This window comes from Streptomyces sp. NPDC087422, assembly GCF_044744145.1.
Classification (GTDB): Bacteria; Actinomycetota; Actinomycetes; order Streptomycetales; family Streptomycetaceae; genus Actinacidiphila.
This window is the reverse complement of record NZ_JBIUXT010000002.1, coordinates 114,044-229,386: the sequence shown is the minus strand read 5'-3', so window position 1 is coordinate 229,386 and position 115,343 is coordinate 114,044. Positions and strand designations below refer to the sequence as shown.

Sequence of the window (115,343 nt, the reverse complement as noted above, 5' to 3'; positions counted from 1 at the left end):
CGGCTACCGGCTGAGCACCCAGAAGGTGCTCTGGCGGTCGGGCAACGGTGACTGCGAGGACGACGGCTACGCGGGCGGCAAGCAGTTCGTGGCGATCGTCAACTGCGGCTACAAGACGTACAAGGTCCAGGTCATCGATCCGGACAACAACGGCAGCGCCAAATGGTCGTGGACGGCGCCGGTCGGCACCAAGGTCTCGGCCGTCGTCTCCACCGACCCGGTGGTGGTGGTGCTCGGCACCGAGGGCGAGAGGCAGACGGACGTGGCGACGATCGTCGACGGCCGTCTCCAGTCGCGGGTCTCGCTCGGCACCGACAAGTACGACATCAGCACGGACGGCACCGAGATGCAGGCCGTGCACAATGTGATCGTCAGCAGTGACACCCTCTATCTGTCGCTGACGAGCAAGCACGACAGCAACGGCCAGGTGCTCAGCGGGATCGTCGCGTTCAACCTGAGCGACGGCAAGCAGAAGTGGATCGCCAAGCCCGACAGCAAGCACGACATCCAGGGCCTGGCGATCGAGGACGGCAAGCTCCTCGCGTACGAGCCCGCCGGCTACGACGTGCAGGGCCGTCTGGTGACCCTGGACCCGGCCAGCGGCGCGCTCACCACCTACGCGCAGTTCGACACCGACGCCTCGCAGAAGCTGAACGTGTCGGCGATGCGCAGCTACCCCGTCTGGCACGACGGTCATTTCATCATCGCGACGCGCACGGTGTACGCCTCCTCGTCCGACCAGACCTATCTGGTGACCTTCGGCTGACGAGCTACGGTAATTCCGGATTCGCCGGAACCTTCTGTTCGATAGGGGGCGCGGCCGGTGGTGGATGCGTGTAGCTTCGCCGCCTAGGGCGGTATGCGTAGGGGTCGGGGTCGGCAGTGGTCCGGACCCCGGGGGGATAGGGGATACCCGACATGGGCGTACGGCTCGTGGTCGTTGACGACCACCGCCTGCTCGCCGAGGCGCTGGCCTCGGCACTGAAGCTGCGCGGGCACCGGGTGCTCGCGGCGGCGGCGCCCGCGGCGGGCGCGGCGGAACTGGTACTGAGCAGGTCTCCCGAGGTGTGCCTGTACGGCACGGCCGCGCCGGCCGAGCCGGGCGCCTTCGACGCGGTGGCCAGGATCAAGCGGGAGCGCCCGGCGGTCGCCGTGGTCGTCCTCGGACCGGTGCCCGACCCGCGCGGCATCGCGGCGGCCTTCGCGGCCGGCGCCTCCGGTTACGTACGCCACGACGAGCGCATCGAGGGCGTGGAGCGCGCGATGGCCAAGGCGCGGGCCGGGGAGGTCGCGGTGGCGCAGACGCTCCTCCAGGGCGCCTTCGCGGAACTGCTCAACCCCGCGCGGCAGCCGGACGACGAGGGCGCGCGGCTGCTGGAGATGCTGACACCGCGCGAGATCGAGGTCCTGGTGCGGGTCGCGGAGGGCGAGGACACCCGGCTGATCGCGGCGGGCATGCGGATCGCGCCGAGCACCGCGCGGACGCATGTGCAGCGCGTCCTGATGAAGCTGGGGGTCGGCTCCCGGCTGGAGGCCGCCGCCCTGGCCGCCCGCACCGGCCTGCTGGACCGCGCGGCGGCCGAAGGCGCCCCGGCGTCCGCGGCATTCCCGCAGTCCTCCGCGGCCGGTCCCGGCGCGGCGGGCTGACGCACCGACCCCAGTACCCCCTTTTCCCACACGTTTTCCGCACGTCTTCCGCACGCGGGGCGGCACCTCCGGACAGGAGGTGCCGCCCCGCTCTCGCGTGCGCGGACACTTACCACCACAATCAACCTGTTTCAAGCATCTTCCCGGAGTCCCCATTGACCGGGCTGTTATTTTGTGGTTCCTTGTGTTTGATTATGTTGAGTGCTTGTGATGAGGGGCCTCAAGGGTGAAGAAGACGACGACCCGGCTCGCCGACGGCCGTGAGCTGATCTATTACGACTCCAGGGACGACGTCGTGCGCGACGCCGTGGACCGCCGTCCGCTGGAGCCCGTCGCCACCGAGTCCGAGCTGCGCGCCGACCGGCTGCTGGGCGACACCGTCGCCGTCGCCTCGCACCGGCAGGGCCGTACGTACCACCCGCCCGCCGACGAGTGCCCGCTGTGCCCCTCGCGCGAGGGCCGGCTGAGCGAGATCCCGGACAGCGACTACGAGGTGGTCGTCTTCGAGAACCGCTTCCCCTCGCTGGCCGGTGACGCGGGCCGCTGCGAGGTGGTCTGCTTCACCCCCGACCACGACGCGTCCTTCGCCGACCTGAGCCCCGCCTCCGCCCGCCTGGTGCTGGACGCCTGGACCGACCGCACCCGCGACCTGGGCCAGCAGCCCGGCGTGGAGCAGGTCTTCCCGTTCGAGAACCGCGGCGCGGAGATCGGCGTCACCCTCGGCCACCCGCACGGCCAGATCTACGCCTATCCGTTCGTCACACCGCGCACCGCCCTGATGCTGCGCTCGCTCGCCGAGCACCGCGAGCGCACCGGCGGGCGCAACCTCTTCGACGACGTCCTCGCCGACGAGCGCGCGGACGGCCGCCGAATCGTCCTCACGGGTGAACACTGGACCGCCTTCGTGCCGTACGCCGCGCACTGGCCGTACGAAGTGCACCTGTATCCCCACCGCCGGGTGCCCGACCTGCTCGGCCTCGACGAGGACGCGCGCGCCGAGTTCCCGCGGGTCTATCTGGAGCTGCTGCGCCGCTTCGACCGGATCTTCGGCGAGGGCCAGCCGCGTACCCCGTACATCTCCGGCTGGCACCAGGCGCCGTTCAACGCGCCGGACCGCCGCGATTTCGCGCTCCATCTGGAGCTTTTCACTATCCGGCGCACATCGGGCAAGCTGAAGTTCCTCGCGGGCTCCGAGTCCGGAATGGGCGCTTTCATCAACGATGTGCCGCCGGAGTCCGCGGCGTTGCGACTGCGAGAGGTAGCGAGTCAGTGAGCACCGAGCGAGCGGGCACCGAGTCGACGACCGCCCAGCGGGAGACGGCCGCCCGGCCCAAGAAGGTCCTGGTCACCGGCGGCGCCGGATACGTCGGCGGGGTCGTCGCCGCCCATCTGCTGGAGGCCGGGCACCGGGTGACGGTGCTGGACGACCTGTCGACCGGCTTCCTCGCGGGCGTGCCCAAGGGCGCCGACTTCGTCGAGGGCCGCGTCCAGGACGCGGACAAGGTGCTCGACAGCACCTATGACGCGGTGCTGCACTTCGCCGCCTCCTCGCAGGTCGGCGAGTCCGTCGCCGTACCCGAGAAGTACTGGCGCAACAACGTCGGCGGCACCCTCGAACTGCTCGCCGCCATGCGGGACTCCGGCGTACGCACCCTCGTCTTCTCCTCCACCGCCGCCACCTACGGCGAGCCCACCGCCATCCCCATCACCGAGGACGCGGCGACCGCGCCCACCAACCCGTACGGCGCGACGAAGCTCGCCGTCGACCACATGATCACCAGCGAGTGCGCGGCGCACGGCCTGTCCGCCGTCTCCCTGCGGTACTTCAACGTCGCGGGCGCGTACGGCGGCCACGGCGAGCGGCACGACCCCGAGTCGCACCTGATCCCGCTGGTCCTCCAGGTCGCGCAGGGCCGCCGCCCCGCGGTCTCGGTCTTCGGCGACGACTACCCGACGCCGGACGGCACCTGCCTGCGCGACTACATCCACGTCGCGGACCTGGCCGAGGCGCATCTGCTGGCGCTCGACAAGGCGCCCGCGGGCGAGCACCTGATCTGCAACCTCGGCAACGGCAACGGCTTCTCGGTCCGCGAGGTCATCGAGACCGCCCGCCAGGTCACCGGCCACCCCATCCCGGCCACCGACGAGCCGCGCCGCGCGGGCGACCCCGCCGTACTGGTCGCCTCCGCGGAGCGCGCCAGGCAGCGGCTCGGCTGGCAGCCCAGCCGCACCGACCTCGCGGAGATCATCCGCGACGCATGGAATTTCACCCGGTCGCTGTCGCAGGACCACTCGCCGACGCAGGGGGAGGACGGACGATGACGGAAGCCACGACGGAAGCCGCGTTCGAGATCGCGTTCAAGAACATCTTCGGGCGCGCGCCCGAGGGCATATGGGCGGCGCCCGGCCGGGTCAATCTGATCGGCGAGCACACCGACTACAACGACGGCTACGTCATGCCGTTCGCGCTCCCGCACCGCACCCGGGCGGCCGTCGCCCGCCGCGACGACGGGCTGCTGCGCGTGCACTCCGCCGACATGGACGGCGGCGTCGTCGAACTGCGCGTCGACGAACTGGCTCCCGGTACGACCGGCGGCTGGGCCGTCTACCCCGCGGCCGTCCTGTGGACGCTGCGGCAGGCGGGCCACGCCATCGGCGGCGCCGACATCCACTACGACAGCAATGTGCCGGTCGGCGGCGGGCTCTCGTCCTCCGCCGCCCTCCAGGTCGTCACCGCCCTGGCCCTCACCGAACTGCACGGCCTGGACCTGCCCCGCCAGGAGTTGGCCCTGCTCTGCCAGTCCTCGGAGAACACCTACGTCGGCGCGCCCGTCGGCGTCATGGACCAGACCGCGTCCGCCTGCTGTACGCAGGGGCACGCGCTCCACCTCGACGTGCGCGGGCTCACGCAGCGCCAGGTGCCGTTCGACCTGGCCGCGCAGGGGCTGCAACTGCTGGTGGTCGACACCCGCGTCAAGCACGCGCACGCCGACGGGGCGTACGGCGAACTGCGCGCGGGCTGCGAGGCCGCCGCCGCGGCCCTCGGCGTCCCCGCCCTGCGCGACGTCCCCTACGACGGGCTCGACGCCGCGCTGGCCGCCCTCCCCGACGAGCGGCTGCGGCGGCTCACCCGGCATGTGGTGACCGAGAACCGGCGCGTCGAGGAGGTCATCGCGCTTCTGGACGCCGGGCGCACCCGCGAGATCGGGCCCGTCCTGACCGCGGGGCACGTCTCGCTCCGCGACGACTTCCGGATCTCGTGCGCCGAACTCGACCTCGTGGTCGACACCGCGCTCGCCAACGGCGCCCTGGGCGCCCGTATGACCGGCGGCGGCTTCGGCGGCTCCGCCATCGTCCTGGCGGAGGCCGCCGACATCCCGGCGCTGTCCGCGACCATCCAGGCCGCCCTTCCGGCGGCCCGGCTCTTCCCGACGACGGCGGGCCCCGGAGCGCACCGGCTGGTTTAGCGGGGCCCGGATCTCAAACCCCGTTCCCAGACCCGGTTTCCAGACCCGGTTCCCAGACCCCGTTCTCCCACCCCGTGCTCAAATCCCGTTCCCCACTCCCGTTCCCCGCTGTCGGACGGGTCGGTCCGTGTGAAGCTCGGCACGCGCGGACCGGCCCGTTCGGCGCGCGCGGGGCCGCTCCCGTCACCGTGGTCACTCCGGTACCACAAGACGAGGGAATCCGGAATTCCGCGACGGAGAACTTCCGTCAAGACGGTGTTAACGGGGGCGCGACGCCCTACGCTTTTGAGACAGCGCCGGTGGGGGCCGGCGTGCATCAGGGGGCGAGACGCAAGGGGTTCGGCACCCGGGGACGGGCGGCGGTCCCGATCCGGGTGCCGGATCCCGCGCGAATGCCGCCCCGCCACTGGGGGAGTGCCCAACACCGGGAGTGGTACCCGTGGGACGAATCCGCGTTCTCGTCGTCGATGATCATCGCATCTTCGCCGAGTCGCTTGCCGCCGCGCTCGCGGCGGAACCCGACGTCGACGTCTCGGCCGCGGGGAGCGGCCCGGCCGCTCAGCGCTGCCTGGACCGCGCGGCGGCCGACAACCGGCGCTACGACGTCCTGCTGGTGGACGCCGATCTGGGGGACGGTCCGCGACCGCCGGTGACGCTCGCGGCGGTGCCGCGCATCCCGGTCGAGCAGGAACCGGTCCTGGACGGCCTGGCGCTGGTGGAACGGGTCAGGGCCGAGTATCCGGGGACCCGTACCGTCGTGCTGGCCGAGCGGGACGACGCCCGCAGGGCGGCCCGCGCGCTCCAGGCCGGGGCGTCGGGGTGGGTCGCCAAGGACTGCTCGCTGTCACGGCTGCTCGCGGTCGTACGCGGCGTGCTGCGCGACGAGACGCATCTGCCGCCCGCGCTGTTGACCGGGGTGCTGCGCGAGCTGACGGCCGCCCGCAGGCACCGCACCGAGAGCGAACGGCTGGTGGAGTCGCTGACGCCGCGCGAGCAGGAGGTGCTGCGCTGCATGGTCGCGGGCCTGGGCCGCAAAGCCGTCGCCGAGCGGCTGTTCCTGTCGCCGCACACCGTCCGCACCCATATGCAGAATGTGCTGGGCAAGCTCGGCGTGCACTCGACGCTGGCGGCGGTCGCGCTGGCCCGCAGGGCGGGCGTGGGGCCGGTGGAGCTGGTGCCGTCAGCCGGGGACGTTGTCGAAAGGCGCGGTCAACTGTCGTAGCAGCCCGGCCAGTTCACCGCGCTGCCGGGCGGACAGCTCGCCCAGGATCGCGCGTTCCTGCGCGAGCAGTCCGGCCAGTGACTGGTCCGCGCGCTCCTGGCCCTCCACGGTGAGCCGGACGAGCACGCCGCGCCGGTCGCTGGGGTCGGGCAGCCGCTCGACGAGCCCGCGCTGGGCGAGCCGGTCGATCCGGTTGGTCATCGTGCCGGAGGTGACCAGCGTCTGGGTCAGGAGCTGGCCCGGCGAGAGCTGGTACGGCGGTCCCGCGCGGCGCAGCGAGGTGAGCACGTCGAACTCCCACGGTTCGAGACTGTGCTCGGCGAAGGCCAGCCGCCGCGCGCGGTCGAGGTGCCGGGCGAGTCTGCTGACCCGGCTGAGCACCTCCAGCGGCTCCACGTCGAGGTCGGGGCGCTCTCGGCGCCATGCAGCGACCAGCCGGTCGACCTCGTCCTCCATGCGCTCAGTGTAGTAGGTCTGTCGATATGAAGTCTCTTGATATGAAGCCTCTTGACTTCAAGAGATATGTCGGAGGAGCCTGGACACCGACCAGAGGGCAGAACCTCGCCCTCCGTTTCGGTAGCGGCTGTGCGCAGCCGGCTATGAAAAGCCAGGGAGTACGACGATGCACGCAGCGCCAACGTGGGACCCGCAACAGTATCTCCGGCACTCCACCCACCGCACCCGCCCTTTCCTCGACCTCCTCACCCGTATCCAGGATCTGCCGGGCGGCGAGGCGCCCCGGATCGCCGACATCGGGTGCGGTCCGGGCAATGTCACCGCGCTGCTCGCCGACCGCTGGCCCGGAGCCCGGATCACCGGCTTCGACAGCTCCCGCGAGATGCTGGACGCGGCGGCGCGGTACGCGGGACCCACGGCGGGCGGCGGTGAGCTGGACTTCCGGCAGGCCGACGCGGCGCACTGGGCGCCCGAGGAGTCCTTCGACCTGATCGTCTCCAACGCCGCGCTCCAGTGGGTGCCCGGCCACGCCGACCGCTTCCCCGGCTGGCTCGACCACATCACGCCCGGCGGCACCCTGGCCTTCCAGGTGCCGGGCAACTTCACCGCGCCCAGCCACGCGCTGCTGGGCGAGCTGTGCGACACCCCGCGGTGGCGCGACCGGCTCGACGGACACGGCCGCCGCTACGTCCACATCCTCAGCCCGGCCGACTATCTGGAGCGGCTGACCGAACTGGGCTGCGCGGCCGACGTGTGGGAGTCGACGTATGTGCAGTTGCTCCAGGGCGAGGACCCGGTGCTGGAGTGGACCAAGGGCACCGCGCTGCGGCCGGTGCTGACCGCGCTGGACGGCGACCGGGGGGCGGTGACGGAATTCGTCGGCCAGTACCGCGACCTGCTGCGCAAGGCGTACCCGCCGGGCCCGCACGGGACGGTCTTCCCCTTCCGGCGGATCTTCACCGTCGCGCGCAAACAGGGGCAGGAGGCGGCGGCGTGACGCGGGGAGCGGCAGGGGGGACGGCGGGGGGCGCCGACGGCTTCGGGATCGCGGGGGTCGACCACGTCCAGCTCGCCGCGCCGCCGGGCAGCGAGGAGGCGCTGCGCGCGTACTACGTCGGGGTGCTGGGGATGGCCGAGCTGACCAAGCCGCCGGTGCTCGCGGCGCGCGGCGGCTGCTGGTTCGCGGCGGGGGACGCGGTGCTGCACTTAGGGATCGAGGAGGACTTCAGGCCCGCCCGCAAGGCCCACCCGGGCATCCGCGTCACCGGGATCCACGCCTTCGGCAAGGAGCTCCAGGCGCACGGCGCCAAGGTCGTCTGGGACGACGACCTGCCGGGCCACTCCCGCTTCTACTCCGAGGACCCGGTCGGCAACCGGCTGGAGTTCCTGGAGCCGACGGCGATGAGAGCCTGACGGTCGCGCGCGGGGGCGTCGGGCGAGCGTGCCCGACGCCCCCCACGCGTCCTACAGCAGCAAGAAGGCCGCACCGATAAGCGCCGCCCCCAGCGCCGCCAGCGTCCACGCCGTGCGCCGCATCCGCAGCGCCCCGCCGGCCACGACCGCGGCCAGCAGCAGGGCTCCGGCCAGCGGCACCCAGGAGAAGAACAGGCCGCCCCAGTCGGACCGTAGGACCGTGTTCGTCCCGGGCTTCACCACGACCGGCACACGGTCGCCGACATGGTGTGTGACCGGCAGGCTGATGACCACCTTCGGGCGGGCGACGGCCGACCCCTTCGGCGCGAAGGGTCCGGTGCAGGTGGAGTCGCCGCAGTTCGTCAGCGTCATCGTGCCGTGCTCGTGCCCCTTGGTGAGCACCACGTATTGCGCGGTCTTCCACGAGTCCCAGGCGCCGGACGCCAGGAGCAGCAGCACCAGCGCCCACCCGCCCACCACCCGGGCCAGCAGGATCAGCCCCCAGGTGCCCTCGGCCATCCGGCGGGAACGGCTGCGTTTCACCATGCGGGCGATCTTTGGCCATCGCATGCCGTCCGGTCAACCTCGGTACGCGCCCGCCCTCGACAAGGGTGAGCGCCGTGTCCGGCGGTTGACCGGTCGCGCGTCCGGTCAGGTGTTGTACGTGCTCTGCGCGCGCTCCAGGCCCTCGGTGATCAGCGCCTCGACCGCGTCCGCCGCCCGGTCCACGAACCAGTCCAGCTCCTTGCGCTCGGTGGACGAGAAGTCCTTGAGCACAAAGGCCGCCACGTCCATCCGGCCCGGTGGACGGCCGATCCCCGCGCGCACCCGCAGATAGTCGGGACCCATCGACTTGGTCATCGACTTGAGGCCGTTGTGGCCGTTGTCGCCGCCGCCCAGCTTGAGCCGCAGCGTGCCGAAGTCGATGTCCAGCTCGTCGTGGACGGCGATGATCCGCTCGGTCGGCACCTTGTAGAAGTCGCGCAGCGCGGTCACCGGGCCGCCGGACAGATTCATGTACGACTGGGGCTTCGCCAGCACCACCCGCTGGTTCGCGGGTCCGGGCGGGCCGATCCGGCCCTCCACGACCACGGCCTGCGCCTTCTGCGCGCGCTTGAACTTGCCGCCGACCCGCTGGGCGAGCAGATCGGCCACCATGAAGCCGATGTTGTGCCGGTTCCCCGCGTACTCGGGGCCCGGATTGCCGAGGCCCGCGACCAGCCAGGGCCCTGAGGTGTCACTCATCCACGTCTCCGACTCCGTGTCGCCGACTTCGTACCGGGAAAACGGCCGCCGCCGCACTCCGTGAGGGTGCGGCGGCGGCCGGGGTCACACGCGAGCACGTCAGCACGCGAGCGCGCGGGCACGTGAGCGTACGCACACGAGCACGTCAGCACACGAGCACGTCAGCACACGAGCACGTCAGCACACGAGCACGTCAGCACACGAGCACGTCAGCACACGAGCACGTCAACACACGAGCGCTTAAGCGCGCGAGGACCGGGGGAGCGCGGGGGACTACGCCTCGGCGGCGGCGTCCTCGGTGCCCTCGCCCGCCTCGTCGCCCGCCTCGTCGGCGGCCTCGGCCTGGGCCGAGACGACCTGGATGACGACCGCGTCCTCGTCGATCGCCAGGGTGGAGCCCTTGGGCAGCGTGATGTCCTTGGCGAGGATGGAGGCGCCGGCCTCCAGGCCCTCGATGGAGACGGTGACCGCGGTCGGGATGTGGGTCGCCTCGGCCTCGACGGGCAGCGTGTTGAGCACGTGCTCCAGCAGGTTGCCGCCGACGGCCAGCTCGCCCTCGGTCTGCACCGGGATCTCGACGGTGACCTTCTCGCCGCTCTTCACGGACAGCAGGTCGACGTGCTCGATGGTGCCGCGCAGCGGGTCGCGCTGGACCGCCTTGGGGATGACCAGCGCGGTCTTGCCGTCGAGCTGGAGGGAGATCAGCACGTTCGCGGTGCGGAGCGCGAGCAGCAGCTCGTGGCCGGGGACGGTGACGTGCTGCGGGTCGGCACCGTGACCGTAGATGACGGCGGGGACCTGGTGGGCGCGGCGCACGCGGCGGGCGGCGCCCTTGCCGAACTCGGTGCGCGGCTCTGCGGCGATCTTGACCTCGGCCATGATGCTCAACTCCTCGATACGGAAAACTCGGTACGCGAAAGGGGGGTCATACGGTCGCCCGACCCACGACGGGCCGTTCCACGACTCACCCCCGCTTGCGCGGAGACCGTTACGAGGAGCGCGCCGATAACGGAGGTCCGCCGGAAAAACCGGGGCCTCCCTCGCCGAGCAACGCGGACAGCGTAACCGGCGGGGAGGCCCCGGGAGAAATCGATCTAGCTCAGTGCTCGGAGTCCTCGAACAGGCTGGTGACCGAGCCGTCCTCGAACACCTCGCGCACCGCGTTGGCGATGGTCGGCGCCATGGACAGCACGGTGATCTTGTCGAGGTTCAGCTCGCGCGGGGTCGGCAGGGTGTCGGTGAGGATGAACTCGCTCACCCGGGAGTTCTTCAGCCGGTCCGCGGCGGGCCCGGAGAGCACACCGTGGGTGGCGGTCACGATGACGTCCTCGGCGCCGTTGGCGAACAGCGCGTCGGCGGCGGCGCAGATCGTACCGCCGGTGTCGATCATGTCGTCGACCAGGACGCAGACCCGGCCCTTGACGTCACCGACGACCTCGTGGACCTTCACCTGGTTGGCGACGTCGGGGTCACGGCGCTTGTGGACGATGGCCAGTGGCGCGCCGAGCCGGTCGCACCAGCGGTCGGCGACCCGTACCCGGCCGGCGTCCGGGGAGACCACCGTGAGCTTGGCGCGGTCGACCTTGGCGCCCACGTAGTCCGCGAGCACCGGCAGGGCGAAGAGATGATCGACCGGGCCGTCGAAGAAGCCCTGGATCTGGTCGGTGTGCAGGTCGACCGTGAGGATGCGGTCGGCGCCCGCGGTCTTGAACAGGTCCGCCATCAGCCGGGCCGAGATCGGCTCACGGCCGCGGTGCTTCTTGTCCTGCCGGGCGTAGCCGTAGAAGGGCACGATCACGGTGATGCTCCGGGCGGAGGCCCGCTTGAGAGCATCGAGCATGATGAGCTGCTCCATGATCCACTTGTTGATGGGAGCGGTGTGGCTCTGGATGAGGAAGCAGTCCGCGCCGCGGGCCGACTCCTGGAACCGCACATAGATCTCGCCGTTGGCGAAGTCGAAAGCCTTGGTCGGCACCAGGCCGACTCCGAGACTGTGTGCCACCGCCTCCGCCAGATCGGGGTGGGCGCGGCCGGAGAAGAGCATCAGCTTCTTCTCACCGGTCGTCTTGATCCCGGTCACTGCACCGTCTCCTTGGAGTTTTCGACTGGTGTTCGGCACAGCGTCGCCTTCGGTTAGGCGTGCTGGCGGAATTGTGTGCAAGCCACACGGTACGCCCCAACCGGCGCATCTGTGCACCTCAAGAGGCCCGGATGAGACGTCCCTCACTCGCCCTGCGGCGTCGGCGTGTCTCCTCGTTGTGCGCGTTCGGCGGCCTCGGCGGCGGCGCTGCCGGGACGCTTGCGCGCCACCCAGCCCTCGATGTTGCGCTGCTGACCGCGGGCGACGGCCAGCGACCCCGCGGGAACGTCCTTGGTGATCACCGATCCGGCGGCGGTGTACGCGCCGTCCCCGACGGTGATCGGCGCCACGAACATGTTGTCGGAGCCGGTCTTGCAGTAGCTGCCGATGGTGGTGTGGTGCTTGGCCTCGCCGTCGTAGTTCACGAAGACGCTGGCGGCGCCGATGTTGGTGTACTCGCCGATCGTGGCGTCCCCCACATAGCTGAGGTGCGGCACCTTGGTGCCCTCGCCGATCGAGGCGTTCTTCATCTCCACGTACGTGCCCGCCTTGGCCTTCGGGCCGAGCTTGGCGCCGGGGCGCAGATACGCGTACGGGCCGACGGTCGCCTCCTCGCCGATCTCGGCCTGGTCGGCGACGGTGTTGGACACCCGTGCGCCGGGGCCGACCGCGGTGTCGGTGAGCGTGCAGTTGGGGCCGACCTCGGCGCCCGCGCCGACGCTGGTGGCGCCCAGGAGCTGGGTGTTGGGGTGCACCAGGCAGTCCTGCTCGAAGCGGACGTCGACGTCGACCCAGGTGGAGGCGGGGTCGACGACCGTGGCGCCGTCCAGCATGGCGCGGTGGAGCAGCCGGTCGTTGAGCACCCGGCGGGCCTCGGCGAGCTGCACCCGGTTGTTCACCCCGGCGATCTCGCGGTGGTCGGGGGCGACGTACGCGCCGACGCGGTGGCCGGCCTCGCGCAGGATGCCGAGGGTGTCGGTCAGATACTCCTCGCCCTGCGAGTTGTCCGTGGTGATCTTGCCGAGCGCGTCGGCGAGCAGGGCCGCGTCGAAGGCGTAGACCCCGGAGTTGATCTCGGCGATCGCCAGTTGGGCCGGTCCGGCGTCCTTCTGCTCGACGATCGCGGTGACCCGGTCGTCGGAGGAGCGGATGATCCGGCCGTAGCCGGTGGGGTCGGGCACCTTCGCGGTGAGGACCGTCACGGCGTTGCCGTCGCCCTCGTGCGCGCCGACCAGGGTGTGCAGGGTCTCGGCGGTGAGCAGCGGGGTGTCGCCGTAGGTGACCACCACGGTGCCGTCCAGGACGACGCCCTGCGCGGACAGCGCGTCCAGGCCGATCCTGACCGCGTGCCCGGTCCCGTTCTGCTCGTGCTGCACGGCGGTGAGCGCCTGCGGGTCGATGCCGTTGAGGTGCTCGGTGACCCGCTCGCGGGCGTGGCCCACGACCACCACGAGGTGCTGCGGCGCCAGTTCGCGGGAGGCGGCGACCACATGGCCGACGAGGGAACGGCCGCAGATGGGGTGGAGGACCTTCGGGGTGGCCGACTTCATGCGGGTGCCCTCACCCGCGGCGAGGACGACGACGGCAGCCGGACGGTTCGGGCTCACGTGAGGAGACTCCTCGGCTTCGGGTGCTGGACATCCGCAGGATACCGACGGGTTCCCGGATGGACGCCGGGCGGCCCCGGCCGGACCGGCCGGGGCCCCGGTGAGGTGCTCCGCCGCCAGGACTCGAACCCGGACATAAGGCACCAAAAGCCCCAGTGCTGCCAATTACACCACGGCGGATCAACCCGCGCTTTCGACCCGTTGGCGAGCCGGGCGGGCTGGACTTCACCATCATGCCGTACGAGCCGGGGTGGACGCGACGTAGATCCGGGGTAGAGATCGCACGACGGGCCGCGCGAAGTGGTTCTGTCGCTCGTCGTCGGCCGCTGCAATACTTACGGCGGCGTAAGTTACGGGCTTGACCGGCTGAAACCAGCCCCCTCAGATCCCCAAGGGACAGACATGACCACGCACACGGACGTGAGGCCCGAGTCCCGGGAACCCGGGCCCTCGGGACAGGAAGACGCGCTGAACAGCGCCACCCGCGGTGGTGAGAGCAAGCGGTCGATCGAGCAGATCGCGCTGCTGCTGTTCATCAGCATCCCCTTCGTGGCGCTGGTGGCGGCCATCCCGCTCGCCTGGGGCCGCGGCATGAGCTGGCTGGATCTCGGCCTCATGATCGGCATGTACTTCCTCGGCTGCCACGGCATCACCATCGGCTTCCACCGGCACTTCACCCACGGTTCGTTCAAGGCCAACCGCCCCCTGAAGATCGCGCTCGCCATCGCCGGATCGATGGCCGTCGAGGGCCCGATCGTGCGCTGGGTGGCCGACCACCGCAGGCACCACAAGTTCAGCGACGCCGAGGGCGACCCGCACAGCCCGTGGCGGTACGGCGAGACGCTGCCCGCGCTGATGAAGGGCCTGTGGTGGGCCCACATGGGGTGGCTGTTCGACGAGGAGCAGACCTCGCAGGCGAAGTACGCGCCCGACCTGATCAAGGACTCCGCGATCCGCCGCATCTCGCGCGACTTCTGGCTGTGGACCGTGATCTCGCTGGCCATCCCGCCGGTGGTCGGCGGCCTCGTCACCATGTCGTGGTACGGCGCGTTCACCGCGTTCTTCTGGGGATCGCTCGTTCGGGTGGCGTTGCTGCACCACGTCACCTGGTCGATCAACTCGATCTGCCACGCGGTCGGCAAGCGCCCCTTCAAGTCCCGTGACCGCTCCGGCAACGTGTGGTGGCTGGCGGTGCTGTCCTGCGGCGAGTCCTGGCACAATCTGCACCACGCCGACCCCACCTCCGCCCGGCACGGTGTGCTGCGCGGCCAGGTCGACTCCAGCGCCCGGATCATCCGCTGGTGCGAACAGCTCGGCTGGGCCACCGACGTCCGCTGGCCGAGCGCGGACCGTATCGCGGCCCGCCGTAAGGAAAACATCAGTGAAGCGGCATGATTGACGCGTGAGCGACGGCAGCGGATCGAACGGCGACGGCGGAAGCGGCAGGGCCTCGGGTACGGATTCGGGTACGGATTCGGGTGCGAAGTCGGGCTCACGTCCGGCCACGGCCTCCGTGGCGGGACCCACCGCCCGGCGCGCCCGCCGGGTCCGTATGACCGGCAAGGAACGGCGCGAGCAGCTTCTCGACATCGGCCGCACGCTCTTCGCCGAACGCGGCTTCGAGGGCACCTCGGTCGAGGAGATCGCCCACAAGGCGGGCGTCTCCAAGCCGGTGGTGTACGAGCACTTCGGCGGCAAGGAAGGGCTCTACGCCGTCGTCGTCGACCGTGAGATGCGCCGGTTGCTCGACATGGTGACCGGCGCCCTCACCGGCGGCCACCCCAGGGAGCTGCTGGAACAGGCCGCCTTCGCGCTGCTGGACTACATCGAGCAGTACACCGACGGTTTCCGCATCCTGGTGCGCGATTCACCCGTCGCCCAGTCCACCGGCACCTTCGCCTCGCTGATCAGCGACATCGCCACCCAGGTCGAGGACATCCTCGGCCACGAGTTCAAGCGGCGCGGCTTCGACCCCAAACTCGCCCCGATGTACGCGCAGGCGCTGGTCGGCATGGTGGCGCTCACCGGCCAGTGGTGGCTGGACGCGCAGAAGCCGAAGAAGGCCGAGGTCGTCGCCCACCTGGTGAACCTCTCCTGGAACGGCCTGGCGGGCATAGAGCCCAAGCCGCGGCTGATCGGCCACCGCAAGAACTGAGGCGGCCGACGACGTACAGGCGCATAGGCGCACAGGCATACAGATGTACAGGCATACAGACGTACAGGCGTACAGAAGAAGGCGCCCGGCGGACCGATGATCGGTCCGCCGGGCGCCTTTCTCCTATCGCTCAGCCGGTGTTGCGCAGCCCCGCCGCCACACCGTTCACCGTCAGCAGCAGCGCGCGCGACAGCAGCGGGTCGGGGCTCTCGCCCCGCTCCGCCGCCGCCCGCTGCCGGGCCAGCAGCGTCACCTGGAGATACGAGATCGGGTCCAGGTACTGGTCACGGATGTGGAAGGTCTGCGCCAGCAGCGGGCTGCCCGCCAGCAGCTCGGACTCCCCGGTGATCCGCAGCACCTCGCTGACCGTCAGCGCGTGCTCCGCCTCGATCGTGGCGAAGACGTGCTTGAGCTCGTCGGGCACCAGGGTGTCCACGTAGTGCCGGGCGATCCGCAGATCGGTCTTGGCCAGGGTCATCTCGACGTTGGACAGGAAGTTGCGGAAGAAGTGCCACTGTCCGAACGCCTCGTCTATCACCGGGCCGAGCCCCGCCTCGCGGGCGGCCTTCAGCCCGGCGCCGACCCCGAACCAGCCGGGGACGATCTGCCGGGACTGCGTCCAGCCGAACACCCACGGGATGGCCCGCAGACCGTCCAGGCCCGCACCGGAGTCCGGGCGGCGCGAGGGACGCGAGCCCAGGTGCAGCTCGCCGAGCTGGTCGACGGGCGTGGAGGCGAAGAAGTACGGCGGCAGGTCCGGGTCCTCGACCAGCTTGCGGTACGCGTCGTGGGCCGCCTCGGAGACGATGTCCATCGCCGCGTCCCAGCGCGACAGCGCCTCGTCGGACTGCCGGGGCGCGGTGTGCAGCGCGGACGCCTGGAGCGTGGCGGCGACCGTCAGTTCCAGGTTCTCCCGGGCCAGCGACGGGATCAGGTACTTGTCCGAGATCACCTCGCCCTGCTCGGTCACCTTGATCTCGCCCTCCAGGGTGCCCCAGGGCTGGGCGAGGATCGCGGTGTGCGAGGGGCCGCCGCCGCGGCCGACGGTGCCGCCGCGGCCGTGGAACAGCCGCAGCCGCACCCCGTGCCGGTGCGCGACGTCACGCAGCCGCCGCTGCGCCCGGTGGATCTCCCACTGCGAGGTGGTGATGCCGCCGAACTTCGACGAGTCGCTGTATCCGAGCATGACCTCCTGCACGTCACCGCGGAGCGACACCAGCCGCCGGTAGGACGGGTCGGACAGCATCTCGTCCAGGAGCTGGTCGGCGATCTTCAGCTCGTCGGTGGTCTCCAGCAGCGGCACGATGCCGATCTTGGCGATCCCGGCGTGCAGGTCGATCAGCCCGGCCTCGCGCGCCAGCACCGCCGCCGCGAAGACGTCGTCCGAGCCCAGGCACATCGAGATGATGTACGACTCCACGACCTCCGGACCGAACCGCTCGAACGCCTCCCGGATGGTGTGGAACACCCCGAGCGTCTTGGCGCCCGCCTCGTCCAGCGGGGCGGGCGTCGGTGCCAGCGGGCGGCGCGAGCGCAGCTCCTTGGCCAGCAGCTTGCGCCGGTAGTCGCGCGGCATGTCCGCGTACCGCCAGGACTCCTCGCCGAGCCGGTCGAAGAGCTGCCCCAGCGCGTGGTGGTGCGCCTCGGCGTGCTCGCGCACGTCCATGGTCGCGAGCTGGAGGCCGAAGGCGGACAGGGTCCGGATCGTACGGTCCAGGCGGCCGTCGGCGATCAGGCCGCCGCGGTGGACGCGCAGCGAGTCCTGGATGAGCTGGAGGTCGTGCAGCAGACCGCCGGTGCCCAGGTAGTCGCGGCCGGGGACGTGCGGGGTGCCGCCGGCCAGCCGCTCGCGGGTGTTGACGAGCTTCTGCCGGATGCAGGTCGCCTTCAGCCGGTACGGCTCCTCGGCGTTCAGCCGCTTGTAGCGCGGGCTGATCTCGGGCAGCGCCACCAGGTCCGTGGCGAGCGAGTCCAGCAGGTCGGTGCTCGCGCCGCAGTTGCGGATCGAGTTGGACAGCGCGCCGCGCAGCACGTCCACCAGGTCGAGCGCGTCGGTGATGCCGTGCTCGTGCTGGAGGATCAGCACGTCCCAGGTGACCTGCGGGGTCACATTGGGGTTGCCGTCGCGGTCGCCGCCGATCCAGGTGCCGAAGGTCAGCGGGCGGGTCCCCGCGGGCAGCGGCAGCCCGACCCGCTCCAGCTCGGCCGCCAGGTCCTCCAGGACGTCGCCGACCGCGCCCGCGTGCAGTTCGTCCAGGTAGTAGATGGCGTTGCGCGCCTCGTCGGCGGGCTCAGGGCGCACCACCCGCAGCTCGTCGGTCTGCCACAGCAGGTCGATGTTCTCCGCGAGCCGCAGGTCCGCGCGGCGCCGGTCGCCCGTGCCCTGCCCGGTGGTGTCGTCCAGCAGCTCCGCGATCCTGCGCAGCTTGTTCAGCACACTGCGCCGCGCGGCCTCGGTGGGGTGCGCGGTGAACACCGGCCGCACGTTCAGATTCCGTACGGTCTCGCGTACGTGCTCGGGGTCGCCGTCCTTCAGCAGGTCGGCGGTCTGGGCGAGCAGGCCGCCCTCCTGCGCGCGGCGCTCGCGCAGGTCCCGGCCGCGGTGCACCTGCTCGGTGACGTTGGCCAGATGGAAGTAGGTGGAGAAGGCGCGTACCAGCTTGGCGGCGGTCTCCAGGTCGGTGTCGCCGAGAAGCGTGGCGGCTGCCTCGCCGTCGGTGCGGGTCAGGGCACGTACCCGCTCGACGAGATCGAGGAGTTCCTGGCCTTCCTGTCTCACCAGCGTGCCGCCGAGCAGTTCTCCCAGGCGGCGGATGTCGGCTCGCAGGGCGGTACTGCTCTCCGGGGCGGTGTCGGCGCTGCTCACAGGTGCGGCTCCTTGTGCAGTGGAAGTGGACGACGGCATACAAGGCGTAGGGAAAGACGTGGCTGCGGACCGCGCTGTCCGACCGCTCCAGGATAGGTGGCCGCCTCCGCGGCGAGACGGCCCGCCCATCTGGCGGACACGGCACCCGGTCGCGCTTACCCCTGGAGACCCTTACCGGTCCCGCCGGCCGATACCGCGCCGATACGGGGCTGACACGGCCGCCACGCCGCCTCGGGCACCGCCTAGTCTGGACGCCATGAGTACGACGGGGGCGCACGTACCGGACGACGGGGCTGGAGGACGGCCCGGGTCCGGCTGGTGGTGGTGGACGCGGCGGCGCGGCTTCCTCCTGGACCTGGCGCTGGCCGTGGCCTCGGCCGTGGAGTGCGCCTTCGAGGGCGTGACCTTCGCCCACAAGACCGGGGTGACACCCGCGGTGGCGGCGCTGATCGGGCTGCTCGCGGGCGGCACCCTGCTGCTGCGCCGCCGCTGGCCGATCGCCGTGGTCCTGGTGGGCATCGCCCTGAGCCCGGCCGAGCTGGGCTTCCTGCTGTCGGTGGTCGGCCTCTACTCCCTGACCGTCTCCGAGGTGCCGCGCCGGATCACCGCCGCGCTCGCCTCCATGAACGGCCTCGGCACCTTCCTGGTCTCCTTCATCCGCCTCCACGACAGCCTGCGCAACGCGGACGACAACCGCTCGATGTCCCTGCCGATCGTCCTGAGCACCTCACTCCTGCTCGCCCTCGGCCTCACCGCCCCGCCGGTCCTGCTCGGTCTGTACGTACGGGCCAGGCGCCGGCTGGTGGAGAGCCTGCGGGAGCGGGCCGACGGCCTGGAACGCGAGCTGGAACTCCTCGCGGAGAAGGCGGCCGAGCGCGCCGAGCGGGCCCGCGCCGAGGAGCGGACCCGGATCGCCCGCGACATGCACGACGTGGTGGCCCACCGGGTGAGCCTGATGGTCGTCCACGCGGCGGCCCTCAAGGCCGTCGCCCTCAAGGACCCGGCCAAGGCGTCCAGCACCGCGGAGTTGCTCGGCGACATGGGGCGCGAGGCGCTGACCGAACTGCGCCAGATGCTCGGGGTGCTGCGTACGGCGGCGCCCGAGCGGGCGCCCGCGCCCGCGCCGCGGCTTCCCGCGCCGCGGGTTCTCGAGCCCGAGCCGGATACGGATACGGATACGGATACGGATACGGCTACGGAGCCGGAGCCCGAGGGGCCGTGCATCGACCAGCTCGGCGAACTCGTCGAGCAGTCCCAGGCCGCCGGGATGACCGTCGAGTTCACCGTCGAGGGCGAGGAGCGGCCCTGCGGCGCCCGCGTCGAACAGACCGTCTACCGCGTGGTGCAGGAAGCGCTCACCAACGTCCACAAGCACGCCGGGGGCGCCAGGGCCCATGTCCGCCTCGCCTACCGCGAGCTCGAGATCGCCGTCCTCGTTCTCAACGGGCCCTCCGACGGCACCCCGGCCACGCCGCTTCCCAGTGGGGGGCACGGGCTGGTCGGTATGAAGGAACGTGTCACCACCCACGGCGGGGGCTTCGCCGCGGGCCCCACCCCCGACGGCGGTTTCCGCGTCTCCGCCCTGTTGCCCCTGGCAGCCCGCCCGATCTGACGCCCGCCTGGCGCCGGACGGTAAGCCGCTCTTCGGGGGCGGGGCCCTGCGCGCCCACCGTGCGCAGGAGGACGCGGTCCCAGGGGCGCGAGGAACTGCGCGCTCAGCCACCGACGGTGGCGCGGCCTTTGGCCACCGGCCCCAGCGGGGCAGACGCGGTTGTTGTCGGGCTGACAGCCCGGTGGGGGCGGGCCGCGCAGTTCCCCGCGCCCCTCAAGACAGCGCCCTGCGCAAGGGCAGCGCACCTTCCCCGCGCCCCTAAAAACACGGCCCTGCGCAATGGCAGCGCGCCCTGGGGGTCAGGCCGGGTCGGACGGGTCGGCTTGTTCGGGGAGGCCGGGGGCGCCCGGTGCTTCGGGGTGGTCCGGCCCGGAGGGCGGGAGGTGGCGGCCGGTCAGGGAGGCGAGGGTGGCCCGTACGTGCGCGAGATGCGCGCGAATCTCGTCGCGGTGCTGCTCGTGCTCGCGCAGCGAGCGCTCGCTCTCGCGGCGGGTGCGCTCCTCGTGCATGCGCGCCTGGGCGAGCAGTTCGGACGCCCGCTCCTCGGCCTCCTGCTGCTGCACCCGCAGGGCCTCCTCGGCGTCGGCACGCTCCTGGTGCGCCTCGTGGAGGCGCCGTTCGGCGTCGCCGAGAAGGTCGGCGAGCCTGCTGTCGACCCCGGCCTCGCGCTCGGCGAGCTCGTGTTCGAGGGTGTCGAGCCGTTCGCGGCGCTCCTTGTCGACCTCGGCCAGGGTCCGGCCGACGTCCTGCCGCATGGCGTCCAGGGCGCGGCCCGCCTCGCCGCGTACGGCCTCGGCTTCCGCGCGGGCCTGGCCGAGGATCTCGGAGGCGCGTCCGCACGCCTCGTCCAGGAGCCGTTCCGCCTGCTCCTCGGCGGCGGCGAGCCGGGCGGAGGCGGCGGCGCGGGCCTCGTCCTGGAGGGTGCGGCGGGCGGTCTCCGCGGTGTCGCGCGCGTGCTGCGCCTCGGCCTCGGCGCGGTCGCGTACGGCGGCGGCCTCCTCCTCGACCAGCCGCAGCAACTCCTGGGCGCCGTCGCCGAGCGCGTCGAACGAGGTGGCGCCGAGCGCTTCGACCTGGTGCCGCAACGAGGCGCACTCGGCGTCCATCTCGTTGGCGAGCACCGTCAGCCGGGCGGCCCGCTCCCAGGCGGCGTCCCGGTCCTCCGACAACTCGTCGAGGAAACGGTCGACCTGTTCCGGCCGATAGCCGCGTCCGCGCGCGGTGTCGATGTTGCGGGCTGACGATGCGGTGTTGCTGCTCATGCCCTGCCCCTCGCCGTCGGCCGTTCCGTCCTGCCTATTTTTGGCTTATGTCCGAATTGTACGGGCTGCGACACTCCGACCTGTCTCCTACCCATCCACTCCCTTCCCGATGGCCCCGAACGCAGACGGGCCGGGTGAAGAAGGGAAGTGCCCTTCGTCACCCGGCTCTTCGCCGCGTGCGGGGTGGGGGTCAGCGCGCGAGGGAGACGGCGAACGGCGTGAAGCCGTTCCGGCGCAGGACGTGGGGCACGACCAGGATCATGGCCTCGGCGGCGCGGGCGGTGCGAATGCCGCCGAGGTCCTCGATCCATGCGGGCCGCCAGCCCAGGTCGGCGAGCAGACCGGTGACGGTCTTCTTCGCGTCCTCGTCGTCCCCCGACACATAGGCGGTCGGCGGGGTGGCCAGGATCTCGGGAGCGGTCATGACCATGAACAGCATGGTGTTGAGGGTCTTGACCACACGGGTGTCGGGGAGCGCGGCCTGGAGGTGCTCGGCGAGGCTGCCGCCGGGGTAGCACAGGTCGCCGGGCAGCCCGTCCTCGGCGTCGCGGGTGGCGTTGGAGACATCGACGAGGATCTTCCCGGAGAGTTCGGCGCGCAGGCCGGTGAGGCGTTCCAGCGAAGTGTCGCCGGGCGTCGCGTTGATCACGATGTCCGCGCCGCGGGCGGCGGTGGGCTGGTCGGCGAAGGCGACCGTCGGGGCGGCCCCGGCGGCGCGGGCGGCGGTGTCCACCGGGGTCCGGCCGCCGAGGGTGACCTGGTGTCCCGCGGCGGAGAGCTTGTTGGCGAGGTGGGTCCCGACGCGGCCCGCGCCCAGGATGCCGATGGTGGTCATGAGGTGATGCTCCTTGCGGTGTCGAGCGGGTAAGGGCGGGCGTCCGGTCAGACGATCGGCGACAGGACCTCGCGGGCGGCGGCGTGGACGCCGGGGGCCGCGGCCAGGAAGTCGCGGCTGCGGGTGCTCCAGGGCTCGCCCGCCAGGTCGGTGACGGTGCCTCCGGCCTCGGAGACCAGCAGGGCGCCGGCGACCAGTCCCGAGCGCACGTCGGAGAACTGCCAGAAGGCGTCCATCCGTCCGGCGGCGACGTGGATGAGCTGCATCGTGGCGGGCACGGACACGCGTACGACCAGGCCGTTGACGAGCATGGCGGTGACGGAGTCGCCGATCCGCCGGAAGGTGCGCTCGTCCTCGCCGGGCCTGGCCTGACCGGTGCCGATGAGCGAGGCGGCCAGACCGGTCTTGGCGGACACCGTCAGGGGCCGGTCGTTGAGGCGGGCGCCGCCGCCGGCCACCGCGGTGTACGTGTCACCGGTCAGCGGCAGATGGACGACGGTGAGCACCGGCTGGTTGTCGCGGACCAGGGTGGCGGTGACGGCCCAGTCGTCCATGCCGTGCACGTGGTTGATGTTGCCCTCGGCGGGGTCGACCACCCACCACTCCCCGGGCGGGAGCGCGCCGCCCGCCAACTCGTCCTCGGCCCACCGCGATCCCGGCCGGGCCCGCAGCAGCGGTTCGCGCAGCACGCTCAGCACCGCGTCGTCGTTGGCGTGGATCTCCGCGACGACCTCGTCCAGGCTCACGCCGCGGGCGTGCGTGGTGTGGCGGGCGCGCAACGTGCGACCGGCGGTCCGCACCGCGGCCGTCACGTCGGACAGGAGGGTCGTGCCGGCGGCGAAAGGCATGGCTGTGCTCATGGGGGGCTCCCTGGTGTCGATGGCCGCGGGGCGGTTCTTCTCGCGCCCGCACTTCGACGGTAGGTCGCCCGTGGATTAACAACAAGTGCATGCTTTTCACTTGTAGATTTACTGTCATGCAACTGGATCTGAACCTGCTCACGGCCCTGGACGCGCTGCTGGAGGAGGGGAGCGTCACCGGCGCCGCGGCCCGCCTCCATGTGACCGCGCCCGCGATGAGCCGGTCCCTGGGCCGTATCCGCAAGGTCACCGGTGACCAGATCCTGGTCCGCGCCGGGCGCGGCATGCTCCCCACCCCTCGCGCGCTGGCCATGCGCGCCGAAGTCCACGCCCTCGTGCAGCAGGCCCACCGCCTGCTGTCCGCCCGGCAGAGCCTCGACCTGGCGGCTCTGGACCGGGTCTTCACCGTGCGCTGGCACGACGCGCTGACCGCGGCCTGCGGCACCGCCCTGACCACGGCCGTCCGCGAGCAGGCGCCCGGCGCCCGGCTGCGGCTGTCCGCCGAACCCGGCACGGACGCGCCCGAGTCGCACCGGGGCGAGGTCGACCTCGAATCCAGCTCCGGCCGGTCGGCGCTTCCCGACATCCGCCACCGCCTCGTCGGCAGGGACCGGCTGGTCGTCGCCGTCCGGCCCGGCCACCCGCTGGCGGAGGGCCCGTTGAGCCCCGAGCGTTACGCGGCGGCGGAACACCTCACCGTTTCCCGGCGCGGAAGCCTGCGCGACTCGGTCGACGACGCCCTGGCCGCGCGCGGCCTCGAACGGCGCGTCGCCGCCGCCGGGCCCACCGCCGCCTTCGCACTGCGGCTGGTCCTCGACACCGACCTCGTGGTCACCGTGCCCGACGCGGTCACCCGCGAGGCCAGGGACCACCTCGGCCTGCTCACCCTGCCGACGCCGCTCCCGCTGCCCGACGTCCCCTTGTACCTGCTGTGGCACCAGCGGTACGACGAGGACCGCGCCCACATCTGGCTGCGCGACCTGGCCACCGAAACCGTCCAGGCGCTGTTCGCACCCCTGAACGCCTGACCGGCCCGCCGGATCGGCACGCTTGACCGGCCCGCCTGAACGGCACAGCGAACGGCCCCGCCGCGGCGGGGCCGTTCCCTGACGCCTCTGCTACGACCCGGCGGGACGGAACTTCTGTCGGCCGGGCCCTGGCGGGGCCGTTACAGCAGTCCGTCCCACATCTGCTCGATGAGAACCGACCACCAGTGGTCGGGCGAGGCGATGGCCGCCGGGTCCTGCGCGGCGAGCTGCGCCTGGAAGTCCACCGTCCAGCGGCCCGCCTGATCGGGCGTCAGCCCGATCCGCAGCCGCCACATCCGGCCCAGCAGCGCCAGGCAGCGGGCGAATTCCGGCAGGCTCGAATTGACGAACTGCGGCGGCGCGGGCTGTCCGCCCGGACCGGCCTCCAACGGCACCGCCACGATGTGCGCGGTGCCGTACTGCACACAGAGCTGACGGCCGAAGTCATTGCCCATCACCAGATACGAGCCCGCGTCGGACGCCGCCTGCACGCCGCGCTGCTGGGCCAGCTCCGCCAGCGTCGGCACCGGCTGGCCCGGCTGGGCCTGCGCCCAGAAGAACGGGCCGAAGTCCACCGGCAGCCCGGCCCACACCAGGGTCTGCGCCACGATGTCGGGCACGCCCTGCCGGGACACCGCCCGCTGGTCGAAGCGGAACAAGCCCTGCGGCCCGAAGGCCGACGCCAGTTCCTGGCCGATCACGTCGAGCGGCACCGGCGGCACCCGCAGCACACTGTGCGGGTCGGGCATCGGGACCCGCTGCGGCTGCGGGCGCGCGGGCGCGCCCGCCACCTGGTGCAGCTCGCCCTGGTGCGTCAGCAGATGCTGGACGCCCTGCTGGCGGCTGGCGTGGTCCCTGCCGTACGGCGCGGTGTGGCTGATCCGCACCTGCGGCCAGGTCTCGCGGATCATCCGCGTGCAGTAACCGCCGGGCAGGTCGCACGACTCCAGCTCGGTGTGCAGTTCGAGCACCTGCTCGGGCCGCACGCCCATCGAGCGCAGCTCGTGCAGGATCTGCCACTCCGGGTGCGGAGTGCCGGGCGCCGAACGCCGGATGAGCTGCTGCTCGCTGCCGTCCTGGCCGCGGTAGCGGAGCACCGCCATGTAGCCGGGGCCGACCGTGGGCACCGCCGTCGGCTGCGGGTAGCCGTAGCCGGGCGGCGGGGGCGGCGGACCCATGGGCGCGCCGCCGGGACCCGCGAGCATCGTGGCCGCGTAGTGCGGGTCGTTGCCGCCGGGCCGGCCGGGCGCGCCGGGGCCCGCGCCGGGCGCCTGGGGTCCGGGCGGCCCCGAAGGCCCTGCCAGCATCGTGGCCGCGTAGTGCGGGTCGTTGTTCCCCGCGGGCGGCGGGGGCGGCGACATGCCGGGGCCGGGCGGCGGCGGGGGCGGTCCCGTCGGACCGGTGGGTCCGGGAGGTCCGGGCGGGGCGCCGGGGCCCGCGAGCATGGTCGCCGCGTAGTGCGGGTCGTTGCCGCCGGGACGACCGGCGGCGGGCGGCGGCGGTCCCTGCGGGCCCTGCGGGCTCTGACCACCCGGCGGATTCTGCGGTACGAGCTGCGTCGGCAGGTAACCGCCCGCAGGAGCGGCGGCTCCCGGCGGGGGCGGCGGCGCGTCCGGGCTGCGGACCGGACCGCCCGAGGGCGGCGGCACATGGCCGCGGGCGGCCTTCGCCGTCTCCAGGTCGGCGATGTCGGCGGCACCGCGACCGGGGCCACCGGGCGGAGGCACGGATCCGGCGCCGAGGCCGCCGGGCGGCGGCAGCGGCACCGCGGGTCCGCCGGGCGGCGGGAATTCCGAACCCCCCACGGTGTGCGGCACGCCGGGCCTGGCGGGCGGCACGGGAGCCTGCGGCTCCACGGGCGGGGCGATCCGGGTCTTGGGCAACCCGCTGCCGCTCGGCAGCAGTTCGGTGCGGGCCTGCTCGGCCTCGGGGTCCTGCGCGACGTCCACCTGGTCGGAGCCGCTGATCGGCGGCGCGAAGACGGTCGCGGGCACCGGGACCGACTGGCCCTCGCCGCTGTCGCTGGTCGTCTTGCCCGCCCAACTGCCGCCGGGCACGGCCGGTTCCGCGGGCGCCGAGGGGGTCGCGGGCGCGTCGGCCGCCGGGGCCGGGCGCCGGTAGTCGATCCCGCCGGACGCGGCCGGTGCGACGGGAGCGCTGTCAGCGGGGGAGGGTGCGGGCGTTGAGGCGCCGGAGGAGGCGGGCCGCCGGTAGTCGATCCCGCCGGAGCCGGAGCCGGAGCCGGAGCCGGAGCCGGAGCCGGGCGCGGAGCCCGTACCGTCGCCCGGTCCCGAGGCGGGACCCGAGGCCGCCGCCAGGCCGTACCCGCCGTCGGCGTCGGCCGCCGGGGCACGGTCGGCCGGGGCGCCGCCGGACCCGGGGGCGGCGGCATGCCACGCGGGAGCGTCGGCGCCCGCGCCCGCGGCGATACCGGCACCGTTGGTCCGGCTCGACCGGCGGTTGTCGGGGATGCCCATCTTGTCGGCCGCGTCCTGGAGCCACTGCGGGGGGCTCAGCAGGAAGGACGTGGCCTCCAGGTCGATGCGTTGCGGCGGGTCGGGCACCGCGTCGTTCGGCACCGGGCCGTACTCCTCCTCGTAACGCCTGATGAGCTCGCCGACGGGCAGGCCGGGCCACAAGGTGGCCTCGCCGCTGTCCTTGGCTATGACGACGCGGACGTCGCCGCCGTCGCCCGCGGACGGGCCGCCCTCGCGCGGCTCCGACCAGACGACGAAGCCGAGGTCGAATTCGCGGACCCGGATCTCCCGGGCCTCGTACGCGGGGACGTCGCCGTTGATCCAGCGCTCCGCCCGCTCCTGGGCCTGCGCGAAAGTGACCATGTCCGGCCTCATCCCTCCACCGGGACGGCGCTGGCGAAGCCCCCGTCCACCATCAGGTTCGCGACGGTCTCCAATTCCGGCGGATTGCCCGCGAGCCGGAGCAGGAACGCGTCGAGTGACTCACCGCAGGGCAGCAGCAGTTCGGCGACCCGGTCGGCGGGGGCGGCCCAGCGGTCGCCGTCGCGGACGTCGTCGTACGCGCAGAACCAGACCGAGCCCGTCCGCTCGCCCTTGACCTTGACCGCGAGCAGGCCGCCCTGGAGGTAGGAGATCGCCAGAAAGTCCTTGGTCAGGTGGTCGCGCAGGCACTTGTTCACGTACACCAGGTCGTTGACCGCGGCGTCGTCGCGGACGGTGAAGAACGGCTGGTCGATCAGCAGGCCGAGGTCCGGGTCGAGCGCGACGCCGCTCGGGGCGCAGCCGCCCGCCGCCTTCAGGAAGGTGCGGTAGCCGCCGGGCAGCCGGTAGCCCAGCTCCTCCTCGACGTCACGGACCTGCGACTCGGTGACCGCGACCGGGTCCTTCGGCAGTCCGAAGTGGACCGGGCGGGTCTCCTGGAGCGGCCGGGTGCCGCGCTTGGCGTGGTCGGCGGAGGAGGCGGCCAGGCCCCCGTGGTGCCGCAGCAGCGCCTTGACCTCGACCGGGATCAGCTCCATCCGGCGGGTCCCGATGACGTGGTGCCAGGTCCAGCCGTGCGGGGTCGCGACGGGGGAGAGGCTGCCCCACAGCTCGTGGCCCGAGGCGTGCAGCGCCGCGTTCGCCGACACGTAGTCGGTCAGCCGCAGCTCGTCTATCCCGAAGCCCTCGGGGGGCTCGGCGATCTCCGCCACCGCCCGCGCGTACGGCGCGAAGTCCGGGATCCCGTTGTCGTCCACCCAGACACCCTGGGGATGGCGGGCGGCGCGTACCGGGTCGGGAAAATGCACGACCTGTCCGGCGTAGGCCGCGTTCGGCGGCGGCACGATACGTCCCCCGGCCCGCGGACCGGGAGGTGCGCCCAGCCCTTGCCGACCTGTCGTCATGGCGGTTGCCCCCTGCTGCGTCTGGCTGATGACCACAGCCTAGGGCCTCACCACCAGGGCAGAGCCAGGGCCTGTGGATAACTTGCCTGATCCGCCTGCCGCCGGGCCCGCGTCGGCAGCCGTCGACTCCGCGCCGATTCCGCGCCGACTCCGCCTCGACTCCGCGTCGGCGGCTGTCGGCCCCCGCGTCGCCCCCGCGTCGGCAGCCGCCGGGCTCAGTCGCCGGTCGCCGCCGCCCGCAGCTTCTCCGCCTGCTTCAGCGCGATCGCCGCCCGCAGCGTCGCCGTCTTGTGGTCGGCGCGCACCGTCTCGTACGCGGCCGTGGCGCCGCCGGACCTGACCACGGTGACCAGGACGACGCCCGCCGCGCCCCGCGCGGTGTCGGCGATCGTGTACGCCACCTCCTGGTCGCCCAGCGCGGGCCGGCCCGCGGGCGGCGCCACCGGGCGGACGGTGTAGGAGGTGACCCCGCCGTCGCGGGTGGCCTTGAAGCCGCGGCAGGTCTTCAGCGCCGTGGTCAGCTCGTCCAGCACGGTCTCGGCGGTGCCGGGAGCGTAGGAGGCGATCACCTCCAGGCTGATCGCCTTCGCGTTCTTGTCCTTGTCCGCGGTGTCGGTGACCATCGCGCCGGTGTACACCTGCCGCGTGTGCTTGGGCCGGCTGCTCCACTGGTCGGCGACCGGCTGGCAGGCCGCGTTGTCGACCGTCGTGGCCGGGCCGAGGAGCTGCGTCTTGCTGCCCGCGGGCAGCACCTGGACGTGGGGGACGTCGGAGGACGTGAGCAGCGCGGAGGTGAGCTTGGCCGTCGACACCGCGCCGGACGCGCGGACCGGGCCCGGCTCCTTCTTCGCCTTGTCGTCGCCGCCCCCGCCGCCCCCGCCGCCCCCGCAGGCCGCGGTGAGCGCGAGCACCGGCACCAGGGCGGCGGCCGCCAGCACGGCGGTCCGCGTGTGCGGGCCGCCGCGTCGCAGGTCAGCGGCCGACTCCCGGCTACCGGTCAGTAGGCGACTGCGTGCACGTATCGGCATCTGGTGTTCCCCTGTGTTGTGTCCGTCCCCGGGATCGCACGGGCGACGGTCCGTTGCCGCGCGACTTTACGGCACCAGGGGCGCGATTTCGCCTGTGGGGCCGCTCACAAAGAGGTGCGCGAAAGTGGCCCCGGGGCGTGCCCCGAGACGGTCCCCGCAGGCCCTTCAGCGGACGGTCACTTCGCCTGCGCCGCCTTCAGCTTCTCGCTCTGCTTGCGCGCGACGTCGATGGGCAGGGTGCCCGCGCCGCCCGCCGACTTCACCGACAGGTACGCGGTGATGGTGTCGCCGGTCCGCACCACGCTCACCAGGGCCGCGCCGGACTTCTTGTCCGCGGTGTCGGCCATCACATAGGAGACGGCCTCGTCGCCGGTCGGCACCGCGGGGCCCTTGGCGATGGTGAACGGCGTCTTGGTGCCGGTGTTGTCCGTCGCGGTGAAGCTCTTGCAGGTGCCCAACGCCGTCTTCACCGACTCGATGACCTTCTCGGCGTCACCGGGCGCGTGACTGGCGACCAGCATCTGGTTGATCGCGTCGGGGGTGGCGCTCGACGTCGTCTTCGCGAAGGCCGCGCCGACGAACGCCTTGCGCGGGATCTTCGGCTTGCTGCTGGTGATGTCGGCGAGCGGCTGGCACGCGGGCTTGTCCGCGGTCAGCGTGGAGGTGTCGGCGGAGTCGTCGGTCTGCGAGACCTGGATCGTCCAGCCGGGCACGTCGGCCTCGGCGATCAGCGCCTTGGTGAGCTGCGCCTTGGTGAGCGCCGAGCCGTCCGACGGACTGTCGGCGCCGCTCGTCGGAGCGGAGGCCGAGGTGGAGCCCGTGGCCTTGCCGCCCTTGCCGTCGGCGTCCTTGGAGCCGTCGGACGAGCCGGAGCAGGCCGCGGCGAGGACGAGGGCGGGGAGCACGGCGGCGGCCAGGCGGAGCCGGGTCTTGCGCATGGGGGGTCACGTTCCCTGATCGGCGGCAGCGGGTCCGCGGGCGCGGACCGACTGCCGATACTCCCGCCATGTCGGGCGCGCGTCCATGCCGCGCCGAAGCTGTGTCGCGGCTGTGCGTGCCTGACGCCCCCGCGGTGCGCGCCCCCGCCGCCGACATGTGTTCGGGAAGCGCCCGCCGGGGACCGGCCGTCACCCTGCGTCGACCGTCCGCGCCCGTACGACGATCGCCCGCGACCGTATGGCGGCCGGTTTTGTGCACATGCTGTGCCCGTGCTGCCGACGCTCCGTCACACGACGGTGACATGGCCCACACACGATGGGCGCGGTGCCGCGTCCGGCTTCCCGTCGCATGGCCTGTTTGGCACTCTGAACGACATACGGGGGATCGCCCGCCCAGGCGGGCGGATGGAGGGACGCACACAGATCATGACAAGTCAGACCCAGGCGGCGAGGGCCGCCGATCCGCGCTTGAGCTGGAGCGGTTCGGACGATCCGGTGGGCCCGCCGGTGCTGCGGCACCGCAGGGACGGCATCATGCCCGCGGTCGCCGCGGCGCTGCTGATCCGCGACGACGTGCTGACCTGCACCGGCGCCAAAGGTGAGCAACCGCCCGTACTGCACCCGATCGTTCAGGACTTCCTGGACGCGCTGCCGGTCGCGCAGCGGGAACGGTTCGCCGGGCGCTGTCCCGAACCGGTGCTCATTTCACGCCACTTGACGGCAGTCGAGGCAAACCGGGGCAAGCGTGCGTCCCGCAAGCCGCTCACCCAGGGTGAGGCCCGCAAGGCGCTGCGCGGGGCGAAGCTCACCTCGCGGCGCATCCGGGAGGACGGCGACCCGACGCACGGCGCGTACGCCCCGCCCTGCCGCTCGTGCGCGCCGCTGCTGTCGCACCTGGGGGTCAAGCCGGTGGATCCGGCGGCCGAAGGAGTATGAGCATCCCGATGGCGGGCACCACCCGTTTCCCGGTCGGCGTCGACGCCGCGCTGCGCGCCGCGGGCTGGCGGCCGGGGCGCTGGGACATCAAGCAGGCCGAGTTCTGGGCGGACCGGCTGCGGGCGTACGAGTCGCCGGGCGGCCACCGGCACGCCGTCTTCCCCGCCGCGGTCGAGGCGTGGGCGGAGTTCGGCGGCCTGCTGATCCCCGGCGCCTCGGGTCCCGGCCGGCAGATCGCCCCCACGGCCATCGCCGTCGACCCGCTGCGCGGCCTGCACCTGGCGCGGACCTTCGGTGATCTCGGCCGCGCCCTGGAGACCGACATCAGCCCGCTCGGCGAGGAACCCGCGTCCGGCGCGCTGCTCGCCATCGACGCCGAGGGCCGCGTCTACACCGTCGACCACACCGGCGACTGGTACGTGGGCCCCGACATCGACCGCGCGCTGACCGCCCTGATCGGCGGCGTACGCCCGGTGCGCCTCACGATGCACTGACCTTCGCCGGGTTGAGCCGCGATGCACTGACCTTCGGCGCGTTGAGCCGCGATGCACTGACCTTCGCCGGGTTGAGCCGCGAAAGACCGGCTCACGGCGTACCCGTCCACGACGGACCGCCCGCGTCCGCGGCCGTGGACGCGGGCGTCCCCCCGGCCATGACGACCCCTCAACTCCCGTACGTGTAAAGGACACCTTCGCGTGGTCACGGCGACATCCCCGACACGGGGATGAGCCTCAGGTAGCAGACCCCTAGGGGGAGGTACCTACTTTTGGTGGCCATCGGTTCGTACCGGCGGATGACGATCCCGGGCCGTCCGTTCCATACGGTCATGAGGCGGGGTGGGGATAGCCCCACCCACAAGACGGAGACCTCCCCCATCGTGCCGGGGGACGCCGCTCCGACAAGCTGAGCACACCGGCTCAACAGGGCCTGGTCAGGGCCCGCATCGACCTCACAGGAGATTCACGTGACAACGGCAGTGACGATTCCCAAGTCCGGGGGCAGCGGAGAGCGTCCGGCCGTTGCCGCAGCAGGCCGAGCGGTGACGAAGGCGTACGGCAGCGGCGAGACGCGCGTCCTGGCGCTCGACGCGGTGGACGTCGACATCGCGCGCGGCCGGTTCACCGCGATCATGGGCCCCTCGGGCTCCGGCAAGTCCACGCTGATGCACTGCCTGGCCGGGCTGGACACCGTGTCCGAGGGCCGGATCTGGATCGGCGACACCGAGATCACCACCCTCAAGGACAAGAAGCTCACCCAGCTCCGCCGGGACAAGATCGGCTTCATCTTCCAGTCCTTCAACCTGCTGCCGACGCTCAACGCGGCGGAGAACATCACGCTGCCCATGGACATCGCGGGCCGCAAGGTGGACCGCGACTGGTTCGACCGGGTGGTGGAGACCGTCGGTCTCGCCGGGCGCCTCAAGCACCGCCCCACGCAGCTCTCCGGCGGTCAGCAGCAGCGCGTCGCGGTCGCCCGCGCCCTCGCCGCCCGCCCCGAGATCATCTTCGGTGACGAGCCGACCGGAAACCTCGACTCCCGCGCCGGCGCCGAAGTCCTCGGCTTCCTGCGCAAGTCGGTGGACGAACTGGGCCAGACCATCGTGATGGTCACCCACGACCCGGTCGCCGCCTCCTACTCCGACCGCGTGCTGTACCTGGCGGACGGCCGGATCGTCGACGAGATGCAGAACCCGACCGCCGACGGCGTCCTGGAGCGCATGAAGTCCTTCGACGGTCGCGGGAGGACCTCGTGACCGTCCTGAAGACATCGGTGCGCAACTTCCTCGCGCACAAGGGACGCATGGCGCTGTCCGCCGTCGCCGTCCTGCTCTCGGTGGCGTTCGTGTGCGGCACGCTCGTGTTCACCGACACCATGACCGCCACCTTCGACAAGCTCTTCGGCTCCACCGCCTCCGACGTCACCATCAGCGCCAAGAAGGTCGACGACGCGCAGGAGACCGGGCGGCCCGACACCGTGCCCGCCTCGCTCCAGCAGACCCTGCTCAAGGTGCCGGGCGTCGCCAAGTCCTACCCCGACGTCACCAGCGACCAGGTGACGGTCGCCGACGCGAACAACAAGAGCATCAGCCCGACCAGCGGCGCCCCGACCATCGTCAGCAACTGGGACCCGACCGAGACCAAGGCCGTCGAGCTGTCCTCGGGCAACACCCCGCGCGGGCCCACCGACGCGGTGATCGACGCCGACACCGCCGACAAGCACCACCTGAAGATCGGCGACACGCTGCGGGTCATCGCCGCCCCCGGCGACTTCCACGTCACGATCTCCGGCATCGTCACCTTCAAGACCACCAACCCCGGCGCGGCCGTCATCTACATCGAGACCGCCACCGCCCAGGCCAAGCTGCTCGGTGACAGCCACGCGTACACCGGCTACGGCCTGACCGCGGCCAAGGGCGTCACCGACGACCGCCTCAAGGCGGACGTCACGACGGCCATCGGCGCGGGCAAGTACACCGTCGACACCGCCGCCGAGACCAAGAAGAAGGACAAGGACGACGTCGGCAGCTTCCTGAACTTCATGAAGTACGCGATGCTCGGCTTCGCGGGCATCTCGGTCCTGGTCGGCATCTTCCTGATCGTCAACACCTTCTCCATGCTGGTCGCCCAGCGCACCCGCGAGATCGGCCTGATGCGGGCCCTCGGCTCCAGCCGCAAGCAGGTCAACCGGTCGGTGCTGGTCGAGGCGGTGCTGCTCGGCGTCGTCGGCTCGGTGCTCGGCATCGGCGGCGGCATCGGCCTGGCCATCGCCCTGATGAAGCTCATGGGCCAGGCGGGCATGAAGCTCGACACCTCCGAGCTGACCATCAAGGCCACCACCCCGATCGTCGGCCTGGCCATCGGCGTCATCGTCACCGTGATCTCCGCCTACATCCCGGCCCGCAGGGCCGGACGGATCTCCCCGATGGCGGCGCTGCGCGACGCGGGCACCCCCACCGACGCGAAGTCCGGCCGGATCCGCGCCGCGATCGGCGTCCTGGTCTGCGCGATCGGCGCCGTGGCGCTGGTCGGCGCGGGACAGTCGGACAAGGCGTCCTCCGGCGGCGGACTGCTGGGCCTGGGCGTGCTGTTCAGCCTGGTCGGCTTCGTGATCATCGGCCCGCTGCTGGCCGGTGTGATCGTACGAGCGGTCAGCGCGGTCATCCTGCGGTTCTTCGGACCGATGGGCCGCCTCGCGGAGCGCAACGCGCTGCGCAACCCGCGCCGTACCGGTGCCACCGCCTCCGCGCTGATGATCGGCCTCGCGCTGGTCGCCGGCATGTCGGTGGTCGGCTCGTCCATGGTGGCCTCCGCCGACGACCAGCTCGACAAGTCGGTCGGCGCGGACTTCATCCTCCAGCCCGACGGCGGCCAGCCGCTGACCCCCGCCCTGGTGGCGGCGATCAAGTCGGCCTCCCACATGGAGCACTTCACCGAGTACGCGGGCGTCAACGCCAAGGTCACGCTGCCCGACGGCAAGACGGTCACCAAGCAGTTCAGCGCGGTCAGCCCGACCTACGCCGACGACCTGCGGCTCAAGACCGTCAAGGGCGAACTGAAGGACGCGTACGCGAAGAACGGCATGTCCGTCAACGAGGCGTACGCCAAGGACCACCACATCAAGATCGGTGACGAGCTGCCGGTGACGATGATCGGCGGCACGCCGACCAAGCTCCGCGTCAACGTCATCACCAGCGACGACACCACGGTCGACCACGGCGCCTGGTACACCAACCTGGCCACCGCCAAGCAGTACCTCCCGGCGGACAAGCAGCCGCTCGACCAGATCATGTTCGCCAAGGCCGTCGACGGCCAGGCCAAGGAGGCGGGCGCCTCGCTCACCGCGGCCGTCAAGGACTACCCGCAGCTCAAGGTCCGCGACCAGTCCGACTTCAAGGACCTCATCCACAAGCAGGTCAACCAGCTCCTGTACATGATCTACGGGCTGCTCGGCCTCGCGATCATCGTCGCCATCCTGGGCGTGGTGAACACCCTCGCCCTGTCGGTGGTCGAGCGCACCCGGGAGATCGGCCTGATGCGGGCGATCGGCACCTCCCGGCGCCAGCTGCGCCGGATGATCCGCCTCGAATCGGTGGTCATCGCGCTCTTCGGCGCGCTGGTCGGCCTCGGTCTCGGCCTGGGCTGGGGCACCACGGGACAGAAGGTGCTGGCCTCCCAGGGCCTCGGCGTCCTCCAGATCCCGTGGACGACGATCATCCTGGTCTTCATCGGCTCCGCGGTCGTCGGCCTGCTGGCCGCGCTGCTCCCGGCCTTCCGGGCGGGGCGGATGAATGTACTGAACGCGATCGCCACGGACTGACGCCGCCGGTCGCACCGGCCGGTGGCGCAGGTCACCACAGACGCGGCCCCGGAAGCGCAACCCCCCGCGCTCCGGGGCCGCCCGCGCGTCCCGCACCCCGGTCCGCCCCCCCGCCGGGCGTCCCCGCCCACGGGCTCCGCGGCCCCGCGCCTCACGCGATGGCCTGTGGCTGTCGGCGGTACGTCGTACGCTGGAGGTACCCCCGGCCCGTGACACGTGTCGGGTGCTTCGCGTTGCCTCTGCCCCGGGACGGAAAACCCCTCATGAGTCTGAACGGTCTGGTCGACGTCGTCGTCGAGGACGCCGCCCTCGCGGAAGCGGTGGAGGCCGCCGCCTCCGGCGCCCGGCCGATGGTGGACCTGGTGGGGCCGCCCGCCGCGCGTCCGCTGGCCATCGCGGCGCTCGCGGCCCGCGCGCACCGCACCGTACTGGCGGTCACGGCGACCGGCCGCGAGGCGGAGGACCTGGCCGCCGCGCTGCGCACCCTGCTGCCGCCGGACGCCGTCGCCGAGTACCCGGCGTGGGAGACGCTGCCGCACGAGCGGCTGTCCCCGCGCAGCGACACCGTCGGTCGCCGCCTGGCCGTCCTGCGCCGCCTGGCGCACCCGCGGGCCGACGACGCGGCGACCGGACCCGTACAGGTCGTGGTCGCCCCCATCAGGTCCGTGCTGCAACCGCAGGTCAAGGGCCTGGGCGACCTGGAGCCCGTCGCCTTGCGGACCGGGCAGAGCGCCGACCTGGGCACCGTCACCGAGGGCCTGGCGGCAGCCGCGTACTCCCGCGTCGAGCTGGTCGAGAAGCGCGGCGAATTCGCGGTGCGCGGCGGCATCCTCGACGTCTTCCCGCCGACCGAGGAGCACCCGCTGCGGGTGGAGTTCTGGGGCGACGACGTCGAGGAGATCCGGTACTTCAAGGTCGCCGACCAGCGCTCCCTCGAAGTCGCCGAGCACGGCCTGTGGGCGCCGCCCTGCCGCGAGCTGCTCCTCACCGACCAGGTGAAGGAGCGGGCCGCGGCGCTGTCGGTCGCCCACCCCGAGCTGCACGAACTGCTGGACAAGATCGCCGAGGGCATCGCGGTGGAGGGCATGGAGTCCCTGGCCCCGGTGCTGGTCGACGACATGGAGCTGCTGCTCGACGTGCTCCCGGCGGGCAGCATGGCCGTGGTGTGCGACCCGGAGCGGGTCCGTACCCGCGCCGCCGACCTGGTGGCGACCTCCCGCGAATTCCTGGAGGCGTCCTGGGCGGCGTCGGCCGGCGGCGGCGAGGCGCCGATCGACCTGGGCGCGGCCTCGCTGTGGTCGATCGCCGACGTCCGCGACCGGGCCCGCGAGCTGGGCGTCCCCTGGTGGTCGGTGAGCCCCTTCGCGGCCGACGAGGCCGACGACCTGGCCGCCGACACCCTCAAGCTGGGCATGCACGCGCCCGAGCTGTACCGCGGCGACACCGCACGCGCGCTCGCCGACACCAAGGGCTGGCTGGCCGACGGCTGGCGCACCGTCTACGTCACCGAGGGCCAGGGTCCGGCCGCCCGCGTGGTGGAGGTGCTGGGCGGCGAGGGCATCGCCGCCCGCCTCGACATCGAGCTGGCCGACCTCGCGGCGTCCGTGGTCCACGTGGCGACCGGCTCCATCGAGCACGGCTTCATCGACCCGGCGCTCAAGCTCGCGGTGCTCACCGAGACCGACCTGTCGGGGCAGCGCTCGTCCACCAAGGACATGGGCCGGATGCCGTCCCGGCGGCGCAAGACCATCGACCCGCTCACCCTCCAGGCGGGCGACTACATCGTGCACGAGCAGCACGGCGTCGGCCGCTATGTGGAGATGGTGCAGCGCACCGTGCAGGGCGCCACCCGCGAGTACCTGCTGGTCGAGTACGCGCCCGCCAAGCGCGGCCAGCCGGGCGACCGGCTCTTCGTCCCCACCGACCAGCTCGAACAGGTCACCAAGTACGTCGGCGGCGAGGCCCCCTCGCTGCACCGGCTCGGCGGCGCGGACTGGACGAAGACCAAGGCGCGGGCGAAGAAGGCGGTCAAGGAGATCGCCGCCGACCTGATCAAGCTGTACTCGGCGCGGATGGCCGCCCCCGGCTACACCTTCGGGCCCGACACCCCCTGGCAGCGCGAGCTGGAGGACGCCTTCCCGTACGCGGAGACGCCCGACCAGCTCACCACCATCGCCGAGGTCAAGGAGGACATGGAGAAGTCCGTCCCCATGGACCGGCTGATCTGCGGCGACGTCGGCTACGGCAAGACCGAGATCGCCGTGAGGGCGGCCTTCAAGGCCGTGCAGGACGGCAAGCAGGTCGCCGTGCTGGTGCCGACCACGCTGCTGGTGCAGCAGCACATGGGCACCTTCGCCGAGCGGTACGCGCAGTTCCCGGTCAAGGTGCGGGCGCTGTCGCGGTTCCAGACCGACAGCGAGGCCAAGGCCACCATCGAGGGGCTGCGGGACGGCACCGTGGACCTGGTGATCGGCACCCACCGGCTCTTCTCCTCCGAGACGAAGTTCAAGGACCTGGGCCTGGTCATCGTCGACGAGGAGCAGCGCTTCGGCGTCGAGCACAAGGAGCAGCTCAAGAAGCTGCGGGCCAACGTGGACGTGCTGACCATGTCCGCCACCCCGATCCCGCGCACCCTGGAGATGGCGGTCACCGGCATCCGCGAGATGTCCACCATCACCACCCCGCCGGAGGAGCGGCACCCGGTGCTGACCTTCGTCGGCCCGTACGAGGAGCGGCAGATCGGCGCCGCGATCCGGCGTGAACTGCTGCGCGAGGGCCAGGTCTTCTACATCCACAACCGGGTGGAGTCGATCGACCGGGCGGCGGCGCGGCTGCGCGCCATCGTGCCGGAGGCGCGGATCGCCACCGCGCACGGGCAGATGGGGGAGTCGCAGCTCGAACAGGTCGTGGTCGACTTCTGGGAGAAGCGGTTCGACGTGCTGGTGTCCACCACGATCGTGGAGTCGGGCATCGACATCGCCAACGCCAACACCCTGATCGTGGAGCGCGGCGACACCTTCGGGCTCAGCCAGCTCCACCAGTTGCGCGGGCGCGTCGGCCGCTCGCGCGAGCGCGGCTACGCGTATTTCCTGTACCCGCCGGAGAAGCCGCTGACCGAGACCGCGCACGAGCGGCTCGCCACCATCGCCCAGCACACCGAGATGGGCGCGGGCATGTACGTCGCCATGAAGGACCTGGAGATCCGCGGCGCGGGCAATCTGCTGGGCGGCGAGCAGTCCGGGCACATCGCGGGCGTCGGATTCGACCTGTACGTACGGATGGTGGGCGAGGCCGTCGCCGACTACCGCTCGGCGCTGGAGAGCGGCGGCGAGCCGGAGGAGACGCTGCTCGACGTCAAGATCGAGCTGCCGGTGGACGCGCACGTCCCGCACGACTACGCGCCGGGCGAGCGGCTGCGGCTCCAGGCGTACCGGGCCATCGCGGCGGCCAACACGGCCGAGGACATCGCGGCGGTCCGCGAGGAGCTGACCGACCGCTACGGCAAGCTGCCGGAGCCGGTGGAGAATCTGCTGCTGGTGGCGGGGCTGCGGATGCTGGCCCGCAAGGTCGGCGTCAGCGACATCACCCTCCAGGGCGCCAACGTCCGTTTCGGCCCGGTGGAGTTGCGCGAGTCGCAGGAGCTGCGGCTGAACCGGCTCTACCCGCGCACGGTGCTCAAGCACGCGACGAAGCAGACCCTCGTCCCGCGTCCGACGACGGCGCGGATCGGCGGCAAGCCGGTGGTGGGCCGCGAACTGCTGGAGTGGACGGCGGAGTTCCTGACGACGGTGCTGGACAACTAGGGCTGTTCCAGCCGGTTTCCCACCGCCCGGCGGACGTTCAATGGTCTGGACCTTGACAGGTCCAGACCATTCCGCTTGAGTCTGTCCCGACCCCACTCGAACCCCCACAAGGAGTGGTCACGTGTCGAGACAACGGCTCATAGCGTTCCTCACCGCACTCGCGGTCGCGATAGGGATCGCCATCCTCGTACCGCTGGCGTCCACCGCCTCCGCCGCGGGCTGCTCCACCGCGTGGAACTCGTCGTCGGTGTACACCGGCGGCATGGGCGCGTCGTACAACAGCCACAACTGGCTGGCGAAGTGGTGGACCCAGGGCGAGACGCCCGGCGCCGCCGACGTCTGGTCGGACCAGGGCGCCTGTACCGGCGGTTCGGGCGGCACCGGCGGCACCACGGGCGGCACCGGCGGGACCTGCAACTACCCGGCGTGGGTCCAGGGCCACAACTACGTCGCCGGTGACATCGTCAAGTACAGCAACGGCAACTACTACAAGGCCTCCCACGACAACCCGGGCTACGACCCCACCATCAGCACCTGGTACTGGGACCCGTTCGGCTGCAACGGCGGCGGTACGACCACCCCGCCCGGCAACCCGAGCGGATTCGTCGTCACCGAGGCCCAGTTCAACCAGATGTTCCCGAACCGGAACTCCTTCTACACCTACAGCGGCCTGACCGCGGCGCTCAGCGCGTACCCCGGTTTCGCGAACACCGGCAGCGACACGGTGAAGAAGCAGGAGGCCGCGGCTTTCCTCGCCAACGTCAGCCACGAGACCGGCGGCCTCGTCTACATCGTCGAGCAGAACACCGCGAACTACTCGCACTACTGCGACACGAGCCAGTCCTACGGCTGCCCGGCCGGACAGTCCGCGTACTACGGCCGCGGGCCGATCCAGTTGAGCTGGAACTTCAACTACAAGGCCGCGGGCGACGCGCTCGGCATCGACCTGCTGCACAACCCCAACCTGGTGCAGACCGACTCGGCCGTCGCCTGGAAGACCGGCCTGTGGTACTGGAACACCCAGACCGGCCCCGGCACCATGACCCCGCACAACGCCATGGTCAACGGCGCCGGATTCGGTGAGACCATCCGCAGCATCAACGGCAGCATCGAGTGCAACGGCGGCAACCCCGCGCAGGTGCAGAGCCGGGTCAACTCCTACCAGAGCTTCGTCTCGATCCTCGGAGTCCCGGCGGGCAACAACCTGAGCTGCTGACCCGGCGTCGCCCCACGGACGCACGCAAGGCCGTACGCGGGTAAGGCCGTACGCGGGTAAGGCCGCACGCACGCAAGGCCGTACACAGGTAAGGCCGTACGCGCCCAGCCCGTACGCACGCTTCATCCGACGCGCCCCGCTCACCACGAGCGGGGCGCGTTAGTGTGAGCGGCTGTGACGATCACCGGAGCGGGGACGAATGTACGGCCGCTGGCGGCGGGACAGCGCGCGCGGCTGCTGGTCGGGGACATCGACGGCGGCGAGCCGCGCCTGGTGTACGAGACGGCGGACAGCGCGCTGGAGGCGCCGAACTGGTCGCCGGACGGCCGCTGGCTGGTCTTCAACCAGGACGGGCTGCTGCTGCGGATCGCCCCCGGCGGCGGGGCGCCCGAGGTCATCGACACCGGCGGCATCACGGACGCCAACAACGACCATGTGCTCTCGCCGGACGGCGGCACGGTCTATCTGTCGGCGGGCGACGGGCACATCCACGCCGTGCCGTTCGAGGGCGGACCCGCGCGCCGGGTCACCAACGACCGCGGCCCCGGACCCTTCCGGCACTTCCTGCACGGCGTCTCGCCCGACGGCCGCACGCTGGCGTACGTGGGCGTCGAGCCGTACGGCGGCGACGAGTGGGGCTACCGCAACATCTTCACCGTCCCCGCGGCCGGCGGCCCCGACACCCGGCTGACGGACTCTCCCGCGCCCGCGGACGGCCCGGAGTTCAGCCCCGACGGCGCCTGGATCTACTTCAACTCCGAGCACGGCGCGACCGTCCCCGGCCACGCCCAGCTCTTCCGGATGCGGCCGGACGGCAGCGAGTTGACGCGGCTCACCTCGGACGCGCGCGTCAACTGGTTCCCGCACCTGTCACCCGATGGACGACACGTCCTCTACATCAGCTTCCCGCCCGGCACCGAGGGGCACCCGGCCGACCGCGACGTCGTCCTGCGCGTCATGGACCCGGACGGCGGCGCCCCGCGTGACGTCCTGGCCTTCCCCGGCGGCCAGGGCAGCCTCAACGTCAACAGCTGGGCCCCGGACAGCCGCCGCTTCGCCTACGTCGACTACCCGACGGCCTGAGCCGGTCCCGCTGCGCCCGACGCGTCCGGCCCTAGCCGTTCGGCGGGCTCGTCCGGTGCATGATCACATAGCCCTCGGCGTTGACGATCTGCTGATATTCGGCGTTCGGGTGGAGCTGCTTGGCGTAGGTGAGCGGATCGGGCACCCAGCCGGAGGAGTTGTCGATCACGATGTAGTCCGGGCTGATGCCCTGCGTGTCGCCGACCCAGTACACCGTGGTCCGGTGGACGAGACGGCTGATCGGCCCGACGTTCGCCTCCACCGAGGAGCCGCTGGGCACCGTTTCGAGCAGCTTCTCCACGGCCTTGGTGTGCGCGTCGACCTTGTAGGTGTCGGAGTGGCTGAGCGAGGCCAGCGGCATCGTCAAGGTGAGCGCCAGCGCGGCGCCCGCCGCCGCCGCGGGCAGCCCCGAGGCGTACGAGCGCAGCCAGGGCCGCGGGCTCCTGCGGGAGAGCGCCGCCGCGTCCACGAGGGCGAGGAAGACCACCGGCATCAGCACCGCGCTGTAGTGCCAGTCGGTGCCCCAGTAGTGGTCGTCGTGCGAGATGAACCGCCAGCCGATGGTCGGCAGCGCGGCCAGCAGCAGCGGCGAACGCAGCGCCAGCAGGCCGGTGGTCGGCAGCAGAATCCACAGCAGGGTGTGCACGGCGGTGCCGAACGGGACGTGCCCCGGCATCGGCGCCCCGTTGCCGTTCAGCTTGTTCCAGTAGTCGTATCCGCCCGCGCTGTTGAACGCCGGGATGATCACCGCGAAGGCGAGCGCGGAGGCCAGCACCCCGAGGCTGACCAGCCCCAGCGCGTACGGCCCGTACCGCATGCCGTCGCTGAGCCGCGGCGGCTCCTCGGCCCGCGTCCCGCTCCCGTCGGCCTCCGGGGCCTCCGGGGTCGCGCCGCCGTCGGCGCGCGGCGCCGGGACGACGTCCTCGCCCCGCGCGGACCCGGACCCGCCGACTGTCCCGGACCCGCCGACCGACCCCGCCCCTGACGGCGCCCCGGACATGGCCTCGGACCCGGCGTCCGGCTCGGTCTCCTTGCGGGTCCGCAGCCACACGATCGCGCCGATCGCGGCGGCCGTGACGCCCATGTCCTCCTTGACGAAGATCAGCGGCAGCGCCCACCACATCGCCGGCGCCCACTTCCGGCGCAGCACCGCCTCCAGCGAGAACGCCAGCAGCGGCATCGCGAAGGCGATCTCGTGGAAGTCGAACTCGACCGCCCGCTGCACGCCCCACGACAGCCCGTACGCCACGCCGACCGCCAGTCCGCGCCCGCGGCCCAGCAGATGGGCGGCGCCCCGGGTCACGGGCACGATCGACAGCGCGAACAGCAGCGCCTGCGCGACCAGCAGCGTCACCGGGCTCGGGAACACCCGGTAGAAGGGGGCGATCAGGGCGGTGATCGGACTGAAGTGGTCACCGAGGATGTTGAAGCCGGGGCCCTTGAGGTCGGCGACCGGCGCGTGGAAGTGCGCGTAGGAGCCGACCGCCTGCTCGAAGATGCCCAGGTCCCACGACATCGTGAGCATCCGCCGGTAGCGGGTGACCGACAGCGCGAGGAACGCCGCGAAGAAGACGGTGGCCAGCAGATACGGGTCGACGCGCGGCCCGATGCCGCCGAGCCTGAAGCCGGTCGTCGGCGCGTCGTCGACCGTGGTGCCGCCGGGCGCGGCGGCTCTGGTGTCCTGCGCCGGTATGACGGCCTCGGCCCTGTCCATCGTCGGTCCTCCCGCGGAAGCTGGGTCGGGGTCTGCCGGAAAAGATACGGGACGCGGCTGTGCCGGGGGCACTCCTGAACCCGCCATCCCCACTCACCTCCGCCACTCGCGTCCCGGCACCACGGGCCCGCCGCTCCCGGCGGACCGGCGCGGCCCCGCGGTGTCCGTCCTGTATGCACCGTTATGCGGTGCTTCACCGCGAGAAAGATACCCCTCGGCCGCCGCTGTCCCGGCGGCCCGCGCCGCATATGCTGCCCGCCGTGAAAACGTGGACGAACGCGCATCGGCTCTGGATACTCCTCGCGGGCGCCGCGGCCGTGGCGGTGGCCGCCACCGTGACCGCCCTGGTCCTGACGTCCTCCGGCCCAGGCAAGGAGCAGGCCCTGCCGCCGGCCCGGGCGCGTACGTACACCGACCAGCAGGCGTGTCTGCTCACCGGGGAGCGCGGTCTGGCGGACCCGGCGGCGGCGCCGGTGTGGGCGGGGATGCGGGACGCCTCGGCCGCGACGCACGCGAAGGTCAGCTATCTGGCGATGGCGGGGGAGCAGAGCGCGGCGGCGGCCGGGCCCTATCTGGCGACCCTGGCCGACCGCAAGTGCACGGTCGTCCTGACGGTCGGCGCGGCCCCCGACGGCGCGGTCCCGGCGGCGGGACCGAAATTCCCCGGCACGCGCTTCGTCGTCGTGGGGGAGAAGGCCGTGGGGGAGAAGGCGGGCGGTACGGCTGACGCGCCCGGTGCGAATGTCACCGCCGTGCCCGGGGGCTCCGCCGCGAGCACGCGCAAGGCGGTCGAGGCCGCCGTGACCGACGCGCTGCGTCACTGAGGCGTCACTGAGGCGTCGCTGAGGCGTCGCTGAGGGGGTCCGCCGGGAGGCCCGCGCGGGCTTGACCTCTCTTGCCCAAAAGCAGGGCGAAAGGCGGACCAAACCCCTCCATTGTAAAGATCGTTCCCGGAACGAACCGGGACAGGGGTCACAAGTCGCCGCGCTTGATGATGTACAGGCAAAGAGTGTCCCCGGATCGTCCCCACGATCTATCCGCGGGTGAGGAAAACGGTCACGATCGGCAAGTTTTCTGTGTCGATCCTGTCAGGAGCCTGTGCCGTGCGCGCATCCTTCGCCCGTCGTTCGTCCCGGAGAACAACCCTCCGTCGCCGGTGGCTGCGTGCCACCGCGATGCTGTCGCTGATCGCGCTGGCACTGGTGCTGACCACGGAGCAGGCGGCGGCGGACGGGGCGACCCTGCCCGCGCTGTCGATGCCCAGCCTCGCCTCGCTCACCGCGTGGCTGAAGCACCCGCACTGGGGGCGCGTGCCGCAGCAGGAGAGCGGCACCGCCGCCGGGCACAGCCACCGGGCGACCGCGGACTCCACCCGCGCGCACGTCGGCGCGGGGCACAAGCCCGGCAAGGCGCCCGGCGAACTCGACGCCTACCACCCGTTCCGCAAGGCGTCCACGTCCGGCCGCAGCGGTGTCGTCGGCGGCTACTCCGCCCGCACCAGCAAGCGGAACGCGGCGAAGTCGACCGACACCGTCACGGTGTTCGACAACGCGGACGGCACGCACACCCGCCGCGTGTCGCAGACGCCGGTCAACTACCGGGACGCGCACGGCGCCTGGCAGCCGATCGACACCAGCGTGCACCGCCGGGCCGACGGCCGCCTCCACGAGGCGGCCAACTCTCTCGGCGTCGACTTCGCGCCGCGCTCCTCCGCGCCGGACCTCGCCACCTTGCGCACCGACGCCGCGCACTCCGTCGCGTACGGCCTGTCCGGCGCGGCCGACGTCACCGCCGCCGTGTCGGGCGACCGGGTCACGTACCCGGACGCCCTGCCGCGCACCGACCTGGTCGTCGCCCCGTCCGCGACCGGCGTCAAGGAAGCCGTCGTCCTGCACGCGGCGAGCGCCGCCAACTCCTGGCTCTTCCCGCTCAGGCTCCAGGGCCTGACCCCCGTCCAGGTCAAGGACGGCTCGGTCGAACTGCGCGACGCCGCGGGCAAGGTGACCGCCCGGATACCGCGCGCCTACGCCTACGACTCCAAGGTCGACCGCCGCTCCGGCGAGCCGACCACGACCTACGCGGTCGACTACCGGCTGGTCGCCGACCACGGCGGCACCGCCCTGAAGGTCACCCTCGACCCGGCGTGGCTGCACGACCCCGCGCGGGTCTTCCCCGTCACCGTCGACCCCAGCATCGTCGACGGCTGGACCACCACCTACGCCGAGTCCGGCAACCCCGCGGGCGACCACTCCTTCGAGCAGACCGTCAAGATCGGCTCGTACGACTCCGGCACGCACTCCGCCAACACCTTCGTCAACCACTGGTACGGCGGCTGGGACGGCTCCAAGGTCACCGTGACCGCCGCGTCGCTGCACCTGTTCGAGACCTGGGCCTCCACCTGCACCGCCGAGCGCTTCGACGTCGCGCTGATCACCGCGCCGTGGACCCCGACCGGCGTCACCACCTACCCCGGCCCCTCGCACGGCGCGTCCATCGGCAACCTCACGCCCAGCGTCCCCATCGCCTGCGCCAACACCGCCGCCGACCCCACCAAGGGCAACGCGGTGGAGGTGCCGCTCACCACCGCCTCCATCCAGGGCTGGATGAACGGCACCACCCCCGACTACGGCCTCGCGGTCTACGCGGCCACCACCGACGCCCTGCACTGGAAGCAGTTCGGCTCCTTCGCCGACGCGGGCAAGGGCCCGTACATCGACGTCACGTACACCGGCACCACCCCGCCGCAGGTCTACCAGCAGTACCCCAACGACAACGAGGTGGAGTACACCACCACCCCCCAACTGACCGCCTGGTCCGGCGGCGCCAACTCGCAGGCGAACACCACCACCAAGTACGACTTCCAGATCTACGACAACACCAACACCAAGGTCGTCGACTCCGGACTGCTCACCACCGGCTCCTGGACGGTCCCGGCGGGCAAGCTCAAGTGGGGCCAGAGCTACTCCTGGACGGTGCAGTCGCAGGACGCGGGGCTGTACTCCGGCGCCACCTGGTACCAGATGGCGATCCAGGTCCCGCAGCCGCTGATCACCTCGGGGCTGTCCCAGAACAGCAGCGACCACGGCTACGACCCGTCGATCGGCAACTACACCACCTCCGACACCGACGCGACCGTCTCCACCGTCGGCCCGAGCCTCGACGTCGACCGCGACTACAACTCCCGTGACCCGCGCTGGACCGGGGCGTTCGGCGCGGGCTGGTCGAGCATCTTCGACGCCCGCGCCACCGAGCAGTACAACCCGGCGGGCGCCGTCGTCTCCAACGTCGTCACCTACCCGGACGGCTCCCAGGTCGGCTTCGGCAAGAACGGCGACGGCAGCTACTCGCCGCCCGCGGGCCGCTTCGCCACCTTCAAGGCCGTCACCGGCGGCTACACGCTGACCGACAAGAACGCCACCGTCTACGCCTTCACCCAGTCGCTGGGCTCCGGCGCGTACGGCATCACCTCGGTCACCGACGCCAACGGCCGCGCCGTCACCTTCACCTGGACCAGCGGCCACGTCACCACCATGACCTCGGTGACCTCCGCCCGCGCCCTGCACCTGACCTGGCAGACACCCACCGGCGCGAGCGCCGCGCACGTCGCCACCGTCGTCACCGACCCGGTCACCGCGGCCGACCCGAACTCCGCGCAGACCTGGACGTACGGCTACACCAACGACCAGCTCACGAAGGTCTGTTCGCCGATCTCCAGCACGCAGTGCACCGCGTACAACTACACCGCGGGATCGCAGTACCAGAACGCCGCGCTCGACCTCGACCCGCGGGCGGTGTGGCCGATGTCCGAGGCGTCGGGCACCGTCGGCAAGGACGCGGTCCTCGCCAACCAGGGCACCAAGAACCTCGCGTACAGCGGCGTCACCTACGGCCAGGCGGGCCCGCTCACCGGATCGGCCGCCACCGCCATCGGGTTCAACGGCACCAGCTCGTACGCCACCCTCCCGTTCGACATGGGCAACAACACCGACTCCGGCGCCCTGTCGCTGTGGTTCAAGACCTCCGCCGGGCCCGGCGTGCTCTACTCCTACGCCTCGCAGCCGGTCACCGCGGGCGACTCGCCCGGCGGCTACACCCCGGCCGCCTACGTCGGCACCGACGGCAAACTGAAGGCCGAATTCTGGTACAGCGGCGGCATCGCGCCGATCAGCACCACCGCCTCGGTCGCCGACGGCAAGTGGCACCACATGGTGCTGTCCGCCGCGGGCAACAGCCAGACCCTCTTCCTGGACGGCGCCAAGGTCGGCTCGGTGTCCGGCTCGATCTCCATCCAGCCCGGCATCGCCTTCGGCAAGAACCAGCCGTACAACACCCTGGGCGCGGGCTTCCTCGGCGGGGCCTGGCCCGACCAGCCGCACTCCAGCACCACCGACAAGACCGGCTACGCCACGTACTTCAACGGCGCGATCGCCGACGCCGCCTGGTACGACCGCCCGCTGGTCGCCGCCGACGCGAGCGCGCTGCGCACCTACGGCACCCACGCCGCGAGCCTGCTGAGCACGGTCACCCGACCGTCCGCCAAGACGTACCACGCCATGACGTACGACCCGGCGACCACGGCGCTGACCCAGCTCACCGACGAGAACGGCGGCGTCTGGAAGCTCGGCGCGCCGACCGTCACCGGCTCCAGCCAGACCTACCGCGGCGCGGTGCTCGGCGGCGCGCCCGCCACGTACTTCCGGCTGGGCGAACCCGCGGGCGCCACCACGGCGCTGGACGAGACGCGCGGCGGGACCGGTACGTACAACGCGGTGACGCTCGGCGCGACCGGGCCGTTCAGCGACCAGAAGGCCGCCACGTTCAACGGGACCAGCTCCTGGGTGAAGGTGCCCGACACCGTGACCGGGGACACCGCGGCCTCGGCCGAACTGTGGTTCAGCACCACCCACGGCGGCGCGATCCTGCTCAACACGCAGAGCGCCGCGATCGGTTCGACCGTCTCCTCCACGACACCGCAATTGTGGATCGGCAGCGACGGCAAGCTCTACGGCGGCTTCTACACCACGTCCGGCTCGGTGCAGATGGGCACCACGGGCACCGTCACCGACGGCAAGTGGCACCATGTGCTGCTCAGCGCCGGAGCCACCAGCCAGACCCTGTACCTCGACGGCGCGCAGGCCGCGACCAAGACGGCCACGGCCGCGCTGTCCAACAGCGCCAGGACCACCGCCTACATCGGCGCGGGCACCACCGGCTCCGGCTGGACCGGCCTGACCAACGGCACCGTCGCCTACTTCAACGGCACGCTCGCCGACGTCGCCACCTACCGCACCGCGCTGACCGCGCAGGACGCCGAGAGCCACTTCCAGGCGGGCAAGAACTCCACCGGCCTGCTGCCGGTGGAGACCGTCAAGGTCACCTCCCCGGCGAACAAGGTGACGACGTACACCTACGACGTCGTCAACAACGAACGCCAGCTCACCGAGACCGACGGCCTCGGCAACAGGACCAGCTTCGGCTACGACACCGGCGGCTACGAGCACACGGTCACCGACCCCAACGGCGCGATGACCGTCACCGGCCACGACGTCCGCGGCAACGTCGTCTCCTCGACCACCTGCCAGAATCAGGCGGCCAAGGTCTGCTCCACCGAGTACTACACGTACTTCCCCGACGACACGACGGAACAGCTCACCACCGCCGACCCGCGCAACGACGTGCTGCTCACCGAGCGGGACGGCCGCTCCTCCTCGGCGACCGACCCCACGTACCTGACCTCGTACACCTACGACGCGTTCGGCGACGAGACCGCGGTGACCGGACCGCCGGTCGCGGGCTTCCCCAACGGGCGCGCCTCGACCACCGTGTTCAGCGACGGCACCGCCACCTACCCCGCCGCCGACAGCGGGAACGTGCCCAAGGGCCTGCCGGTGCGGTCGGTCTCGCCCGGCGGCGCGGTCAACTCCGTGTCCTACTTCCACAACGGCGACGTGGCCTCCTCCACCGACGCGGTGGGCCTGGTCACCAACTACACCTACGACGGCCTCGGGCAGGTGCTCACCAAGAAGGCCGTCTCCGACACCTACCCCGCAGGTCTGACCACGTCCTACACGTACGACAAGGCCGGGCAGATCACCGAGGAGGACGACCCGCAGCTCACCGACCGGGTCACCGGCGCCACCCACGCGGCGGCCACCACCACGGTCTTCGACGCCGACGGCGACATCACCTCGCAGACGGTCAAGGACCTCAGCGGCGGCGACGCGCCCCGGACCGAGACCCAGACCTACGACGCGTACGACCACGTCCTCACCCAGACCGACGCCAACGCCAACGCGGGCGGCGCCAACGGCGGGACGACGACGTACACGTACGACACGTCGGGCAACAAGACGCAGGAAGTGTCCAAGTCGGGCACGGTCACCAACTACACGTACGACGACAACGGGCACCTGCTGACCCAGACGCTCCAGTACACCGGCGACCCGGTCAGCCCGCAGGCCGCCACCACGCTGACGGAGTCCTCGCGGGCGTACGACCCGGCGGGCCGGCTGGCGTCGGTGACCGACTCGATGGGCGCCACGACGTCGTACACCTACACCGACAACGGCCTGGCGGTCACCGCGAGCAAGAAGAGCGCCGACGGCACGGCCTCGACGGTGCTCCAGACCACCACGTACGACGCGGCCGGGAACCAGTTGTCGCAGACCACCGACAACGGGCAGACGGTCGTCAACTTCACGGTGGACGCGGCCTCCAGGACCACGAGCACCACCGTGGACCCGACCGGCGTCGACCGGGTGACCAGCGTGTCCTTCACCCCGGACGACCAGGTCGCCACCCAGAACGAACACGACTCCTCGGGCTTCGACCGCACCACCTCCTCCACCTACGACGCGGCGGGCAACACCCTGACCGAGACGCTGCACGGCGACGCCTCGGGACACCCCTCCGCCTGGTGGAAGCTCGACCAGACCACCGGCTCCACCGTCACCGACACCTCGGGCAGCGGCTACACCGGCGCCGCCTCGGGCGTCACCTGGGGCGGCGACGCGGCGACCTTCGCGGGCACCTCCGGCCAGCAGATCGCCACCAACGGCCCGGTGCTCAACACCGCCGGGTCCTACACGGTCTCCGCCTGGGTCAACATGGCGTCGCTGCCGACCCACAACGCGACGATCGTCGCCCAGGGCGGCACCACGGCCAGCGCCTTCTACCTCCAGTACAACTACGCGCACACCAGCGCGCCGCTGTGGAGCATGGAGCAGACCAGCGCCGACACGGCCGCGCCGACCTTCCCGTCCGCGTACTCCACCGCCGTGCCCAAGACCAACACCTGGACGCACGTGGTCGGCGTGTACAACGTCGCCAACGGCGCCAGCCAGATCTACGTCAACGGCGCGCTGTCCGGCAGCGGCACCAACACCGCGCCGTGGTCCGCGAACGGCCCGCTGACCATCGGCGCGGGCAAGTACAACGGCGCGCCGACCGACTTCCTGCCCGGCGCGGTCTCCAACGTGCAGGTCTACCCGCGCGCGCTGACCGGCACCGAGGTCAACACGCTGTACGGCAACGGCCGTACCGGCGGCACCGTCGGTTCCTCCACCGAGCAGACCACCCGCTACACGTACGACAAGCGCGGGCTGCCGAAGTCGATGACCGACGCGGACAACTTCACCACCGACTACTCCTACGACGAGGCGGGGAATCTGGCGGTCACCACCGCACCCGCCGTCCAGGTCGAGACCGGCGGCGGCCAGCCGGTCACCCAACGGCCGGTCACCACCAGCGGATTCGACACCTTCGGCGAGGCCGTCGAAGAGGTCGATCCGACCGGCAACCAGACCACCACGGTCTACGACGCCAACGGCAACAAGGTCTCCGAGACCCTGCCGCCGTACACCCCGGCGGGCGCGTCCGCCCCGCTGGCGGCCACGTCGACCTGGTCGTACGACTCCGACGGCAACCAGATCTCCTCCACCACGCCGGGCGGGAAGACCACCGGCTTCCTGTACGACCAGCTCGGCGACCTCGCGCAGGTCACCGAGCCGGACGGCACCAAGCTGCACACCACGTACGACACCAACGGCGACCAACTCTCGGTGACGGACGGCACCGGGGCCGTCACCCAGGCCACCTGGGACTACCTCGGCCGGCAGGTCACCGCGACCACGCTGGAGCGCTTCCCCTCCAACCGGGTGCTGACCACCACCAACTCGTACGCGGTGACCACCGGGAATCCGTACGGCGCGAATCTGGCGTCGACCACGACGCCCGCCGGGGTCACCACCACCTACGGGTACGACCGGGCCAGCGAGGTCACCTCGGTCACCGACGGCGCGGGCAACACCACCAAGTACACGTACGACTTCATGGGGAACCGGCAGAAGACGATCCAGCCGGACAACACCTGGACCGAGACCGACTTCGACGTCGCGGGCAACCCGACGCTGAGCACCCAGTACGACGCCGCCAACACGCAGCTCAGGCAGACCCACCAGGTCTACGACGGCGTCGGCAACCTCACCGCCTCCACGGACGCGAACGGCAACACCAGCCACTTCACGTACGACGCGGCGGGCACCGTCACCCAGGAGATCCAGCCGGTCACCGCGACCACCTCGATCACCACGTCCTTCGGGTACGACGCGGCGGGCAACAGGACCCGGTTCACCGACGGCCGCAACAACTCCTGGCTGTACGGATACACCCCGTGGGGCCAGCAGGAGACGGTGAAGCAGCCGGCCACCGCCCAGTACGGCTCGGCGGCCGACTCCACGACCACCAACGTCTACGACCTCGACGGGCAGTTGGTCTCCAGCACGCTGCCCGGCGGCGTCACCCACACGATGACGTACGACCAGCTCGGCAATCTGAAGACCGCCTCGGGACAGGGCGCCGACGCCGCCACCGCGACCCGCAGCTTCACCTACGACCACGACAACCAGGTGACCGCCGCCGACACCGCGGAGGCGGGCACCACCGGCGCCAAGGACCACCAGGCCGCCACCCACGAGACGTTCAGCTACGACGACCGCGGCGACCTGACGTCGGCGGGCGGCTCCGGCGGCTCGTCCAACTTCACCTACAACGACGACGGTTCACCGCTGACCCGCTCGGACGCGGCCGGCACCACCTCCTACGGCTACGACACCGCGGGCCGGCTGTCCACGCTCAACGACGCGGCCTCCGGCACCGCGCTCACCTACGGCTACAACACGCTGAACCAGACCGCGTCGGTCAAGTACGGCGCGAGCGGCCCGACCCGCACCTTCACGTACAACACCGCGCACGACCTCACCGGCGACACCCTGACGCAGGGCGCCAGCACACTGTCGGCCATCACCTACGGCTACGACAGGAACGGCAACCTGACGTCGAAGAACACCGTCGGGGTCGCGGGCGCCTCCAACAACGTCTACACCTACGACCAGGCCGACCGCCTCAGCTCGTGGAACAACGGCACGGCCACCACGAACTACTCCTACGACGACTCCGGCAACCGCACCCGCGTCGGCGCCGACGTCTACACCTACGACGCCCGCGACCAGCTCACCTCGGACGGCGTCCACAGCTACGCGTACTCCGCGCGCGGCACCATGACCTCGGACACCTCCACCGCCAACGGCCAAGTCGCCTACTCCACCGACGCGTACAACAACCAGATCACCGCGGGCACGCACTCGTACACGCTCGACGCGTCGGGCCGGAACATCACCGACGCCAACTCGGCCGACCAGTCCTCGCGCGCCTTCCAGTACTCGGGCGCCGACAACACCATCGCCGCGGACGGCAACTACAGCTATACGTACGATCCCGGCGGCTCGCTGATCGGCATCAACGGCGGCACCGCGCCGGGCACCGGCCAACTGGCCCTGACCGACAGCCACGACGACGTCATCGGGAACTTCGCGCCGGGGGCGACCACCCTGGCCGGTTCCACGACGTACGACCCGATGGGCAAGGTCACCGCCAACAACGGGCTCATCGGCCACCTCGGCTTCCAGTCCGGCTGGACGGAGGCCGACACCGGCAAGGTCGGCACCGCGTCACGCTGGTACAACCCGGCGACCGGCACCTTCATGAACAAGGACTCCGCGTCCGTCAACCCGGTGCCGAACGAGGCGGCGGCCAACCCCTTCGCGTACGTCGGCGACAACCCGCTCGACGGCACGGACCCCTCGGGCAACTGGGGCCTGGGCAGCGTCTGGCACGCGGCGAGCCACGCCGTCAGCCACGCGGTGAGCAGCACCTACCACGCGGCCACCTCGTACGCCTCCAGCAGTTGGAGCTCCTTCAACTTCTACGCCTCGTACGCCTATTACCACTACACGCCGCCGATCGTGCACAAGGTCGTGCACGCCGCCAAGCGCGTGGTGAAGAGGGTCGTCCACCACGTGCGGGACGTCTACCGCGCCACCGTCCGCTACACCCGCCGCGTCTACCACTACGCGGCGCGCAAGGTGAAACGCGTCGTCCACGCCGCCGTGCACGCCGTCCACTCGGCCTACCACGCGGTCAAGAAGGTCGCGAAACGCGTGGTCCACGCGGTGAAGAAGACCGCCAAGGCGGTGGCGAAGGCATCCAGAACCGCGTATCACGCCACCGTCAAGGCCGTGAAAACCGCGGCCACCTACGCCAAGCACCATGCGGCGGCCATCACGTCCTTCGTGGTCTCCACCGCCGTCTTCATGGGCTGCGAGGCGGTCACGGCGGGCGTCGGCTCCATCGGCTGCGCGGCGGTCGCGGGCGCGGCCGGGTCACTGGTCGAGCAGGGCTTCAAGTGCGCCGAGGCGGGCGGCGCGGCGTGCAGCGCGGGCGCCTTCGCGACCTCCGCCGTGACGGGCGCCGTCGCGGGCGCGATCGGCGGGGCGCTCGGGTCGCTGGGCGGCAAGGTGCTCAGCAAGTTCGCCCCCAAGGCGATGGAGGCCGTCGGCGGGCTCTTCGGCAAGGGCGCCACCGAGGCCGAGGAGGCGGCGGCGGGCGACGCCACCCAGACCGCGGCGCGCCAGGGCGAGTCGGGCGCCGCCAAGTCGGCCACCGACAGCGGGACCTGCCACAGCTTCACGGCCGGCTCCCGTGTCCTCATGGCGGGCGGCGGCACCAAGGCCATCGACCGGATCAAGGTGGGCGACTCCGTCGTCAACTCGGTGCCGGGTGCCTCCGGCACGCAGAGCCACAAGGTCACCGCGGTGATCGTGACGACGACGGACCACGATTTCGTGGACGTCGGGGTGAAGCCGGTCGCGGCCAACGCCGTGACGTCCGCCGCGAAGAAGGTGATCCGGCGCGCGGCCCTCGGCCTCGCGGCCTCCGCGGCGGTCCTGGGCGCCCTGGGCGCGACCCACCACGCGGCCGACTCCCACCCGGCCACGGCCCCGGTGGCGGCGGTCTCCCCGGCCGCCCCGACGCCCGCGAACGGCCACCTCACCACCACCTTCCACCACCCCTTCTACGACGAGACCCAGTCCGCCTTCGTCGAGGCCAAGGACCTCCACCAGGGCGACCTCCTCCAAACCCCCACCGGCACCGCCCAGATCACCACCGTCCGCCTCTTCCACGCCCACACCACCACATACGACCTGACCATCGGCGACCTCCACACGTACTATGTGCTGGCGGGGGTTACTCCGGTCCTGGTTCACAACTGTGGTCCTGGGGTTGCAACTGAAGACGATGCGATGCTTGCTCTCAACCGTGCGGAAGAGTTGCAGGCGTCCCGCAATGATTACTTCATGGCGGACGTGAAGGGCACCACGGCGGTAATGGGTGTCTTCAACTCTCAGACGAAGACGTTCACCACTCGGATCGGAATCAATGGGGGCGGCGCAATGCCTTCCGGGTGGACGCTTCGACCGGGAGAGGAATTCGTGCAGGCGGCTGGACATGCAGAGGAAGGGATCCTTAACAGCTTGGGGCCAAATGAGCATGCAGTGTTCGGTGCGGCATCGCGAAACTTCTGCGTTGCCATCTGTTCGCCCATGCTGAACGTTCGCGGGGTGACGTTGGGTGGCGCAGGAATCCGCGGTCATGCTGCACAAAACTCCCCATTCACAATCTTCTGGGCCACTGGAGGCTAGAGGGGCATGGAGATTCCGTCAGAAATTCAGGCAATTTCGAACGCTTCGGACTCTGAGCTGATGCTGATCTGTGCTGCAGCCGCGGAACGGGGGGTGACTTTCTGTCGAGCCCTAGGCCCTTCGGAGTACTTGACGTGGGTCGATGCCTCGCTTGAGCTTGCTTGGGCGGCAGCTGCTGGCGAGTCTGTCCAGGACGAATGCGCCGAGGCGTTGGATGGGCTGGAGATGGAACCTCAGGACGGCGAGGGTGATTCTTATCGCCCAGAGTTCTATGTGGCTCAGGCGGTGGGGCTCGTGGGAAATGCTCTTGCCGTCTCCTTGAGGCCTTCAGCCCCGAAGGCGGAGATGTCTATCAATACCCTCAGGTCACTGCTCTCCATGCTCGATTTCAAGCTGTCAGGAGAAAATCCCGTAATTGTAAGATACGGAGAAGAGCCTCCTCCTCCAGGGCTGCTAGTGCAAATGGAGATTGACGCCGAGCGTGAGGTCCTTGCGCTTCTTTCTCAGGGGTCAGAAGATTCCGCTCAAGGTGTGATTGGACGCTCGGTGGCAACCCAGGCGCAGGTATCAGCAAGCGCATTTTCCGTGCAACTGACTCCTTCTATCGAGGCGTTTGCCGAACTAAACAACTGGGAAATTTGAGAGGCGATCTTAACTCAAGAGTCCGCGTCATAAGGTAAGTATCTGAAAACCCATGTCGCCCTTCCCGGAGCTGTTCCGGGGAGGGCTACATGGCGTCTTGACGGCAGTAGTTGACGGCAACGTCAGCGGACGGGTGCTGCACAAAGCGGCGGGCCGTCGCCGTCGTCGGGGTTGGTGGCGGCCTCGGAGGACTTGCCGAGGGTGCGGCCGAGGAGGTCGATGGCGTCGCGCTGGAGGCGGATGCGTACGTGGGCGTAGACCGTGGCAGTGACGCCGATGTGGGCGTGTCCGAGGAGTTCCTTGATCACGACGAGTTCGCCACCCTGTTCCAGGAGCAGGGTGGCGGTGGAGTGGCGGAGGTCGTGGAAGCGGATGCGGCGGAGGCCGGCCTTTTGGAGGAGCGCGATGAAGGTGCGGGTGAGGTTTGTCGGGTCGATCGGTCGACTCTGCGCTGTGGGTGCTTCAGCGATTGGACGCAGCGGGTAGGGAGGGCGATGCGGCGTTCGGAGGCCCAGGTCTTGGTGGGCAGCGTGGTGAGCCCGCCTGCGGCCGTGCGCTGCAAGGTTCGGCGGATCGCGGCGGTGCCCGCGACAAGGTCGAGGTCTTCCCAGTGCAGGCCGAGGAGTTCGCCCTTGCGGAGCCCGGTGTGGAGGACGAGTTCGAACAGGGCGTGCAGCCGGTGTTCGTTCGCGGCGGCGAGGAGTTGGCGGGCTTCTTCAGCGGTGAGGGGTTCGAAGCGTCGGGGCCGAGGGGGGCCGGTGCGGACGTTGCGGGCAACGTTGCGCGGAATCTCCTCCTCGCGCATGGCGTGTTCCAGGGCGTACTTGAGGACGGAGTGGATGTAGGTCGGCGTCATCGGTGAGAGGCGCTTGGAGCAGCATGGTCTGGTGGCGGCGCTGTAACGGGGTTGATCACGGCTTGCGTCGATGCTGCGGGCACAGCACTGGCAAGTGGTGCGGAGTTGGTTGAGCCAGGTGTGGACGTCCTTGGCGGTGAGCTTGGCGAGCTTCTACCGTCCGAGGCCGGGGATGAGGATGAGGTAGAGGCGGGTGACCGCGGTGTAGCGGGTGTGGGTGTTCCCGCGGAGCCGGTGCATGGCAACGGTCTCCAACCAGTACGTCAGGTAGGCAGCCACGCTGCCTGCGCGGATGGGACGGGCAGGCCGAGGTTGCTGGCGGCGATCTTCTCGTGAGCTTGGCCAGGGCGTCCTTGCGGGTGGTGCCGTAGACGCGGACGTGCTTGCGGGTGTTGCCGGGGGAGAGGACGTATCCGGCGGCTTCCCAGCGGCTGTCCTTGCGCTGGTAGAGGGTTCCGTCTCCGTTCTCGCGGGTGCCGGAGCGGCAGGACGATGCGGGGCGGGGTGTGGTCATCAGGCGGCTTCCTGTCCCAGGCGGGTGCGGATGAAGTCGGTGAGGGCGTGGGTGGGGATGCGGCGGGCACGGCCGAGGGTGATCGAGGCGAGCTGGCCGGTGCGGAGCAGCTCGTAGACGGCGGAGCGGCCGAACTGGGGACGGGCCTGACCTGGGGCACCGTGAGCAGATCCAGCGCCGGTGCTGCTTCCTCGTGGAGGACGGCGAGCGGGGGCGAGGTCATCAGCAGCCTCCTTCGGCCACGAACTGCCGCTCCAGTTCCCTGCGGTGCCACACGTGGGCGGCGAGGAGGGCCGCGCCGGGGCTGTAGCCCGAGCCGAGGTAGTTCAGGTGCCGGTGACGAGGGTGGTCGTCGGGTCAGACTCGGGCAGGCCGGTATGGGTGCGGGCCTGTTCGGTGCGCCAGGCGCGGCGGGCGTCGCGCAGCGCACCGAGGGTGGTGGAGTAGGAGCGGGACTTGCTGGAGAAATGGCCCCGGAAGCCGAGCATGTGCGCCCACTTCCAGAGCTTGAGTTCGGCGAACTCCGGCAGGCGGCCCAGTTCCCAGCAGGTGCGGATCATTTGCCGCACGTGCCGGGTGACGGCGAGCCGGGGCAGCGGCCGGGCCTGCCCCGTGCCATCGCATGCGGTGCAGGGGAGCGGGGTTCCGTGGGACAGGAGGGTGGCGCCGCGTCCCTGGCAGGGACGGCAGAACAGGGCGTGGTCGAGGGTGCCGGAGGCGTCGGCGGACTTGGCGGCGTACTTGGCCACGTAGGCGGCGACCGCCTGGTCGGTGAGTTCGCTGTCGGTGCCGAAGGCGGCGATCTCGCGTACGTCGAGCTGCTGGCCCCAGGCGAGGTCGCGTTCCCCGACCGCGGAGTCGACGGAGATGCGGGCGCACGGTGCGGCGGTGCGGATGGCATCGGTGAGTACGCCGGCGTTGGCGTACGAGGGCGGGGGGTGGGTGTTGCCGTCGGGGCCCCCTCCTCCGCCAGGCCGACTGGACCGTGGACGACCTCACTGAACATCTCAAGTAGCCATACAGGTCTAGACCACTGACGGCAGTAGTGCCAGCAACAACCACGCACATCGGCGCACGACAAGGGACCCTGACGGACCGCCAAAGCCCCGCCCACCTGCCAAAACGCACGTAGAGCAGGGTGGAGTGTCACACGTACTATGTGCTGGCGGGCGAGACGCCGGTCCTCGTTCATAATGTAAATGAAGGCGATCTCTGCAATTTGACTCTCGGGCCCAACTTGAAGGGGCAGAAAGCGGAGGGGGTTACTGCTGAGCGTGGAGACACTGTTCTCGCTCACGAGCAGCGGATGATCAATGAATTCGGGGATCGGAACGGTTGCGCTGCTTGCGGTGCCGAAAAGTCTGGCTACAAGGATGGGCACTGGACTGGCGACCACAACCCGCCGAACAAGCTCTCCCCGAATGGTCCGTGGACTCTCTATCCGCACTGCAAGGCATGTTCCAAACAGCAGGGTGGAATCGTGCGAACGCTGATCAAGGAGTATTACGACTTCCCGGCGTGGAAGCCGAGACAGTAGGTGGATTCAATGATGCTTTTCGCCTCGTGCACGACAAGATTCGCGCACGGTTTGGTTGTCGCTGCCGCGCCTGGGAGTGTTGACAACCACGCAGGTTGGGACGCGGCTGCTGATGTGGTGCACGGCGGTCCGGACTCCTTGTTCATCGCGGTGCAGCAAGCCGCCAGCGGTCCGGTGTCAGTCCAATGTATGCAGGGGCCTTACCAGCCGAGTGGAAAGGTTCTTGTGTACTCAGGGAATCTGACTCTCCCCAAGGCGTCCCTCGAAATTTCGGATCCTAATGAATCGGTGAGACTGCTGATTCCCGTTCCGAATGTAGAAAATCGGGTCGACGTCTACGGAGACGGAACCGATGAGCCTGATGAGGTGGTCATCGTCCTGACGGGCGATGAGTCGTGGTGATCCGCAAGCTCTGACGTATGGGCTCTGTCGGCAAGTCGGACGCCACGATAATCTCTCAACTCTGCGTTCGCGAGAGGCCGTACCTGGGCTGAATCGTATGATGGCAGTAGTGAAGGCAACAACCACGGTTTTCCCGCAAACCACGGACGTCAGCGGAACGCAAAACGCACGCTGACCAGAGACGCTTGGCTCTTATACCTATTCGCGGGGCGCTTGGCTACTCTGGTGATCGAGTCCTTTCTATCAACGGCAACCTTATTGAGGATAATCGGGCCACTTTCATGTGCTCACGGGTCAAGGCATGCCAGCGGAAGAGGCAATCTTCACGCATGACCGGGGAAATTGGCTACGAGAAGCGGCTTCGGTGCGCTACGGTCTCTTGAACGTGTTTGGCGAGCCAGGGGCACACTCCACGGTTGAGCCAATTTTTACGAGACCTAAGGGGTGCAAGGGTGTCCATCGATGACTGGGTCGCAGAGGCAGGCCGCATGCAGCGGGAAGGGGCATCGATTATCGACATCGCCGCCTTTCTTCGGGCGTTCGGGGAAAATGGCGGAAGGAAGATTAACGCGGCATCCGCTCTCGGCAAAGAGTATGGCTGGTCAGTAAAAATGAAGCTTGAATTGTTGAGCTGGACCGAAGGTGGTACCACGGACCAAGAGCTGATATCCCTTGTTCCGTCCTGGTTTCCTGGCGGCTAATTTAATCTCAATTATCCCACTGGGTCGGACCGCGTCGTGGAGCAGACGTTTGCCCTGCTCCACCACTTCAAAGGACTTGCTGTTCGGTGGGAACGCCGCACCAAACTTCACGACGCCTTCGGATCTCTGGTCCGCAGCCCCATCTGCTGGAGACGTCTTAACAGACCCGCATCATGACGCTTCAGAAGGGCAGCGGCTCGGCGTCCAGCGGCTCGGCGTATCCCAGGGCCCACCGGCCGGGGACGGTCTCGCAGATCGCCTCCAGGTCGGCCATGGTCCGGCCCCGGACGTGCAGCCAACTGTGGGTGCCCAAGCCATCCTGGCGCAGCAGCTTTCCCGGGGCGGAGAACCAACGCACTGGAAAGTCCTCCGGCCCTGTCCACATCGGATAATCGGGCAGCGCGACCCGCTGGAAGCGGTCAGGCACCGTCCCAAGCAGGTCCGCCGGCAGCTCGCACGCGTTGTACAGCCGACCTCCGCTGCCGAACAGTGCCTCGCTCAGTACGAGCTCGACGCAGGCCAGAGACACCCGGTCCAAGAACGGTACCCAGCCGTGCCGCGCCTGGACGAACACCGGCGGATCGTCTTGCTCAAGGTCGCGCAGGCGCACGCCCCAGAAGGCGCAGCCCTGGTTTTCGCTACGGAAGACGAGGACACCGCCGCACTCGTCATGCACGAACATCTCGGCGGGCGGCAGCAGCGGATCCTGGTTGGCGATCAGGCCGGACCGCGTACCCAGGAGCGTGTAGACCTCGCGCAGCGCGGCCGGCAGGGAGCAGCCGAGCGTCGCCTCGGCTTGCGCCAGTTCCGCTGCCGGCGTGCCGTCATCCTCGGTCAACGGTGCGTCCCAAGCAGCGGCGAAGCCGCGGACAAAGGCCCACGCCCGCCCCCGGTCGGTGACTCCCCCGTAGAGAGCCTGGGCCACGTCGAACACGCCGGTCATGCCGCGAACCGTACCGGAAGCACGCGGCGCATCACCCAGAGACGATCGGGCCGCCAGCGAGAGCAGCCCTACCGGGCGGGTCCGAAGTCCTGGTAGAGCACCGAGGCAAGCATGAAGCCGACGGACACTACGACCTGACCGCACTCGCCAAGATCGTGTGACGAATTCTAAGCGGTCAGAGCACTAGCGCGACTCCGTTGCCTGCTTGCGGTCCTGGGGGATGTCACAGGTTGCATCAACCGCGAGGTGTGAACGTGACAGTGGAGGTGAACCCGTGAGCGCGGTGGATGCGGCGACCGTCAAGCGGGTTGCCAAGGACTGGGCGGCTCGGTACCCAGGGTTCGATGTCAGATGGTGATCGTGTGACGAGCGCTCAAGGACGGAATTCGTTGTCGGTGCCGGGAGGACCGGGTAGGTGGGCGGAACGGTGAGTCGGTCGGACGGGTTGAGTAACGAAGGGCTGTCGGCGCAGGTCGCGGCCATGGGGCGGGGGCAGCGCTGCCAGGCGGCGTATTTCGCGCTGCGGCGACTGCGGGGGCCGTTGGTCGGTATGGCGATGCCCGAGGAGTGGGGAGTGGACCCGGCGGCGCTCGCGGAGCTGCTCCGGGCCGGGGCGGACGTGGCGGACGGCGGGAGCGGTGCGGAGTTCGCCCGGGCGGTCGCCGCGTTGACCGCCGCCCCGCTGTTCGAGTCGGAGATCGAGCCGGAGTTCGCGGAGAGCTTCCAACTGGAAGCCCTCAACGGCTGGTTGATGCTCGCGGACGCCCTCGGCGAGATGAGCGAGGCCGACACCGAGCGGATCATCGACGTCGCCCGCGCGACGGCCGTCTACCTTGACGACTACATGGCCGGCTCGCTCACCGAGGTCGCCGGTGAAGAGACCCGCGAGCGCTGGCTCGCTGATGTCGACGAGTCCCTGCGTGTTTACGGGCTGGGGTATTTCGGCACCCGGAACCTCGCCGTCGAGGCCGAGTGTCACGACGCCGTTCTCGCCGCCCCGGCCGGTGCGGATCTCCTGACGTCCGCCGTACGCCAGCGACTTGAGGAATCCTGCGACGCGTACAGCGAGCAACTTGCCGCTGTACTCCGAGGCTTCGCGGCGCAATGACACGTGGCGTCGTGACCGTGGAGACGTGGGACCCGTCCTACCGGAACTCGAAGGTCCCTCTGTCGGACCTCGCAACGGTGGTCGGCGCGGTTCCGCCGGGCACGTCGATGGGTCTGACGCTGGACGACGGTGAGGACGACTGCGTCATCGTGACCGTGGAGCCGGAGTTCTCCACGGTCACGTTGTTCCGGGACCGGACGTTCTACAACCTTCAGACGTCCGACGACTCCGCAGACACGGTGATCACTGTCGCAGGGGAGGAGATCACCTGGCCGAAGGGCTGTCTCCTACCTCCCACGACGGGCCCCGAGGTCCTCCTGGAGGCCAGTGACCGACAGACGGTGTGGGAGCGGTACACATGGGTCGAACAGGGCTGACGGAGACGGTCGCCAGTGAAGTGGTCGTCCCGGCGGCATCGGAGCTGCGAGCGGGAGACGTGTGTATGGTCTCCATTCCTCCGACGCGTCTCTACGTCGGCCATGACGAGGAGTACGACCCGCCGCGCGATCTGGGGTGAAGTCCCGTGCCCACGGCGGGAATCTATCGAGTGAAGGTCGGGGGGCGGCGGCGGTGACGGGGGAGTTCGCGCGGAGCGCGACGCGGGAGCAGGCGGCGGTGTTCGGGGCGGCCTGTGCGGAGCGGGCGGCGGCGATCTTGTTCTGGGTGGTGGCCGGGGACGGGCGCACGGCGGATCTGGAGGCGTACGCAGCGGAGTTGGAGGCGCTGTGGACGCCCGGGACGCTGACAGAGGGGCGCGGGCGCATCGAGGGGATGCGGGAACTGGTCGAGGGCGACGGGGCGTCGGGGGCGCGGGCGTTCGCGTATCAGGGGGCGGTGGCGCTGCACACGGCCATGGGCGCGGAGCCGGTCCTCGGGTGCTCCTCGGTCCTGCGCGACATGGCGTTCCGGCTCGGGCGGCGCTGCGGCGCCGATCTGCTGACCGGGGAGGACGAGACACAGCGGCAGGACATCGCCGACCTGACGTCAGGGACGGCGGACGGCGCGATCCGCGAGAGGTCACGGGAGGCGGGACGGCGCTGGCTGGCCCTGGCGGCCGGTCAATTCGGCGGGCGGCCTGGGGAGACGGGGAGATGAGGACGACGTAAGTGGGGCACGCCGGGGCAGGCGTGATTGTGTAGGGGCAGGGGGGCGGTGCCGTTGCGTCCCCGGACGACGACCTCCGAGGTGCGTACATGGACAGACGGATATCCCGGCGCCTCGCCTGCGCCGCGACCCTGCTCGCGGTGATCGGCGTAGCGGGGTGCAAGGACACGACACTCGGCGCCGACCCGACGGGCAGCGCGAACCCGTCGGGAGCGGCGGGCCCCGCGGCCGGCAACGGGCTGGCGGTGAGCCCGCTGGACAACCCGGACGGGACGAAGGCCGGTCTGGCCGCGATCACCTCGGACGCCGACAAGAAGAAGGCGCGCGACCTGATCGCCAAGGTGAAGACCAAGGGCCGCGGCCCCAAGACGGGTTACTCGCGGGCGCAGTTCGGCGCCGCGTGGATGGACTCCGCGCCCTCCGTCCCCTTCGCGCACAACGGCTGCGACACGCGTAACGACCTGCTGAAGCGGGACGGCGACGACGTCCACTACAAGGGCACGTCCAAGTGCGTGATCGCGACGATGACGCTCAACGACCCGTACACCGGCCGGGTCATCAAGTGGACGAAGACCAAGGCCACCACGGTCCAGATCGACCACGTGATGCCGCTGTCGTACGACTGGCAGATGGGCGCGGCGCACTGGAGCAAGGACAAGCGGGAGTCGATCGCCAACGACCCGCTCAACCTCATCCCGGTCGACGGCCCGTCCAACGGCTCGAAGAGCGACTCGGGACCGGCGTCCTGGCTGCCGCCGAACAAGCAGATCCGGTGCTCGTACGCGGTCCGGGTCGCACAGGTCTCGATCAAGTACCAACTGCCGGTGACCAGCGCGGACAAGGACACGATGCTCGCGCAGTGCGGAGGGTGACGCCGGGGGGCCGCGGTGTGATTGTCAACGGCGCGCGGCCCCGCCATACTTTGCTGGCCGCGCGCACCGCGATCACTCCGATCGCCTCTGGTGGATCGCGCCGCCCGAGCCCCCAGAGGACCCCGTGTCGAACAGCCGTCGCCTGCCCAAGCCGATGCGGTACCGCGTCATCGCGACAGTCGCCGCAGTGATCGTCGTCGGGGGCGGCGGCGCACTCGCCGTGGGCGCCACGTCCGGCGGCGGAACGGGCGGGTCGGCGGCGGCCGGCCAGGCCGCCAACCGGTCCGCCGACGCGAACGCCCCGCAGGGCGCGACGAGCACCCTCAACGCACCGAACGGCGCCAAGAACGCGGCCCCGAAGGGCTCCCCGGCCGGCACCCCGAGCGGCAGCCCCTCCGCGTCGCACGCCCCGGCCGCCGCCCAGACGGCCAAGCCCGGCAACCCGGTCGCCTCGGTCCCCGGCTCCCTGCCGTCCGTACCCCGCCAGACCCGCCGTCCGGCCGCGCCGTTCAGCGGCTTCGTCCGCACCTTCACCGGCCTCGCCTTCGACACCTGCACCGCGCCCAGCGCGAGCAAGATGGCGTCCTGGAAGAGCGGTTCGCCCTACGGCGCCGCCGCGGTCTACATCGGCGGCGCCAACCGCGGCTGCGCGCAGCCCCAGTTGACGTCCTCGTGGGTGACGACCGTCAGCGCGGCGGGCTGGAAGCTCATCCCGATCTACGTCGGCGCGCAGCCGCCCTGCCAGACCGGCAACAGCCCCGAACGGCTCACGGCGGCCAACGCGGCCACGCTCGGCGCGCGCGACGGCGCCGACGCGGTGAAGAAGGCCGCGGCCCTCGGTATGCGCCCGGCCAGCGCGCTCTACCTCGACATGGAGCCGTACGCCGTCTCCGACACCTCGTGCAACAACGCCGTCCTCACCTACGTCCAGGCGTGGAACCGGGCGCTGCACACCGGCGGTTACCTGGCGGGCTTCTACGGCTTCAGCTCGTCCAGCGCCGCTGCCGTGGCGGCGGCCAAGGCGACCATGGACGACATGCCGGACGCCTTCTGGTACGCCAAGTACGACGGCGTCAACAGCACCACCTCCGGCTTCCCGTTCGCCGCGAATCTGTGGACCGGGCACCGGCGCGGACACCAGTTCCTGGTCAACTCCAAGGAGACCTACGGCGGCGTCACGCTGACCGTGGACCGCGACGCCTGGGACGGCCCGGTCGCCGTCGTCTGACGGCGGGGCGGTGAGGGTGGCGGGGACAAAGGCGCCAGGGCCCACCGGGTGCGCGGCGGCCCGGCCGCGAGGCGTACTCTCCCCCGCGAGGAGAGCCGTTTGCGCCGAGTGCTGGAAATCGGCGGGCCCCGGTCCATATCCTCGTACTCGATCATCGCTTCAGTACCGCTAGGTCGTTCCCATGCCGGGAGGCACCATGGTCCGCCGCCGCACCGCCGTCTCGATCGCCGCAGCCGCGCTGCTGGCGGCATCGCCCGCCCTCACCGCGTGCGGTTCGGGACCCGCGCACCCGGGGGCCGCGGCGGTGGTCGGGGACCAGAAGATCTCGATCGCCACGCTCCAGCACGAGGTCGACCAGGTGCGCGACGCGCAGAGCAAGTCGCCGCAGGCGGCGCAGCTCATCGGGCAGAGCGGCAAGCTGCCGCAGCAGACGCTGAGCATGCTGGTGCAGAACAAGGTGATCGACAAGGCCGTGTCCGACGCCGGGCTCTCGGTCAGCACCGCCGAGGTGCAGCAGTCGCACGCGCAGGCGTTGCAGCAGTTCGGCGGTGACGAGAGCCAGTTCGAGGCGGCGCTGCTCCAGCAGTACGACATCGTGCCGTCCGGCATCGACACCTTCCTGCGGACCAACATCGCCGTCGGCAAGCTGATCCAGAGCCTCGGCTTCCAGCCCGGCAGCGACACCGGGAACGCGGCGGCCATCGCCGTCATCTCCAAGACCGCGAAGTCGCTCGGCGTGGACGTCAACCCGCGCTACGGCACCTGGGACGCCAAGAAGGCCATCGTCGGCGCCACCAACGAGCCGTGGGTCGTGACCAAGACGGCGACCCCGGCGGACCCGAGCGCGTAAGCGGACCCGGCCGCGCGGTCCGGGCAGCGGCCGCCCGCAGGGCATGTCGGTGGTCCGGGGTACGTTCGAGGGGTGAACGACGTAGACGACGCGAACGCGCCCGGGCGGCTGGTGCTGCTCACGACCAGCCACCGGGTCGCGCCGGGACAGCTCTCCTGGCCCGCCTGGCAGACGCTGCGCGAGGCCGACCTCGTGGTGTGCGCCGACCCCGAGCATCCGCAGCTCCCGTATCTGCGCGAGGCGGGGGTACGGGTCGAGCTGGCGACGCCCGGCGGGCGCGAGCTGGTGGACGCGACGGCGGGCGGCCGTACGGTCGTCTATCTGCCGCCCGGCGGCGGCGCGGGCGACCCGGCCGTCACCGACGAACTGGCCAGGCTCGGCGGCTCGGGACGGGTCGCCATGCCCGACCTGGAGCTGCTGCCCGGCTCGTACGACCTGCCCGGCGCCCGGCTGCTCGACCTCGTCCAGGTGATGGACCGGATCAGGGCCGAGTGCCCGTGGAGCAGCCTGCGGACGCACGAGGACCTGGCGAAGTACGGCATCGAGGAGATGTACGAGCTGGTCGAGGCGATCGAGGAGGGGGACCGCGCGGCGGTGCGCGAGGAGCTGGGCGACGTCCTGCTCCAGGTCGTCTTCCACGCGGCCATCGCGGAGGGCGACCCCGAGGAGCCGTTCGGCATCGACGACGTGGCCGGGGGACTGGTGGACAAGCTCGTCCACCGGCACCCGCACATCTTCGGCGACGAGGTCGCCGAGACCCCCGAGCAGGTGCGGGCGAACTGGATCCGCCTCAAGGGCGTCGAGAAGTCCCGCGACTCGGTCACCGACGGCGTGCCCCTCGCCTCGCCCGCCCTCGCCCTGGCCGCCAAGCTCGCGGGCCGCGCCCGGGAGGCCGACCTCCCGCTCCCGGCCGACGACACCCCGGCCGACGGCACCCCGGCTGACGGCACCCCGGCTGACGGCACCCCCGCCCCCGGCGCCCCCGCCACCGACGAGACCGCCCTCGGTGACCACCTCCTCGCCGAGGCCGCCGCCGCCCAGGCCGCGGGCCTCGACCCGGAAGCCGCCCTGCGCCACGCGGCCCGCCGCTACCGCGACGCGATCCGTACGGCGGAGCGGACCCGGACCGCCGAGCCACCCCGTACGACCGAGGCGGGCTAGCCCCGATGCGCGTCGACGTGCCGCACGCGTGGCCGGCCGACGAGGCGGAGGCGCTGGCGCTCCAGGACCGGCTGCGCCCGCTGGCCGACCACCGCGGCCCCGGACCGGCCGCGCCCCGCCTGGTCGCCGGGCTCGACGTCGCCTACGCGGGCGACGGACGCGGCACCGGGGACCTCGTCGCGGCGGCCGTGGTCGTCATCGACACCGCGACGCTCGACGTGGTCGAGCGCGCCACGGCCACCGCGACCACGACCTTCCCGTACGTGCCCGGACTCTTCGCCTTCCGCGAACTGCCCGTCCTCGTCGAGGCGTTGCGCACCCTGCGGGCCACCCCCGACCTGCTGCTCTGCGACGGCCACGGCCTGTCCCACCCGCGCCGCTTCGGCCTCGCCTGCCACCTGGGCGTGCTCACCGGCCTGCCGACCGCCGGAGTCGCCAAGACCCCGTTCGTCGGCCGCTACGACCCCGACGCCCTCGCCCCGGAGCGCGGCGCGTACGCCGACCTCCTCGACGGCGGCGAAACCGTCGGCCGCGCCCTGCGCACCCGGACCGGCGTCAAGCCCGTCTACGTCTCCACCGGCCACGGCATCGACCTCGCCACCGCCTGCGCCCACACCCTGACCCTCGCCCCCGCCTACCGCCTCCCCGAAACCACCCGCCAGTCCGACCGCCTGAGCCGCGTCGCCCTGGCGTCCACAACCTCAGAGAGCCTCTGACGCCCCCGCCCCGCCCCCCGCCCCCGCAACGGCCAGGTCCCGGTGAGCCGGGAACGCGGCCGGGCCGGATAGCGTCGGCGCATGACCGACCCCACCACCGACCCCACCACCGACTCGCCCACCGGCCCCACCCCCGCCCCCACCGACCCGGCCGACGGCGGCCCCACCCTCTTCACGTGGGAATTCGCCACCGACCCCTACCCCGCCTACGCCTGGCTGCGGGAGCACGCGCCCGTGCGGCGGACGACGTTGCCCAGCGGGGTGGAGGCGTGGCTGGTGACGCGGTACGCGGACGCGCGGGAGGCGCTGGCGGAGGGCCGGCTGAGCAAGAATCCGGTGCATCACGCGGAGTCGGCGGGGGCGAAGGGGAAGACCGGGATTCCGGGGGAGCGCAGCGCGGATCTGATGACGCATCTGCTGAACATCGATCCGCCGGACCACACGCGGCTGCGCCGCCTGGTGTCGAAGGCGTTCACCCCGCGCAGGGTCGCGGAGTTCGGGCCGCGGGTGCAGGAGCTGACGGACCGTTTCATCGACGGCTTCGCGGCGAGCGGCGAGGCGGACCTCATCCACGACTTCGCCTTCCCGCTGCCGATCTACGCGATCTGCGACCTGCTGGGCGTGCCGCCGCAGGACCAGGACGACTTCCGGGACTGGGCGGGGATGATGATCCGGCACGGCGGCGGCCCGCGCGGCGGAGTGGCGCGGTCGGTGAAGCGGATGCGCGCGTATCTGGTCGAGCTGATCCACCGTAAGAGAGAAGACCCGGGCGAGGACCTGATCTCCGGTCTGATCCGGGCGAGCGACCACGGCGAGCACCTGACCGAGAACGAGGCCGCCGCCATGGCCTTCATCCTGCTCTTCGCCGGTTTTGAGACGACTGTGAACCTCATCGGCAACGGGGTGCACACCTTGCTCCGCCACCCGGAGCAGCGCGCCCGCCTCCAGGAGTCGCTGGCCGCGGGCGAGACCGGCCTGCTGGAGACCGCGGTGGAGGAACTGCTGCGCTACGACGGCCCGGTGGAGCTGGCCACCTGGCGCTACGCGACCGGCGACCTGAGCCTCGGCGGTCAGTCGATCGCGGCGGGCGACCCCGTACTGGTGGTACTCGCTGCGGCCGATCGCGACCCCGCGCGCTTCAACGCGCCCGATACCGTCGATCTGGCCCGGCGTGACAATCCCCACCTCGGTTACGGCCACGGCATCCACTACTGCCTGGGCGCGCCGCTGGCCCGGCTGGAGGCCAGGACGGCGCTCGCGTCCCTTCTCACCCGCCTCCCCGACCTGCGGCTCGCGGCGGATCCGGCCGAATTGCGCTGGCGCGGCGGACTGATCATGCGCGGACTGCGTACGCTGCCGGTGTCGTTCACCGCCGAGGCCGCGCAACAGAAGTGACGGCGCGTCACGGTCGTGATCGCGACGTGATGATCGCTACACCGACTTGTGATCCGTTGGCCAACACCGCTACGTTCTGCGGTCAACGCGAGAAGCGCGGTCGCTCGTACGGGCACGGTGCGTACGGACGGCCACCTCTCGCGGACGGCTCGCGCCAGACGCGGCGGACGTCACGGAAGCGGAAGCGGAAACAGCAGGAACAGCACCAGCAACGTCGGCGGGCTCCGGCCCGCTCCCCGCCGCCGTCACGTCACGCACCGCGCTCCGGCGCGTAAGGCTTACGAGAAAGGCGACCGCATGCTCTCGTCCGGGAACGGCCGGCACCGCCGACCGCGACAGGCCCCGGCGGCCATGGTGACCGTCGCGGCGACCGGCGCGGGGATCGCACTCCCGCTCCTCGGCGCGGGGGCCGCGCACGCCGCGGACTCCAGCACGTGGGACAAAGTCGCGATATGCGAGACCGGCGGCCTGTGGAGCGCCGACCCGAGCAACGGCTTCTACGGCGGCCTGGCGATCACCCAGGACACCTGGAACGCCTACGGCGGCCAGGCGTACGCGCCACGCCCCGACCTCGCGTCCAGGACGGAACAGATCGCCGTCGCCGAGCGGATGCTCGCCGACCTCGGGCCGAACGCCTGGCCCGGCTGCGAGGACGGTACGGGGCTGCTGGACGCCGTGACGCCGCCCGTGGCGGGCGGCACGCCCGCGGCCACCCCCACCACCCCGGCGCCGTCCGCCTCGACCCCGCCCTCCGGCGACGCCACGACCGGCGGTTCCGGCGGCACCGGTGGCTCGAACACCGACCCGTCGCTGCCGACGATCATCCCGACCGCGCCGGGGACCGACGCGCCCACCGGGCCCGCCGACGGCTCGACGGTCACCCCGGTGACGCCCACGGCGCCCACCGCCCCCGTCACCCCCACGTCGCCCGGTGACGGCTCGCGGACCACTCCGGGCTCGCCCACCGCCGACGCGCCCGCGACGCCCGGCACGGGCCGCCACGCGAAGCCGTACGTGCCCACCGACGCCGAGCTGGCCGCGGCCGACCAGGCGACCCGTACGGAGCTGACCGCCGTCACGGACGCGGGCGCGGACAGCGGTACGGACACCGGCAAGGGCTCGGACGACGGCAGCACCGGAGCCACCGGCGCCAGCGACACCGGACACAGCGCCGACGGCGGCCACGACTACACCGTCGCGTACGGCGACTCGCTCGCCGGTATCGCCTCCAGCCACCACGTCCAGGGCGGCTGGAGCGGTCTCTACGACGCCAACCGGCAGGTGATCGGCCAGGACCCGAACCTCATCAAACCGGGTCAGATCCTGACACTTGACCTCGGCTGAGGGCTCCGCGTCTTTCTGACTGTCCGTCACGGCCGCGGGGGCAAACCGGACGAACCGTACGACGTCCTCCGCGGCCCGTGTGACAAGCCTCTCGCCCGCCCCTGTGACCGCCCGCTCGCAGAGCGCTGAAACCGGCCCCTGTGACCTGCGATTCTCTGAACCCGCCCTGGGGGCGGGAGCGGTGCGCGGGCGGAACGCGGATGTTTGTCCTTTCCGGCGCCTGTGCTTAGCGTCGTCATCGCTCGCCACAGCGGGCCCCGCCGGTCAGGAACGCCGAGTCCTGCCGCCGACCGACGGGAACAGTCGACGCGAAAGCGCCGTAGGCAGGAGCGGGGGACCCAAGGTCTTTCGCCGGTCACGTTCGTACGGCACGCAGCCTGCGGAACGCACCGGCTCGGGGTTAAGCACGGAATCCGCGGTCGCGGATCCGGCCGGGCAACTCACGCCCGAACCCGACAGCTCACCTCGCAGGCGTCGGTGAGGACACGAACCATGGCTAAGCACCGCCGTACGTCCAAGCTCGTCCGCATCGCCGCGCTCGCCGGTGTCACCGGCACCGCGATCGCCGTACCGCTCCTCGGAGCCACCTCCGCCTCCGCCGCCTCCGTCTCCACGTGGGACGCCGTCGCCCAGTGCGAGTCCGGCGGCAACTGGTCCATCAACACCGGCAACGGCTACTACGGTGGCCTCCAGTTCTCGCAGTCGAGCTGGGAGGCCGCGGGCGGCACCCAGTACGCCGCGCGCGCCGACCTGGCCACCAAGGACCAGCAGATCGCCACCGCCGAGAAGCTGCTCGCCATGCAGGGCCCGGGTGCCTGGGCCTGCGCCGGCGCCGGCAACCTGACCTCGGGCGGCTCCGCGGCGAACGTCGACACCTCGTCGCCGTCGTCGTCCTCCTCGTCCTCGTCGTCGTCTTCCAGCTCCTCCGGCTCCAGCAGCTCGGACTCCTCGAACACCGGCTCCTCCGACAGCTCCTCGCAGCCGTCGCAGCAGCAGAGCACCCCGGCCCCGGCCGAGACCTCCGCGCCGGTCACCCACCACAAGAGCCACGGCAAGGGCAACGGCGAGTACACCGTCGTCTCCGGCGACTCGCTCTCCAAGATCGCCACCGCGCACCACGTCTCCGGCGGCTGGCAGCACCTGTTCGACCTGAACAAGGACATCGTGCAGGACGCCAACCTGATCTACCCGGGCCAGCACCTGCACCTGGGCTGAGGCCACGGGATGTGATCCCCGGCCGGGCACGTACTCTCCCCCGAGCGTGCCCGGCCGGGGCCTTTTTCCGTCTCAGGGTCCGGGCTCGGTACCGGGCGCGACACCGAAGACGGTTAGGCTCAGGTCGAAAAAGACAGAGACATCTCAGAAGGACTGAAGGAGACACTCGTGCCGTCCATCGACGTCGTCGTAGCCCGGGAAATCCTCGACTCGCGAGGCAACCCCACCGTCGAGGTCGAGGTCGGCCTCGACGACGGCAGCACCGGCCGCGCGGCGGTCCCGTCCGGCGCCTCCACCGGCGCATTCGAGGCCCTCGAACTCCGCGACGGCGACAAGAACCGCTACCAGGGCAAGGGCGTCGAAAAGGCCGTCCTCGCCGTCATCGAGCAGATCGGCCCGGAGCTGGTCGGCTACGACGCCACCGAGCAGCGGCTGATCGACCAGGCGATGTTCGACCTGGACGCCACGCCCGACAAGTCCTCGCTCGGCGCCAACGCGATCCTCGGCGTCTCGCTCGCCGTGGCGCACGCCGCCTCCGAGGCGTCCGACCTGCCGCTCTTCCGCTACCTGGGCGGCCCGAACGCGCATGTGCTGCCCGTGCCGATGATGAACATCCTCAACGGCGGCTCGCACGCGGACTCCAACGTCGACATCCAGGAGTTCATGATCGCCCCCGTCGGCGCGGAGTCCTTCTCCGAGGCGCTGCGCTGGGGCGCCGAGGTCTACCACACGCTCAAGGGCGTGCTGAAGACCAAGGGCCTGTCCACCGGCCTCGGCGACGAGGGCGGTTTCGCGCCGAATCTCGGCTCGAACCGCGAGGCGCTCGACCTGATCATCGAGGCCATCAAGCAGGCCGGGTACGCGCCCGGCCAGGACATCGCGCTCGCGCTGGACGTCGCCGCCTCCGAGTTCTACAAGGACGGCAAGTACCAGTTCGAGGGCAAGGAGCGCTCGGCCGCCGAGATGACCGAGTACTACGAGGACCTGGTCGCCTCCTACCCGCTGGTCTCCATCGAGGACCCGCTGTTCGAGGACGACTGGGCGGGCTGGAAGGTCCTCACCGAGAAGCTCGGCAGCAAGGTGCAGATCGTCGGCGACGACCTGTTCGTCACCAACCCCGAGCGCCTGCAGAAGGGCATCGACAACGACACGGCGAACGCGCTGCTGGTGAAGGTCAACCAGATCGGCTCGCTCACCGAGACGCTGGACGCCGTCGAGCTGGCCCAGCGCAACGGCTACAAGTGCATGATGTCGCACCGCTCCGGCGAGACCGAGGACGTCACCATCGCCGACCTGGCCGTCGCCACCAACTGCGGCCAGATCAAGACCGGCGCCCCGGCCCGCTCCGAGCGCGTCGCCAAGTACAACCAGCTCCTGCGGATCGAGGAGATCCTGGACGACGCCGCCGTGTACGCGGGTCGCTCGGCGTTCCCCCGCTTCAAGCACTGAGCCGTCCGTTTCCGGGCCCCGGCCTCCGTACGTCCCCGCACCCGGTCCCGTACCGTGGGCGGGGACGTACTGGCGTGCGCGCCCGTACGGCAGCGTGTGGACGCGACGGCGTGCGAGGACGGCGAGGGGAGACACGGCGTGGGGGCGGATCGGTTCTCCACCTCGGCCCGGCTGAAGGCCATCGGCCAGGAGGCGCAGGCCCGGGTGTACCGGGCGGCGGCCAAGCGGCGCCCGCCGCGGCGCAACAAGCTCACCGGCCGCGCGGCGCTGCTCGCCCTGGTGCTGTGCGCCCTGGTCGTGGCGCTCGCCTACCCGACACGGCAGTACATCGCCCAGCGCTCCGACATCGCCGACCAGCGCCGCGAGGCCCAGAAGGCCCGCCAGCGGGTCGAGGAGCTCCGCGAGGAGAAGGCGCGCTGGCAGGACCCGCAGTACGTACGGACGCAGGCCCGCGAGCACCTGCACTTCGTCCTGCCCGGCGAGACCGGCTACAACGTGGCGGCGCCGGCCCCGACCGGGGACGCCGCCGCCGACCACCGGACGACGAACGAGGCCGCCGCACACCGCCCCTGGTACGACAATCTGTGGGACAGCCTCGACCACGCCGACGCCGCCGCCGCGCCCCGGCACTGACCCCTCGCTCCCCGCGTACCGCCCCCGACCTAGAACGGCCCATGACGAAGCACCCCGAGCCCACCGCCCCCACCCCGCCCACCGACGCGGACGTCGCCGCGTTCACGGCGCAGCTCGGCCGCCCGCCGCGCGGCCTGCGCGCGATCGCGCACCGCTGCCCCTGCGGCAACCCGGACGTGGTCGAGACCCAGCCCCGGCTGGAGGACGGCACGCCCTTCCCGACGCTGTACTACCTGACCTGTCCGCGCGCCGCGTCCGCGATCGGCACGCTGGAGGCCGACGGCGTGATGAAGACGATGACCGCCCGGCTCGCCGAGGACGAGGAACTGGCCGCGGCCTACCGCGCGGCCCACGAGGACTACATCGCGCGGCGCGACGCCATCGAGGTCCTGGAGGGCTTCCCCAGCGCGGGCGGCATGCCGGACCGCGTCAAGTGCCTGCACGTGCTCGTCGGCCACTCCCTGGCCGCGGGCCCCGGCGTGAACCCGCTCGGCGACGAGGCCATCGCCATGCTGCCCGAGTGGTGGGCGAAGGGCCCGTGCGTCGCCCCCGCGACGGAGACCGGGACCGGGACCGTAACCGGGACCGGGACCGGAACCGCGACCGGGACCGCCCCCGAGACGGAGGAGTCCGCGTGACGACCGGTACGGCGACCGACGGGCCGCGGGGCACGACCGTCCGCGTGGCGGCCGTCGACTGCGGGACGAATTCGATCCGGCTGCTCGTCGCCGACGTCGACCCCGCGACCGGCGCGCTGACCGACCTCGACCGCAGGATGCGGATCGTCCGGCTCGGCCAGGGCGTGGACCGCACGGGGCGGCTGGCCCCCGAGGCGCTGGAGCGGACCTTCGCGGCCTGCCGCGAGTACGCGGAGGTGATCGCGGAGCACGGCGTCAGCGCGGACCGCGTCCGCTTCGTGGCGACCTCCGCGTCCCGCGACGCGGAGAACCGGGACGACTTCGTACGCGGAGTCGTCTCCCTCCTCGGCGTCGAGCCCGAAGTGATCAGCGGCGACCAGGAGGCCGCCTACTCCTTCACCGGCGCCACCCGCGGCCTGACCGGCGCCGAGGCCCTGGACACGCCGTATCTGGTGGTCGACATCGGCGGCGGCTCCACCGAGTTCGTCCTCGGCGACGACACGGTCACCGCCGCCCGCTCGGTCGACATCGGCTGCGTCCGCCTGACCGAACGGCACCTGGTGGCGGACGGCGCGGTCGTCGACCCGCCGACCGGCGACCGGGTGGCCGCGATCCGCGCCGACATCGACGCCGCCCTGGACGAGGCGGCCCGCGCCGTCCCCCTCGACCGGGCCCGTACGCTCGTGGGTCTCGCCGGGTCGGTCACCACCGTCGCGGGCATCGCGCTCGGCCTGGCCGCGTACGACTCCGCCGCGATCCACCACTCCCGTATCACCGTCGAGCAGGTCGCGGAGATCACCGCCCGGCTGCTGGCCGCCACCCACGCCGAGCGCGCCGCGATCCCCGTGATGCACGAGGGCCGCGTGGACGTGATCGGCGCGGGCGCGCTGGTGCTGCTGCGGATCATGGAGCGCACGGGCGCGAAGGAGGTCGTGGTCAGCGAACACGACATCCTCGACGGGATCGCGTACGCCGTGGCGGAGTCGGCGGGCCGGGACAGGCCCTAGCCGTCCCTGCGGAACAGGGCCGTCCAGAGGAAGGGCTCCCCGAAGTGCGGGGAGTCCTTCGGCTCGGCGCGCATGCGGCGCAGTTCGACCTCGGTCAGGCCGGAGAAGATCCAGCGCAGCGACTCGGGGGTGTAGCCGAGGCCGCCGTGCAGCCGCGCGTCCCGGTAGAAGTCCGCGTCGGGCAGTTCCGAGCCCATCGCCCCCGCGGCGAAGCAGGTGAGCGCGAGATGGCCGCCGGGGGCGAGCACGCGGTCGAGCAGCGCCAGATAGCTGATCCTGCGGTGCGGCGGCAGATGGTGGAAGCAGCCGGAGTCGCAGACCAGGTCGTACGGCCCGCTCAACGCGCCCGCGCCCGCGCCCATGCCGTCGCCGTCGCCGCCCTCGCTCAGCGCGAAGGCGTCCCCTTCGTGGAAGCGGATTCCCTCCACCCCGGCCGCGCGCGCCCGCTCCCGCGCCCATCGCACGGCGGCCGGTGACAGGTCGACGGCGTCCACCTCGAAGCCGCGCCGCGCCAGCAGCACCGCGTTGCGCCCCGGCCCGCACCCCAGGTCCAACGCCCGTCCCGGCCGCACCACCTCCCGGTCCAGGCAGGACACCAGGTTCTCGTCCGGCTTGTCCACGAAGAACGGCACTCCGCGTTCCCGGTCCCCGTAGAACCCGTCCCACCACCCGGCGGCCCCTGCCGTCCACCGGTCCGCGTCCCCGGCGAACAGCCCGTCCAGCAGCCTCAGTACGTCCTCCACCGACCTGATGTCCCGCTCCACGCCAGCCCCCTCTTCTCCGGTCTTCTCCGGCGTTTCCGACAGGGAGAACGCTAGGCCCATCGGGCATGAAAGCCCAGGTCAGAGCCTTTGTGGCGACCCCTTCACGCGCCGCCTGCGGGCCTGGCCCGACCCGGCCGGGGGAGTCCGCCGGGGGGCCGCCCGCACGTCCCCGGCGGCCCCGCGGAAGCCCGGCGAAGGGCCTCCCGGGGCGAGCGCCGGCACACTTTCTCAGCTGAATTCCGTCCGCGCGGCTGCCGCCGCCGTCTCGATGACCGTCACGATGTCCTTCCCCTTCTTCTCGGTGTACGTGACGAGTTGAGCCGGAGCCCGGACACCGCCTCCAGCACGCGGGAAGATGCTGGACAGGGTTGGACAGGGTTGGACGGGGTCGGGCAGGGCTGGACAGGGTTGGGCAGACCGGAACGGCGGGGCATGGATCAGTCGGAGGACCTGTCGGCGGCGGCCGACTTCGCGGTGTGGCTGGCACGATTACGGGCCCACGCGGGCGACCCGTCGCTGGCCGTCCTGGCCCGGCTGACCGGCGCCGTACCGCGCGGCCGCCCCGTACCGAAGTCCACGCTGGGCCGGGCGTTGCAGGGCGAGAGCCTGCCCTCGGTCGACGACGCCGTCTCGATCGCGGTGGCCTGCGTCCTCCACGAGGGCGGCGGCCGGGAGCGCGCGGAGGCCGTCCGGCGCGAGTGCCGCGAGCGGTGGGTGCGGGCCAAGTCGGCCGAGCGGGAAGCGACGTTGACGGCGAAGGCCGCGGCGGACGGGGAACCGGCGCCGTCGGCCGCGGCCGTACGCACCGCGGCCGAGCAGGCGTTCCTCGCCAAGTACCACCCGTGCGTGGAGACGTTGCTGGACACGATGGAGCTGTTCGGTGTGACACTGCGCCGTTCGGACTTCCGCTACCGGATGAGCACGTCGTACATCAGCCTCGCCGTCCAGGGCGAGGGCAGCGCCCAGCGCGTGCAGGAGGCGATCCACGCCGCCAAGCGGGTGCTGATCAGGGGAGACGCCGGTTCCGGCAAGACCACGCTGCTCAAGTGGCTTGCCGTGGGGGCCATTCGGGGCGATCTGCCGGAGCCGATGGGCCGGTGGAACGGCGCGACGCCGTTCTTCCTCCCGCTGCGGCACTTCGCCGAACGGCCGCTGCCCGCCCCCGAGGACTTCCTGACCTACGCGGCCAGGACGCTCGCCGACGTCGCGCCGGACGGCTTCGTCCGGGACGCGCTGGACTCCGCGCACAGCCTGGTGCTGATCGACGGCGTGGACGAACTGCCCGCGAGCCGCCGCGACGAAGTCCGCGACTGGCTCCGCGAGTTGACCAGCGGATACCCGGACTGCCGGTATGTCGTCACCTCGCGGCAGGCGGCCGTGACCGAACGCTGGCTCGCCCCGATGGGCTTCGCCTCCTTCGAGCTGGCCCCGATGAGTCCGTCGGACCAGAACCAGTTCATCGAGCACTGGCACACCACCATGCGGTCCACCGCCGAGGACGCGGAGGAACGGGCGCGCCTGACGACGTACGAGCACGCTCTCGTGCGCAGCCTGTCCGAGCGGCGCGAGCTGCGCAGACTCGGCGGGAACCCGCTGCTGTGCGCCCTGCTCTGCGCGCTGCACTGGGACCGGGACATGCAGCTTCCCGACGACCGGGTCAAGGTGTACGACGCGGCGCTGGAGATGCTGCTGGTCCGCCGCGACCAGCAGCGGAACATCGCGGTGGAGGGCCCGCGGCTGCGCAGCGGAGTCCAGGAGATGCTGCTGCGCAGGCTCGCGTACTGGATGATCCGCAACGATCTGACCGAGATCTCCTTCGCCCAGCTCACCGGGCGGGTGGCCGCGTACCTCGCGGACTCGGCGCAGTACCCCGAGGAATCCGCCGCCGTGGCCCGCCAACTGCTGGAGCGGTCGGGGCTGTTGCGCGCCCCGGCGCACGACTCGGTGGACTTCGTGCACCGCACCTTCCAGGAGTACCTGGCGGCGGACCAGTTGCTCAACGACGGCGATCTGGCCCTGCTGATCAAGCACGCGCACGAGGACCAGTGGCAGGACGTCGTGGTGATGGTGTCCGGGCGGGCGCGCGACTCCGAGCGCGATCACCTGATCAAGTCCCTGTTGAAACGGGCCCGTCGGGACAAGGCCCACCGGCTGCGGCTGACCGTTCTCGCCGTGGACTGCGTCGGCGACGGCACCGCGATTGACCCGCGCGTCGTCGACGAGGCGAGACGGCGGGCGGCGGAGCTGATCCCCCCGCAGAATCCGGCGCAGGCCGCGGCGCTGGCGAACCTCGGCGAGGTGGTGCTCGATCAGATGCCCGGCCCCCGGCCCGAGTTGGCGCCCGGGGTGGTGCGGGCGATCCTGGAGACCTGCCGCCTGGTCGGCGGGCCCTCCGCCATGCGGCTGCTGGCCCGTTTCGCCGCGGTCCCCGACCTGGAGACCGAGCGGCGGCTGGTCGGCATGTGGCCCGACTTCGACACGGCGGAGTTCGCCCATGTCGTGCTCTCCGAACTGTCCTGGCTCGGGCCGCTGACGGTGGGGCCGCACGAGCTGCACCATCTCCACCGGCTGACCGGCGTCACGGACCTCACGGTCGACGGCGCCGCCGACAGCTACGCGGTCGTCCGGCGGCTGCGGAATCTGCGCTCACTGCGTCTGGTCGACCCCGAGCCGGGCCTGTCCGGCCTCGAGTTGCCGCCCGCCCTGCTGGTGCTGTCCCTCGACGGTTCCGTCCGGCACGACCGGTTCCCGGCGCCGACGGCGCCGGGCGTCCAGGAGCTGTGGTTCGACGACTGCGCCTGTCCCGACTGCGGCCTGAGCGCGTGGCGCATGGCGGGGCTGTGGCCCGCAGAAGCGCGGCGCGCGGTATGGCTGCTGTCGGTGCGGGCCGCCCCGGCCACGCTCGATCCGCGGCTGCTGGCGGAGCGCTTTCCGGGGCTGTCCGTCCTGGCGGTCAGGTCCGACATGGTGTTCGGCGTCGGCGAGGTCGCGGACTACCTCAAACGGCTCCGTGAGTGCTTCCCCGCGCTGACCGAATTCCGGCTCTACTCCCACGGCGACGACGGGCTCGACCAGCAGCTTCAGGAGGCCGGCTTCCTGCACTGGACCCATACGATGGAGGCCGCGCCGGGGACCCGGACGACCCACGTCTTCACCCGCACGGGGGCCGGATGACCCGGCCGGAGGACCCTCCTCCGGAAAAGCTTTGTGAAACTCTTCACATGAAGTTCCCGCCCCGCGGCCCAAATTTTCCAAGGTGACCGCGTGTCAAACCCCCTGAATCCTTGGCGGGAGAGTGTTTCGGCGGTGTGACGGGCGTCGGAACGACGGATGAGCGGTGATCGATCAGCGCTGCTCAGAGGCGGTGGCCGGAGCGGGCGGTGCGGAGGAGTCCGCGCAGGTCAGATAGGCCCTGGTCATGAAGCCGGGCAGGATAGCACAGGGTGTCCAGTACCTTGTGAAGGGGCTCACGAGCACCCCCCTGGGACGTGCTGAATACTTGTCGCCATGAGCACCACGGAGCGTCCACGGATCCTCGTAGTAGGCGGCGGTTACGTCGGCCTGTACGCGGCGCGTCGCATCATGAAGAAGATGCGGTACGGCGAGGCGACCGTCACAGTCGTCGACCCGCGCTCGTACATGACGTACCAGCCCTTCCTTCCTGAGACTGCCGCCGGCAGCATCTCCCCGCGGCATGTCGTCGTCCCGCTGCGACGCGTCCTGCCCGGGGCCGAGGTGCTCACCGGCCGGGTCGTCGACATCGACCAGGACCGCAAGGTCGCCTCGGTCGAGCCGCTCGTGGGCGAGTCCTACGAGCTGCCGTTCGACTACCTGATCATCGCGCTCGGCGCGGTCTCCCGTACCTTCCCGATTCCCGGCCTGGCCGAGAACGGTATCGGGATGAAGGGCGTGGAGGAGGCCATCGGCCTGCGCAACCACGTCCTGGAGCAGCTCGACAAGGCCGACTCCACGACCGACGAGGACATCCGCCGCAAGGCGCTGACCTTCGTGTTCGTCGGCGGCGGCTTCGCGGGTGCGGAGACCATCGGCGAGGTCGAGGACATGGCCCGCGACGCGGCCAAGTACTACCCGAACGTGAAGCGCGAGGACATGCGCTTCATCCTGGTGGACGCGGCGGACAAGATCCTCCCCGAGGTCGGCCCGCAGCTCGGCACGTGGGGCCTGGAGCACCTGCGCGAGCGCGGCATCGAGGTCTACCTCAGCACGTCGATGAAGTCCTGCGTCGACAAGCACGTGGTGCTCGCCAACGGCCTGGAGGTCGACGCCTCCACCATCGTGTGGACGGCCGGTGTGAAGCCCAACCCGGCGCTCGCCCGCTTCGGTCTGCCGCTGGGCCCGCGCGGTCACGTGGACACCGCCCCCACCCTCCAGGTGCAGGGCAGCGACTACATCTGGGCCGCGGGCGACAACGCCCAGATCCCCGACCTCGCCGCGGGCGAGGGCGCCTGGTGCCCGCCGAACGCCCAGCACGCCCTGCGCCAGGCGAAGGTGCTCGGCGACAACGTGGTCTCCGGGATGCGCGGCTTCCCGCAGCAGGAGTACAAGCACGCGAACAAGGGCGCCGTCGCCGGTCTCGGCCTGCACAAGGGCGTCGCGATGATCGTCTTCGGCAAGGCCAAGATCAAGGTCAAGGGCCGGCTGGCCTGGTACATGCACCGTGGCTACCACGGCATGGCCGTGCCGACCTGGAACCGCAAGATCCGGGTCTTCGCCGACTGGACGCTCGGCATGTTCCTCAAGCGTGAGGTCGTCTCGCTCGGCGCGATCGAGAACCCGCGCGAGGAGTTCTACGAGGCCGCCCGCCCCGCTCCGGTTCCGGCCGCGGCGGTGCCGGCTCCCGCCGAGAAGACGGCGGAACCCGCCAAGGCGTCCTGACGCGCCGCGGCGCGCGCGCCGCACCCGCTCCACCGTCCGAAGGGCGCCCGCCATCCGTGGTGCGGGCGCCCTTCGGCGTACCCGGCGCCGTTTCCGGGACCTGCCCGCGCGGCCTGCTCCCGAGCCGCCGGACGCCCCGCCGTGTCCGGTCGGGGCGGCGCCTCGCCGCCCGTCCCGCGCACCCGCGCGGCGTCCTCCGCTTCCGCCGCGCGGCGCCCGCGCCGCCGCCGGTGAGCGGCCCGGAAAAAATGCATGTATCCGCAACGTAGATTCGTCAGCGGAGACTGTCTTTCAGTCGTACGCTCGGAAGCATGGCTGACGCGGCTCACAGAATCGTCGAACTCGCCGACCACGCCCTCTCGACTCCGTTCCCGTTGCGCGTGCGCGCCTGGGACGGCAGCGAGGCCGGGCCGCCCGGCGCCCCCGTCCTCGTCATCCGGCGCCGCCGCGCGCTGCGCCGACTGCTGTGGAAGCCCGGCGAGCTGGGCCTGGCCCGCGCCTATGTCTCCGGCGACCTCGATGTCGACGGCGACTTCTACGAGGCGCTCGGCCTGCTGTCCGGGCTGTTCTGGGAGCGCGAGGAAGGGCCCGCGCAGAGTACGGCCGCCGCCGTGCGCCGTACCGCGGGCGTCCTGCGCGACCCGGCGAACTACGGCGTCGCCCGCGCGGCCCTCGCGCTGGCCGGGCCCGGGCTGCCGCCCCCGCCGCCGCCCGAGGAGGTCCGCCGCCGTACCGGGATCGCCCACAGCAGGCCGCGCGACAAGGCGGCCATCGCCCACCACTACGACGTGGGCAACGATTTCTACTCGCTGGTCCTCGGCCCCTCGATGGTCTACTCCTGCGCGGTGTGGGAGGGCGAGAAGACCACGCTGGAGGAGGCGCAGTCCGCCAAACTCGACCTGGTCTGCCGCAAGCTGGGCCTCCGGCCGGGGATGCGGCTGCTGGACGTCGGCTGCGGCTGGGGGTCGATGGTGCTGCACGCCGTCGAGCACTACGGCGTCCACGCGACCGGCGTCACGCTCTCCACCGAGCAGGCCGCCTTCGCCCGCAAGCGGATCGCCGAGGCCGGGCTCACCGACCGTATCGACATCCGCGTCCAGGACTACCGGGACGTCAAGGACGGCCCCTACGACGCGATCTCGTCCATCGGCATGGCCGAGCACGTCGGCAGCGAGCGCTACCGCGAGTACGCGCAGGCGCTGTACGGACTGCTGCGGCCGGGCGGGCGGCTGCTCAACCACCAGATCGCGCGCCGCCCGCTGCGCGACGAGGAGTCGTACCGCATCGACGAGTTCATCGACCGGTACGTCTTCCCCGACGGGGAGCTGGCGCCGGTCGGGTCGACGGTGGCCCGGCTGGAGGAGGCCGGGTTCGAGGTGCGGGACGTCGAGGCGCTGCGCGAGCACTACGGGCGCACGCTGCGCGCCTGGGTGCGCAATCTGGAGGACGCCTGGGGCGCCGCCGCGCGGGCCACGTCGGCCGGGCGGGCCCGGGTCTGGCGGCTCTACATGGCGGCCTCCGCGCTGGCCTTCGAGCGCAACCGGATCGGGGTCAACCAGGTCCTCGCGGTGCGCACCGCCCCCGACGGCGACCCCGGCATGCCCGCGACCCGCACGGCGTGGCTGAGTTGAGCCCGGTTGCGTTGAGCCCGGTTGGGCCGAGCCCGTTGCGCCGAGCCGGCTGGGTTTGTGCTGTGCGGGGTTTGGGTGGTGCTGAGGCGAGTTGAGCGGGGCCCGGCTGAGCGCGGAGGGCGAGATCCGGTCGCGGAGAGCGATTTCGCGTCACTTGTGCGTGGCGACTGATACTGCTGTGAACGGTGCCTGTTCAGCCCAAGAACCCTGGAACTCGTACTAACACCCCGTCAGTAACCCCTAAAATAAGACAACATGGCCGGTTGGGCGCCCTGTTCGGGATCTCCAACCCCGATACGCTTTTCACTGCGCCTCGCCGGCCCGGATGGTGGAACGCAGACACGGCGAGCTTAAACCTCGCTGCCCCTCGGGGGCGTGCCGGTTCAAGTCCGGCTCCGGGCACTCAGCCGCTCACGGGCCACGGCCCCGGGGAGCGACTGAGAACCGCCGCACGACGCGGTGTTCCCCCTGGGAACACCGCGTACTCCCCGGCGCCGCGAAGCCGCTCCGTCATCGGCCGCCGGGCCGTGCGGCCGGATGACGGCCTGTCACTGACACCAGGTGCCGTAGGCGGAGAACTTGGTGACCACGTTCTTGCCGCCCTGTTTCACGTAGGCGAAAGAGCGGTAATTGCCGCAGGAGTTCGGGATGGAGTACGTCACCGTTCCCGCCCCGATGGTCTTGCAGGCGCCGCCCAGATCGATGTCGGGTCCGTACGGGTACGTGGCCAGCAGATCGACGCAGAGCTGGGTGCCCGCGATGTTCGGTCCGCTGAGCGTGGCCGACGCGTATATGCGACCTCCGGACGAGTACGGCACGTTGGCGGTGGTCAGGCCGACGGCCTCCGCTTGGCCCGCGTTGACGGCGAGGAACGCTCCGGCGACGCCGAGCACTGCCGCTATACGGCTCTTTCTCATCTGTACCTCACATGTCCGGTCGCCAAGAGACGACACCGAGATCCCGAAGCGCCGTTGAGGGGAACCCGACAAAATTGGTTCGCTATTCGGGTTCCCGACGGCTCGCAAAGCCTTCCAGCGGGGGCGGGGGGTGTCTTTGACGTGGCGTGCACGGGGGGCTTGATGATCCGTGCAGACCCGGCGCTGCTCGAACGTTCTCGGCCACCTCGCGGGCCGCGACGCGGCCGACGGCGTGGCCCGCGCCCTTCGGCTCGGCGTCGGGTACGGGCCGCCGGCCGTCCTACGAGGCGGGGGGCGTCGCCACCGCGCGGGGGGCGGGCGGCCTCATCGTTCGGGGCGCGTGAGGTCGTGCCCCGAACGCGGGCGGGCCGCCGAGGCCACCGTTGCCGCCGCCTCGCGCTCGCTCAGCCCGGTGTGCACCGCCGCCGTCACCAGCGCCGGTGCCAGCGCTTCGCCGAGACCGGCGTCGTACGCCCGGCACGCGGCCCAGAACAACCGGCCGTTGCGCTCTCCTTCGTGTGAATCCAGGACGAAGCGGACGAGCGCGGCGGCACGTTTCTCCGCGGGGTGGCGCGGCGCGGAGGCATCGCGGGGCGGCGCGACCGGCGGTGGCGGCGCGGCGAGCAGCAGCAGCGCGGACGGCGCGGGCGCCAGCGGATGGCCCGCGGTGCCGGGCGCCAGCAGATAGCGGCCCGCGACCGTACGCGAGCCGGGGCCCACCACGTAACCGCCCTCGCCGCGCACGTCGATGCCCGGCGCCAGGCGGCCCGCCGAGTTGGGGACCTGTGTCGGCGCGGTCAGCCACAGGTGGCGTCCGCCGCTGGGGGTGAGCACCGTGACCGTGTCGGGCACGGCGAAGCCGTGGGCGGTGGCCAGGGCGGTGAGCGCCGCGACGCCGTCGGCGCCGTGCTTGACGTCCAGGTCGAGGCCGATCAGATGGTGCGGCGCCCGGCCGCAGGCGATCCCGTACCCCGTCGCCCAGGGCGCGGCGGCGAACAGGGAGCGAATCCGGGCCGGGTCGGTGCTCGCGTCGTACACACCGTGTCCCGGACGCCCGCACGCGCCCCGGCAGTCACTCGTACGGGGCTCGTCGCGGTGCGGTGAGCGGATGGCGGGCAGTTTGGTCCGGGACAGCGGGATCACCGGCAGGCCGCGCGCCGCGGTGAGCAGGGCGGCGTGCAGCGCGCGGGTGTGGTCGGGGCGTGGCATGGCCTGCTCCCTGACGTTCGAACGTGTGTTCGTCTGCACCCTCAAGTAATACCGCGCGCGGCGCCCACCGTCCACTGCGCGAGCCGGTGTGGCGGTGCGTTCCGCGTCACGCCCGTGACACCCCGGTGACCGTGTTCGACACGCGCGGGTACTACGGTCGGGCGCGGACAGGTCGTAGCTGTCCGAGTCCGGCCCCAGGCGGGCCGGCGCCGCGACGGAGGGGCGGGAGAGATGGACGAACTGCACGCGGGGGACGCCGAGTTGTGCGCGGGCGGCGGTGACGAACGGCTGGCGGCCGAGGGCGAGACGGCACTGGCCCGGCTGATCATGGACGGCGGCGACCTGCCGCACGCGGCGAGCCATCTGGGCAACGCCGTCGCCATCGACCCGCTGCTCCCCGAGACCCACGAGGCGCTCACCGAACTCGCCACCCGCGCGGGCGGCCCGCGCGCCGCGCTCGACCTCTTCCCGCTCGACCACCCCTACATCGGCGCCGTCGTCTGCCGGGCGCACCTCCAGGCCGCCTGCGGCGAGTGGGCCGAGGCGGTCGGCCTGATCGCCGCCGCCGTACGCGCCGAGTACGACCGGCCGTGGTCGCACGTCGCCTGGCTCACCCAGGACCGGCTGCCCGAACTGCTGCCGCCGCAGGTCATGACGCAGGCGCTGGCCCGCGCGGTCGGCGGCGCGCTGCCCGACCCCGTGCCCGAGCACGCCCGCGACGCGCTGCGGCCCTTCTACGACCTGACCCGCGCGGTGGTCGAACGCCACCCGGACGAGGCGCAGCTCGCCGCCATCGGCTCGGGACTCGCCCGCCGCTTCGAGGACCACGACCGCGCCATCGCCTGGGCCCGGCAGGCGGGCCGGGTCCAGCCGGGACACGTGCCCAGCGTCATGCTCGGCTACGCGTTGCGCGCCGCGGGCCGCCCCGACGAGGCGCTGCGGGTCTGGGAGGAGGAGATGGCCAGGGACGACTCCGACCTCTCCTTGATGGTCGACATCGCCGAGCTGTACGCGGTCACCGGCCGCGCCGAGCAGGGCCTGGCGTGGGCCGAGCGGGCCGTCACCGCGGACCCGCGGCACCCGCAGGCCGCCCCGGCCGTGCACGGCGTCCGCTACGCCGCCGACGGCGACCCGGCCCATCTCGTCGCGCTCACCGACCACCTGCGCGAGCACCCCGACCACCCCTACGCGGGCACCGTCCTGGCCCGGCACAGCGAGTGGCAGCCGTGGCTCGGCGTGGTCGACAGCGCCACCGAGGCGACCGTCAACGTCCTGCACCAGATCCTGGAGAGCCCCGACGCGCAGGCGATCCGGTCCGGCGGCGGCGCGAAGCTGTCCGCCTCCGCGGTCGAACCGCCGAGCGCCGCCCTCGCCTTCGCCCTCGCGCTGCCCGGCGGCACGCTCGTCAACGACGCGGCGGGCGACCCCGACCCCCGGCAGCCGACCGCCGAGGTCGCCGTCCGGATCTGGCGGTACGAGGGCCTGGCCGCGCTGCCCGCCGTCGCGCCGCCGTCGCCCGAGGCTGCGGGGCTGGTCCAGGACACCGCCTCGGTGAGCTGGCCGCACCTGCCCGCCGCGTACGACCACGCGGTGCGGCTGGCCGGGCTCGGCCTCGACGACCTGCTCGGCGTCCTCGCCCACCCGCCGCAGCCGCCGGACGACGACCAGGGCCGCTTCCTGCGCGACCACCGCCCCGAGCTGTGGATTCGCGCCGTGCAGACCTTCGCCTGCCTGGGCGTGGCCCACCACCGCGCCGACGAGCCGTGGGAGGACTCCCGGCGCCGCGCGGTCCTGCTCGACCTGCTGCACGGCCCCGAGGACTGGGTCAACGAGACGGCGGCCTTCGCCATGGTGGCCACCGCCTGGGGCGACCCGGCCGTCCGCGCCGACGTCGGCCTGCGCCTGACCGAACGGATGCTGGACGCGGCGAAGGCGTACCAGACCCGTGAGGTGACCGTCCTCGGCTCGCTGTGCCGCCTGGTGCTGCTCTGCCCCTGGCTGGACGACACCTATACGAGCCTCGCCCGTGACCTGCTGGCCGCCGTCCGCCGCTCGGACGCACACGCCGAGCAAGGCGAACGAGCCGAACGAGCCGAACGAGCCGAACACAGTGAACAGGGCGAGCAAGGCGAACAAGCGGAAGCCGTGCGGGAAACGGCCGCGGAAACCGCCGCCGCGGGTCCGCCCCGCCGCGGACTCTTCCGGCGCCGACGTGACTGAGGGTCCGTCCTGGGGGAAGATCCTCCTCCAGGCGTAGCTCGGCTTTTTGCCAAGCCATTACTCTTGACGCAAGCGGAGCCGCAGCACGCGGTCTTGGAGGAGTGAAATGAGGAGCAGCAACCCGGTCTTCTCCCGGCGGGGATTCACCCGCGGGGACTCGTACGCCGGATTCGGTGCGCAGGGCGCCCAGGGTGCCCGGCAGCAGGGCGGAAACCCTTACGGGCAGCCAGCGGGGAACCCGTATGCCGCCCAGCCCCAACAGGGTGGGAACCCGTACGCGGCCGACGGGCAGCCCCTCACCCCCGAGCAGATGGAGGAGATGTACGCCGGTCCCGCCGCGGGTCCGGCGCAGACCGGCCGGATGACGATCGACGACGTCGTCATGCGGACCGCGATGACGCTCGGCGTGGTCGTGCTCGGCGCGATCCTCGGCTGGTTCGCGCTGCCCGACAGCTACGGCCTGGCCATCGGCGCGGCGCTGATCGCGTTCGTGCTGGCGATGGTCCAGTCGTTCAAGCGCACCCCGATGCCGGCCCTGATCCTGGGGTACGCGATCTTCGAGGGCGTCTTCCTCGGCGTCATCAGCAACATGTACAACGAGCGGTGGCAGGGCGCGCCCGTCCAGGCCGTGCTCGGCACCATGGCGGTCTTCGCGGGCATGCTGTTCGCGTACAAGACCCGGCTGATCCGGGTCACCGCCCGCTACGCGCGGATCGGCATGGCCATCGCGGTCGGCTTCCTGCTGGCGATGGTGGTCAACCTGCTGTTCTACGCCTTCGGCAGCGGCAACGGCCTGGGCCTGACCACCGGCCCGCTGGGCATCGTCTTCTGCCTGCTGGGCATCGGCCTCGGCGCCTTCTTCCTCTCCCTGGACTTCAAGCAGGTCGAGGACGGCATCCGCTTCGGCGCCCCGCAGAACGAGTCGTGGTTCGCGGCCTTCGGCCTGACCGTCTCGCTGGTCTGGATCTACCTGGAGATCCTGCGGCTGCTCTCGATCCTGCGCGACTAGCGCACACGGTCCGCGTCATCGCGACGGGCCGCCCGGAAGCGTCGCTTCCCGGCGGCCCGTCGGCGTCTGTGGAGGGAGGGGGCGGGGCCTGGCGGGCGCTACATCAGATTGCGTGCGGCCCGCCGCAGGTCGTACTCGTGGACGAGGGCCTTCGCGTGGCCGTAGGAGAGGGCGTGCTCGCTGCGCAGCCAGCTCACCTTGTCGTCGAAGCGGAAGAACGAAGGGCCGTCGGCGAGGTCTCTCAGCCAGTCGCTGACCTCGCGGCCTGTGCAGTGCGGGATGCGGTCCAGCAGATTGCGGTGGGTCTCGGCGGAGAAGTGCGTTTGGGACATCGGCGCCTCCGGTAGGTGGTCCGGTTACCCCACCGTGCCCGAGCCTTCCCCCGTTGGCAACCACCCCGGACGTGCGGATATGGGTGCGATGCCGGTCCGCGCGCGCCGGTAGGGTCACGACCATGGCCGATCGCACTCCTCTGCGCCCCTCCGTCGAACGCCTCGCGGGACGGCTGCGGGCGCTTCCGCAGCGCCGCCTCCAGGCGGGCGCGGCGGCCGAAGGGCTCGCGCTGGCACGGTGGTTGGCCCGGCAGGCGCAGGCGCTGGAGTTCCCCGGCCGGGAGCCGTACGAGCTGCCCGACGACGGCGTCTTCACCGTCGGTGATCAACTGGCCGTCGCGGGCAATGACTTGGCGGCGGCCCTGGAAGCCGACCCGGCGGGTACGGCGGAGGTGTGCGCCGCGGCCCTCCAGCGGGTGTCGGCGGCGGCGAAGGCGATCGGCTGAGCCGGTCAGGGCCGGAAACCGGCGTCCCGCTGTGGAGCGGGTCCGGCCCTGGAGCGAGTCCGCCTCAGAGCGAGGCCACGACCCGGTCGGCCAGTACGTACACGCTCTCGTCGCCGTACGCGAAGGTGAGCGCGTACGCGCCCGCTATCGCGGAGCCGCCGCGCAGCACGGGCACCTCGCCGCGGTCGAGGGCGTCGGAGAGCTGTACCGCGGTCTCGCGGTGGCCGGGGGTCATGCACAAGGTGGTGCCGTCGGCGAAGACGTACACGTCGAGGGTGCCGAGCGGTCCGGGGCGCACGTCGGTGAGCGGGACGCGGCCGTCGGCGAGGTCGGCGAGGCGCTCGGCGGTCTGGTCCTGGGACGCGACGACCGGGGACGGCGCGTAGTCGGGACCCGAGGGGTGCGGGAAGGTGCCGGGCAGCGGGAGGGTCGCCTCCGACGCCTCGGGCTCGTGGGCCGCTTCGAGGCCGCCCGTCTCGATTCCGGCCGCCTCGAGGCCCGCGAGGTCGGCCTGCCGGGGCAGGTAGGGAAGCACCGGCGGGACCTCGTAGTCACCGGCCGCGGGACCCTCGGCGCCGGCGCCGTAGACGCCGCCGCGGAAGAAGGTGCCGTCGGTGGCGGTCTCGCGGGCCTCCTGCTCGGCCCAGAAGGCACGGGCCTCGGCCAGCTCCCGCTCCCGCTCGTCGGCGAGCGCGTCGGCGACGGCGGACCTGATGTCCCCGGCGGAGGCGCGCGGTCCGGGCACACTCAGACCGGCGAGGTCCTGACGCAGGGCGGACAGCTCGCGGCGCATGCCACGAGCGGAGAGCAGGGCGGCGGAACCCGCGGCCACGGCGATACCCGCGGCGACCAGCAGGACGGTGAAGTTGGCGCTCACTGACGTTCTCCCGACTGACGCGCGACCCGAGCAATGCCCACCGAAGCGGTGGGTGAAACTTTCCCCTCCCAACACTCTGCCGGTAAACCCCTGGCCTTTGCAGTGCGGAAAGTCACGAATTGGCCGGGTCTGTCGTCCTAGGCCATCCGGGTATGACCGTTCTGACCTGCGAAAACGCATCGCCCCCAGGAAAAATCACATCCTGGGGGCGATTTGATTGCGACTTACGTCACAACTGTGCGTTACGAAGCCGAGTGATCACGGAAGGTCACAAAATGGCCGGATGACGGGCTTCGACGGCGCGTTACGACAGCCTCTCGATGACCATCGCCATGCCCTGGCCGCCGCCGACGCACATCGTCTCCAGGCCGAACTGCTTGTCGTGGAACTGGAGGCTGTTGATGAGGGTGCCGGTGATGCGGGCGCCGGTCATGCCGAAGGGGTGGCCGACGGCGATGGCGCCCCCGTTGACGTTCAGCCGGTCCAGGTCGATGCCCAGGTCGCGGTAGGACGGGATGACCTGCGCCGCGAACGCCTCGTTGATCTCGACCAGGTCGATGTCGCCGACCGACAGGCCCGCGCGCGACAGCGCCTGCCGGGACGCCTCGACCGGGCCGTAGCCCATGATCTCGGGGGAGAGCCCGGACACGCCGGTGGAGACCACGCGCGCCAGCGGCGTGATGCCCAGCTCGCGCGCCTTGGTGTCGGACATCACGACCAGCGCGGCGGCGCCGTCGTTGAGCGGGCAGCAGTTGCCCGCGGTGACCGTGCCGTCGGGGCGGAAGACCGGCTTGAGGCCCCGTACGCCCTCCAGCGTCACCCCGGCCCGCGGACCGTCGTCCTTGGACACCACGGTGCCGTCGGGCAGCGTGACGGGCGTGATCTCGCGCTCCCAGAAGCCGTTCTTCAGCGCTTCCTCGGCCAGATTCTGCGACCGCACGCCGAACTCGTCCTGGTCCTCCCGGGTGATCCCCTTGAGCTGGGCCAGATTCTCGGCCGTCTGCCCCATCGCGATGTACGCGTCCGGCACCGCGCCGTCCTCACGCGGGTCGTGCCAGTCGCCCAGCTCGGCGCTGCCCTGCTCGGCGCGCTGCTGCGTACGGGCCCTGGCCTCGTCGAAGACCGGGTTCATCGTGTCGGGCAGGCTGTCGGAGTTGCCCTTCGCGAAGCGCGAGACCATCTCGACGCCCGCCGAGACGAAGACGTCGCCCTCGCCGGCCTTGATGGCGTGCAGCGCCATCCGCGTGGTCTGGAGCGACGAGGAGCAGTAGCGGGTGACCGTACAGCCCGGCAGGTGGTCCATGCCCATCCGCACGGCCACGATCCGGCCCATGTTGAAGCCCTGCTCGCCGCCGGGCAGACCGCAGCCCAGCATCAGGTCGTCGATCTGGCGCGGGTCGAGCTGCGGGACCTTGTCCAGCGCGGTCCTGATGATCGTGGCGGCCAGGTCGTCGGGCCGCAGCTCCTTCAGCGACCCCTTGAAGGCGCGCCCGATGGGCGAACGGGCGGCAGAGACGATGACGGCTTCTGGCATCGCGACACTCCTCGTCGAGGCTGCGGGATTCTCGGGACTCCTGGGGAAGCTACCGCCACGTAGCGCAGCGAGTCATCAGAGACCGCCTGTGATGCGGGCCTCTTTCTGAGCGCTTGCTTACCCCGCTCCGTGGCTGGTCCTACCCGGCTCCGCCCGTTCCCACCCCTTCGGCCGCCGCCTCCGGGTGCCGCTCGTCCTCCGCCGGCAGTCCGCGCCGCCTGCGCCGCTTGATCAGCGCCCAGCGCCCGCGGGGACCGGACACCGCGCCCCGCGCCGCCGTGACCTCCGTACCGCCCTCGGAGGCCGCCTCGGCCGCCGCCTGGGCCACCGGCAGGAAGCCCTCGCCGCGGCGCGCGTCCGGCCGCTCGTCGTCGGTGTCCGGCCACAGCCCCAGCGCCGCGCACAACGTCGGCAGTACGGCCATGGCGGCCGTCGCGTAGCCCTCCGCCGACGGGTGGAAGTTGTCGGGGCCGAACAGCTCGCGCGGCCTGGCCTCGAACTCCGGGCCGAGCAGCGCGCCCAGCGACACCGTACGGCCGCCCAGGCCCACCACCGCGATGGTCTGCGCGGCGGCGAGCTGGCGGCTCATCCGGCGGGCCAGATAGCGCAGCGGCTGGTAGACCGGCTCGACCGAGCCCAGGTCGGGACAGGTGCCCACGACCACCTCGCACTCCGCCTCGCGCAGCCGCCGTACCGCGTCCGACAGCAGCCGGACCGAGGTGGCCAGCGGCATCCGGTGCGTCACGTCGTTGGCGCCGATCATGATCACCACGACCTCGGGCACCGGAGCGCCCGACTCCAGCAGCAGCGTCACCTGACGGGCCAGGTCGTCCGACTGCGCGCCGGGCAGCGCCACGTTCACCAACTGCACCGGCCGCTCGGCGACCGCGGCGAGCCCGGAGGCCAGCAGCGCGCCCGGCGTCTCCCTGGCCCGGCGCACGCCCTGACCCGCCGCCGTGGAATCACCCAGGAAGCCCAATCGCAGCGGCGTCTCGCCGGTCCGGTGCGCGAACGCGGAGCCGTACCTCCCGTCCGCCCGCGGCGCGACCGCGCCGGATCCGCCGACCATCCGCTTGGCCAGCCGCGCCTCGGTCAGCAGCACCCCGATCGCGGCCCCGCCCAGCAGGCTGATGCCGCCGCCTCCGAACGCCGCCGCCGTCGCGATCCGCCGTGCCACCCTCGCCCTCGACATCGAGCCGGTCACCTCCCACTGACTCCACCGGCCTACTGCGTGTACGCACGCGTATCGGTCCTGGTTACTTGGTACATGAACCTGGTGCCCCGTCAGGGACCATCAGCAACGTCAACGCTGTCCGCGTCGTCCACGTTTCGCCCGCGGTTCGCTTCCCCCGTCCTGGACCTGCCCGCCAGGTACCGCCAGCCAGACGAGACCTTGCGGACACGCCCTAGGCTTGGCCCCACCATCACGGAGAACCCGGAGACATACGGTGCAGTTTCACGACTCGATGATCAGCCTCGTGGGCAATACCCCGCTGGTGAGGCTCAACAGCGTGACCGAGGGGATCCAGGCGACCGTCCTGGCCAAGGTCGAATACTTCAACCCCGGCGGTTCGGTGAAGGACCGCATCGCGCTGCGCATGATCGAGGCCGCGGAACGCAGCGGCGATCTCAAGCCCGGCGGCACCATCGTGGAGCCCACCTCGGGCAACACCGGCGTGGGCCTGGCCATCGTCGCGCAGCAGAAGGGCTACCACTGCGTCTTCGTCTGCCCCGACAAGGTCTCCACCGACAAGATCAACGTCATGCGGGCGTACGGCGCCGAGGTCGTCGTCTGCCCGACGGCCGTCGACCCCAGCCACCCGGACTCGTACTACAACGTGTCCGACCGGCTGGTCCGCGAGACGCCCAACGCGTGGAAGCCGGACCAGTACAGCAACCCGAACAACCCGCTGTCGCACTACCACTCCACCGGCCCCGAGCTGTGGGAGCAGACCGAGGGGCGGATCACCCACTTCGTCGCGGGCGTCGGCACCGGCGGCACCATCTCCGGCACCGGGCGCTATCTGAAGGACGCCAGCGAAGGCCGCGTCCAGGTGGTCGGCGCCGACCCCGAGGGTTCGGTCTACAGCGGCGGCTCCGGGCGGCCCTACCTGGTCGAGGGCGTCGGCGAGGACTTCTGGCCGACCGCGTACGACCGTGAGGTGGCCGACGAGATCGTCGCCGTCTCCGACAAGGACTCCTTCCAGATGACGCGCCGCCTGGCCAAGGAGGAGGGCCTGCTGGTCGGCGGCTCCTGCGGGATGGCGGTCGTCGCCGCGCTGGAGGTCGCCAAGCGGCTCGGCCCCGACGACGTGGTCGTCGTCCTGCTGCCGGACAGCGGGCGCGGCTACCTCTCCAAGATCTTCAGCGACGAGTGGATGAGCTCGCACGGCTTCCTCGACGAGAGCGGCGGCAACCAGCGGATCGCCGACGTCCTCGCCCACAAGGACGGCGGTCTGCCGCAGCTCGTCCACATGCACCCGGACGAGACGGTCGGCCAGGCCATCGAGGTGCTGCGCGAGTACGGCGTCTCGCAGATGCCCGTCGTCAAGCCCGGCGCCGGGCACCCGGACGTGATGGCCGCCGAGGTGATCGGCTCCGTCGTGGAACGCGACCTGCTGCACGCGCTGTTCACCAAGCGCGCCACGCTGGAGGACCCGCTGGACAAGCACCTGTCCGCGCCGCTGCCGCAGGTCGGCTCGGGCGAGCCGGTCGCCGATCTGATGACGGTGCTGGAGAGCGCCGACGCCGCGATCGTGCTGGTGGAGGGCAAGCCGACCGGCGTCGTGAGCAGGCAGGACCTGCTCACCTTCCTGGCCGGGCACAGCGGCGTCTGAGCCGCCGGGGGGCCGTGTGCGGCGGGTGTCCGCGGCGCGGGCGGGGATTCGCGGAACTGGTACACCCGCGACACGTCCGCGCAGCACGGGCTTAACAAGCGTCCGGCACATTAGGGGATGTCGAAAGGCACGGGACACCGGCCGGTCGGCACAACTGAATGTGGCGCCAAGGACTTCCGGAGCGGCTCCCGGACTCCATGGTGACCCTTGGACGCGAGTGCTCGGCCCTGACCCAGCCCGCGTCCACCGCGGGAACCGCCGTCGTCCCGCCCTCCGGCCTTGTTCCGGGGGTGCGGCGGTTCCCGCGCTAACTCTTTCGCCGGCCCGATCGCGAAGGCGCGCCGTACGGGTGCGGGTTCTTCGGCGCGGGGCCCGGCCGGCCAGGGCCTGTCCGGCCCTAGGCCCAATCGTCCTTGTCGTCGTCGCGCTTCGAGCGCGGCACCAGGAAGCTGCTCAGGCCCTGGGCGACGTTCACGCCCACGATGCCCGCCCAGGTGATGAACAGGCCCGCCGTACCGGCGTTGACCGCGCCGATCGCGGACAGCGGGATGGCGGCGATCATCGTGAACCCGGCGAAGCCGTAGCGGGCGAAGCGCGCGCTGGGCTGCGGGGGCCCGATCGGGCGGCGGTCGGCGCGGGCGTACGACGTCTGCTGCTGCGCCAGCTCACGCCGTACGCGCTGCTCCACGCGGCTGTCGACGCGCTCTGTCACCTTCTCCATGAACGAGTCGACCAGCTCCGACTCGTACTCCGCTCCGAGGTCCTTGCGTGCCTGCAAGGTGGCGGAGAGTTCCTTGTTGAGTTCCGGGTCGCGGGCGTCCATGCGGACACCGTACGGACAGCGGGGGGTGGGCGACACTGGGGTTAGCCCCCGAATGCGCCGGGGGCCAGCCGTCCGCGAGGAGATTCCCGTATGCCTTCCCCCGTGCCGCAGCCGCCCGCCGTCCCCCTGCTCACGGCGCTGTACGAGGGCCGGGACCGGGCGGACGCGCTGACCGTGGACGGCCGGTCCTGTTCGTACGAGGAACTGCTGGGCGCCGCGGGCGCGGTCGCGCGGCGGGCGGCCGGGACCGGGGCCTTCGTCGTGGAGGCGACGGCGTCGCTGGAGACGGTGGCGGCCGTGGTCGGCGGGCTGCTCGCCGGGGTGCCGGTGGTGCCGCTCGCGCCGGACGCGGGCCCGGCCGAGCGCGAGCACGTCCTGCGCGACTCCGGCGCCCGGACGCTGCCGGTGGACTTCGCCGAGCGCGCCGACTTCACCGGGACGCCCGCGCCGGGGCCGGCCCTGATCCTCTACACCTCCGGCACCACGGGCCCGCCCAAGGGCGTACTGATCTCACGGGCCGCCGTCGCCGCCGACCTGGACGCGCTGGCCGCCGCCTGGCAGTGGACCGCCGACGACACCCTGGTGCACGGCCTGCCGCTCTTCCATGTGCACGGCCTGGTCCTCGGCGTGCTCGGCGCGCTGCGCACCGGCAGCCGCCTGGTGCACACCGGACGGCCGACCCCGCAGGCGTACGCGGCGGCGGGCGGCAGCCTCTACTTCGGCGTGCCGACCGTCTGGCACCGGGTGGTGCGGGACGAGGCCGCCGCCCGCGCGCTGTCCGGGGCCCGGCTGCTGGTCTCCGGCAGCGCGCCGCTGCCCGCGCCCGTCTTCCGCGACCTGCTGGCGCTCACCGGCCAGGCCCCGGTGGAGCGGTACGGCATGACCGAGACGCTGATCACCCTGAGCGCGCGGGCCGCGGGGGAGCGGCGCCCCGGCGCGGTCGGCACCCCGCTGCCCGGCATCCGTACCCGGATCGCGGAATCCGCCGACGGCGTCGGCGAGTTGCAGCTCACCGGGCCCACCCTCTTCGACGGCTACCTCGGGCGGCCCGAGGCGACGGCGGCCTCGTACACCGCCGACGGCTGGTTCCGTACCGGCGACATCGCGAGCGTGGACGAGGACGGCACGCACCGGATCGTCGGCCGGGCCTCCACCGACCTGATCAAATCCGGCGGTTACCGGATCGGCGCGGGCGAGGTGGAGAACGCGCTGCTCGACCACCCGGCGGTACGGGAGGCCGCCGTCGTCGGCGCGCCGCACGCGGACCTCGGCCAGCAGATCGTCGCGTACGTCGTCGCGGACGGGGTGACGGCGGCCGAACTGACGGACTACGTGGCCACCCGGCTGTCGGTCCACAAGCGGCCCAGAATGGTCCGGTTCCTGCCTGAACTGCCGCGCAACGCGATGGGGAAGCCGCAAAAGAAGTTGCTGCCGCCCGTATGAAAAAGGTAGGGATACGGGGGTCGGAGTTGCCGCTTGCCGGGCGGCAAGTAGGCTCCTGGCCTATCAGTCCACCCCCTTGCACACCACCGGGCGGCCGGTACACGCCGCCCGGGTCGCCGATACCCGGGCCCCGCTCCAAAGGGTGGCGGTGATACGCCCTGCCATGGAGGCAGCACCGCATGTTCCACCGCATCGGACGCACCGTCGTCCGCCATCCCGTATGGACGATCGTCGCGTGGCTGATCGCCGCCGTCGCGATCATCGCCACCGCACCGAGTCTCCCGTCCAACAGCGACGAGAGCAGCTTCCTGCCCAGCAGTTACGAGTCGATCAAGGCGATGGACGTCCAGGAGAAGGCGTTCCCCGCCGCCTTCACCCCGGCCGCGATCGTCCTCTACCAGCGCACGGACGGCGCGGCGCTGACCGACGCCGACAAGTCGGAGATCACCAAGATCACCGACGAGCTGGGCAAGAAGAAGATCGACCAGGTCCAGAAGGTCGTCCAGGGCAGCGCGTCCAAGGACGGCAAGTACCAGACCGCGCTGGTCCAGATGAACAAGGAGACGGCCGGCCAGCCCAAACAGGCCGACGCGGCCAAGGCGCTGCGTGACGACTCCACGGCGCTCGCCAAGGGCACCGATCTGAAGGTGCAGGTCGGCGGGCAGGCGGCCCAGGCCCTCGACCAGCAGGACGCGGGCAAGACGTCGGACGCCGTGGCGCTCGTCGGCTCCCTGCTGATCATCATCATCACGCTGGCGATCATCTTCAGATCGCCGCTCATCGCGATCATGCCGCTGGTCATCCTGACCGGCGTCGTCTTCACCGTCGCCAACGCGCTGATCGCGGACGCCACCAAGATCTTCGGACTCCAGGCCAACAGCTCCATCTCGGCGCTGCTGATCGTGGTCGTCCTCGGCGTCGGCACCGACTACTTCCTCTTCCTGATGTTCCGCTACCGAGAACGGCTGCGGGCGGGTGACGAACCCAAGGAAGCGATGATCAACAGCGTCACCCGCGTCGGCGAGGCCATCGCCTCGGCGGCGGGCGCGGTCATCATCTCCTTCCTGGCGCTGGCGCTGTCCACCCTGGGCTTCCTCACCCAGCTCGGCCCGGCGCTGGCCATCCTGGTCGCCGTCACCCTGATCGCGGGCCTCACGCTCTTCCCCGCGATCTGCTCGCTGATCCCGCCGCGCGCCCTGTTCTGGCCCGGCAAGAAGTGGCAGCAGGAGCCCTCCGACGCGCGCTTCGCGGCCATCGGCCGGGTCGTCGGCCGCAGGTCCGGCATGGTGGCGATCGTCTCCGGTCTCGTCATGCTGCTGCTCGCGCTCGGCACCCTCGGCTACAAGGCGTCCTACGACCTGGCGTCCGGGTCGATCCCGAAGACCAAGGAGTCGATGGTCGTCCAGGACACCCTCCAGAAGGCGTACTCGGCCGGTGCGGCGGAGCCGACCTCGGTCTTCCTCACCAGCACCTCGAACAAGCCGCTGGGCTCGGTCGACTACACCGCGTACGCCGACAAGCTGAAGAAGGTCGACGGCGTCGCGGACGTCTCCTTCGACCAGAAGAACGACCTCAACAAGGACGGCACCACCGCGAACTTCACGGTGACCCTGAAGTACGAGTCGGCCAGCGACAAGGCGATCGCCGCGGTGGGTGATGTGCGCACGGTCGCGCACGACAACGCCCCGCCCGGCACCGAGGCCCTCGTCGGCGGCTCGTCCTCGATCTTCAAGGACATCAACGCGGCGGTGAACCACGACTACAAGACGGTCTTCCCGGTCGCCGCGATCCTCATCATGATCATCCTGGGACTGCTGCTGCGCAGCGTCGTGGCGCCCTGGTACCTCATCGCGTCCGTCGCCCTCGGCTTCGGCGCCACCCTCGGCGCGACCGTGCTCATCTTCGGCCGCGGCGACGGGCTGATCTTCCTGCTGCCGATCATCATGTATCTGTTCGTCGTCGCCATCGGCACCGACTACAACATCCTCATGATCGCCCGGTTGCGGGAGGAGGCGCAGGAAGGCCGCGAGCCACGCGAGGCCGCCAGCATGGCGCTGCGGCACGCGGGTCCGACGATCGGCGCCGCGGGATTCATCCTGGCCGCGACCTTCGCGACCCTGATGCTCTCCGGCAACGCCTTCCTGACCCAGATGGGCTTCGCCGTCGCCTTCGGCATCATCGTCGCCGCCTTCGTCATGGCCATGTTCTTCACCCCCAGCCTCACCGCCCTGATGGGGCACGCGGCCTGGTGGCCCGGCCACGCCGACCGCACCCGCGCGGCCGCACCCGGCGGTCCCGCTCCCGAGCGCGAACTGGACGAGTCGGGCCACCGCTGACCCCGCGCGGTGCGGTCCGCTCGGTCCGCACTGTTCGTCCTTTATGTCCGACTCGCTCCGGCTTCTGAAGGGGCCGGGCAGGTGTTCACCGCCTGCCCGGCCCCTTCGCCGTGCCGGTCGAGGACGCGGGTGGGTAAACCTCGCAAACCCTGACGGCGTCCTACGTCATGGTCCGCATGGGGCGGATGTCCGGCGGATAGACGCGTCTATACGCTTGTGGGCGGAGTTTGGGAGCGGGAGAGGGGGCGGTGTCGGGTGCCGGGCAAGGTCCGCGAGGGGAGTCGGGGCGCCGCGGAGCGGGTGGGGACGGCACTGCGGGGAGCCCTGCGGCTGATCTGGCGGACCGTGCGCGGCGAGTGGCAGGGGATCGTCGTCGCGCCGGTGCGTGAGCTGCTGCGCCGCGGGCTGCCCGGACTGTCCCTGGCGTTCCTCGCCGGGCTCGGGGTGATCTTCTTCCACGGGATAGCGCAGAGCAGGGCGGGCGCGACCGTGGTGCGCGTGGTCGGCGGTGTCTACGCCGATCTGCCGCTGCCGCTGGCCCTGTTGCGGACACCGGTCTCGCTGTACGTCCCCGCGCTCGACCTGCCCGTGTGGGCGGGCATGACGCAGCTCTTCCTCGCCTTCGCGCTCGCCGAGCTGGTACTCGGGCGGGCCAGGACGCTGGTGATCGCGTACACCACGACGCTGGTCGGCACCCTCATGGCGCGCGCCATGATCGCGATGGGCACCGGCTGGTGGGGGCTCGGGCTGCCGCCCGACGCCGGGGCGATCCTCGACACCGGACCGTCGGCCGCCGTCGTCGGGCTCTTCACCTATCTGTCGATCACGCAGCGCGCGCCCATCGTCTTCTTCTTCACCGGCGGCTCCATGGTCATGGAGTCCGTCATCAAGCCGAATCTGGCGGGCCGCGAGCACCTGATCGCCATCGCCACCGCGATCGTCCTGGCCGTCGTCCACCGCCGCCACGCGCTGTCGGCCTCGCGCGTGATCCGCAGCTCCGTCGCCGAGGAACACTCCCGCCGGGTCGAGGAGCACCCCCTCCGGGCCGAGGAGAATCTCCTCCGGGCCGAAGAGCGCCCGCACCGAACCGAGGAGCGCCCCCTGCGGGTCGAGGAGAACCGCGACCTGCCGGGCGCCCAGGCACCGTAGCCTTGCCCCGACTGCATATCGTCATGCAGAGTCTTGTCCCAGTGAATAAGAGCCGGTGGACGGGGTCACGATGGGCTGGGCGGCGAAGGTCGGGAACGGCGAAGGGCCGGTGCGGTGACGGGGAGCGACGTGGTGACGGGCGGCGACGCGGCGGCTCGGGACGCGGCGGGCGGCGCCTCGGCCCGGCTGCTGAAACTCTTCGAGGCGCACCGCCTCACGCCCACCCAGCGGCGGATCGCGCACTGCCTGGTGCGTAAGGCCGCGCAGGCACCGTACCTGTCCAGCGTGGAGGTGGCGGAACTGGCGGGCGTCAGCCAGCCGTCGGTCACCCGTTTCGCCGTCGCCCTCGGCTTCGACGGCTACCCGGCGCTCCGCCGCCACCTGCGCGAGGTCGCGCCCGCGCCCGCGGAGCCGGAGACGGCCGCGTACAACGAGTACCAGCAGGCCGTGCACGCCGAGATCGAGAATCTGCGGCACCTCGCGGAACTGCTCGGCGACACCGGGCCCGCCACCCGCGCGGGCGCCGTACTTGCCGCGTCCCGGCCGCTCCCGGTCCTCGGCCTGCGCGCGGCCGGCGCCCAGGCCCGCGGCTTCGCGTACTTCGCCGCCAAGGTCCACCCCGACGTGCGGCTCCTCGACGAGGGCGGCACGATGCTCGCCGACCGGCTCGACGCGGCCGTGCGCGCCGGAGCCACCGCCCTCCTGTGCTTCGCGCTGCCCCGCCACCCCCGTGAGGTCGTCGACGCCCTCGCCCACGCCCGCGCGGCCGGCCTGACCGTCGTCACCGTCGCCGACAGCGCCTTCGCCCCCGTCGCCGCCCACACCGACCTCCTCCTCCCCGCCGCCGTCGGCACCGGCCTCGCCTTCGACACCGCCTGCGCCCCCATGCTCCTCGGCCGCGTCCTCCTGGAGTCCATGTGCGACGCCCTCCCCGACGCCCAGGCGCGCCTGGAGGAATTCGACGCCCGGGCGGCGGCGCGGGGCGTCTTCACCGAGTAGCGCCTCGGGCGCCGTTCTGATGGCCTGGCACCGTTCTCAGGGCCCGGTGCCGGTCTCATGGGCCGGTGCCGGTCTCATGGGTCCGGCGCCGCCCCGCCCGCGGCGAATCCGCATGATTCCGGGCCGGAAGCCGCACTTCTTAACGAAAATCTGAGAAACACTGAGTACCCTCCCCACCACTTGCTGGGTGATGCCGTGGCGAAGGACGGCAGCGAAGGAGGAGGCGCGACGTGGTGCGCGGGGCCTACACATTGGCACGGGTGGCAGTGACGGTGCGCGCGGCGGCGTGCTGGCTGTGGTGGGCGGGGGTGATCGCGGCCGTGCCGGGCACGGCGGTGACCTTCAGCCCGACGGGACGCCGGATCGGCGTCATGGCGGGCGCGGTGGCGTTCATCGTCGCCGCGGTGACCGCCTACGCGGTACGCGGCGGCCGGTACGCCGAGCGGGCGAGCGCCGCGACCAAGGCGGCGAAGAGCGTCTTCCTCCAGGACCGCAGGGTCACCGCCCGCGCCTGGCTGCGCCGCCGCAGGTGGTGGCTGCTCGCCGCCTGCGTGGTGGCCGCGGCCTCGTCGCTCGCGCTGCCCTGCGCGGGCGGCATGCTGCTCGGCGGCATCGGCGCCGGGCTGTGGGCCAAGTCCCGCAGGATCGGCCGGATCGAGCGCTCCCAGGACGCCCTGCTGTGGGTCCGCCCGGACGGCGACGGCGCCGCCTACCAGCTCACCGGGATCGCCGCGGGCGACGCGGCCCCCGGCGGCGGTCGCCGCCGCGGCCCGGTGACCGCCGCCAACCCCGTCGCGGCCCCGGCGCCGCGCCGCCGCTCCGCGCGCCCGGCCCGTCCGCGCGCCGGACGGTCCTGAGCCGAGGGAAGGCGACCGCCGGGTGGCCGCCGCCGGGCGGTCCTGACCTGAGGGATGGTGACCGCCGTGTGACGGCGCCGCCCGGCACCGGGCGGTCCTGACCTGGGCGAAGGCGACCGCCCGGTGGCTGCCGCTGGGCGGTGCTGACCCGCGTGACGGCGGTCGGCCCGGCACCGGGCTGCCCCTGCGCTAAGTGAAGGCGACCGCCCGGTCGTCGCCGTCAGCCCCGGCGCAGGGGCGGCAGGGCGCCGCCGCTCTCCGCGACCAGGTCGTCCAGGGTCTGGGCGGTCCTGACCCGGGCGAAGGTGACCGAGCCCGTGCTGTCCGCGGTGTAGCCGTGGACGGCGGGCCGGGGCAGCGAGTTGTACGCGAAGTGGTTCGAGAAGTAGTACGCGCCGGTGTCGAGCAGCGCGACAAAATCACCCGCGTCCAGCAGCGGCAGCGCCCGGCCCTGCGCGACCAGGTCGCCCGCGAAGCAGCACGGCCCCGCCACGTCCTGCACGACCGGCTCGCCGTCCTTCTCGCGGCCCTTCCCGTCCAGCGCCAGCACCCGTATCGGCCACGCCTCGGGGACGAAGACGGTACGGGTGGCCACCTGCGCGCCCGCGTGCGTCACCGCGATCGGCCGCCCGCCCGCGGACTTGGCGTACTCCACCCGCGCCAGCACCGTGCCGTTCTTGGCCAGCAGCGAGCGCCCGAACTCGGTGACGATGCCGTAGCGCCCGTCGAAGAGGCCGGGCACCTCGGCGCGCAGCACGCGCGCGTAGTCCGCGAAGGACGGCGCGACGTCGTCGGAGCGGAAGTTCACCGGCAGGCCGCCGCCGATGTCGAGCACGCTGACCTGCTGCCGCCCGGCCGCCGCGTTGATCCGCTCGGCCAGCTCGTACGCGGCCCGCACGCCCGCCGCCATCAGTTCGAGCGGCACACCCTGCGAACCGGTGTGGGTGTGCAGCCGGTTGAGCCAGGGGCGCTCGGCGTACGCGCGCAGCACCCACTCCTCCGCGCCCGGGTCGCGCAGCGCCACGCCGAACTTCGAGGTGGCCGTCGCGGTGCTCATCGCGCCGATCGTGCCGCCGCCCACCTGCGGGTTGACCCGCAGCCCGACGGGGGAGGCCGACTCCGCCCCGGCCAGGCGCAGCGCGTCGATCCTGGCCAGCTCCTGCGGATTGTCCGCGTTGACGGCGATGCCCAGCTCCAGCGCCTCGCGCAGCTCCGCCACGGTCTTGGCGGGGGAGTCCAGCACGGTCCGGTCGGCCGGGATGCCCGCGGCGCGCGCCAGCGCCAGCTCGCCGGGGCTGGCGACCTCCGCGCCGAGCCCGCACTCGCCGAGCAGCGCGAGCACCGGGACGAGGGAGGCGGCCTTGACGGCGAAGGTGTGGGTGACGGCCACGCCCGGCGTCGCGAAGGCGGCGTGCAGCGCCGTCGCCGAGCGTTCGATGCCGGTGACGTCCAGCAGACCGACGACCGGCTCCGCCTCGCCGACCAGTCCCTGCTCCACCGCGGCACGCAGCGCGTGCCCTCGCCGTATTCCCAGTTCATCCGTCATGACATCCATCCCACCACCTCCCCGCCCGCGCCCGCCAACCCGGCTCAAGGAGTGGTCGCGCCGATCTCACCGGGGCCGCGCGACCGCACCTTGTTGACTAGAGCTATTCAGCTAGTCAGGATGTGAATGGATGCACCCACACCGGGTGCGCCGACGACGAGGAGGCCGCACCGATGACGGGACCGAGGCCGGTACGCGCACCGCGCGGTACGGAACTGAGCGCGCTGGGCTGGCAGCAGGAAGCCGCGTTGCGCATGTTGCAGAACAACCTCGACCCGGAGGTCGCCGAGCACCCCGACAAGCTCGTCGTCTACGGCGGCACCGGCAAGGCCGCCCGCGACTGGAACTCCTTCGACGCCATGGTCCGCACCCTGCGCGGCCTCAAGCAGGACGAGACGATGCTCGTCCAGTCCGGCCGCCCGGTCGGCGTCATGCAGACCCACGAGTGGGCGCCGCGCGTCCTCATCGCCAACTCCAACCTCGTCGGCGACTGGGCGAACTGGGAGGAATTCCGCCGCCTCGAAGCCCTGGGCCTGACCATGTACGGCCAGATGACCGCCGGCTCGTGGATCTACATCGGCACCCAGGGCATCCTCCAGGGCACCTACGAGACCTTCGCCGCCGTCGCCGCCAAGCGCTTCGACGGCTCGCTCGCCGGGACCATCACCCTCACCGCCGGACTCGGCGGCATGGGCGGCGCCCAGCCGCTGGCCGTCACCATGAACGGCGGCGTCGTGCTCTGTATCGACGTCGACCCGCGCGCCATCGAGCGCCGTATCGAGCACCGCTACCTCGACGTGAAGGCCGACTCGCTGGAGCACGCGCTGCGGCTGGCCACCGAGGCCCGCGACGCCCGCCGCCCGCTGTCCATCGGCGTCCTCGGCAACGCCGCCGAACTGGTGCCCCAACTGCTCGCCATGGGCGCCCCCATCGACATCGTCACCGACCAGACCTCCGCCCACGACCCGCTCGCGTACCTCCCGCTCGGCATCGACTTCTCCGACATGGCCGACTACGCGGCCGAGAAGCCCGCCGAATTCACCCAGCGGGCCCGCGAATCCATGGCCACGCACGTCGAGGCCATGGTCGGCTTCCAGGACGCGGGCGCCGAGGTCTTCGACTACGGCAACTCCATCCGCGGCGAGGCCCAACTCGCCGGGTACGAGCGGGCCTTCGCCTTCCCCGGCTTCGTCCCCGCCTACATCAGGCCGCTGTTCTGCGAGGGCAAGGGCCCCTTCCGCTGGGCCGCGCTGTCCGGCGAGGCGTCCGACATCCACAAGACCGACAAGGCCATCCTCGAACTCTTCCCCGAGAACGAGTCGCTGGCCCGCTGGATCCGCCTCGCGGGCGAACGCGTCCAGTTCCAGGGCCTGCCCGCCCGCATCTGCTGGCTCGGCTACGGCGAACGCGACCGCGCGGGCGAGCGCTTCAACGAGATGGTCGCCGACGGCACCCTCGCCGCGCCCGTCGTCATCGGCCGCGACCACCTCGACGCCGGTTCCGTCGCCTCCCCCTACCGCGAGACCGAGGCCATGCTCGACGGCTCCGACGCCATCGCCGACTGGCCGCTGCTCAACGCCATGGTCAACGTCGCCTCCGGCGCCTCCTGGGTCTCCATCCACCACGGCGGCGGCGTCGGCATCGGCCGCAGCATCCACGCCGGCCAGGTCACCGTCGCCGACGGCACCCCCCTCGCCGCCGAGAAGATCCGCCGCGTCCTCACCAACGACCCCGGCATGGGCGTCATCCGCCACGTCGACGCGGGCTACGACCGCGCCGACGAGGTGGCCGCCGAGCGCGGCGTGCGCGTCCCGATGCGGGAGGGCACCTCCGGTGAATGACTTCGCGCCCCCACACAATGCACCCCCTCCGGCGTTCGAGGAGCGGGGTCCAGGGGCCGAGCCCCCCGTTCCGGGAAGGGGCGGGCCAGGGGAGAACGGGCCAGGGGAGAACGGCTCAGGGGCGAAACAGCCCGCCGCGGGCGCGTCCTTCCACGCGATGTGGCGCGACCTCCTCCCGGTCGGCCGGGACACCGGAACCGGCGGCTACCGCCGCTACGCCTGGACCCCGGCGGACACCGACTGCCGCGCCTGGTTCCGCGCCCAAGCGGAGTCCCGCGCCCTGACCTACGAGGTCGACCGCAACGGCAACCAGTGGGCCTGGCAGGGCGACCCGACGGCGGGCGACGCCGTCGTCACCGGCTCCCACCTGGACTCCGTCCCCGACGGCGGCCCCTTCGACGGCCCGCTCGGCGTCATCTCCTCCTTCGCCGCCCTCGACGAACTCCGCGCCCGCGGCGCGACCCCCACCCGCCCCCTGGCCCTGGTCAACTTCACCGACGAGGAAGGCGCCCGCTTCGGCGTCGCCTGCGCCGGTTCCCGGCTGAGCGCGGGCCAGTTGACCCCGGAGCGCGCCAGGGAACTGCGCGACGCGGACGGCGTGAGCCTCGCCCGGGCCATGGAGGCGGCGGGCCAGGACCCGGAGGCGATCGGCCCCGACGCCGAACGCCTCGCCCGGATCGGCGCCTTCGTGGAACTCCACATCGAACAGGGCCGGGCCCTGGACCTGTCGGGCGACGCGGTCGGCGTCGCCTCGGCGATCTGGCCGCACGGCCGCTGGCGGTTCGACTTCACCGGCGAGGCCAACCACGCGGGCACCACCCGCCTGGAGGACCGCCGCGACCCGATGCTGACCTACGCCAACACGGTGCTGGCCGCCCGCAAGAAGGCCCGCCTCGCGGGCGCCCTCGCGACCTTCGGCAAGGTCAGCGTGGAACCCAACGGCGTCAACGCCATCGCCTCACTCGTTCGGGGCTGGCTCGACTCGCGCGCCGCGGACGAGGCCACCCTCGCCGAGGTCGTCACCGCCATCGAGCAGGCCGCGACCGAGCGCGGCGCCCGCGACGGCGTGGACGTGCGGGTCGTGCGCGAATCCTTCACCCCGGTGGTGGAATTCGCCCACGACCTGCGCGACCGCCTCACCGCGCTGCTCGGCGGCGCCGCGCCCGTACCGGTCCTTCCGACCGGCGCGGGACACGACGCGGGCATCCTGTCCGCGACCGTCCCAACCGCCATGCTGTTCGTACGCAACCCCACCGGCGTCTCGCACTCCCCGGCCGAATCGGCGGCCGAGGACGACTGCGTCGCCGGTGTGACCGCACTCGCCGACGTACTGGAAGGTCTCGCGTGCAGGTGACGTACTGGCTGGAGCACGCCTGGCTCGGCACCCATGTCGAGCCGGGCGTCGCGCTCACGGTCGCGGACGAACGCATCACCGAGGTCAGCACAGGCGTGGACGCGCCGCCCGCCGGGGCGACCGTCCTGCGCGGCCTGACCCTGCCCGGCCTGGCCAACGCCCACAGCCACGCCTTCCACCGGGCCCTGCGCGGCACCGTGCAAGTCGGCTCCGGGACCTTCTGGACCTGGCGCGAGTTCATGTACGGCGTCGCGCAGAAGCTCACCCCCGACACGTACTTCGACCTCGCGCGCGCCGTCTACGCCGAGATGGCGCTGGCCGGGATCACCGCGGTCGGCGAATTCCACTACCTGCACCACCAGCCGGGCGGCACCCCGTACGACAATCCCAACGCCATGGGCGAGGCCCTGATCGCCGCCGCGGGCGCGGCCGGGATCCGGATCACGCTGCTCGACACCGTCTACCTGCACGGCGGCCTGAACCGGAACGGCTACGCGCCGCTGGCCGGACCGCAGACCCGCTTCGGCGACGGCACCGCCGACCGCTGGTACGAGCGCTGGTCGCAGCTCAAGGGCGGCGGCCACGCGACGATCGGCGCCGCGCTGCACTCGGTGCGGGCCTTCTCCGCGAGCGACGGCTACACGGCCTTCGCCCGCTGGACCGACGGCGTGCCGACGCACATCCACCTGTCCGAGCAGCCCGCGGAGAACGAGGCGTGCGTCGCGGTGCACGGCCGCACCCCGGCCCGGCTGCTCGCGGACTCCGGCTTCTGGAAGCCGACCGCCACCGCCGTGCACGCCACGCACCTCACCGGTGAGGACATCGGCCTGATCGGGCGCGCGGGCAGCACCGTCTGCATGTGCCCCACGACGGAACGCGACCTGGCCGACGGCATCGGCCCGGCGCCCCGGCTCAAGGCGGCGGGCAGCCCGCTGAGCCTGGGCAGCGACAGCCACGCAGTCATCGACCTCTTCGAGGAGGCGCGCGCCATGGAGCTGAACGAACGGCTGCGCACCCGCGCCCGCGGCCACTGGACCGCGGCCCAACTGCTGCGCGCCGCCACCGAGGACGGTCACGCGAGCCTCGGCCGACCCGACGCGGGCCGCCTGGAACCGGGCTGCGCCGCGGACTTCACCACGATCGCGCTGGACTCCGTCCGCACCGCCGGACCCCTGCCCCGGCTGGGCGCGGAGACCGCCGTATTCGCGGCCACGGGCGCGGATGTGACGTCCACCGTGGTCGGCGGCCGGCAGATCGTCCGTGACGGGCGGCATCAGCTCGTCGAGGACGTGCCCGCCGCCCTGGCAGCGGCCATCGCGGCCACCCGCTGAGTCCGAGCCGGAACCCGAGCCCGAATCCGAACCCCCTCGCGGGGCGCCCACCGAGCCCGTCCCCGAGCCCCGGCACGCCGCCCCCGCCCCCGTGCCCGCGTCCGAAGGAGAACCCCCGCGCGATGACCAGCAGCCCGGCGACCAGCAGCCCGGCGACCAGCGCCCCCAGCGGCCCGGCGCACAGCACGGCCATCACCAACATCGGCAGTCTGGTCACCAACGATCCCTCCCTCCGCACCCCGGAAAACCCCCTCGGCCTGATCCAGGACGCCGCCGTCGTCATCGAGGGCGACCGCGTCGTCTGGACCGGTACCCACAGCAAAGCACCCGCCACTGACAGTCACCACGACGCCGGGGGCCGGGCGCTGCTCCCCGGCTTCGTGGACTCCCACGCGCACCTGGTCTTCGCGGGCGACAGGACCGCCGAATTCCACGCCCGGATGTCGGGCCGCCCCTACTTCGCGGGCGGCATCCGCACCACGGTCGCGGCCACCCGCGCGGCCACCGACGACGAACTGTCGGCGAACGTCGCCCGCTACCTCGCGGAGGCGCTGCGGCAGGGCACCACGACGCAGGAGACCAAGTCCGGCTACGGCCTGACCACGCACGACGAGGCCCGCGCGCTGCGGATCGCGGCCGGTCACACCGACGAGGTGACGTACCTGGGCGCCCATGTCGTCGCCCCGGAGTTCGCCGACGACCCGGCGGCGTACGTCGCCCTGGTGACCGGCGAGATGCTGGACGCCTGCGCGCCGCACGCCCGCTGGATCGACGTCTTCTGCGAGGAGGGCGCCTTCGACGGCGACCAGGCCCGCGCGGTCCTCACCGCGGGCGCGGCCCGCGGACTGATCCCGCGCGTGCACGCCAACCAGCTCTCGTACGGCCCCGGCGTGCGCCTCGCCGTCGAGCTGGACGCGGCCTCGGCCGACCACTGCACGCATCTGACGGACGCCGACGTGGACGCGCTCGCCAGCGCGCCGCGTACGGTCGCGACGCTGTTGCCCGGCGCCGAATTCTCCACCCGGGCCGTCTACCCGGACGCCCGGCGGCTGCTGGACGCGGGCGCGACGGTGGCGCTGTCCACGGACTGCAACCCGGGCTCGTCCTTCACCAGCTCCATGGCCTTCTGCGTGGCCCTCGCGGTCCGCGACATGGGCATGACGCCCGACGAGGCCGTCCTGGCCGCCACCCTCGGCGGCGCCCGGGCGCTGCGCCGTACGGACGTCGGCACGGTCGCGCCCGGCGCCCGCGCCGATCTGCACCTGCTGGACGCCCCCAGCCACGTCCACCTCGCCTACCGCCCTGGAGTCCCCCTGACGGCGGCGGTGTGGCAGGCCGGGAAGCGCCTCTGAAGCGCCGAGGAGCGCGTCTGAGCGCCCGGGGGAGGCTGCTTAGGGTCTGTGCGGCGGGCGGGCGTGCCAGGGGGCGAAGGGGCCGTTCGTGATCCGCCGGACAGGCCCTAGTCCTCAACCATCAGTCCGCGGCGCAGTCGCGCCAGCGTGCGCGACAGCAGCCGTGACACGTGCATCTGCGAGATGCCCAGCTCCTCGCCGATCTCGGACTGCGTGAGATTGGCGACGAAGCGCAGCGACAAGATGGTGCGGTCGCGCGGTGCGAGCCCGGCGATCAGCGGCTTCAGGGACTCGACGTACTCGATGCCCTCGAGGTCGTGGTCCTCGTAGCCGATCCGGTCGGCCAGCGCGCCCTCCGGGTCGTCCTCCGCGGGCTGGGCGTCCAGCGAACTGGCGGTGTACGCGTTGCTCGCCGCCATGCCCTCGACGATCTCGTGCTCGGGCAGCCCGAGGCGCTCGGCGAGCTCCCGCACGGTCGGGGAGCGGTCCAGTTGCTGGGCCAGCTCGTCGCCCGCCTTGGCGAGGTCGAGCCGCAGCTCCTGGAGCCGCCGCGGCACCCGCACCGACCAGCTCGTGTCACGGAAGAAACGTTTGATCTCACCGATGATCGTCGGCATCGCGAACGTGGGGAACTCCACACCGCGGCTCAGCTCGAACCGGTCGATCGCCTTGATCAGGCCGATCGTGCCGACCTGGACGATGTCCTCCATCGGCTCGCTGCGGGTGCGGAAGCGCGAGGCGGCGAATTTCACCAGCGCCAGATTGAGTTCGACCAGGGTGTTGCGGACATACGAGTACTCGGTGGTGCCCTCCTCCAGCGACTGGAGGCGGGCGAAGAGCGTCTTCGACAGAGCGCGGGCGTCGACCGGTCCTATACGGTCGTACGGCGGGATCTCGGGAAGTCCCTCAAGGCCCTTGAGCTGCTCGTGCGCATGATCCAGGCTCAGCCGGGGTGTCATGTGCTCCTCCCTCTCTTGAGACCTTTCGCGACCACTCGCGGCGATGGATGGAGCGGTGCCGTATCTCCACCCCTACCCCGATTCCCCGGCCGGTCGCAAATTCCCTCGAACGGGTGAGGTACGGTCCGCTGGACCGTTCCTGCCGGGCCCGCGACCTCCGACTACCGCGCCATCTGCGAAAAGCGTAGGGTCGGGGGGCGTGTCAACACGGACGCACAGAGGAGCGCACATGGACCGCGATGTGGTCGGCACGGCCGACCTGGGAAGGCTGCGTGTCGAGGTGGGACACCACGGCCGATCCGCGGTCTTCGCCCCCACGGGCGAGTTGGACCACCACACCGCTGACCTGCTGAGCGAGCCGCTCGACGCGGCTCTCGACGCGGGCACCACCCGGCTGGTGATCGACTGCTCGGGCCTGGAGTTCTGCGACTCCACGGGGCTGAACGTGTTGCTGAGCGCGCGACTGCGGGCGGACGCCGCCGGGGGGGCCGTCCATCTGGCCGCCATGCAGCCGACGGTCGCCCGCGTTTTCGAGATCACCGGGGCGGACACGGTTTTCACCGTGCACGCCACGCTGGACCAGGCGCTTCAGGAGTAGCGGGGTGCGTACGGGGGCCATGGGACGTGAGTGGCGATTTCCTGCGGGACGATGTTTGGTGGGCTCCCAGACGTGTTCCCGGAGATCGACCGGGAAGAAGACCGACGGACACCTGTTGGACATCCGTGAGGTGAGGCGCTGATGAGCACCACCCGGCCTTACGCTGCGGACGACCGCGGCTCGGACTCGGGCGAGGGTGAGTCCGACGTGTCGGCGCCCGAGCGGGCCGGTCCCGACGAACCGGTGCGGAAGCTGGCGCTGTCGGGCGAGAGCGGCATTGTGCCGCGCGCCCGTGACTTCACCCGGCAGGCACTGCGCGACTGGGGCTGGCTGCCCGCCGCGAGCGCGGACCGCAGAGCCGCCGCCGAGGACGTGCTGCTGGTCGTCTCCGAGCTGGTCACCAACGCCTGCCTGCACGCGGGCGGCCCCGACGAGCTGCGGCTGCGCCGCAACCCCAAGTCGCTGCGTCTCGAAGTCGTCGACAGCGGCCCCGGCGAGCCGTCGCCCCGTACCCCGCACCGCGCGGGCCGCCCAGGCGGCCACGGCATGTTCATCGTGCAGCGGCTCTGCCTCGACTGGGGCGTGATCCGCGAGGCCGACCGGCCGGGCAAGACGGTCTGGGCGGAACTGGCCGCACCGGCCTAACCGCGACGGCCGCCGCCCGGCGGCCACGACCGGACCTCTTCCGGTCGCGGCGGATCGTTCCGTACGGCCGCGCCCGTACGCCCGCCCTGACGCGTTCCCGTCCGCGCACGCGTGCTTCCGTACGCGCGCGCTCGCCGTCTGTGCGCCCGAGCTCGCCCTCCTCCGCGCGCGTGCTTCCGTACGCGCACGCACGCCTGCTCCCGTACGCCCACGCGCTTCTCCGCGCGCCTGCGGGTCCGCCTTCGCGCGCCCGGTTTCCGTCGGTGCGACGCCTCTCTTCCCTCTCCGACCTCACCGGCGTACCCTCACGCCAAATCTGATGTGCCGTCAGATCTGCCGGTGCGGGTGGCGGCGGAGGGAGATGGGCCGATGAGCAGGACCAGGGCGGGTTTCGTGGTGGCCGGGATAGCGGCGGGGGCGGTCGTCATGACCGGCGCCCCAGCCGCGCAGGCGGCCACGGTGAACGTCAACTACCACTGCAAGACGCCGATCGGCGACAAGAGCGCGGTCTCGCCGATCGACATCGCGGCCACGCCCAGCGGTTCGTCGTACCGCCTGAAGATGACCTTCCAGAAGGGGGTCTCGTCCAGTCCGATCGAGCTGGGCAAGGGGGCGATGAACCCGCACGCGACGATCTTGCTCGGCGGCGCGGACAGCGGTTCGCTCACGGTGACGGGACCGTCCAACCCTGCCCCGATCCCGGCCAACACGCCGATCAAGATCACCGATCTGTCGGGCACGTACACCCCGAAGGCGAGCGGCAAGGTCACCTTCACGCCCGGCGTGCTGACCATCCTGGCGCTGGGCACGACGACGACCTGTACGGCCGATCCCAAGCCGGGGGTGTCGCTCACCCTCACCGTCAAGGCGGCGGGCGGATCGAGCGGTTCCGGCGGGTCGAGCGGTTCCGGCGGGTCGAGCGCGTCCGGCGGTACGACGGGCTCCGGCGGCTCGTCGGGTTCCGGCGGTACGAGCGGAGGTTCGAGCGGCAACCTCGCGCAGACCGGCTCCGACGACGGCGTGGTCGCCCTCGGCACCCTCGGCGGCACGGTGCTGCTGTTCGGGGCCGGTGGCGCGCTCTGGCTGACCCGCCGCACCCGGCGCCGCGTCTGACGATCTGACGGATCGTCACATACGGTCGGCGCTCTCCATTGACTTCTCCTGACCGCCCGGCCTCAATGGCCACCGTCGGCGCGGGAAATGGGACGCCGCGTCACGAATACGGATCAAGGGGACGATATGAACGCTCATTCGCGCAGGGCGCCGGGCCGCCGAGGTCCACGAAGACCAGCCACCGTCGCGCGCCGGCTCGTGGCGGTCGTCGGTACGGCGGCGCTCGTCGTCGGCGGCGGGACGGTGCTCGCCGCCTCGGCGCACGCCAACACCCCGGTCGACTTCGCCACGCACTGCGTCCCGCCGGCCGTCGCCGGGCTGCCGCCCATCGACGGCACGTCCACCGCCACGGTCACCGTGGACGACGCGACGCCGAAGGTCGGCGACACCGTCCACGTCACCTACACGCTCAGCCGGGCCGCGGCGAGCAACCCGACCGACATCGCCCTGCCCGCCGACGTGGTCACTCCGCACGCCGTCGTGGTGCTCGGCGGTGCGCAGACCGGCGCCGTCACGGTGGACGGCCCCAAGAGCAACCCGCCGATCCCCGGCAAGGGCGCCTTCCCCGCGCTGGTCATGCACGGCAGCTTCACCGCCACCGCGGCGGGCACGATCACGCTGTCGCCCGGCGACTACACCATCCACACCAGCTACATCCTGGAGCTGGACACCGTCTGCACCGTGGCGAATCCGCCCGCGCCGGTCTCCGAGACGGTCACGGCGAGCGGCTCGGTGCCGACCAACAACCGTGCCATCGCACTGGGTTCGGCGTCCGGCGACCGGGGTGCGGCGGTGAGGGTGACCGGCAGCCACTTCACCGAGGGCGCCACCGTCACCATCGCGGGCCGCTCCGGCGCCGACGAGACGGCCGACCGTACGACGGCCACCGCCGACTCCTACGGCGGCTTCACGGCGTCGCTCACCGTCAACGACCCCGCGACCACCGGGATCGTGGCGTACGAGGGCGGCGCGTACGACCCCGCGACCGCCGCCGGGCCCGCCGCGTACACCGTCACTGACAACACCCCCGTACCGCCCGGCGCGCAGAAGGTCACGGCGTCGGTCGTCCCGGGCACGCTGTCGATGACGCAGGCCGGTGACACGGTCACGATGACGCCCGTCGACTTCGGCGCGGGCGGCACGTCCAGCGGCGCGCTCAGCACCGTCACCGTCATGGACTTCCGCGGCGGCTCCACCGGCTGGTCGCTCACCGGCAAGGTCAGCGACTTCACCGGCCCGGACGGGTCGCGGATCGGCGCGGACAGGCTCGGCTGGACACCCGCCTGCGCGACCGCGACGGGCAGCCCGAGCAACTGCGTGGCGGGCAGCGCCGGTTCCGTCGGCAGTACGGGAGCCACCCTGGCCTCCGCGCCCGACGCCACCGCGACCGGCGGCGAGTTCACCGTCGACGCCGGTCTCTCACTCGACATTCCGCGGTTCAGCCCCGCCGGAACCTACTCGGGAGTCTTGACCCTGACTCTGATCTGACGCACAGTCAGATACTGCTGCCGACCGAGGGAGTTGACGAGGATGTCGTGGTCGCGAGCACGGTCGTGGTCACCGCCGCCGTCCCGGTCCCGCCCGCGCGCCGCCCGGGTCGGGGCCGACGCGCGGACGCGTACGCGGATACGCGTGCGGCCCCGTCCGCCGCTTCCGGACGTGCTCGCGGGCACACCTGCGGGGACACCCGCGGGCACACCTGCGGGCACGCCTCGGGGCGTACTTCCTTGCGGACGGGCGCGGGCGCGGGCACGGTCCGCGGCGGCCACGGGCCTGCGCGCGCTCACTGCGACCGGGGCCGTGGTGGCGGTCGGCCTCGCCGCTCTCCTCGGTCCGGCGGCGGGACCGGCCGGCGCCGCCGACAACGGGCGCTGGTCGGTCTTCCCCGCCCCCGCCGCGGGCGCCGCCGACCCCAGTGCCACCGGCCAGGAACGGCAGTTCTTCACCCTCCAGGCCGACCCCGGCACCACCGTCAAGGACAAGGTGTCGGTCTCCAACCTCTCCACCGCGCCGATGACCTTCAGGCTCTACGGCGCCGACGCGTACAACACCCCGCGCGACGGCGGCTTCGCCGTCCGGGGCCCCGACGAGACCAACCGCGACGTCGGCACCTGGATCCGGCTCGCCAAGACCACGCTGACCGTGCCGCCGCGCACCCGCGCCGACATCCCGTTCACCCTCGCCGTCCCGGCCAACGCCTCGCCCGGCGACCACCCCGGCGCGATCGTCGCCCTGGACACCCGGACCGACGAGGGCTCGGGCAAGGTCGCGGTCGGCGTGCGCCGGGCGGTCGGCGCGCGCGTCTACCTGCGGGTCGGCGGGCCGAGCCTGGCCGCGCTCTCCGTCGAACACCTCACCGTCAGCCACGGCGACCCGCTGCTGCCCGGCACCGGCAGCACGGCCGCCACCATCCACTACACGCTGGTCAACCGCGGCAATGTCACCCTCTCGCCGCGCCTGGCCGTCAAGGCCACCGGCCTGTTCGGCCGCACCCTGCTCAACCGCCCGGCCCGCGACCTGCCCCTCGAACTCCTGCCGGGACAGCAGGTCAGCCTCACCGAGAAGTGGGCGGACGCCCCGGCCTTCGACCGCGTCTCGGTCCGGCTGACCGTCAGCACCGCGACCGGCGGCGTCGACGAGCGCGGCACCGCCTCGTACCTCGTCGCACCCTGGCTCGCGGTGGCGCTCGTCCTGGCCGGACTCGCGGTGTCGGCCGCCTGGTACGTACGCCGCCGGCGGTCGCGGCACCCGGCGGCGGAAGCCGCTGAGGCGGCGGCATCTGGCGCAGGGCCGGACGCTTCGGATACGTACACGGGCCCCGGTCCGCGTGCGGGCACGGGCGCGGGCGGGGACACCGACACGGACACCGCCTCAGGTGCGGATACGGGCGCGGACTCCGGGCCCGGCACCGCCGTCATCGGCGCGCCGACGGGCGGGAGTTGACGTGCGGGCGACGCGAAGCGGGCTTCTGGGACGGCGGTTGGGCTTCGGGCGGCGGGCACGGCTCCGGCGGCCGGTCCTCGCCTTCGTCACCGCCCTTGTCCTGACGGCCGGTTCGGCCGTCGCGGCACCGGCAGCGCTCGGCGTGCCCGCCGACTCCGCCGTACTCCGCGCGCCCGCCGCCGCGCCGACCGTCGTGGCGCACCCCGGCGCGGCCCGCCCCGGCGGCGATGTCACCGTGGCCGGCGCGGGCTGGAAACCCGGCACCCTGCTGGCCATCCTGCTCTGCGGCCAGGACGCGATCGGCGGCACCAACTCCTGCGCCAACGCCTCCGGCCGGGCCGTCACCACCGACGCGGCGGGGAAGTTCAGCCGCCGGC

At 71.7% G+C, this 115,343-nt stretch carries 86 protein-coding genes, 2 tRNA genes, 3 pseudogenes and 1 riboswitch (2 of these 92 running past the window's edge); of the genes and pseudogenes, 61 read left to right on the top strand and 30 right to left on the bottom strand.

The features are described from left to right. The 6 genes from ACIO6U_RS06815 to ACIO6U_RS06790 form a co-directional block, all read left to right on the top strand. Positions 1-766: the 3' portion of a hypothetical protein gene (locus ACIO6U_RS06815; RefSeq protein ID WP_401716203.1), read on the top strand. The gene continues 962 nt to the left of window position 1, outside the view; the window shows 766 of its 1,728 coding nt (coding positions 963-1,728); its start codon lies beyond the left edge, outside the window; it ends in the stop codon at positions 764-766. A 152-nt stretch (positions 767-918) separates the two neighbouring features. Further along, the gene (locus ACIO6U_RS06810) at positions 919-1,647 is read left to right on the top strand and encodes a LuxR C-terminal-related transcriptional regulator (RefSeq protein WP_355337974.1); all 729 of its coding nucleotides are present in this window, start codon (positions 919-921) and stop codon (positions 1,645-1,647) included. Positions 1,648-1,873: 226 nt separating this feature from the next. After that, on the top strand, positions 1,874-2,920 hold the full coding sequence (galT, locus tag ACIO6U_RS06805; protein WP_355337977.1) for a galactose-1-phosphate uridylyltransferase: 1,047 nt from the start codon (positions 1,874-1,876) through the stop codon (positions 2,918-2,920). Positions 2,921-2,988: 68 nt separating this feature from the next. After that, entirely contained in the window at positions 2,989-3,969 is a 981-nt protein-coding gene (gene galE / locus ACIO6U_RS06800; protein WP_401717119.1) for a UDP-glucose 4-epimerase GalE, read from the top strand. Beyond that, positions 3,966-5,114 carry a galactokinase gene (galK, locus tag ACIO6U_RS06795; protein WP_355337980.1) on the top strand — a complete coding sequence of 383 codons (1,149 nt, stop codon included), beginning with the start codon at positions 3,966-3,968 and terminating at the stop codon, positions 5,112-5,114. Before galE ends, galK begins: the two co-directional genes overlap by 4 nt. A 439-nt stretch (positions 5,115-5,553) precedes the next feature. Beyond that, positions 5,554-6,336, top strand: a complete 783-nt coding sequence (locus ACIO6U_RS06790; RefSeq protein ID WP_188282377.1) for a LuxR C-terminal-related transcriptional regulator — start codon at positions 5,554-5,556, stop codon at positions 6,334-6,336. Here the strand turns inward: ACIO6U_RS06790 and ACIO6U_RS06785 are convergent. Continuing rightward, a complete protein-coding gene (locus tag ACIO6U_RS06785) occupies positions 6,295-6,792 on the bottom strand; it encodes a MarR family transcriptional regulator (RefSeq protein ID WP_355337983.1) in 498 nt (165 codons plus the stop codon). The two genes, ACIO6U_RS06790 and ACIO6U_RS06785, sit on opposite strands and share 42 nt — an antisense overlap. Before the next feature lie 166 nt (positions 6,793-6,958). Between ACIO6U_RS06785 and ACIO6U_RS06780 the strand changes: the two genes are divergently transcribed. After that, entirely contained in the window at positions 6,959-7,789 is an 831-nt protein-coding gene (locus ACIO6U_RS06780; RefSeq protein ID WP_401716197.1) for a trans-aconitate 2-methyltransferase, read from the top strand. Next, positions 7,786-8,205 carry a glyoxalase gene (locus ACIO6U_RS06775; protein ID WP_401716194.1) on the top strand — a complete coding sequence of 140 codons (420 nt, stop codon included), beginning with the start codon at positions 7,786-7,788 and terminating at the stop codon, positions 8,203-8,205. Before ACIO6U_RS06780 ends, ACIO6U_RS06775 begins: the two co-directional genes overlap by 4 nt. A gap of 51 nt (positions 8,206-8,256) precedes the next feature. Here ACIO6U_RS06775 and ACIO6U_RS06770 read toward each other — a convergent pair whose 3' ends face one another. The 6 genes from ACIO6U_RS06770 to ACIO6U_RS06745 form a co-directional block, all read right to left on the bottom strand. Then, positions 8,257-8,751, bottom strand: a complete 495-nt coding sequence (locus ACIO6U_RS06770) for a hypothetical protein (protein WP_401716191.1) — start codon at positions 8,749-8,751, stop codon at positions 8,257-8,259. 105 nt (positions 8,752-8,856) lie between these two features. Then, on the bottom strand, positions 8,857-9,450 hold the full coding sequence (pth, locus tag ACIO6U_RS06765) for an aminoacyl-tRNA hydrolase (RefSeq protein ID WP_355337992.1): 594 nt from the start codon (positions 9,448-9,450) through the stop codon (positions 8,857-8,859). Between the two features lie 273 nt (positions 9,451-9,723). Continuing rightward, positions 9,724-10,329 carry a 50S ribosomal protein L25/general stress protein Ctc gene (locus ACIO6U_RS06760; protein ID WP_401716188.1) on the bottom strand — a complete coding sequence of 202 codons (606 nt, stop codon included), beginning with the start codon at positions 10,327-10,329 and terminating at the stop codon, positions 9,724-9,726. Between the two features lie 220 nt (positions 10,330-10,549). Further along, positions 10,550-11,530, bottom strand: a complete 981-nt coding sequence (locus ACIO6U_RS06755) for a ribose-phosphate diphosphokinase (protein WP_355337998.1) — start codon at positions 11,528-11,530, stop codon at positions 10,550-10,552. Positions 11,531-11,673: 143 nt separating this feature from the next. Further along, positions 11,674-13,137 carry a bifunctional UDP-N-acetylglucosamine diphosphorylase/glucosamine-1-phosphate N-acetyltransferase GlmU gene (glmU, locus tag ACIO6U_RS06750; RefSeq protein ID WP_401716185.1) on the bottom strand — a complete coding sequence of 488 codons (1,464 nt, stop codon included), beginning with the start codon at positions 13,135-13,137 and terminating at the stop codon, positions 11,674-11,676. Between the two features lie 108 nt (positions 13,138-13,245). Further along, positions 13,246-13,317 (bottom strand) — tRNA-Gln (locus ACIO6U_RS06745). 222 nt (positions 13,318-13,539) lie between these two features. On the opposite strand from ACIO6U_RS06745, the gene ACIO6U_RS06740 reads away from it, so the two are divergent. Together ACIO6U_RS06740 and ACIO6U_RS06735 are read left to right on the top strand one after the other, a co-directional pair. Further along, positions 13,540-14,532, top strand: coding sequence for a fatty acid desaturase (locus tag ACIO6U_RS06740; protein ID WP_391051661.1), 993 nt, complete (start codon positions 13,540-13,542; stop codon positions 14,530-14,532). 118 nt (positions 14,533-14,650) lie between these two features. Continuing rightward, positions 14,651-15,292: a TetR family transcriptional regulator gene (locus ACIO6U_RS06735; protein ID WP_401717116.1), complete on the top strand. Its 642-nt coding sequence runs from the start codon at positions 14,651-14,653 to the stop codon at positions 15,290-15,292. Positions 15,293-15,422: 130 nt separating this feature from the next. Here the strand turns inward: ACIO6U_RS06735 and ppc are convergent, their stop codons facing one another. Continuing rightward, the gene (gene ppc, locus ACIO6U_RS06730; RefSeq protein ID WP_355338007.1) at positions 15,423-18,158 is read right to left on the bottom strand and encodes a phosphoenolpyruvate carboxylase; all 2,736 of its coding nucleotides are present in this window, start codon (positions 18,156-18,158) and stop codon (positions 15,423-15,425) included. A gap of 256 nt (positions 18,159-18,414) precedes the next feature. Between ppc and ACIO6U_RS06725 the strand changes: the two genes are divergently transcribed. Continuing rightward, positions 18,415-19,770: a sensor histidine kinase gene (locus ACIO6U_RS06725; protein ID WP_401716181.1), complete on the top strand. Its 1,356-nt coding sequence runs from the start codon at positions 18,415-18,417 to the stop codon at positions 19,768-19,770. Between the two features lie 299 nt (positions 19,771-20,069). Here ACIO6U_RS06725 and ACIO6U_RS06720 read toward each other — a convergent pair whose 3' ends face one another. The 3 genes from ACIO6U_RS06720 to ACIO6U_RS06710 form a co-directional block, all read right to left on the bottom strand. Further along, a complete protein-coding gene (locus ACIO6U_RS06720) occupies positions 20,070-21,032 on the bottom strand; it encodes a DivIVA domain-containing protein (RefSeq protein WP_355338013.1) in 963 nt (320 codons plus the stop codon). A gap of 190 nt (positions 21,033-21,222) precedes the next feature. After that, positions 21,223-21,867, bottom strand: coding sequence for an NADPH-dependent F420 reductase (locus ACIO6U_RS06715; protein WP_401716179.1), 645 nt, complete (start codon positions 21,865-21,867; stop codon positions 21,223-21,225). 47 nt (positions 21,868-21,914) lie between these two features. Next, on the bottom strand, positions 21,915-22,727 hold the full coding sequence (locus ACIO6U_RS06710; protein WP_401716177.1) for an inositol monophosphatase family protein: 813 nt from the start codon (positions 22,725-22,727) through the stop codon (positions 21,915-21,917). Between the two features lie 116 nt (positions 22,728-22,843). Between ACIO6U_RS06710 and ACIO6U_RS06705 the strand changes: the two genes are divergently transcribed. Continuing rightward, the gene (locus ACIO6U_RS06705; protein ID WP_401716174.1) at positions 22,844-23,755 is read left to right on the top strand and encodes a LysR family transcriptional regulator; all 912 of its coding nucleotides are present in this window, start codon (positions 22,844-22,846) and stop codon (positions 23,753-23,755) included. Between the two features lie 140 nt (positions 23,756-23,895). Here the strand turns inward: ACIO6U_RS06705 and ACIO6U_RS06700 are convergent, their stop codons facing one another. The 4 genes from ACIO6U_RS06700 to ACIO6U_RS06685 all read right to left on the bottom strand — a co-directional run bounded on the left by ACIO6U_RS06700 (position 23,896) and on the right by ACIO6U_RS06685 (position 29,583). After that, positions 23,896-26,595: an SUKH-4 family immunity protein gene (locus ACIO6U_RS06700; protein WP_401716172.1), complete on the bottom strand. Its 2,700-nt coding sequence runs from the start codon at positions 26,593-26,595 to the stop codon at positions 23,896-23,898. 8 nt (positions 26,596-26,603) lie between these two features. Continuing rightward, positions 26,604-27,617: an HNH endonuclease gene (locus ACIO6U_RS06695; protein WP_355346841.1), complete on the bottom strand. Its 1,014-nt coding sequence runs from the start codon at positions 27,615-27,617 to the stop codon at positions 26,604-26,606. A gap of 215 nt (positions 27,618-27,832) precedes the next feature. Beyond that, positions 27,833-28,645: a hypothetical protein gene (locus tag ACIO6U_RS06690; RefSeq protein ID WP_401716169.1), complete on the bottom strand. Its 813-nt coding sequence runs from the start codon at positions 28,643-28,645 to the stop codon at positions 27,833-27,835. 176 nt (positions 28,646-28,821) lie between these two features. Beyond that, positions 28,822-29,583 carry a hypothetical protein gene (locus ACIO6U_RS06685; RefSeq protein ID WP_401716166.1) on the bottom strand — a complete coding sequence of 254 codons (762 nt, stop codon included), beginning with the start codon at positions 29,581-29,583 and terminating at the stop codon, positions 28,822-28,824. Positions 29,584-30,009: 426 nt separating this feature from the next. Here ACIO6U_RS06685 and ACIO6U_RS06680 point away from each other — a divergent pair, with 426 nt between their 5' ends. The 7 genes from ACIO6U_RS06680 to ACIO6U_RS06650 all read left to right on the top strand — a co-directional run bounded on the left by ACIO6U_RS06680 (position 30,010) and on the right by ACIO6U_RS06650 (position 40,938). Then, on the top strand, positions 30,010-30,519 hold the full coding sequence (locus ACIO6U_RS06680; RefSeq protein ID WP_391162557.1) for a YwqJ-related putative deaminase: 510 nt from the start codon (positions 30,010-30,012) through the stop codon (positions 30,517-30,519). After that, entirely contained in the window at positions 30,516-31,013 is a 498-nt protein-coding gene (locus tag ACIO6U_RS06675) for an SUKH-3 domain-containing protein (protein WP_355346853.1), read from the top strand. The genes ACIO6U_RS06680 and ACIO6U_RS06675 overlap by 4 nt, the downstream gene beginning before the upstream one ends. Positions 31,014-31,483: 470 nt before the next feature. After that, a complete protein-coding gene (locus ACIO6U_RS06670) occupies positions 31,484-32,272 on the top strand; it encodes an ABC transporter ATP-binding protein (protein WP_188285264.1) in 789 nt (262 codons plus the stop codon). Continuing rightward, the gene (locus ACIO6U_RS06665) at positions 32,269-34,836 is read left to right on the top strand and encodes an ABC transporter permease (protein ID WP_401716161.1); all 2,568 of its coding nucleotides are present in this window, start codon (positions 32,269-32,271) and stop codon (positions 34,834-34,836) included. The genes ACIO6U_RS06670 and ACIO6U_RS06665 overlap by 4 nt, the downstream gene beginning before the upstream one ends. Positions 34,837-35,099: 263 nt before the next feature. Then, a complete protein-coding gene (mfd, locus tag ACIO6U_RS06660) occupies positions 35,100-38,639 on the top strand; it encodes a transcription-repair coupling factor (protein WP_401716158.1) in 3,540 nt (1,179 codons plus the stop codon). A gap of 121 nt (positions 38,640-38,760) precedes the next feature. Beyond that, positions 38,761-39,855, top strand: a complete 1,095-nt coding sequence (locus tag ACIO6U_RS06655) for a glycoside hydrolase family 19 protein (protein WP_355346863.1) — start codon at positions 38,761-38,763, stop codon at positions 39,853-39,855. 174 nt (positions 39,856-40,029) lie between these two features. Beyond that, positions 40,030-40,938, top strand: a complete 909-nt coding sequence (locus ACIO6U_RS06650) for a TolB family protein (protein WP_401716155.1) — start codon at positions 40,030-40,032, stop codon at positions 40,936-40,938. A gap of 31 nt (positions 40,939-40,969) precedes the next feature. Here the strand turns inward: ACIO6U_RS06650 and ACIO6U_RS06645 are convergent, their stop codons facing one another. After that, the gene (locus ACIO6U_RS06645) at positions 40,970-42,652 is read right to left on the bottom strand and encodes a DUF2079 domain-containing protein (protein ID WP_401716152.1); all 1,683 of its coding nucleotides are present in this window, start codon (positions 42,650-42,652) and stop codon (positions 40,970-40,972) included. A gap of 260 nt (positions 42,653-42,912) precedes the next feature. On the opposite strand from ACIO6U_RS06645, the gene ACIO6U_RS06640 reads away from it, so the two are divergent. The 3 genes from ACIO6U_RS06640 (at position 42,913) to ACIO6U_RS06630 (ending at position 55,332) form a co-directional block, all read left to right on the top strand. Then, positions 42,913-43,476, top strand: a complete 564-nt coding sequence (locus ACIO6U_RS06640; RefSeq protein WP_401716149.1) for a hypothetical protein — start codon at positions 42,913-42,915, stop codon at positions 43,474-43,476. Between the two features lie 279 nt (positions 43,477-43,755). After that, positions 43,756-54,690, top strand: a complete 10,935-nt coding sequence (locus ACIO6U_RS06635; RefSeq protein WP_401716146.1) for a LamG-like jellyroll fold domain-containing protein — start codon at positions 43,756-43,758, stop codon at positions 54,688-54,690. A 6-nt stretch (positions 54,691-54,696) separates the two neighbouring features. Continuing rightward, positions 54,697-55,332, top strand: a complete 636-nt coding sequence (locus tag ACIO6U_RS06630) for a hypothetical protein (RefSeq protein WP_401716143.1) — start codon at positions 54,697-54,699, stop codon at positions 55,330-55,332. Positions 55,333-55,454: 122 nt separating this feature from the next. Here the strand turns inward: ACIO6U_RS06630 and ACIO6U_RS06625 are convergent. The 3 pseudogenes from ACIO6U_RS06625 to ACIO6U_RS06615 form a co-directional block, all read right to left on the bottom strand. After that, a pseudogene (locus ACIO6U_RS06625) lies at positions 55,455-56,702 on the bottom strand (tyrosine-type recombinase/integrase). Further along, a pseudogene (locus tag ACIO6U_RS06620) lies at positions 56,702-56,925 on the bottom strand (helix-turn-helix domain-containing protein). Before ACIO6U_RS06620 ends, ACIO6U_RS06625 begins: the two co-directional pseudogenes overlap by 1 nt. Before the next feature lie 103 nt (positions 56,926-57,028). Continuing rightward, positions 57,029-57,601 (bottom strand): annotated as a pseudogene (locus ACIO6U_RS06615) (replication initiator); the annotation flags it as partial. Between the two features lie 1,492 nt (positions 57,602-59,093). Between ACIO6U_RS06615 and ACIO6U_RS06610 the strand changes: the two are divergent. Next, on the top strand, positions 59,094-59,342 hold the full coding sequence (locus ACIO6U_RS06610) for a hypothetical protein (RefSeq protein ID WP_401716141.1): 249 nt from the start codon (positions 59,094-59,096) through the stop codon (positions 59,340-59,342). Positions 59,343-59,523: 181 nt separating this feature from the next. Here ACIO6U_RS06610 and ACIO6U_RS06605 read toward each other — a convergent pair whose 3' ends face one another. Beyond that, the gene (locus ACIO6U_RS06605; RefSeq protein ID WP_401716138.1) at positions 59,524-60,285 is read right to left on the bottom strand and encodes an SMI1/KNR4 family protein; all 762 of its coding nucleotides are present in this window, start codon (positions 60,283-60,285) and stop codon (positions 59,524-59,526) included. A gap of 445 nt (positions 60,286-60,730) precedes the next feature. Here ACIO6U_RS06605 and ACIO6U_RS06600 point away from each other — a divergent pair, with 445 nt between their 5' ends. From ACIO6U_RS06600 to ACIO6U_RS06530, 15 genes are all read left to right on the top strand, one after another. Then, positions 60,731-61,393 carry a hypothetical protein gene (locus tag ACIO6U_RS06600; protein ID WP_401716135.1) on the top strand — a complete coding sequence of 221 codons (663 nt, stop codon included), beginning with the start codon at positions 60,731-60,733 and terminating at the stop codon, positions 61,391-61,393. An 11-nt stretch (positions 61,394-61,404) separates the two neighbouring features. After that, entirely contained in the window at positions 61,405-61,770 is a 366-nt protein-coding gene (locus tag ACIO6U_RS06595; RefSeq protein ID WP_391162296.1) for a hypothetical protein, read from the top strand. A 193-nt stretch (positions 61,771-61,963) separates the two neighbouring features. Next, positions 61,964-62,488, top strand: coding sequence for a hypothetical protein (locus tag ACIO6U_RS06590; protein WP_401716132.1), 525 nt, complete (start codon positions 61,964-61,966; stop codon positions 62,486-62,488). A 98-nt stretch (positions 62,489-62,586) separates the two neighbouring features. After that, positions 62,587-63,369, top strand: coding sequence for an HNH endonuclease family protein (locus tag ACIO6U_RS06585; protein WP_401716130.1), 783 nt, complete (start codon positions 62,587-62,589; stop codon positions 63,367-63,369). A gap of 466 nt (positions 63,370-63,835) precedes the next feature. Further along, a complete protein-coding gene (locus ACIO6U_RS06580) occupies positions 63,836-64,597 on the top strand; it encodes a glycoside hydrolase domain-containing protein (protein ID WP_391051698.1) in 762 nt (253 codons plus the stop codon). A gap of 181 nt (positions 64,598-64,778) precedes the next feature. Next, positions 64,779-65,447 carry a SurA N-terminal domain-containing protein gene (locus ACIO6U_RS06575; RefSeq protein WP_355346893.1) on the top strand — a complete coding sequence of 223 codons (669 nt, stop codon included), beginning with the start codon at positions 64,779-64,781 and terminating at the stop codon, positions 65,445-65,447. Between the two features lie 72 nt (positions 65,448-65,519). After that, on the top strand, positions 65,520-66,608 hold the full coding sequence (locus ACIO6U_RS06570; protein ID WP_401716126.1) for a nucleoside triphosphate pyrophosphohydrolase: 1,089 nt from the start codon (positions 65,520-65,522) through the stop codon (positions 66,606-66,608). Positions 66,609-66,613: 5 nt separating this feature from the next. After that, on the top strand, positions 66,614-67,324 hold the full coding sequence (locus ACIO6U_RS06565; RefSeq protein ID WP_355346899.1) for an endonuclease V: 711 nt from the start codon (positions 66,614-66,616) through the stop codon (positions 67,322-67,324). An 81-nt stretch (positions 67,325-67,405) separates the two neighbouring features. Further along, a complete protein-coding gene (locus tag ACIO6U_RS06560; protein ID WP_401716123.1) occupies positions 67,406-68,719 on the top strand; it encodes a cytochrome P450 in 1,314 nt (437 codons plus the stop codon). Between the two features lie 297 nt (positions 68,720-69,016). Then, on the top strand, positions 69,017-70,063 hold the full coding sequence (locus ACIO6U_RS06555) for a transglycosylase family protein (RefSeq protein WP_401716120.1): 1,047 nt from the start codon (positions 69,017-69,019) through the stop codon (positions 70,061-70,063). Between the two features lie 305 nt (positions 70,064-70,368). Beyond that, positions 70,369-70,552, top strand: a riboswitch (cyclic di-AMP (ydaO/yuaA leader). 3 nt (positions 70,553-70,555) lie between these two features. After that, on the top strand, positions 70,556-71,278 hold the full coding sequence (locus ACIO6U_RS06550; RefSeq protein ID WP_401716118.1) for a transglycosylase family protein: 723 nt from the start codon (positions 70,556-70,558) through the stop codon (positions 71,276-71,278). Positions 71,279-71,446: 168 nt separating this feature from the next. Beyond that, entirely contained in the window at positions 71,447-72,727 is a 1,281-nt protein-coding gene (gene eno / locus ACIO6U_RS06545) for a phosphopyruvate hydratase (RefSeq protein WP_355346911.1), read from the top strand. A gap of 138 nt (positions 72,728-72,865) precedes the next feature. Then, the gene (locus tag ACIO6U_RS06540; protein WP_355346914.1) at positions 72,866-73,360 is read left to right on the top strand and encodes a septum formation initiator family protein; all 495 of its coding nucleotides are present in this window, start codon (positions 72,866-72,868) and stop codon (positions 73,358-73,360) included. 41 nt (positions 73,361-73,401) lie between these two features. Further along, positions 73,402-73,998, top strand: coding sequence for a DUF501 domain-containing protein (locus ACIO6U_RS06535; RefSeq protein ID WP_401716113.1), 597 nt, complete (start codon positions 73,402-73,404; stop codon positions 73,996-73,998). After that, a complete protein-coding gene (locus ACIO6U_RS06530; protein ID WP_401716111.1) occupies positions 73,995-75,005 on the top strand; it encodes an exopolyphosphatase in 1,011 nt (336 codons plus the stop codon). Before ACIO6U_RS06535 ends, ACIO6U_RS06530 begins: the two co-directional genes overlap by 4 nt. Here ACIO6U_RS06530 and ACIO6U_RS06525 read toward each other — a convergent pair. Then, complete coding sequence (locus ACIO6U_RS06525) at positions 75,002-75,769, bottom strand: class I SAM-dependent methyltransferase (protein WP_401716108.1); 768 nt, start codon at positions 75,767-75,769, stop codon at positions 75,002-75,004. The genes ACIO6U_RS06530 and ACIO6U_RS06525 overlap by 4 nt on opposite strands. 432 nt (positions 75,770-76,201) lie before the next feature. Here ACIO6U_RS06525 and ACIO6U_RS06520 point away from each other — a divergent pair, with 432 nt between their 5' ends. The 4 genes from ACIO6U_RS06520 to ACIO6U_RS06505 all read left to right on the top strand — a co-directional run bounded on the left by ACIO6U_RS06520 (position 76,202) and on the right by ACIO6U_RS06505 (position 82,698). Continuing rightward, entirely contained in the window at positions 76,202-78,943 is a 2,742-nt protein-coding gene (locus tag ACIO6U_RS06520; protein ID WP_401716105.1) for an NACHT domain-containing protein, read from the top strand. Positions 78,944-79,276: 333 nt separating this feature from the next. Continuing rightward, positions 79,277-80,665 (top strand): NAD(P)/FAD-dependent oxidoreductase, encoded by a 1,389-nt coding sequence (locus ACIO6U_RS06515; RefSeq protein ID WP_355346929.1) that lies wholly within the window; start codon positions 79,277-79,279, stop codon positions 80,663-80,665. Positions 80,666-80,976: 311 nt separating this feature from the next. Beyond that, a complete protein-coding gene (locus ACIO6U_RS06510; RefSeq protein ID WP_401716102.1) occupies positions 80,977-82,296 on the top strand; it encodes a class I SAM-dependent methyltransferase in 1,320 nt (439 codons plus the stop codon). Between the two features lie 319 nt (positions 82,297-82,615). Then, positions 82,616-82,698 (top strand) — tRNA-Leu (locus tag ACIO6U_RS06505). 146 nt (positions 82,699-82,844) lie between these two features. Here ACIO6U_RS06505 and ACIO6U_RS06500 read toward each other — a convergent pair. Both ACIO6U_RS06500 and ACIO6U_RS06495 read right to left on the bottom strand, forming a co-directional pair. Beyond that, positions 82,845-83,213, bottom strand: a complete 369-nt coding sequence (locus tag ACIO6U_RS06500) for a hypothetical protein (RefSeq protein WP_401716099.1) — start codon at positions 83,211-83,213, stop codon at positions 82,845-82,847. 324 nt (positions 83,214-83,537) lie between these two features. Next, positions 83,538-84,422, bottom strand: coding sequence for a bifunctional DNA primase/polymerase (locus ACIO6U_RS06495; RefSeq protein WP_401716096.1), 885 nt, complete (start codon positions 84,420-84,422; stop codon positions 83,538-83,540). Between the two features lie 231 nt (positions 84,423-84,653). On the opposite strand from ACIO6U_RS06495, the gene ACIO6U_RS06490 reads away from it, so the two are divergent. After that, on the top strand, positions 84,654-86,642 hold the full coding sequence (locus tag ACIO6U_RS06490; protein ID WP_401716093.1) for a hypothetical protein: 1,989 nt from the start codon (positions 84,654-84,656) through the stop codon (positions 86,640-86,642). Positions 86,643-86,748: 106 nt separating this feature from the next. Continuing rightward, positions 86,749-87,651 carry a Bax inhibitor-1/YccA family protein gene (locus ACIO6U_RS06485; protein WP_355346941.1) on the top strand — a complete coding sequence of 301 codons (903 nt, stop codon included), beginning with the start codon at positions 86,749-86,751 and terminating at the stop codon, positions 87,649-87,651. A 98-nt stretch (positions 87,652-87,749) separates the two neighbouring features. Here the strand turns inward: ACIO6U_RS06485 and ACIO6U_RS06480 are convergent, their stop codons facing one another. Beyond that, positions 87,750-87,983, bottom strand: a complete 234-nt coding sequence (locus ACIO6U_RS06480) for a DUF4287 domain-containing protein (protein WP_188285479.1) — start codon at positions 87,981-87,983, stop codon at positions 87,750-87,752. A gap of 122 nt (positions 87,984-88,105) precedes the next feature. Between ACIO6U_RS06480 and ACIO6U_RS06475 the strand changes: the two genes are divergently transcribed. Beyond that, positions 88,106-88,429: a hypothetical protein gene (locus ACIO6U_RS06475; RefSeq protein ID WP_355346944.1), complete on the top strand. Its 324-nt coding sequence runs from the start codon at positions 88,106-88,108 to the stop codon at positions 88,427-88,429. Positions 88,430-88,493: 64 nt separating this feature from the next. Here ACIO6U_RS06475 and ACIO6U_RS06470 read toward each other — a convergent pair whose 3' ends face one another. The 3 genes from ACIO6U_RS06470 to ACIO6U_RS06460 all read right to left on the bottom strand — a co-directional run bounded on the left by ACIO6U_RS06470 (position 88,494) and on the right by ACIO6U_RS06460 (position 92,032). After that, positions 88,494-89,306, bottom strand: coding sequence for a hypothetical protein (locus tag ACIO6U_RS06470; protein WP_391051582.1), 813 nt, complete (start codon positions 89,304-89,306; stop codon positions 88,494-88,496). Positions 89,307-89,610: 304 nt separating this feature from the next. Beyond that, positions 89,611-90,840: an acetyl-CoA C-acetyltransferase gene (locus tag ACIO6U_RS06465; protein ID WP_355346947.1), complete on the bottom strand. Its 1,230-nt coding sequence runs from the start codon at positions 90,838-90,840 to the stop codon at positions 89,611-89,613. Between the two features lie 139 nt (positions 90,841-90,979). Beyond that, positions 90,980-92,032: an SGNH/GDSL hydrolase family protein gene (locus ACIO6U_RS06460; protein WP_355346950.1), complete on the bottom strand. Its 1,053-nt coding sequence runs from the start codon at positions 92,030-92,032 to the stop codon at positions 90,980-90,982. Between the two features lie 256 nt (positions 92,033-92,288). On the opposite strand from ACIO6U_RS06460, the gene ACIO6U_RS06455 reads away from it, so the two are divergent. After that, on the top strand, positions 92,289-93,677 hold the full coding sequence (locus tag ACIO6U_RS06455) for a cystathionine beta-synthase (RefSeq protein WP_355346953.1): 1,389 nt from the start codon (positions 92,289-92,291) through the stop codon (positions 93,675-93,677). Positions 93,678-94,074: 397 nt separating this feature from the next. Here the strand turns inward: ACIO6U_RS06455 and ACIO6U_RS06450 are convergent, their stop codons facing one another. After that, positions 94,075-94,500 (bottom strand): hypothetical protein, encoded by a 426-nt coding sequence (locus ACIO6U_RS06450; protein ID WP_355346956.1) that lies wholly within the window; start codon positions 94,498-94,500, stop codon positions 94,075-94,077. Positions 94,501-94,590: 90 nt separating this feature from the next. Here ACIO6U_RS06450 and ACIO6U_RS06445 point away from each other — a divergent pair, with 90 nt between their 5' ends. From ACIO6U_RS06445 to ACIO6U_RS06425, 5 genes are all read left to right on the top strand, one after another. After that, a complete protein-coding gene (locus ACIO6U_RS06445) occupies positions 94,591-95,943 on the top strand; it encodes an AMP-binding protein (RefSeq protein ID WP_355346959.1) in 1,353 nt (450 codons plus the stop codon). 179 nt (positions 95,944-96,122) lie between these two features. Next, a complete protein-coding gene (locus tag ACIO6U_RS06440; protein WP_355346962.1) occupies positions 96,123-98,279 on the top strand; it encodes an MMPL family transporter in 2,157 nt (718 codons plus the stop codon). Positions 98,280-98,534: 255 nt separating this feature from the next. Then, on the top strand, positions 98,535-99,428 hold the full coding sequence (locus tag ACIO6U_RS06435) for a hypothetical protein (protein WP_401716084.1): 894 nt from the start codon (positions 98,535-98,537) through the stop codon (positions 99,426-99,428). A 129-nt stretch (positions 99,429-99,557) separates the two neighbouring features. Further along, positions 99,558-100,427, top strand: coding sequence for a MurR/RpiR family transcriptional regulator (locus ACIO6U_RS06430; RefSeq protein WP_391051695.1), 870 nt, complete (start codon positions 99,558-99,560; stop codon positions 100,425-100,427). Positions 100,428-100,687: 260 nt separating this feature from the next. Next, entirely contained in the window at positions 100,688-101,284 is a 597-nt protein-coding gene (locus tag ACIO6U_RS06425) for a hypothetical protein (protein WP_401716081.1), read from the top strand. Between the two features lie 220 nt (positions 101,285-101,504). Here ACIO6U_RS06425 and ACIO6U_RS06420 read toward each other — a convergent pair whose 3' ends face one another. Continuing rightward, a complete protein-coding gene (locus ACIO6U_RS06420; protein WP_391051568.1) occupies positions 101,505-102,830 on the bottom strand; it encodes a diaminopimelate decarboxylase in 1,326 nt (441 codons plus the stop codon). Positions 102,831-103,003: 173 nt separating this feature from the next. Between ACIO6U_RS06420 and hutU the strand changes: the two genes are divergently transcribed. From hutU to hutI, 4 genes are all read left to right on the top strand, one after another. Next, positions 103,004-104,671: a urocanate hydratase gene (gene hutU / locus ACIO6U_RS06415; protein ID WP_401716078.1), complete on the top strand. Its 1,668-nt coding sequence runs from the start codon at positions 103,004-103,006 to the stop codon at positions 104,669-104,671. A 157-nt stretch (positions 104,672-104,828) separates the two neighbouring features. Next, entirely contained in the window at positions 104,829-106,025 is a 1,197-nt protein-coding gene (locus tag ACIO6U_RS06410) for an allantoate amidohydrolase (protein ID WP_391128797.1), read from the top strand. Next, complete coding sequence (locus tag ACIO6U_RS06405) at positions 106,016-107,356, top strand: formimidoylglutamate deiminase (RefSeq protein ID WP_355346977.1); 1,341 nt, start codon at positions 106,016-106,018, stop codon at positions 107,354-107,356. The genes ACIO6U_RS06410 and ACIO6U_RS06405 overlap by 10 nt, the downstream gene beginning before the upstream one ends. 122 nt (positions 107,357-107,478) lie before the next feature. Beyond that, positions 107,479-108,708, top strand: a complete 1,230-nt coding sequence (gene hutI / locus ACIO6U_RS06400) for an imidazolonepropionase (RefSeq protein ID WP_401716073.1) — start codon at positions 107,479-107,481, stop codon at positions 108,706-108,708. A 107-nt stretch (positions 108,709-108,815) separates the two neighbouring features. Here the strand turns inward: hutI and ACIO6U_RS06395 are convergent, their stop codons facing one another. Then, the gene (locus tag ACIO6U_RS06395) at positions 108,816-109,667 is read right to left on the bottom strand and encodes a SigB/SigF/SigG family RNA polymerase sigma factor (protein ID WP_391162265.1); all 852 of its coding nucleotides are present in this window, start codon (positions 109,665-109,667) and stop codon (positions 108,816-108,818) included. 229 nt (positions 109,668-109,896) lie between these two features. Here ACIO6U_RS06395 and ACIO6U_RS06390 point away from each other — a divergent pair, with 229 nt between their 5' ends. The 6 genes from ACIO6U_RS06390 to ACIO6U_RS06365 form a co-directional block, all read left to right on the top strand. Then, positions 109,897-110,265 (top strand): STAS domain-containing protein, encoded by a 369-nt coding sequence (locus tag ACIO6U_RS06390; protein ID WP_355346986.1) that lies wholly within the window; start codon positions 109,897-109,899, stop codon positions 110,263-110,265. Between the two features lie 141 nt (positions 110,266-110,406). Continuing rightward, a complete protein-coding gene (locus tag ACIO6U_RS06385) occupies positions 110,407-110,910 on the top strand; it encodes an ATP-binding protein (RefSeq protein WP_355346989.1) in 504 nt (167 codons plus the stop codon). Positions 110,911-111,279: 369 nt separating this feature from the next. Beyond that, positions 111,280-112,023 carry a peptidase gene (locus tag ACIO6U_RS06380; RefSeq protein ID WP_391162263.1) on the top strand — a complete coding sequence of 248 codons (744 nt, stop codon included), beginning with the start codon at positions 111,280-111,282 and terminating at the stop codon, positions 112,021-112,023. Between the two features lie 126 nt (positions 112,024-112,149). Next, positions 112,150-113,511 carry a beta-xylosidase gene (locus ACIO6U_RS06375; RefSeq protein WP_401716070.1) on the top strand — a complete coding sequence of 454 codons (1,362 nt, stop codon included), beginning with the start codon at positions 112,150-112,152 and terminating at the stop codon, positions 113,509-113,511. 315 nt (positions 113,512-113,826) lie between these two features. Beyond that, the gene (locus ACIO6U_RS06370) at positions 113,827-114,966 is read left to right on the top strand and encodes a WxL protein peptidoglycan domain-containing protein (protein ID WP_401716067.1); all 1,140 of its coding nucleotides are present in this window, start codon (positions 113,827-113,829) and stop codon (positions 114,964-114,966) included. 1 nt (position 114,967) lies between these two features. Then, on the top strand, positions 114,968-115,343 hold the 5' portion of the coding sequence (locus ACIO6U_RS06365; protein WP_401716065.1) for a hypothetical protein. The gene runs 890 nt beyond the window's last position; the window shows 376 of its 1,266 coding nt (coding positions 1-376); it begins with the start codon at positions 114,968-114,970; the stop codon falls past the right edge of the window.

Excerpts from the sequence above, each read along its gene's own strand:
- ACIO6U_RS06705 (WP_401716174.1), top strand. The coding sequence starts at position 22,844 with ATGCAACTGGATCTGAACCTGCTCACGGCCCTGGACGCGCTGCTGGAG.
- ACIO6U_RS06515 (WP_355346929.1), top strand. The coding sequence starts at position 79,277 with ATGAGCACCACGGAGCGTCCACGGATCCTCGTAGTAGGCGGCGGTTAC.
- ACIO6U_RS06520 (WP_401716105.1), top strand. The coding sequence starts at position 76,202 with ATGGATCAGTCGGAGGACCTGTCGGCGGCGGCCGACTTCGCGGTGTGG.
- ACIO6U_RS06690 (WP_401716169.1), bottom strand. The coding sequence starts at position 28,645 with ATGCCGATACGTGCACGCAGTCGCCTACTGACCGGTAGCCGGGAGTCG.
- mfd (WP_401716158.1), top strand. The coding sequence starts at position 35,100 with ATGAGTCTGAACGGTCTGGTCGACGTCGTCGTCGAGGACGCCGCCCTC.
- ACIO6U_RS06445 (WP_355346959.1), top strand. The coding sequence starts at position 94,591 with ATGCCTTCCCCCGTGCCGCAGCCGCCCGCCGTCCCCCTGCTCACGGCG.
- ACIO6U_RS06715 (WP_401716179.1), bottom strand. The coding sequence starts at position 21,867 with ATGACCACCATCGGCATCCTGGGCGCGGGCCGCGTCGGGACCCACCTC.
- ACIO6U_RS06375 (WP_401716070.1), top strand. The coding sequence starts at position 112,150 with ATGAACGCTCATTCGCGCAGGGCGCCGGGCCGCCGAGGTCCACGAAGA.
- ACIO6U_RS06770 (WP_401716191.1), bottom strand. The coding sequence starts at position 8,751 with ATGGTGAAACGCAGCCGTTCCCGCCGGATGGCCGAGGGCACCTGGGGG.
- ACIO6U_RS06695 (WP_355346841.1), bottom strand. The coding sequence starts at position 27,617 with ATGACGACAGGTCGGCAAGGGCTGGGCGCACCTCCCGGTCCGCGGGCC.
- ACIO6U_RS06535 (WP_401716113.1), top strand. The coding sequence starts at position 73,402 with ATGACGAAGCACCCCGAGCCCACCGCCCCCACCCCGCCCACCGACGCG.
- ACIO6U_RS06385 (WP_355346989.1), top strand. The coding sequence starts at position 110,407 with ATGAGCACCACCCGGCCTTACGCTGCGGACGACCGCGGCTCGGACTCG.
- ACIO6U_RS06740 (WP_391051661.1), top strand. The coding sequence starts at position 13,540 with ATGACCACGCACACGGACGTGAGGCCCGAGTCCCGGGAACCCGGGCCC.
- pth (WP_355337992.1), bottom strand. The coding sequence starts at position 9,450 with ATGAGTGACACCTCAGGGCCCTGGCTGGTCGCGGGCCTCGGCAATCCG.
- ACIO6U_RS06475 (WP_355346944.1), top strand. The coding sequence starts at position 88,106 with ATGGCCGATCGCACTCCTCTGCGCCCCTCCGTCGAACGCCTCGCGGGA.
- ACIO6U_RS06395 (WP_391162265.1), bottom strand. The coding sequence starts at position 109,667 with ATGACACCCCGGCTGAGCCTGGATCATGCGCACGAGCAGCTCAAGGGC.
- ACIO6U_RS06605 (WP_401716138.1), bottom strand. The coding sequence starts at position 60,285 with ATGACCGGCGTGTTCGACGTGGCCCAGGCTCTCTACGGGGGAGTCACC.
- ACIO6U_RS06390 (WP_355346986.1), top strand. The coding sequence starts at position 109,897 with ATGGACCGCGATGTGGTCGGCACGGCCGACCTGGGAAGGCTGCGTGTC.
- ACIO6U_RS06420 (WP_391051568.1), bottom strand. The coding sequence starts at position 102,830 with ATGACGGATGAACTGGGAATACGGCGAGGGCACGCGCTGCGTGCCGCG.
- ACIO6U_RS06460 (WP_355346950.1), bottom strand. The coding sequence starts at position 92,032 with ATGTCGAGGGCGAGGGTGGCACGGCGGATCGCGACGGCGGCGGCGTTC.
- ACIO6U_RS06810 (WP_355337974.1), top strand. The coding sequence starts at position 919 with ATGGGCGTACGGCTCGTGGTCGTTGACGACCACCGCCTGCTCGCCGAG.
- ACIO6U_RS06495 (WP_401716096.1), bottom strand. The coding sequence starts at position 84,422 with ATGCCACGCCCCGACCACACCCGCGCGCTGCACGCCGCCCTGCTCACC.
- ACIO6U_RS06380 (WP_391162263.1), top strand. The coding sequence starts at position 111,280 with ATGAGCAGGACCAGGGCGGGTTTCGTGGTGGCCGGGATAGCGGCGGGG.
- hutU (WP_401716078.1), top strand. The coding sequence starts at position 103,004 with ATGACGGGACCGAGGCCGGTACGCGCACCGCGCGGTACGGAACTGAGC.
- ACIO6U_RS06760 (WP_401716188.1), bottom strand. The coding sequence starts at position 10,329 with ATGGCCGAGGTCAAGATCGCCGCAGAGCCGCGCACCGAGTTCGGCAAG.
- ACIO6U_RS06720 (WP_355338013.1), bottom strand. The coding sequence starts at position 21,032 with ATGAGCAGCAACACCGCATCGTCAGCCCGCAACATCGACACCGCGCGC.
- ACIO6U_RS06630 (WP_401716143.1), top strand. The coding sequence starts at position 54,697 with ATGGAGATTCCGTCAGAAATTCAGGCAATTTCGAACGCTTCGGACTCT.
- ACIO6U_RS06675 (WP_355346853.1), top strand. The coding sequence starts at position 30,516 with ATGAGCATCCCGATGGCGGGCACCACCCGTTTCCCGGTCGGCGTCGAC.
- ACIO6U_RS06410 (WP_391128797.1), top strand. The coding sequence starts at position 104,829 with ATGTGGCGCGACCTCCTCCCGGTCGGCCGGGACACCGGAACCGGCGGC.
- ACIO6U_RS06560 (WP_401716123.1), top strand. The coding sequence starts at position 67,406 with ATGACCGACCCCACCACCGACCCCACCACCGACTCGCCCACCGGCCCC.
- ACIO6U_RS06500 (WP_401716099.1), bottom strand. The coding sequence starts at position 83,213 with ATGAGAAAGAGCCGTATAGCGGCAGTGCTCGGCGTCGCCGGAGCGTTC.
- ACIO6U_RS06550 (WP_401716118.1), top strand. The coding sequence starts at position 70,556 with ATGGCTAAGCACCGCCGTACGTCCAAGCTCGTCCGCATCGCCGCGCTC.
- ACIO6U_RS06685 (WP_401716166.1), bottom strand. The coding sequence starts at position 29,583 with ATGCGCAAGACCCGGCTCCGCCTGGCCGCCGCCGTGCTCCCCGCCCTC.
- ACIO6U_RS06700 (WP_401716172.1), bottom strand. The coding sequence starts at position 26,595 with ATGGTCACTTTCGCGCAGGCCCAGGAGCGGGCGGAGCGCTGGATCAAC.
- ACIO6U_RS06465 (WP_355346947.1), bottom strand. The coding sequence starts at position 90,840 with ATGCCAGAAGCCGTCATCGTCTCTGCCGCCCGTTCGCCCATCGGGCGC.
- ACIO6U_RS06555 (WP_401716120.1), top strand. The coding sequence starts at position 69,017 with ATGCTCTCGTCCGGGAACGGCCGGCACCGCCGACCGCGACAGGCCCCG.
- ACIO6U_RS06645 (WP_401716152.1), bottom strand. The coding sequence starts at position 42,652 with ATGGACAGGGCCGAGGCCGTCATACCGGCGCAGGACACCAGAGCCGCC.
- ACIO6U_RS06585 (WP_401716130.1), top strand. The coding sequence starts at position 62,587 with ATGGACAGACGGATATCCCGGCGCCTCGCCTGCGCCGCGACCCTGCTC.
- ACIO6U_RS06440 (WP_355346962.1), top strand. The coding sequence starts at position 96,123 with ATGTTCCACCGCATCGGACGCACCGTCGTCCGCCATCCCGTATGGACG.
- ACIO6U_RS06725 (WP_401716181.1), top strand. The coding sequence starts at position 18,415 with ATGAGTACGACGGGGGCGCACGTACCGGACGACGGGGCTGGAGGACGG.
- ACIO6U_RS06450 (WP_355346956.1), bottom strand. The coding sequence starts at position 94,500 with ATGGACGCCCGCGACCCGGAACTCAACAAGGAACTCTCCGCCACCTTG.
- hutI (WP_401716073.1), top strand. The coding sequence starts at position 107,479 with ATGACCAGCAGCCCGGCGACCAGCAGCCCGGCGACCAGCGCCCCCAGC.
- galK (WP_355337980.1), top strand. The coding sequence starts at position 3,966 with ATGACGGAAGCCACGACGGAAGCCGCGTTCGAGATCGCGTTCAAGAAC.
- ACIO6U_RS06510 (WP_401716102.1), top strand. The coding sequence starts at position 80,977 with ATGGCTGACGCGGCTCACAGAATCGTCGAACTCGCCGACCACGCCCTC.
- ACIO6U_RS06485 (WP_355346941.1), top strand. The coding sequence starts at position 86,749 with ATGAGGAGCAGCAACCCGGTCTTCTCCCGGCGGGGATTCACCCGCGGG.
- ACIO6U_RS06565 (WP_355346899.1), top strand. The coding sequence starts at position 66,614 with ATGCGCGTCGACGTGCCGCACGCGTGGCCGGCCGACGAGGCGGAGGCG.
- ACIO6U_RS06490 (WP_401716093.1), top strand. The coding sequence starts at position 84,654 with ATGGACGAACTGCACGCGGGGGACGCCGAGTTGTGCGCGGGCGGCGGT.
- ACIO6U_RS06710 (WP_401716177.1), bottom strand. The coding sequence starts at position 22,727 with ATGAGCACAGCCATGCCTTTCGCCGCCGGCACGACCCTCCTGTCCGAC.
- ACIO6U_RS06575 (WP_355346893.1), top strand. The coding sequence starts at position 64,779 with ATGCCGGGAGGCACCATGGTCCGCCGCCGCACCGCCGTCTCGATCGCC.
- ACIO6U_RS06480 (WP_188285479.1), bottom strand. The coding sequence starts at position 87,983 with ATGTCCCAAACGCACTTCTCCGCCGAGACCCACCGCAATCTGCTGGAC.
- ACIO6U_RS06780 (WP_401716197.1), top strand. The coding sequence starts at position 6,959 with ATGCACGCAGCGCCAACGTGGGACCCGCAACAGTATCTCCGGCACTCC.
- ACIO6U_RS06785 (WP_355337983.1), bottom strand. The coding sequence starts at position 6,792 with ATGGAGGACGAGGTCGACCGGCTGGTCGCTGCATGGCGCCGAGAGCGC.
- ACIO6U_RS06680 (WP_391162557.1), top strand. The coding sequence starts at position 30,010 with ATGACAAGTCAGACCCAGGCGGCGAGGGCCGCCGATCCGCGCTTGAGC.